Annotated in this window: 111 protein-coding genes and 4 tRNA genes (1 of these 115 running past the window's edge); 44 read left to right on the forward strand and 71 right to left on the reverse strand. The window is 64.8% G+C overall.

What is annotated here, in order from left to right; genetic code table 11:
* Positions 1–56 precede the first annotated feature (56 nt).
* The 9 genes from U5782_RS26200 to U5782_RS26240 all read left to right on the forward strand — a co-directional run bounded on the left by U5782_RS26200 (position 57) and on the right by U5782_RS26240 (position 9,175).
* Positions 57–1,133, forward strand: a complete 1,077-nt coding sequence (locus U5782_RS26200; protein WP_322046807.1) for a glycosyltransferase — start codon at positions 57–59, stop codon at positions 1,131–1,133.
* Positions 1,130–2,098 carry a formyltransferase gene (locus U5782_RS26205; RefSeq protein ID WP_322046808.1) on the forward strand — a complete coding sequence of 323 codons (969 nt, stop codon included), beginning with the start codon at positions 1,130–1,132 and terminating at the stop codon, positions 2,096–2,098. Before U5782_RS26200 ends, U5782_RS26205 begins: the two co-directional genes overlap by 4 nt.
* Complete coding sequence (locus U5782_RS26210; protein ID WP_322046809.1) at positions 2,095–3,144, forward strand: bifunctional UDP-4-keto-pentose/UDP-xylose synthase; 1,050 nt, start codon at positions 2,095–2,097, stop codon at positions 3,142–3,144. Before U5782_RS26205 ends, U5782_RS26210 begins: the two co-directional genes overlap by 4 nt.
* 18 nt (positions 3,145–3,162) lie before the next feature.
* Complete coding sequence (locus U5782_RS26215; RefSeq protein ID WP_322046810.1) at positions 3,163–4,059, forward strand: polysaccharide deacetylase family protein; 897 nt, start codon at positions 3,163–3,165, stop codon at positions 4,057–4,059.
* 127 nt (positions 4,060–4,186) lie between these two features.
* The gene (locus U5782_RS26220; RefSeq protein WP_322046914.1) at positions 4,187–4,648 is read left to right on the forward strand and encodes a peroxiredoxin; all 462 of its coding nucleotides are present in this window, start codon (positions 4,187–4,189) and stop codon (positions 4,646–4,648) included.
* A gap of 111 nt (positions 4,649–4,759) precedes the next feature.
* Complete coding sequence (locus U5782_RS26225; protein WP_322046811.1) at positions 4,760–4,933, forward strand: hypothetical protein; 174 nt, start codon at positions 4,760–4,762, stop codon at positions 4,931–4,933.
* Positions 4,934–5,050: 117 nt separating this feature from the next.
* A complete protein-coding gene (locus U5782_RS26230; protein WP_322046812.1) occupies positions 5,051–6,901 on the forward strand; it encodes a PhoH family protein in 1,851 nt (616 codons plus the stop codon).
* 252 nt (positions 6,902–7,153) lie between these two features.
* Positions 7,154–8,212 carry a C40 family peptidase gene (locus U5782_RS26235; RefSeq protein ID WP_322046915.1) on the forward strand — a complete coding sequence of 353 codons (1,059 nt, stop codon included), beginning with the start codon at positions 7,154–7,156 and terminating at the stop codon, positions 8,210–8,212.
* A 156-nt stretch (positions 8,213–8,368) separates the two neighbouring features.
* On the forward strand, positions 8,369–9,175 hold the full coding sequence (locus U5782_RS26240) for an SDR family NAD(P)-dependent oxidoreductase (protein ID WP_322046813.1): 807 nt from the start codon (positions 8,369–8,371) through the stop codon (positions 9,173–9,175).
* Positions 9,176–9,243: 68 nt separating this feature from the next.
* Here the strand turns inward: U5782_RS26240 and U5782_RS26245 are convergent, their stop codons facing one another.
* The 10 genes from U5782_RS26245 to U5782_RS26290 all read right to left on the reverse strand — a co-directional run bounded on the left by U5782_RS26245 (position 9,244) and on the right by U5782_RS26290 (position 17,166).
* Positions 9,244–10,254, reverse strand: a complete 1,011-nt coding sequence (locus tag U5782_RS26245) for an inorganic phosphate transporter (protein ID WP_322046814.1) — start codon at positions 10,252–10,254, stop codon at positions 9,244–9,246.
* A 10-nt stretch (positions 10,255–10,264) separates the two neighbouring features.
* Positions 10,265–10,891: a DUF47 domain-containing protein gene (locus tag U5782_RS26250; protein WP_322046815.1), complete on the reverse strand. Its 627-nt coding sequence runs from the start codon at positions 10,889–10,891 to the stop codon at positions 10,265–10,267.
* A 190-nt stretch (positions 10,892–11,081) separates the two neighbouring features.
* Positions 11,082–12,464 (reverse strand): replicative DNA helicase, encoded by a 1,383-nt coding sequence (locus U5782_RS26255; RefSeq protein ID WP_322046816.1) that lies wholly within the window; start codon positions 12,462–12,464, stop codon positions 11,082–11,084.
* A gap of 196 nt (positions 12,465–12,660) precedes the next feature.
* Positions 12,661–13,113 (reverse strand): 50S ribosomal protein L9, encoded by a 453-nt coding sequence (rplI, locus tag U5782_RS26260; protein ID WP_322046817.1) that lies wholly within the window; start codon positions 13,111–13,113, stop codon positions 12,661–12,663.
* Positions 13,114–13,140: 27 nt separating this feature from the next.
* On the reverse strand, positions 13,141–13,416 hold the full coding sequence (gene rpsR / locus U5782_RS26265; protein WP_027797225.1) for a 30S ribosomal protein S18: 276 nt from the start codon (positions 13,414–13,416) through the stop codon (positions 13,141–13,143).
* 2 nt (positions 13,417–13,418) lie between these two features.
* Positions 13,419–13,718, reverse strand: coding sequence for a primosomal replication protein N (priB, locus tag U5782_RS26270; RefSeq protein WP_322046818.1), 300 nt, complete (start codon positions 13,716–13,718; stop codon positions 13,419–13,421).
* A gap of 33 nt (positions 13,719–13,751) precedes the next feature.
* Positions 13,752–14,123, reverse strand: coding sequence for a 30S ribosomal protein S6 (rpsF, locus tag U5782_RS26275; RefSeq protein WP_027818337.1), 372 nt, complete (start codon positions 14,121–14,123; stop codon positions 13,752–13,754).
* Between the two features lie 225 nt (positions 14,124–14,348).
* A complete protein-coding gene (locus tag U5782_RS26280; RefSeq protein WP_322046819.1) occupies positions 14,349–15,248 on the reverse strand; it encodes a zf-HC2 domain-containing protein in 900 nt (299 codons plus the stop codon).
* Positions 15,238–16,053, reverse strand: coding sequence for an RNA polymerase sigma factor (locus tag U5782_RS26285; protein ID WP_415914413.1), 816 nt, complete (start codon positions 16,051–16,053; stop codon positions 15,238–15,240). Before U5782_RS26285 ends, U5782_RS26280 begins: the two co-directional genes overlap by 11 nt.
* 201 nt (positions 16,054–16,254) lie before the next feature.
* Entirely contained in the window at positions 16,255–17,166 is a 912-nt protein-coding gene (locus tag U5782_RS26290) for a substrate binding domain-containing protein (RefSeq protein ID WP_322046820.1), read from the reverse strand.
* Between the two features lie 200 nt (positions 17,167–17,366).
* Between U5782_RS26290 and gcl the strand changes: the two genes are divergently transcribed.
* The 3 genes from gcl to U5782_RS26305 all read left to right on the forward strand — a co-directional run bounded on the left by gcl (position 17,367) and on the right by U5782_RS26305 (position 21,027).
* Complete coding sequence (gene gcl / locus U5782_RS26295) at positions 17,367–19,142, forward strand: glyoxylate carboligase (protein ID WP_322046821.1); 1,776 nt, start codon at positions 17,367–17,369, stop codon at positions 19,140–19,142.
* A 106-nt stretch (positions 19,143–19,248) separates the two neighbouring features.
* Positions 19,249–20,046: a hydroxypyruvate isomerase gene (gene hyi / locus U5782_RS26300; protein ID WP_322046822.1), complete on the forward strand. Its 798-nt coding sequence runs from the start codon at positions 19,249–19,251 to the stop codon at positions 20,044–20,046.
* A gap of 72 nt (positions 20,047–20,118) precedes the next feature.
* Positions 20,119–21,027 carry a 2-hydroxy-3-oxopropionate reductase gene (locus tag U5782_RS26305; RefSeq protein WP_322046823.1) on the forward strand — a complete coding sequence of 303 codons (909 nt, stop codon included), beginning with the start codon at positions 20,119–20,121 and terminating at the stop codon, positions 21,025–21,027.
* A 395-nt stretch (positions 21,028–21,422) separates the two neighbouring features.
* On the opposite strand, the gene U5782_RS26310 is transcribed toward U5782_RS26305, so the two are convergent.
* From U5782_RS26310 to U5782_RS26335, 6 genes are all read right to left on the reverse strand, one after another.
* Complete coding sequence (locus U5782_RS26310; RefSeq protein ID WP_322046824.1) at positions 21,423–22,451, reverse strand: asparaginase; 1,029 nt, start codon at positions 22,449–22,451, stop codon at positions 21,423–21,425.
* A 146-nt stretch (positions 22,452–22,597) separates the two neighbouring features.
* Positions 22,598–23,524 (reverse strand): CysB family HTH-type transcriptional regulator, encoded by a 927-nt coding sequence (locus U5782_RS26315; protein ID WP_322046825.1) that lies wholly within the window; start codon positions 23,522–23,524, stop codon positions 22,598–22,600.
* A 74-nt stretch (positions 23,525–23,598) separates the two neighbouring features.
* Positions 23,599–24,657: a sulfate ABC transporter ATP-binding protein gene (locus U5782_RS26320; RefSeq protein WP_322046826.1), complete on the reverse strand. Its 1,059-nt coding sequence runs from the start codon at positions 24,655–24,657 to the stop codon at positions 23,599–23,601.
* Between the two features lie 2 nt (positions 24,658–24,659).
* Positions 24,660–25,625 carry a sulfate ABC transporter permease subunit CysW gene (gene cysW / locus U5782_RS26325; RefSeq protein ID WP_322046827.1) on the reverse strand — a complete coding sequence of 322 codons (966 nt, stop codon included), beginning with the start codon at positions 25,623–25,625 and terminating at the stop codon, positions 24,660–24,662.
* The gene (gene cysT, locus U5782_RS26330; RefSeq protein ID WP_322046828.1) at positions 25,622–26,515 is read right to left on the reverse strand and encodes a sulfate ABC transporter permease subunit CysT; all 894 of its coding nucleotides are present in this window, start codon (positions 26,513–26,515) and stop codon (positions 25,622–25,624) included. Before cysT ends, cysW begins: the two co-directional genes overlap by 4 nt.
* Positions 26,516–26,690: 175 nt before the next feature.
* Entirely contained in the window at positions 26,691–27,734 is a 1,044-nt protein-coding gene (locus tag U5782_RS26335) for a sulfate ABC transporter substrate-binding protein (RefSeq protein ID WP_322046829.1), read from the reverse strand.
* Positions 27,735–28,034: 300 nt separating this feature from the next.
* Here U5782_RS26335 and lexA point away from each other — a divergent pair, with 300 nt between their 5' ends.
* From lexA to U5782_RS26350, 3 genes are all read left to right on the forward strand, one after another.
* On the forward strand, positions 28,035–28,685 hold the full coding sequence (lexA, locus tag U5782_RS26340; RefSeq protein ID WP_322046830.1) for a transcriptional repressor LexA: 651 nt from the start codon (positions 28,035–28,037) through the stop codon (positions 28,683–28,685).
* A 56-nt stretch (positions 28,686–28,741) separates the two neighbouring features.
* On the forward strand, positions 28,742–29,113 hold the full coding sequence (locus U5782_RS26345; RefSeq protein ID WP_322046831.1) for a hypothetical protein: 372 nt from the start codon (positions 28,742–28,744) through the stop codon (positions 29,111–29,113).
* A gap of 137 nt (positions 29,114–29,250) precedes the next feature.
* Positions 29,251–29,952 carry a DUF2939 domain-containing protein gene (locus tag U5782_RS26350; RefSeq protein ID WP_322046832.1) on the forward strand — a complete coding sequence of 234 codons (702 nt, stop codon included), beginning with the start codon at positions 29,251–29,253 and terminating at the stop codon, positions 29,950–29,952.
* Positions 29,953–30,029: 77 nt separating this feature from the next.
* Here U5782_RS26350 and U5782_RS26355 read toward each other — a convergent pair whose 3' ends face one another.
* A complete protein-coding gene (locus U5782_RS26355) occupies positions 30,030–30,500 on the reverse strand; it encodes a universal stress protein (RefSeq protein WP_322046833.1) in 471 nt (156 codons plus the stop codon).
* A 425-nt stretch (positions 30,501–30,925) separates the two neighbouring features.
* Between U5782_RS26355 and nodI the strand changes: the two genes are divergently transcribed.
* Both nodI and U5782_RS26365 read left to right on the forward strand, forming a co-directional pair.
* A complete protein-coding gene (gene nodI / locus U5782_RS26360; protein ID WP_322046917.1) occupies positions 30,926–31,834 on the forward strand; it encodes a nodulation factor ABC transporter ATP-binding protein NodI in 909 nt (302 codons plus the stop codon).
* Between the two features lie 62 nt (positions 31,835–31,896).
* Entirely contained in the window at positions 31,897–32,733 is an 837-nt protein-coding gene (locus U5782_RS26365) for an ABC transporter permease (RefSeq protein ID WP_322046834.1), read from the forward strand.
* A gap of 33 nt (positions 32,734–32,766) precedes the next feature.
* Here U5782_RS26365 and U5782_RS26370 read toward each other — a convergent pair whose 3' ends face one another.
* The 4 genes from U5782_RS26370 to U5782_RS26385 form a co-directional block, all read right to left on the reverse strand.
* Positions 32,767–33,189 carry a hypothetical protein gene (locus U5782_RS26370; protein ID WP_322046835.1) on the reverse strand — a complete coding sequence of 141 codons (423 nt, stop codon included), beginning with the start codon at positions 33,187–33,189 and terminating at the stop codon, positions 32,767–32,769.
* Between the two features lie 131 nt (positions 33,190–33,320).
* Positions 33,321–34,418, reverse strand: a complete 1,098-nt coding sequence (locus tag U5782_RS26375; RefSeq protein WP_322046836.1) for a permease — start codon at positions 34,416–34,418, stop codon at positions 33,321–33,323.
* A 235-nt stretch (positions 34,419–34,653) separates the two neighbouring features.
* The gene (locus U5782_RS26380; protein WP_322046837.1) at positions 34,654–35,706 is read right to left on the reverse strand and encodes an NADP(H)-dependent aldo-keto reductase; all 1,053 of its coding nucleotides are present in this window, start codon (positions 35,704–35,706) and stop codon (positions 34,654–34,656) included.
* Between the two features lie 151 nt (positions 35,707–35,857).
* The gene (locus tag U5782_RS26385; RefSeq protein WP_322046838.1) at positions 35,858–36,190 is read right to left on the reverse strand and encodes an RcnB family protein; all 333 of its coding nucleotides are present in this window, start codon (positions 36,188–36,190) and stop codon (positions 35,858–35,860) included.
* Between the two features lie 217 nt (positions 36,191–36,407).
* On the opposite strand from U5782_RS26385, the gene U5782_RS26390 reads away from it, so the two are divergent.
* Positions 36,408–36,650 carry a hypothetical protein gene (locus tag U5782_RS26390; RefSeq protein WP_322046839.1) on the forward strand — a complete coding sequence of 81 codons (243 nt, stop codon included), beginning with the start codon at positions 36,408–36,410 and terminating at the stop codon, positions 36,648–36,650.
* A gap of 112 nt (positions 36,651–36,762) precedes the next feature.
* On the opposite strand, the gene U5782_RS26395 is transcribed toward U5782_RS26390, so the two are convergent.
* A complete protein-coding gene (locus U5782_RS26395; protein WP_322046840.1) occupies positions 36,763–37,038 on the reverse strand; it encodes a hypothetical protein in 276 nt (91 codons plus the stop codon).
* 451 nt (positions 37,039–37,489) lie between these two features.
* On the opposite strand from U5782_RS26395, the gene dusA reads away from it, so the two are divergent.
* Both dusA and U5782_RS26405 read left to right on the forward strand, forming a co-directional pair.
* Complete coding sequence (gene dusA, locus U5782_RS26400; protein ID WP_322046841.1) at positions 37,490–38,527, forward strand: tRNA dihydrouridine(20/20a) synthase DusA; 1,038 nt, start codon at positions 37,490–37,492, stop codon at positions 38,525–38,527.
* A 109-nt stretch (positions 38,528–38,636) separates the two neighbouring features.
* A tRNA-His gene (locus tag U5782_RS26405) sits at positions 38,637–38,712 on the forward strand.
* 78 nt (positions 38,713–38,790) lie between these two features.
* Here the strand turns inward: U5782_RS26405 and U5782_RS26410 are convergent.
* A complete protein-coding gene (locus U5782_RS26410) occupies positions 38,791–39,063 on the reverse strand; it encodes an RING finger domain-containing protein (protein WP_322046842.1) in 273 nt (90 codons plus the stop codon).
* A 154-nt stretch (positions 39,064–39,217) separates the two neighbouring features.
* The gene (locus U5782_RS26415; protein WP_322046843.1) at positions 39,218–39,901 is read right to left on the reverse strand and encodes an SOS response-associated peptidase; all 684 of its coding nucleotides are present in this window, start codon (positions 39,899–39,901) and stop codon (positions 39,218–39,220) included.
* 438 nt (positions 39,902–40,339) lie between these two features.
* Between U5782_RS26415 and U5782_RS26420 the strand changes: the two genes are divergently transcribed.
* Positions 40,340–40,741: a DUF805 domain-containing protein gene (locus U5782_RS26420; protein WP_322046844.1), complete on the forward strand. Its 402-nt coding sequence runs from the start codon at positions 40,340–40,342 to the stop codon at positions 40,739–40,741.
* A 6-nt stretch (positions 40,742–40,747) separates the two neighbouring features.
* Here the strand turns inward: U5782_RS26420 and U5782_RS26425 are convergent, their stop codons facing one another.
* The 5 genes from U5782_RS26425 to ssuD all read right to left on the reverse strand — a co-directional run bounded on the left by U5782_RS26425 (position 40,748) and on the right by ssuD (position 44,407).
* Positions 40,748–40,990: a hypothetical protein gene (locus U5782_RS26425; protein WP_322046845.1), complete on the reverse strand. Its 243-nt coding sequence runs from the start codon at positions 40,988–40,990 to the stop codon at positions 40,748–40,750.
* 111 nt (positions 40,991–41,101) lie between these two features.
* Complete coding sequence (locus U5782_RS26430) at positions 41,102–41,317, reverse strand: TOBE domain-containing protein (RefSeq protein ID WP_322046846.1); 216 nt, start codon at positions 41,315–41,317, stop codon at positions 41,102–41,104.
* Between the two features lie 73 nt (positions 41,318–41,390).
* The gene (locus U5782_RS26435; RefSeq protein ID WP_322046847.1) at positions 41,391–42,311 is read right to left on the reverse strand and encodes an ATP-binding cassette domain-containing protein; all 921 of its coding nucleotides are present in this window, start codon (positions 42,309–42,311) and stop codon (positions 41,391–41,393) included.
* On the reverse strand, positions 42,308–43,165 hold the full coding sequence (gene ssuC, locus U5782_RS26440; RefSeq protein ID WP_322046848.1) for an aliphatic sulfonate ABC transporter permease SsuC: 858 nt from the start codon (positions 43,163–43,165) through the stop codon (positions 42,308–42,310). The genes U5782_RS26435 and ssuC overlap by 4 nt, the downstream gene beginning before the upstream one ends.
* Before the next feature lie 84 nt (positions 43,166–43,249).
* Positions 43,250–44,407 carry an FMNH2-dependent alkanesulfonate monooxygenase gene (gene ssuD, locus U5782_RS26445; protein ID WP_322046849.1) on the reverse strand — a complete coding sequence of 386 codons (1,158 nt, stop codon included), beginning with the start codon at positions 44,405–44,407 and terminating at the stop codon, positions 43,250–43,252.
* Positions 44,408–44,856: 449 nt separating this feature from the next.
* Here ssuD and U5782_RS26450 point away from each other — a divergent pair, with 449 nt between their 5' ends.
* Positions 44,857–45,282: a hypothetical protein gene (locus U5782_RS26450; RefSeq protein ID WP_322046850.1), complete on the forward strand. Its 426-nt coding sequence runs from the start codon at positions 44,857–44,859 to the stop codon at positions 45,280–45,282.
* A gap of 68 nt (positions 45,283–45,350) precedes the next feature.
* Here U5782_RS26450 and U5782_RS26455 read toward each other — a convergent pair whose 3' ends face one another.
* From U5782_RS26455 to U5782_RS26465, 3 genes are all read right to left on the reverse strand, one after another.
* Entirely contained in the window at positions 45,351–46,514 is a 1,164-nt protein-coding gene (locus U5782_RS26455; RefSeq protein WP_322046851.1) for an enoyl-CoA hydratase/isomerase family protein, read from the reverse strand.
* An 85-nt stretch (positions 46,515–46,599) separates the two neighbouring features.
* Positions 46,600–47,277: a helix-turn-helix domain-containing protein gene (locus tag U5782_RS26460; protein WP_322046852.1), complete on the reverse strand. Its 678-nt coding sequence runs from the start codon at positions 47,275–47,277 to the stop codon at positions 46,600–46,602.
* A gap of 79 nt (positions 47,278–47,356) precedes the next feature.
* Entirely contained in the window at positions 47,357–47,641 is a 285-nt protein-coding gene (locus tag U5782_RS26465) for a DUF1488 domain-containing protein (RefSeq protein WP_322046853.1), read from the reverse strand.
* A 267-nt stretch (positions 47,642–47,908) separates the two neighbouring features.
* Here U5782_RS26465 and U5782_RS26470 point away from each other — a divergent pair, with 267 nt between their 5' ends.
* Positions 47,909–48,121, forward strand: coding sequence for a hypothetical protein (locus tag U5782_RS26470; RefSeq protein ID WP_322046854.1), 213 nt, complete (start codon positions 47,909–47,911; stop codon positions 48,119–48,121).
* Positions 48,122–48,145: 24 nt separating this feature from the next.
* Here U5782_RS26470 and U5782_RS26475 read toward each other — a convergent pair whose 3' ends face one another.
* Both U5782_RS26475 and U5782_RS26480 read right to left on the reverse strand, forming a co-directional pair.
* A complete protein-coding gene (locus tag U5782_RS26475) occupies positions 48,146–48,478 on the reverse strand; it encodes a DMT family transporter (RefSeq protein WP_415914410.1) in 333 nt (110 codons plus the stop codon).
* A gap of 10 nt (positions 48,479–48,488) precedes the next feature.
* Positions 48,489–48,986 carry a heme-degrading domain-containing protein gene (locus U5782_RS26480; RefSeq protein ID WP_322046856.1) on the reverse strand — a complete coding sequence of 166 codons (498 nt, stop codon included), beginning with the start codon at positions 48,984–48,986 and terminating at the stop codon, positions 48,489–48,491.
* A 209-nt stretch (positions 48,987–49,195) separates the two neighbouring features.
* Here U5782_RS26480 and U5782_RS26485 point away from each other — a divergent pair.
* The 7 genes from U5782_RS26485 to U5782_RS26515 all read left to right on the forward strand — a co-directional run bounded on the left by U5782_RS26485 (position 49,196) and on the right by U5782_RS26515 (position 54,833).
* Positions 49,196–49,272: transfer RNA gene (locus U5782_RS26485), tRNA-Met, on the forward strand.
* Positions 49,273–49,529: 257 nt separating this feature from the next.
* Positions 49,530–50,075, forward strand: a complete 546-nt coding sequence (locus U5782_RS26490) for an NUDIX hydrolase (protein ID WP_322046857.1) — start codon at positions 49,530–49,532, stop codon at positions 50,073–50,075.
* 12 nt (positions 50,076–50,087) lie between these two features.
* Entirely contained in the window at positions 50,088–50,858 is a 771-nt protein-coding gene (gene aat, locus U5782_RS26495) for a leucyl/phenylalanyl-tRNA--protein transferase (protein ID WP_322046858.1), read from the forward strand.
* Positions 50,859–51,188: 330 nt separating this feature from the next.
* Positions 51,189–51,959: an arginyltransferase gene (locus tag U5782_RS26500; RefSeq protein WP_322046859.1), complete on the forward strand. Its 771-nt coding sequence runs from the start codon at positions 51,189–51,191 to the stop codon at positions 51,957–51,959.
* 139 nt (positions 51,960–52,098) lie between these two features.
* Entirely contained in the window at positions 52,099–53,133 is a 1,035-nt protein-coding gene (locus U5782_RS26505) for a quinone-dependent dihydroorotate dehydrogenase (protein WP_322046860.1), read from the forward strand.
* Positions 53,134–53,238: 105 nt separating this feature from the next.
* Positions 53,239–54,036 (forward strand): transporter substrate-binding domain-containing protein, encoded by a 798-nt coding sequence (locus U5782_RS26510; RefSeq protein WP_322046861.1) that lies wholly within the window; start codon positions 53,239–53,241, stop codon positions 54,034–54,036.
* Between the two features lie 137 nt (positions 54,037–54,173).
* The gene (locus U5782_RS26515; protein ID WP_322046862.1) at positions 54,174–54,833 is read left to right on the forward strand and encodes an amino acid ABC transporter permease; all 660 of its coding nucleotides are present in this window, start codon (positions 54,174–54,176) and stop codon (positions 54,831–54,833) included.
* A 72-nt stretch (positions 54,834–54,905) separates the two neighbouring features.
* Here U5782_RS26515 and U5782_RS26520 read toward each other — a convergent pair whose 3' ends face one another.
* The 3 genes from U5782_RS26520 to U5782_RS26530 all read right to left on the reverse strand — a co-directional run bounded on the left by U5782_RS26520 (position 54,906) and on the right by U5782_RS26530 (position 58,750).
* The gene (locus U5782_RS26520; protein WP_322046863.1) at positions 54,906–55,883 is read right to left on the reverse strand and encodes a Gfo/Idh/MocA family oxidoreductase; all 978 of its coding nucleotides are present in this window, start codon (positions 55,881–55,883) and stop codon (positions 54,906–54,908) included.
* A gap of 220 nt (positions 55,884–56,103) precedes the next feature.
* On the reverse strand, positions 56,104–56,814 hold the full coding sequence (locus U5782_RS26525) for a FadR/GntR family transcriptional regulator (RefSeq protein ID WP_415914414.1): 711 nt from the start codon (positions 56,812–56,814) through the stop codon (positions 56,104–56,106).
* 367 nt (positions 56,815–57,181) lie between these two features.
* Complete coding sequence (locus U5782_RS26530) at positions 57,182–58,750, reverse strand: mannose-1-phosphate guanylyltransferase/mannose-6-phosphate isomerase (protein ID WP_322046865.1); 1,569 nt, start codon at positions 58,748–58,750, stop codon at positions 57,182–57,184.
* A 906-nt stretch (positions 58,751–59,656) separates the two neighbouring features.
* On the opposite strand from U5782_RS26530, the gene U5782_RS26535 reads away from it, so the two are divergent.
* Positions 59,657–60,391, forward strand: coding sequence for a Crp/Fnr family transcriptional regulator (locus U5782_RS26535; protein ID WP_103705863.1), 735 nt, complete (start codon positions 59,657–59,659; stop codon positions 60,389–60,391).
* A gap of 268 nt (positions 60,392–60,659) precedes the next feature.
* Here the strand turns inward: U5782_RS26535 and rpiA are convergent, their stop codons facing one another.
* The 4 genes from rpiA to rnr form a co-directional block, all read right to left on the reverse strand.
* Positions 60,660–61,355, reverse strand: a complete 696-nt coding sequence (gene rpiA / locus U5782_RS26540) for a ribose-5-phosphate isomerase RpiA (RefSeq protein ID WP_322046866.1) — start codon at positions 61,353–61,355, stop codon at positions 60,660–60,662.
* 129 nt (positions 61,356–61,484) lie between these two features.
* Positions 61,485–62,384, reverse strand: coding sequence for an N-acetylmuramoyl-L-alanine amidase (locus U5782_RS26545; RefSeq protein WP_322046867.1), 900 nt, complete (start codon positions 62,382–62,384; stop codon positions 61,485–61,487).
* Between the two features lie 43 nt (positions 62,385–62,427).
* On the reverse strand, positions 62,428–63,168 hold the full coding sequence (gene rlmB / locus U5782_RS26550) for a 23S rRNA (guanosine(2251)-2'-O)-methyltransferase RlmB (protein WP_322046868.1): 741 nt from the start codon (positions 63,166–63,168) through the stop codon (positions 62,428–62,430).
* A 158-nt stretch (positions 63,169–63,326) separates the two neighbouring features.
* Positions 63,327–65,843, reverse strand: coding sequence for a ribonuclease R (gene rnr, locus U5782_RS26555; protein ID WP_322046918.1), 2,517 nt, complete (start codon positions 65,841–65,843; stop codon positions 63,327–63,329).
* 385 nt (positions 65,844–66,228) lie between these two features.
* Here rnr and U5782_RS26560 point away from each other — a divergent pair.
* The 3 genes from U5782_RS26560 (at position 66,229) to U5782_RS26570 (ending at position 67,189) form a co-directional block, all read left to right on the forward strand.
* A tRNA-Leu gene (locus U5782_RS26560) sits at positions 66,229–66,315 on the forward strand.
* Between the two features lie 296 nt (positions 66,316–66,611).
* Positions 66,612–66,698, forward strand: a tRNA-Leu gene (locus U5782_RS26565).
* A 167-nt stretch (positions 66,699–66,865) separates the two neighbouring features.
* Positions 66,866–67,189: a hypothetical protein gene (locus U5782_RS26570; RefSeq protein WP_322046869.1), complete on the forward strand. Its 324-nt coding sequence runs from the start codon at positions 66,866–66,868 to the stop codon at positions 67,187–67,189.
* A gap of 22 nt (positions 67,190–67,211) precedes the next feature.
* On the opposite strand, the gene oxlT is transcribed toward U5782_RS26570, so the two are convergent.
* The 7 genes from oxlT to U5782_RS26605 all read right to left on the reverse strand — a co-directional run bounded on the left by oxlT (position 67,212) and on the right by U5782_RS26605 (position 76,271).
* Positions 67,212–68,537: an oxalate/formate MFS antiporter gene (gene oxlT, locus U5782_RS26575; RefSeq protein WP_322046870.1), complete on the reverse strand. Its 1,326-nt coding sequence runs from the start codon at positions 68,535–68,537 to the stop codon at positions 67,212–67,214.
* 84 nt (positions 68,538–68,621) lie between these two features.
* Positions 68,622–70,016 (reverse strand): NAD(P)(+) transhydrogenase (Re/Si-specific) subunit beta, encoded by a 1,395-nt coding sequence (locus U5782_RS26580; RefSeq protein ID WP_322046871.1) that lies wholly within the window; start codon positions 70,014–70,016, stop codon positions 68,622–68,624.
* A gap of 9 nt (positions 70,017–70,025) precedes the next feature.
* On the reverse strand, positions 70,026–71,600 hold the full coding sequence (locus tag U5782_RS26585) for a Re/Si-specific NAD(P)(+) transhydrogenase subunit alpha (RefSeq protein ID WP_322046872.1): 1,575 nt from the start codon (positions 71,598–71,600) through the stop codon (positions 70,026–70,028).
* Positions 71,601–71,675: 75 nt separating this feature from the next.
* Positions 71,676–72,116: a PAS domain S-box protein gene (locus U5782_RS26590; RefSeq protein ID WP_322046873.1), complete on the reverse strand. Its 441-nt coding sequence runs from the start codon at positions 72,114–72,116 to the stop codon at positions 71,676–71,678.
* A 104-nt stretch (positions 72,117–72,220) separates the two neighbouring features.
* Positions 72,221–73,471 carry a formyl-CoA transferase gene (frc, locus tag U5782_RS26595; protein WP_322046874.1) on the reverse strand — a complete coding sequence of 417 codons (1,251 nt, stop codon included), beginning with the start codon at positions 73,469–73,471 and terminating at the stop codon, positions 72,221–72,223.
* A gap of 58 nt (positions 73,472–73,529) precedes the next feature.
* Positions 73,530–75,275, reverse strand: a complete 1,746-nt coding sequence (oxc, locus tag U5782_RS26600; RefSeq protein ID WP_322046875.1) for an oxalyl-CoA decarboxylase — start codon at positions 75,273–75,275, stop codon at positions 73,530–73,532.
* 276 nt (positions 75,276–75,551) lie between these two features.
* Entirely contained in the window at positions 75,552–76,271 is a 720-nt protein-coding gene (locus tag U5782_RS26605; RefSeq protein WP_322046876.1) for a GntR family transcriptional regulator, read from the reverse strand.
* A gap of 243 nt (positions 76,272–76,514) precedes the next feature.
* On the opposite strand from U5782_RS26605, the gene U5782_RS26610 reads away from it, so the two are divergent.
* The gene (locus U5782_RS26610) at positions 76,515–76,898 is read left to right on the forward strand and encodes a hypothetical protein (protein ID WP_322046877.1); all 384 of its coding nucleotides are present in this window, start codon (positions 76,515–76,517) and stop codon (positions 76,896–76,898) included.
* A gap of 93 nt (positions 76,899–76,991) precedes the next feature.
* On the opposite strand, the gene U5782_RS26615 is transcribed toward U5782_RS26610, so the two are convergent.
* The gene (locus U5782_RS26615) at positions 76,992–78,683 is read right to left on the reverse strand and encodes a long-chain fatty acid--CoA ligase (RefSeq protein WP_322046878.1); all 1,692 of its coding nucleotides are present in this window, start codon (positions 78,681–78,683) and stop codon (positions 76,992–76,994) included.
* A 142-nt stretch (positions 78,684–78,825) separates the two neighbouring features.
* The gene (locus U5782_RS26620) at positions 78,826–79,599 is read right to left on the reverse strand and encodes an SDR family oxidoreductase (protein WP_322046879.1); all 774 of its coding nucleotides are present in this window, start codon (positions 79,597–79,599) and stop codon (positions 78,826–78,828) included.
* A gap of 401 nt (positions 79,600–80,000) precedes the next feature.
* On the opposite strand from U5782_RS26620, the gene U5782_RS26625 reads away from it, so the two are divergent.
* The 3 genes from U5782_RS26625 (at position 80,001) to U5782_RS26635 (ending at position 84,966) form a co-directional block, all read left to right on the forward strand.
* Entirely contained in the window at positions 80,001–81,440 is a 1,440-nt protein-coding gene (locus U5782_RS26625; protein ID WP_322046880.1) for a hypothetical protein, read from the forward strand.
* 286 nt (positions 81,441–81,726) lie between these two features.
* Entirely contained in the window at positions 81,727–82,941 is a 1,215-nt protein-coding gene (locus U5782_RS26630; RefSeq protein WP_322046881.1) for an MFS transporter, read from the forward strand.
* A 231-nt stretch (positions 82,942–83,172) separates the two neighbouring features.
* The gene (locus tag U5782_RS26635; protein WP_322046882.1) at positions 83,173–84,966 is read left to right on the forward strand and encodes an AMP-binding protein; all 1,794 of its coding nucleotides are present in this window, start codon (positions 83,173–83,175) and stop codon (positions 84,964–84,966) included.
* Here U5782_RS26635 and U5782_RS26640 read toward each other — a convergent pair.
* The 5 genes from U5782_RS26640 to U5782_RS26660 all read right to left on the reverse strand — a co-directional run bounded on the left by U5782_RS26640 (position 84,963) and on the right by U5782_RS26660 (position 88,660).
* Positions 84,963–85,316, reverse strand: a complete 354-nt coding sequence (locus tag U5782_RS26640) for a hypothetical protein (protein WP_322046883.1) — start codon at positions 85,314–85,316, stop codon at positions 84,963–84,965. The genes U5782_RS26635 and U5782_RS26640 overlap by 4 nt on opposite strands.
* A gap of 38 nt (positions 85,317–85,354) precedes the next feature.
* A complete protein-coding gene (locus U5782_RS26645; protein WP_322046884.1) occupies positions 85,355–86,953 on the reverse strand; it encodes an FAD-dependent oxidoreductase in 1,599 nt (532 codons plus the stop codon).
* A 43-nt stretch (positions 86,954–86,996) separates the two neighbouring features.
* Positions 86,997–87,896, reverse strand: coding sequence for an anti-sigma factor (locus tag U5782_RS26650; protein ID WP_322046885.1), 900 nt, complete (start codon positions 87,894–87,896; stop codon positions 86,997–86,999).
* Entirely contained in the window at positions 87,893–88,411 is a 519-nt protein-coding gene (locus U5782_RS26655) for a sigma-70 family RNA polymerase sigma factor (RefSeq protein ID WP_415914415.1), read from the reverse strand. Before U5782_RS26655 ends, U5782_RS26650 begins: the two co-directional genes overlap by 4 nt.
* 69 nt (positions 88,412–88,480) lie before the next feature.
* Entirely contained in the window at positions 88,481–88,660 is a 180-nt protein-coding gene (locus U5782_RS26660) for a hypothetical protein (protein ID WP_322046887.1), read from the reverse strand.
* A 778-nt stretch (positions 88,661–89,438) separates the two neighbouring features.
* Here U5782_RS26660 and hfq point away from each other — a divergent pair.
* The gene (gene hfq / locus U5782_RS26665; RefSeq protein ID WP_322046888.1) at positions 89,439–89,933 is read left to right on the forward strand and encodes an RNA chaperone Hfq; all 495 of its coding nucleotides are present in this window, start codon (positions 89,439–89,441) and stop codon (positions 89,931–89,933) included.
* Between the two features lie 170 nt (positions 89,934–90,103).
* Positions 90,104–90,286, forward strand: a complete 183-nt coding sequence (locus U5782_RS26670; protein ID WP_322046889.1) for a hypothetical protein — start codon at positions 90,104–90,106, stop codon at positions 90,284–90,286.
* A gap of 126 nt (positions 90,287–90,412) precedes the next feature.
* On the opposite strand, the gene U5782_RS26675 is transcribed toward U5782_RS26670, so the two are convergent.
* The 14 genes from U5782_RS26675 to U5782_RS26740 form a co-directional block, all read right to left on the reverse strand.
* On the reverse strand, positions 90,413–91,147 hold the full coding sequence (locus U5782_RS26675; RefSeq protein ID WP_322046890.1) for a DUF2968 domain-containing protein: 735 nt from the start codon (positions 91,145–91,147) through the stop codon (positions 90,413–90,415).
* A 72-nt stretch (positions 91,148–91,219) separates the two neighbouring features.
* Positions 91,220–92,608 (reverse strand): sigma-54 dependent transcriptional regulator, encoded by a 1,389-nt coding sequence (locus tag U5782_RS26680; protein WP_322046891.1) that lies wholly within the window; start codon positions 92,606–92,608, stop codon positions 91,220–91,222.
* A 9-nt stretch (positions 92,609–92,617) separates the two neighbouring features.
* Complete coding sequence (locus tag U5782_RS26685; protein ID WP_322046892.1) at positions 92,618–94,525, reverse strand: pilus assembly protein TadG-related protein; 1,908 nt, start codon at positions 94,523–94,525, stop codon at positions 92,618–92,620.
* Between the two features lies 1 nt (position 94,526).
* Positions 94,527–94,922 (reverse strand): DUF3613 domain-containing protein, encoded by a 396-nt coding sequence (locus tag U5782_RS26690; RefSeq protein ID WP_322046893.1) that lies wholly within the window; start codon positions 94,920–94,922, stop codon positions 94,527–94,529.
* Positions 94,923–94,966: 44 nt separating this feature from the next.
* Positions 94,967–95,848, reverse strand: a complete 882-nt coding sequence (locus U5782_RS26695; RefSeq protein ID WP_322046894.1) for a pilus assembly protein — start codon at positions 95,846–95,848, stop codon at positions 94,967–94,969.
* Positions 95,849–95,888: 40 nt separating this feature from the next.
* Positions 95,889–96,896, reverse strand: coding sequence for a type II secretion system F family protein (locus U5782_RS26700; protein ID WP_322046895.1), 1,008 nt, complete (start codon positions 96,894–96,896; stop codon positions 95,889–95,891).
* Positions 96,893–98,014 carry a type II secretion system F family protein gene (locus U5782_RS26705; protein WP_322046896.1) on the reverse strand — a complete coding sequence of 374 codons (1,122 nt, stop codon included), beginning with the start codon at positions 98,012–98,014 and terminating at the stop codon, positions 96,893–96,895. Before U5782_RS26705 ends, U5782_RS26700 begins: the two co-directional genes overlap by 4 nt.
* On the reverse strand, positions 98,007–99,347 hold the full coding sequence (locus tag U5782_RS26710) for a CpaF family protein (protein ID WP_322046897.1): 1,341 nt from the start codon (positions 99,345–99,347) through the stop codon (positions 98,007–98,009). The genes U5782_RS26705 and U5782_RS26710 overlap by 8 nt, the downstream gene beginning before the upstream one ends.
* A 3-nt stretch (positions 99,348–99,350) precedes the next feature.
* A complete protein-coding gene (locus tag U5782_RS26715; RefSeq protein ID WP_322046898.1) occupies positions 99,351–100,589 on the reverse strand; it encodes a fimbrial protein in 1,239 nt (412 codons plus the stop codon).
* A 72-nt stretch (positions 100,590–100,661) separates the two neighbouring features.
* Positions 100,662–102,077 carry a type II and III secretion system protein family protein gene (locus U5782_RS26720; RefSeq protein ID WP_322046899.1) on the reverse strand — a complete coding sequence of 472 codons (1,416 nt, stop codon included), beginning with the start codon at positions 102,075–102,077 and terminating at the stop codon, positions 100,662–100,664.
* Between the two features lie 56 nt (positions 102,078–102,133).
* Positions 102,134–103,069 (reverse strand): Flp pilus assembly protein CpaB, encoded by a 936-nt coding sequence (gene cpaB, locus U5782_RS26725; protein WP_322046900.1) that lies wholly within the window; start codon positions 103,067–103,069, stop codon positions 102,134–102,136.
* A 79-nt stretch (positions 103,070–103,148) separates the two neighbouring features.
* Entirely contained in the window at positions 103,149–103,655 is a 507-nt protein-coding gene (locus U5782_RS26730) for a TadE/TadG family type IV pilus assembly protein (protein ID WP_322046901.1), read from the reverse strand.
* Positions 103,652–104,152, reverse strand: a complete 501-nt coding sequence (locus tag U5782_RS26735; protein ID WP_322046902.1) for a prepilin peptidase — start codon at positions 104,150–104,152, stop codon at positions 103,652–103,654. The genes U5782_RS26730 and U5782_RS26735 overlap by 4 nt, the downstream gene beginning before the upstream one ends.
* Positions 104,153–104,300: 148 nt before the next feature.
* Entirely contained in the window at positions 104,301–104,474 is a 174-nt protein-coding gene (locus tag U5782_RS26740; protein WP_322046919.1) for a Flp family type IVb pilin, read from the reverse strand.
* 730 nt (positions 104,475–105,204) lie between these two features.
* Between U5782_RS26740 and U5782_RS26745 the strand changes: the two genes are divergently transcribed.
* The 4 genes from U5782_RS26745 to U5782_RS26760 all read left to right on the forward strand — a co-directional run bounded on the left by U5782_RS26745 (position 105,205) and on the right by U5782_RS26760 (position 111,099).
* Positions 105,205–106,851 (forward strand): collagen-like triple helix repeat-containing protein, encoded by a 1,647-nt coding sequence (locus tag U5782_RS26745; protein ID WP_322046903.1) that lies wholly within the window; start codon positions 105,205–105,207, stop codon positions 106,849–106,851.
* A gap of 64 nt (positions 106,852–106,915) precedes the next feature.
* Complete coding sequence (locus U5782_RS26750; protein ID WP_322046904.1) at positions 106,916–108,436, forward strand: collagen-like triple helix repeat-containing protein; 1,521 nt, start codon at positions 106,916–106,918, stop codon at positions 108,434–108,436.
* A 239-nt stretch (positions 108,437–108,675) separates the two neighbouring features.
* The gene (locus tag U5782_RS26755) at positions 108,676–110,397 is read left to right on the forward strand and encodes a ShlB/FhaC/HecB family hemolysin secretion/activation protein (protein ID WP_415914411.1); all 1,722 of its coding nucleotides are present in this window, start codon (positions 108,676–108,678) and stop codon (positions 110,395–110,397) included.
* Between the two features lie 216 nt (positions 110,398–110,613).
* The gene (locus U5782_RS26760) at positions 110,614–111,099 is read left to right on the forward strand and encodes a DUF2147 domain-containing protein (protein ID WP_322046905.1); all 486 of its coding nucleotides are present in this window, start codon (positions 110,614–110,616) and stop codon (positions 111,097–111,099) included.
* Positions 111,100–111,197: 98 nt separating this feature from the next.
* On the opposite strand, the gene U5782_RS26765 is transcribed toward U5782_RS26760, so the two are convergent.
* Positions 111,198–111,653, reverse strand: a complete 456-nt coding sequence (locus tag U5782_RS26765; RefSeq protein ID WP_322046906.1) for a transposase — start codon at positions 111,651–111,653, stop codon at positions 111,198–111,200.
* 129 nt (positions 111,654–111,782) lie between these two features.
* Positions 111,783–112,812, reverse strand: partial view of a cell division protein ZapE gene (gene zapE, locus U5782_RS26770; protein WP_322046907.1) — the 3' portion only. Its footprint extends 68 nt past the window's final position; 1,030 of the gene's 1,098 nt are visible here — the last part of the coding sequence; the start codon falls outside the window, past its right edge — the gene reads right to left on this strand; it ends in the stop codon at positions 111,783–111,785.

A 112,812-nucleotide genomic window follows, 5' to 3' on the forward strand; every position in this document is an offset into this window, starting at 1 on the left:
CGGCTGCCCCTACACTGTCGCGCAACACGCCTCACCCCAACGGAAAAGACGCACACATGAGTCAAACGGAACAACGCACCTTGACCCCGGAAACGCCGGAAGTCTCGGTCATCATTCCGGTCTACAACGAGGAAGCCGGCCTGAAGGCGCTGTTCGAGCGCCTCTATCCGGCGCTCGACAAGCTCGGGACCTCGTACGAAGTCATCTTCATCAACGACGGCAGCCGCGACCGCTCGGCTGCGATGCTCGCCGAGCAGTTCCGCGCGCGCCCCGACACCACGCGCGCGATCCTGCTCAACGGCAACTACGGCCAGCACATGGCGATCCTCGCGGGCTTCGAGCAATCGCGCGGCGAGATCGTCATCACGCTCGACGCCGACCTGCAAAATCCGCCCGAGGAAATCGGCAAGCTGGTCGAGAAGATGCGTGAAGGCTACGACTACGTCGGCACCATCCGCATGCAGCGCCAGGACAGCCTGTGGCGCCGCAAGGCCTCGCAGATGATGAACCGTCTGCGCGAGCGCATCACGCGTATCAAGATGACGGACCAGGGCTGCATGCTGCGCGCCTACAACCGCCACATCATCGATACGATCAATCGCTGCGGCGAGATCAACACCTTCATTCCCGCGCTCGCCTACACGTTCGCGCAGAATCCGGTCGAGGTCGACGTCGCGCACGAAGAGCGCTTTGCGGGCGAATCGAAGTATTCGCTCTATAGCCTCATCCGTCTGAACTTCGACCTCGTGACCGGTTTTTCGGTCGTGCCGTTGCAGTGGCTGTCGTTCATTGGCGTGATTCTGTCGCTGGGATCGGCGGGCCTGTTCCTGCTGCTGCTGATTCGCCGCTTCGTGCTGGGCGCCGAAGTCCAGGGTGTGTTCACGCTGTTCGCCATCACGTTCTTCATGCTCGGCGTGATCATCTTCGCGCTGGGGCTGCTCGGCGAGTACATCGGCCGCATCTATCAGCAGGTGCGCGCGCGTCCGCGCTATCTCGTGCAGACGATCCTCGAAGAGCGCAACGGCCGCGCCGTCGTCGACGTGCCCCGCCAGGACGTCGTCCAGGGCGTGCAGGCGTCGCTCTCGATCGGCAACCCCAGCAACTCGAACGCCCAGTCCGGAGCGCAATCATGAAACCGCGCGCAGTCGTCTTCGCGTATCACAATGTCGGCGTGCGCTGCCTCCAGGTGCTGCTTGCGCGCGGCGTGGACGTGGCGCTGGTCGTCACGCACGAAGACAGTCCGACCGAGAACATCTGGTTCGGCAGCGTGAAGTCGGTGGCGCAGGAGCACGGCATCGAAGTCGTCACGCCCGCCGACCCGAAGAGCGCGGAACTGCGCGCCGCGGTGTCCGCCGCGCAGCCCGACTTCATCTTCTCGTTCTACTACCGCCACATGCTGCCGGTGGATCTGCTCGCGCTGGCCGCGCGCGGCGCGTACAACATGCACGGCTCGCTGCTGCCGAAGTATCGTGGCCGCGTGCCCACCAACTGGGCCGTCATCAAGGGCGAAACCGAGACCGGCGCGACGCTGCATGAAATGGCCGCCAAGCCCGACGCGGGCGCGATCATCGCGCAGACGCCGGTGCCGATCCTGCCCGACGACACCGCCGCGATGGTCTTCGACAAGGTGACAGTAGCCGCCGAGCAGACGCTGTGGCGCGTGCTGCCCGCGCTGATCGCGGGCGAGGCGCCGCATCTGCCGAACGATCTCGCACACGGCAGCTACTTCGGCGGCCGCAAGCCCGAAGACGGACGCCTCGATTTTTCGCACAGCGCGCAGGACGTCTATAACCTGATTCGCGCCGTCGCGCCGCCGTATCCGGGCGCGTTCACCGATATCGGCGCGCATCGCTTCGTGATCGCCCGCGCGCGCCTCGTGCGCCCGGGTACGCGCGAAGCCGAACAGGTGCGCGCCCTCGCCGGATTGCCCGCGGGCATCCACGTAAGCGATAATGCGCTTTTCGCCCTCTGCGGCGACGGCCGCGCCATCGCGATCCACGAACTGCGGCATGCGCCGAGCCAGACACAAGGCGGTCAAGAGACCGTCGTCACGCCTGCCGCGTTCTCCGACCTCATTTCATCTGTCCCTCGTCCATGAAAAAAGTTCTGATCCTGGGTGTCAATGGCTTTATCGGCCATCACCTGTCCAAGCGCATCCTCGAGACCACGAACTGGGAAGTGTTCGGCATGGACATGCAGACGGATCGCCTCGGCGATCTGGTCAAGCATGAGCGCATGCACTTCTTCGAAGGCGACATCACGATCAACAAGGAATGGGTCGAGTACCACGTCAAGAAGTGCGACGTGATCCTTCCCCTCGTCGCGATCGCCACGCCCGCCACCTACGTTCAGCAACCGCTGCGCGTGTTCGAACTCGACTTCGAGGCGAACCTGCCGATCGTGCGTTCGGCCGTCAAGTACGGCAAGCACCTCGTGTTCCCCTCGACCTCCGAGGTCTACGGCATGTGCTCGGACGAGCAGTTCGATCCGGACAACTCCGCCCTCACCTACGGCCCGATCAACAAGCCGCGCTGGATCTACGCGTGCTCGAAGCAGTTGATGGACCGCGTGATCTGGGGCTACGGCATGGAAGGCCTGAACTTCACGCTGTTCCGTCCGTTCAACTGGATCGGCCCGGGCCTCGACTCGATCTACACGCCGAAGGAAGGCAGCTCGCGCGTCGTGACGCAGTTCCTCGGCCACATCGTGCGCGGCGAGAACATCAGCCTCGTCGACGGCGGTGCGCAAAAGCGCGCGTTCACCGACATCGACGACGGCATCGAAGCGCTGATGAAGATCATCGACAACAAGGACGGCGTCGCCTCGGGCAAGATCTACAACATCGGCAACCCGACCAACAACTTCTCGGTGCGCGAACTCGCGCACAAGATGCTGGCGCTCGCAGCCGAATTCCCCGAGTACGCGGAAACGGCGAAGAAGGTGCAACTCGTCGAAACGTCGTCGGGCGCGTACTACGGTGCGGGCTATCAGGACGTGCAAAACCGCGTGCCGAAGATCGAGAACACGATGCAGGAACTCGGCTGGGCGCCGACCTCGACCTTCGACGAAGCGCTGCGCAAGATCTTCGAGGCGTACCGCGGCCATGTCGCCGAGGCACGCGCCCTCGTCGAGCAGCAAGCGTAACGATCGGGACTTCGCCACTTGGCCCGCATCGTCCTGAAAATCGACGTCGACACGCTGCGCGGCACGCGTGAAGGCGTGCCGAATCTCGCGCGTATCTTCGATCGCTACAAGGCGCGCGCGACGTTCCTGTTCAGCCTCGGCCCGGACCATACGGGCTGGGCGCTGCGTCGCGTGTTCCGTCCGGGCTTTCTGAAGAAGGTTTCGCGCACCTCGGTGGTCGAGCATTACGGGGTCAAGCAGTTGATGTACGGCGTGCTGCTGCCCGGTCCCGACATCGGTGTGGAAGCCGCCGCGGAAATGCGCGCGATCCACGAAGCCGGCTTCGAATGCGGCATCCATACGTGGGACCACGTGTACTGGCAGGACAACGTGCGCATGCGTGACGCGCAGTGGACCGCGCGTCAGATGCAAAAGAGCCATGACCGCTTCACGCGCATCTTCGGCATGCCGCCCGTCACGCACGGCGCAGCGGGCTGGCAGATGAACGAGGCGGCGTTCGCGCAGATCGACGCCTGGGGCATGCAGTACGCCTCGGACGGGCGCGGGCATTCGCCCTATCGCCCGGTCGTGAACGGCCGCACGCTCAATCACGTGCAGATGCCCACCACGCTGCCCACGCTCGACGAAGTGCTGGGTGTGGACGGTGTGGACATCGACACCGTGGCCGCATGGATGCTCAAGCGCACCGAGAACAATCCGCACGACCAGGTGTTCACGCTGCACGCCGAGCTCGAAGGCCAGAAGCTCGCGCCGGTATTCGAACAACTGCTCGCGGGCTGGCGCGCCCAGGGCCACACGTTTGCCACGATGGGCGATTACCATGCGACGCTGGACCCGGATTCGCTCCCATCGTACCCTGTCACCTGGGGCGAGATCGCCGGCCGTTCCGGCCAGTTGATCGTTCAGCCCGACTGATAACCGCCGCCCGCGCCCGCCGGGCGGCACGCCGTTGCGGCGATGCCCGCGAGGACGCCCTCCCGCGCAGATTCGGCCCCCGCCCGGCATCGCCAGCCAATAACAAAGGGAGTGCCACGTGCCTGACGTGACCATCGCAGTCGACCAACCCGTTCCCGATTTCACCGCACCCGCCACCGGCGGCGACTTCACGCTGTCGAGCCTGAAGGGCAAGAAGGTCGTGCTGTACTTCTACCCGAAAGACAACACGCCCGGCTGCACCCGCGAAGGCATGGAATTTCGCGACCTCTTTCCGAAGTTCAAGAAAGCCGGCGCCACCATCGTCGGTGTCTCGCGCGACAGCGTGCGTTCGCACGAAAACTTCAAGACCAAGCTCGAACTGCCGTTTACTTTGGTATCGGATGGCGACGAAGCGCTCTGCTCGCTCTTCAACGTCATCAAAATGAAGAAAATGTATGGCAAAGAAGTACGTGGAATCGAACGCTCCACGTTCCTTATCGATGCCGACGGTGTGCTGCGCCAGGAGTGGCGCGGACTCAAGGTGCCGGGCCATGTCGACGAGGTTCTGGCAGCTGTACAAGCGCTTTGAGGCGCGTTATATTGGGCTGCAATGAGTGCCTGTCCACCCCATATTTTGTCGCGTTCTGCCACGTTTTCGCGGTCTTTCGAACGGTCACTGGATGACCGTTCAGGCGCATTCGTGCAACGCGTCATCAGAGCAGTAAAGCCGCTTGCCTCGTCAGCCGGGGCGGCGGCTTTTTTGTTGGTTTTTTCGGATTTCATACCCACAACGTCGCGCCGGCATGGCAAACCGGCACGCGTCTACGTCAAGGAGCCGATCGAAGACCAGGCGAACCGGCATTTTCAGACCTGAGCGCGCACCCAGCGCGGTCGCGGCGGACGCCTACCCGGCTAAACCGTTCGCGCCGCCCGAAAGCGCACCTTACTGGGTAACCCCGGACCACTCGACCCGAATTTTTCGAGGGACACCATGCCTTTGCCTACTCCCCCCAGCAAGCTCGGCAACCTGCTGCCGCCCGAGGAATACAAGTCGCGTGCGCGCACGACGCGCAGCACGCGCAAAGCGGCGAGCGAGAACGACGCCGCCGATGTCGACTTTGGCGCGGAAAGCGTCGCCGACCCGATGACGCCGGCCGCCAACGCATCGACCACGCTGCGCACGGTGCCGCTGCCTTCCGCGAGCGCCGAACTCGCCGCGCTCGAACCCGTAGCGCCCGCACCGGCACGCAAACGCAAGCAACAGACCGCAGCGCTCCTGCAACCCGTGCAGGCCCACGCAGAGCCGCAAACCGAAGCACCCGCGGCACCGGCGGCGCCCGTCGCGCGCAGCGGCAGCAAGCCCGCGTCGGCCAAGGCCACGGGCGCAGCCGCCGCGCCGGCCACGCGTGGCACCACGAAGAAACGCGTGCACCCGGAAGAAAGCACCGAGGTGAAGAAACTCTTCGTGCTCGACACCAACGTGCTGATGCACGACCCGACCTGCCTGTTCCGTTTCGAGGAGCACGACGTCTATCTGCCGATGATGACGTTGGAAGAACTCGACAACCACAAGAAGGGCATGTCGGAAGTCGCGCGCAACGCGCGTCAGGTGAGCCGCACGCTCGATCAACTGGTGGCGAACGCCGGACCGATTTCGGAAGGCATTTCGCTTGCGCGTCTGGGCAGCCGTGAGGCGCTCGGTCGTCTGTACTTCCAGACCACGCTCACGCATATCGAGCGCGTCGAAGGTCTGCCCGAAGGCAAGGCCGACAACCAGATTCTCGGCGTGGTGCGCGCGCTGCAGCGCGATCGGCCGGATCACCTCGTCGTGCTGGTGTCGAAAGACATCAACATGCGCATCAAGGCGCATGCGCTCGGCCTGCCTGCGGAAGACTATTTCAACGACCAGGTTCTCGAAGACAAGGACCTGCTCTACTCGGGCATCCGTGCGCTGACGCAGGACTTCTGGACCAAGCACGCGAAGGGCATGGAGTCCTGGCAGGACACCAAGACCGGCACCACGTATTACCGCGTGACCGGCCCCGAGTGCCTGTCGATGCTCGTCAACGAGTTCGTCTATCTCGAACCGCAGAACGGCGAACCGGCGTTCCACGCGATCGTGCGTGAGCTCAACGGCAAGACGGCGCTGCTGCAAACGCTGCGCGACTATGGCCACCACAAGAACAACGTGTGGGGGATCACGGCGCGCAACCGCGAGCAGAATTTCGCGCTGAACCTGCTGATGAACCCCGAGATCGACTTCGTCACGCTGCTGGGTCAGGCCGGTACCGGCAAGACGCTCGTGGCGCTCGCGGCGGGTCTGGCTCAAGTGCTCGACGACAAGCGCTACAACGAGATCATCGTGACGCGTGCGACGGTGCCGGTCGGCGAAGACATCGGCTTCCTGCCGGGCACCGAAGAGGAGAAGATGCAGCCGTGGATGGGCGCCTTCGACGACAACCTCGAAGTGCTCCAGAAGACCGACGATGCCGCTGGTGAATGGGGCCGCGCCGCGACCCAGGAACTGATCCGCTCGCGCCTGAAGGTCAAGAGCATGAACTTCATGCGCGGCCGTACCTTCGTGGACAAGTATCTGATCATCGACGAGGCGCAGAATCTGACGCCGAAGCAGATGAAGACGCTGGTCACGCGCGCGGGTCCGGGCACGAAGATCGTGTGTCTGGGCAATATCGCGCAGATCGACACGCCGTATCTGACCGAAGGCAGCTCGGGTCTCACCTATGTGGTGGACCGCTTCAAGGGCTGGGCGCATAGCGGCCACGTGACGCTGGCGCGCGGCGAGCGTTCCCGTCTGGCCGATTACGCGTCGGACATTCTGTAACGCGACGTACACGGCTGAATCCGGTGCTTTTCGAAGCACCGGACGACTCCAGAAGGACCGTTTCCGGGCAACCGGATACGGTCCTTTTTTCATTGGTGCGGGCTTGCATGCGTGCCCCGATCGCAACAGTTGGCGCGCAAACTTCAAGTAAGTTGTGAGGAATTCTTGCCCAAGCCCTGTCGGACGGGCTACCATCGGCGCATTACCGGTTTTCCCCAATGGCGTGCGCCTCGCGTGCGTCATCTGCTTTTCATGCGGCGACTCTGGCTTGCGTTACTGATCGTAGTCCTTCTGGCGGCGTGTTCGAGCGCGCCGCAGAGAGTGTCGCGCAGCGGCGGCACGGAATCCGGCTACGCGTGGCGTACCAAACCGCCCGGCTTCCCCAATTTCGTCGATCACAGCGTCGGGCGCGAGGAAATCTCGATCCAGGCGATGGGTCTCGTCGGCATCCCCTATCGTTGGGGCGGCAATACCCCCGACAGCGGCTTCGATTGCAGCGGTCTCGTGAAATACGTGTTCGCGCGCGCGGCCTCCGAGGATCTGCCACGCACGACGCTCGACATGAGCCAGCGCGGCGAATCGATCGAGCCCGATCAGATCGCCGCGGGCGACCTCGTGTTCTTCAACACCACCGGACGGCCGCACTCGCATGTGGGCATCTACGTGGGCAAGCTGCGCTTCGTCAATGCGCCTTCGACGGGCGGCACCGTCCGGCTCGACTATCTGACCAATCCATATTGGGCGAAGCATTTCGATGGCATCCGGCGACTCGCACCCGCGAAACGCGCGCCGACACCGTTCGATACGCCGACGCTGGATGCCTCCGCACCTGCGCCGCGCGCGCCGGTGGCGGCCGCCGCGCCAGCCGTTGCACCTGCGATCAATACCTACATTGCTGCCGCCCCAGTTGCCTCGGCGGCACCGCGCGTGGCCACCACAGATCAGCGGCGCCTGACAGCCGTGCAGGCGCCTTCCTATGCAACAAACGCACCGTCGGCAGCCGATGCCTTCGAGCCGCCGCCGCAAGCCCTGAACGCGGCGCAAACGCAGGCTAGAGATGCCGGCGCAATCACCCCTGCCGCCTCGGCCGACACCCCACGCGACGCCATCGACGCAGCAGCCGACGCTTTCGAGCCGCCGCCGCCCGTCGCCAACGCCGCCGAACGACAAGCCGCGCAGGCCGGCTCGATGCCCGTGCAAACCACCCAGCCCGTGCAGATCATGCGGGCCTCCACCGCAGGCAGCAGCGCCCCCGCCCCCACGCAGTCCAGCGACGACCCCATCGCCCGTTTCGCCAACGGCGCGTTCTGAGCGCCGCCGCCCGGCGCAGCCCCGCTTGCCGCCCTTATCCCGATGGCCAACGAAAGGCCATCGCAGGCCAATGCGGTTTCCCCCGTCCGCTGCGTCTGCTATGGTTTTGGTACTGTTTTCGATTACTTTTTCAATCCCACGCGCAGCGAGGCAGCGATGGATCTCGGACTGAGCAACAAGGTGGTTCTGGTGACGGGCGGCAGCAAGGGCATTGGCCTCGCCTGCGCCCGGGCATTCGCGAAGGAAGGCGCGCGCGTCGCGATCGTCTCGCGCGACCCCGCCAATCTGGCACGTGCCCGCGAGCAACTGGCAAGCGAAGGCCTGCACGTCCATCTCACGCGCGCCGACCTCCACGAGCCGCATAGCGCCGCCGACGTGGTCGAGGAAGTCTCCTCGGCGGTTGGTGCGATCGACATTCTGGTGAACAGCTCCGGCGCTGCGCGCCGCTACGACCCCGAAGCGCTCGACGCCGACGCCTTCAAGGCGACGATGGAAGCGAAGTACTTCCCCTATATCTACCCGCAGCAGGAAGTGCTGCGCCGGATGGTCGCGCGCGTCAAAGCGGGCGAGGCGAAGGAACCGGGCACGATCGTGAACATCATCGGCATGGGCGGCAAGCTCGCGAGCGACATCCATATCGCCGGCGGCGCGGCCAACGCGGCCTTGATGCTCGCCACGGTTGGCCTCGCGCACTATCACGCGCGCTACGGCATCCGCATCAACGCGATCAATCCGGGCGCGACGCTCACCGAACGCCTGCAGGAAGCGCTGCAACTGGAAGCGGGACGCGAAGGCGTGAGCGCCGAGGACGCGCTCGCGCGCGGCGAGGCTCGCGTGCCGCTCGGACGCTACGCGAAACCCGAGGAAATCGCGGATGTCGTGCTCTTTCTGGCGAGCCGCCGCGCCAGCTACGTAACCGGTGCAATCGTGCCGATGGACGGTTGCGCCACACCCATCATCTGATTCGCGAAGCGGCAAAAGAAAATGGCGCCCGAGGGCGCCATTTGTACAACGTGAGTGTCAGCGGGTCGTTACAGCAAGCGGTGACCCAGCCACCAGGCCGCGGCCGCGAGCGTGGCCGATGCCGGAATCGTCAGCACCCAGGCCCAGACGATGTTGCCGGCGACACCCCAGCGCACCGCGCTGAGTTTTTGCGTCGCGCCCACACCGACGATCGCGCCGGTGATGGTGTGCGTAGTGGACACCGGAATGCCGAGCCACGAAGCCGTGAAGAGCGTGAGCGCCCCACCCGCTTCCGCGCAGAAACCGCCGACGGGCTTGAGCTTGGTGATCTTCTGGCCCATCGTGCGCACGATGCGCCAGCCGCCGAACAGCGTGCCAATACCCATCGACAGATAGCAGCCGCCGATCACCCAGATGGGCGGCGCATCCGAGCCGATCGCCGAGTAACCGGTGGCAATCAGCAGCATCCAGATGATGCCGATGGTCTTCTGCGCGTCGTTGCCGCCGTGGCCAAGGCTATAGAGGCTGGCCGAAATCAGCTGCAAACGCCGGAAGCGCCGGTCCACCTTGCTGGGTGGCGTGCGGAAATACAGCCACGACACCGTCAGCATGAAGAACGAGCCGAGGATAAAGCCGAGCAGCGGCGAGATGAAAATGAACGCAACGGTCTTCATGAGGCCGTCGAAGTTCAGCGAATGCCAGCCCGACTTGGCGAGCGCAGCGCCCACCAGACCGCCGATCAGCGCGTGCGACGAACTCGACGGAATACCGTAGTACCACGTGAGCACGTTCCAGCCGATCGCCCCCATCAGTGCGCCGAACACCACGTAGTGATCGACGATATCGGGATCGATGGTGCCCTTGCCCACCGTCTGCGCCACCTTGAGGTGGAACACGAAATAGGCGATCACGTTGAACATGGCCGCGAACGCCACGGCCTGTTGCGGCTTGAGGACGCCCGTGGACACGACCGTGGCGATGGAGTTCGCCGCGTCGTGAAAGCCGTTCATGAAGTCGAAAATGAGGGCGATGGCCACAAGCGTGGCGACCACCCAGAGGGCGAGTTGTATCGATTGCATCGTAGTCCGCTCAGGCGTTCTCTAGCACGATGCCTTCGATGATGTTCGCGACATCCTCGCACTTGTCCGTGATGGCTTCGAGCAGTTCGTAGATCGCCTTCAGCTTGATCAGGGTCTTGACATCGTCTTCTTCGCGGAAGAGCTTGGAGATCGCACCGCGCAGCAGGCGGTCTGCATCCGACTCCAGACGGTCGATGTCCTCGCAGGCCTTGAGGATGTCGCGCGCCTGCTTCATGTCGGAGAGCAGCGCGACGGCGGCCTGCACGCGCTCGGCGGTGGCCGTGACCACGTGCGCGAGCTGGCTCGCTTCGGCGGTGACCGACTGCACGTCGTACAGCGAAATGGCGGTGGCCACGTCCTCCATGAGGTCGAGGCAGTCGTCCATCGTCGTGATCAGCTTGTGGATCTCGTCGCGATCGAGCGGCGTGATGAAAGTCTTGTGCAGCAGGTCAATCGCTTCGTGCGTGAGCTTGTCGGCGGCCTTTTCGGCGGCCTGCACATTCTGTTTGTGGACTTCCGCGTCAGCCAGATTGTCGATCACGAGCTCGAGCTCACGGCTTGCGGAAACGATGCACTTCGCGTGCGCGTTGAAGATTTCGAAGAACTTGCCCTCGGTGGGCATAAAGCGACCGAACATTGGAATCCCGGTAATGGTCTCGAATTGCCGTCACAAAACAGCAAGATAGCCGTCATAAAACGGCAATATTGTAACGTTACGGACTGGAGGCCGCACTTGTCCCCGGCTACCCAAGCGGCATTTGCGCCACTATGGCGCAAGCGCGTGGGTTCCGGCTTGACTCCACGTCAAATTCCGGCGTGACTCGACGTCATTCGCCGTAGAAGTTCTGCGCTCCCGCAAAATTATCGAACTTCGTGTATTGACCGTGGAACGTGAGGCGTACGGGCCCGATCGGGCCGTTACGCTGTTTGCCGATGATGATCTCGGCGGTGCCCTTGTCAGGGCTGTCAGGGTTGTAGACTTCGTCGCGGTAGATGAACAGGATCACGTCGGCATCCTGTTCGATTGCGCCCGATTCGCGCAGGTCGGACATCACCGGACGCTTGTTGGGACGCTGCTCGAGGCCGCGATTGAGCTGCGAGAGCGCGATCACGGGCACGTCGAGTTCCTTGGCGAGACTCTTGAGCGAACGCGAAATTTCAGAAATTTCGGTTGCGCGGTTTTCGCCGCCGCCCGAACCGCTCATCAGCTGCAGGTAGTCGATGATGATGAGGCCGAGCTTGCCGCACTGGCGCGAAAGACGCCGCGCGCGCGAGCGCAACTCCATCGGGTTCAGGCCGCCGGTTTCGTCGATGAAGATTTGCGCCTCGCTCATTTTCTGCACGGCGTGCGTGAGCTTGGGCCAATCTTCGTCGGTGAGGCGACCGGTACGCATACGGTGCTGATCCAGTCGACCGACCGAACCCAGCATACGCATGATGAGCTGGTTGCCCGGCATTTCCATCGAAAACACGGCGACTGGCAGACCGTATTCCACGGCCACGTATTCGCCGACGTTCATCGAAAACGCCGTCTTACCCATCGAAGGGCGCCCTGCCACGATGATGAGTTCGCCGCCGTGCATGCCCGAGGTCATGCGGTCGAGGTCGATGAAGCCCGTGGGCGTGCCCGTCACATCGCTCGGATTGGCCGTGTGATAGAGCGTGTCGATGCGCTCGACCACCTGCGTGAGCAGCGGCCCGATTTCGAGGAAGCCCTGGGTGCCGCGCGCGCCGTCTTCGGCGATCGAGAAGACCTTCGACTCGGCCTCGTCGAGCAACTGGCGCACTTCCTTGCCCTGCGGGTTGAAGGCGTCGGCCGAAATCTCGTCGGCCACCGACACGAGTCGGCGCAGCACCGCCCGGTCGCGCACGATTTCCGCGTAGCGGCGGATATTCGCGGCGCTCGGCGTGTTCTGCGCGAGGGCGTTCAGGTAAGCCAGCCCGCCGACGTCGTCGGCCTTGCCCGAGGTGCCGAGCGCTTCGTACACCGTCACCACGTCGGCCGGGCGCGAGGCCGCGATCAGGCGGCCAATGTGCTCGTAAATGACGCGGTGGTCGTAGCGGTAGAAGTCGCTTTGCGCGAGGAAGTCGGCGATCCGGTCCCAGGCGCCGTTATCCAGCAGCAGGCCGCCAAGCACGGACTGCTCGGCTTCGATCGAATGCGGCGGGACTTTCAGCGACTCGAGTTGGGGATCTTTCGGAGCGTTCATGGAGGGCAATTATCGGCAATCGGACCAGCCGAAACAAGCTTGAAACATGCAAAGACATCGTGCCGGATTGCAACAACGGCAACGACGCCGCTTCACGCGCAATAAAAAAGGCAGAAGCCCGATGGCTCCTGCCTTTCTTGTTTTTTTGCGTCGTAGAACGGCGCGAGCAAGCGGTCCGCGAGGACCGCCAGCGTGCTTAGGCGTGTTCGCCCAGCACCGACACCGTGACGTCGACGAGAACGTCCGTGTGCAGCGAAACCTGCACCGGATGATCGCCAACCATCTTCAGCGGGCCTTCCGGCAGACGCACTTGCGCCTTTTCCACTGCGAAGCCTTGCTTCGTGAGTGCTGCTGCGATGTCTGCGTTCGTGACCGAACCGAACAGACGGCCGTCCACACCAGCCTTCTGGCCGATCTGGACGCTCAGGCCGTTCAGCTTTTCGCCTTCGGCTTGAGCCGCTGCCAGCTTTTCAGCAGCAGCCTTTTCGAGTTCAGCGCGGCGGACTTCGAATTCAGCGATTGCGTCCTTCGTTGCGCGGCGTGCTTGCTTGTTCGGGATCAGGAAGTTACGTGCGTAACCGTCCTTCACCTTCACGATGTCGCCGAGGTTACCCAGGTTGACGACTTTTTCCAGAAGAATGATCTGCATTCTATTACTCCTTATCGCGTCGTCTTATTAGGCCTTGTGCTGGTCGGTGTACGGCATCAGCGCGAGGAAACGCGCGCGCTTGATAGCCGTGTCCAGCTGACGCTGATAGTGGGCCTTCGTACCCGTCAGACGTGCCGGCGTGATCTTGCCGTTTTCGCCGATGAAGTCCTTCAGCGTGTCGAGGTCCTTGTAGTCGATCTGTTCGACGTTTGCAGCCGTGAAGCGGCAGAACTTCTTGCGCTTGAAGAGCGGGTTTTGTTGTTGACGACGCTTGTCGAATTTCTTACCAGTCGGGCGGGGCATGATTAGTCCTTTCCTGTGCCTTGCATTTCTGTGATGTGAAACACCAGGGTTCGCGCATTGCGGTGCTTTTTCGCCAGAAAGCCGGTGAAGAGCGCTTCCACGCCCAACTCGCAGCTTTCGACCAGACCGCAGGCCTTGCCGGCCGCCATCGCGGGCATCGTGAGTTCGACGAAGCGGGGAACCCCGGCTTCGACGACCTCCGTGCGGTGCTGCAACGTGACGCTGGCAATCGGAACGCCGGCGGGGGTATACCGCACCGGTTCGCGTTCAACGACGCTAGCCGTAAGTTGCAGCCTGTTCACGCAGATGTACTCGAATCCTGATGGCTTGTGTTATTAAGCCTGCGCTTCGGTCGGCTGGGCAGCCGCCTTCTTGGCTTCTTCGCGCTGCACTTCCTTCATCATCGGCGACGGGCCGGTTTCGGCCTTCTTCATCTTGACGATGAGGTGACGCAGAACAGCGTCGTTGAACTTGAACGCGTGTTCCAGTTCGTCGAGCGTGGTCTGGTCGCATTCGATGTTCATGCAGACGTAGTGAGCCTTCGCGAGTTTCTCGATCATGTAGGCCAGTTGGCGACGGCCCCAGTCTTCGATGCGGTGGATCTGGCCACCGTGCGAGGTGATCGTGCTCTTGTAACGCTCGATCATCGCGGGCACTTGCTCGCTTTGATCGGGATGCACGATAAATACGATTTCGTAATGACGCATATTCACTCCTTGTGCTGACTTATGGATTAAAGCCACCCGGGCGTCGGAACCGGTGCGGCAAGTGAGAAGCCCAAGAGTCTAGCGCGAATGAGCGATTCCCGCAACTGGGATAGATGGCCCGCACGCCGTTTCGGGCGTAGATTCAAGGACTTGCGCGTCGCATGGACAGGCTCTGCCCGAGCGATTGCGGGCGAATCGGGCGCTTTTCGCGCATCGACACCGCGATTATGGGCGCGCCTCCGTGCCCGGCGCGCCATCGGCCAGACGCGCGTCGAGCGCCGCCCGCAGGCCCACCAGCGCATCCGGCCCCGCATCGGTGACCGCCCACCAGGTCATGCCGGCCGCCTGCCAGCGCAGGAGCGAGTAACCGTCGTCCGCGCGCGGCGCGGTCTGCTGCGTTGGCGCGCTCGCGCCCGGCGGGAACACGTACAGATCGATCACATGTTTGCGGAAGCGGTAGACCAGCACCGCGACACGCTCGCGCCCCACGTAATCAAGCCGGCCGCCTACCAGCGCAAAACCTTGCGCGGCAAAGTCCTCAACCGGCGGCGCATAGTCGATGCGACCGTTGAACCACGGCTTGACGGTATGGCGGTCGGTGGAGATCACGTCGATATCGCGGCCCGAGATCTGCGCGCGGATATGGCTCGCGACCAGTTCGTCCACGAACGCACCGCCGGCGGCGGGAGGTCGCAGATGAATCGTGAGCGCGACGCCCAACGCGCCCAGCAACAAGACGACACTGCCCGCCCACGCGAGGCCCGATGCGCCGTACGCCCCCCCACCCGGTCGCAGCCAGTCGCGCCATCCATTCAGCCATCCGCCGACGCGTGACGGTGTTGCGCGATTCGGCGCGGGCTCCCTGGCCACACCGGCCACACCGGCCGCATCGACATCAAGCGCCACAGCAGGCGGCAACGCTGCCACGATGCGCGCGGCAAGCCCCTGCGGCGCGCGGTGATACGGCGCCTCACGCGTGATGCGGGAAACGGCTTCGACCTGCGCGACGGCGCGACGGCACGGCACGCAGCCAGCGAGGTGCTCGCGCACGCGCCATTCATCGGCGGCGGACAATTCATGATCGACGCTGGCGTCGACCAGCGGGCGCGCTTCGTCACAGTTCATCGGGCGCCTCCTTGTTGCGTGGGCCGACGGGGCGTTCCTGCGCATGCGATTCATGCGCTCCGCCGTCGACGGCCGGCCCCTCGCGGAACCGGCCGTCAGGCCCCCGGCCGGATGGTCTCCAAGCTTTACTGCTACTTCCCCCGACTGCTAAATCGTCGCTCTCCTTGCGGCCAGGGCTGCCGCCCTTCGGCGCAACCGCGCTGCACGACGCCGCGCCGTGGCCCTGCGCCGCCAATAGCACCGCCAGACGCTTGCGGGCACGCGCGAGCCGCGACATCACCGTGCCCATCGGCACGTCGATCACCGTGGCGATCTCGCGGTAGTCCAGTTCTTCCAGTTCACGCAGCACCAGCACTTCGCGATACTCCACCGGCAGGCGCCGCAGCGCTTCGTGGACATGTCGCGCGTCCTCGGCGCGAATCGCGAGCGCCTGCGGATCGACGCTGCCCGTCTCCCAGCCTTCGGGCGGCAGGTCGTCGCGCAGTTCGTCGAATTGCGCCACCTCTTGCGCGCCTGCGCGCCGCCGCCATTCGTCGTACCAGACACGGCGCACGATCGCGAGCAGCCAGGGCCGCGCGTCGTCGCCGCGAAAGCTGTCGAAGAAGCGGAACGCGCGCAGAAACGCGTCCTGCACGATGTCCTCGGCGTCGCCGGGGTTGCGCGAAAGCCAGCGCGCAAGGTTATAAGCCGCGTCGAGATGCGGCAGCGCCAGCGCCTGGAAACGGCGGCTCAGCGCCGCAGTGTCCCGTGCGTCGTTCGCATCGCGCGCGTCGTCTTCGTGCTGCCGGTTCGCGGTTTGGCCCACGTCGTCCCCTCGTGCCGCACGTCTGTCATCCACACCGGCGGTGTGCACCCACGCCGGCAATACCCGGATTGCGGCCAGTTTATTCCCGCTTGATGTGCACGAGAACGAAAAATAATTCGGGTAGGAGTGCGCGGAAAAACCGATACGACAGACCGCCCAGGTGAGGCGCACAACACCCGGCCAACGTCCCCAAACATCGGATCAAATCACCCCGCTCCAGTACCCCGGCCGCGCATACACCTCTTTCAGATAGTCGATGAAATACCGCACCTTGGCCGGCACATAACGCTGCTGCGGATACACGGCAAGAATGTCGTAATCGGGCAACGCGTATTCGTCGAGCACGGTTTCCAGTTCGCCACGCGCGAGTTGCGCGTCGATCTCCCAGGTCGAGCGCCAGCCCAGGCCCAGGCTTTCCGTCACCCAGCGGTGCAGCAACTCGCCGTCGTTGCAATCCAGATTGCCGCCCACGCGCACGGTCGCGAGCTTGCCGTTGCGCCGGAAATACCAGCCCCGGTTCTGTCCGCCTTGCAGATTGAAGGCGAGGCAATTGTGACTGGGCAGATCTTCGAGCGTCTTCGGCCGGCCATGCTTGCGGAAATACTCGGGCGTGCCGCACACCACGCGGCGGTTCGTCGCCAGCTTCACAGCGACGAAGTTCGGGTCGACGGATCCGCCGATACGGATCGACAGGTCATAGCCCTCGCGCACCAGATCGACCACGCGGTCGGTCAGGTTGAACGACAGCTGTAGCTCGGGCTTATCGACAAGAAATTCGGGCGCGAGCGGCGCGACGTGCTTGCGCCCGAAGGCCGCCGGCGCCGAGACGATCAGATGCCCGTTCACCACCCGCCGCCCGGCCGACAACTCGTTTTCGGCCTGTTCCCATTCCGCCAGCAAACCGCGGCAGCGTTCCAGAAACGCGCCCCCTTCTTCGCTCACAACGAGCCGCCGCGTCGAGCGATACATCAGCTTCACGCCTAAGCGCTTTTCCAGCGCGTCGATACGTCGCCCGAGGATCACGGGCGACACGCCCTCCTCGAGCGCCGCCGCCGCGAGACTGCCCGCCTCCGCGACGCGCACGAAGGTCTCGATCTGCTTGAAGCGGTCCATGTCCTGTCTCCTTCCTTTCGGGTGCAGCGCGCGCGAGGCCCCGCCACACGGTCATTCCATACTTTTTGTTTCGAAATAAACGACCTCGACTCATCTTATCAAACCTTTCGTGCACCCCTAAAGTGACCCACAAGCGCTGTATCCCATGTGCGCTTTCCTAGCGCGCCATTCAGGTATTTGGAACATTCAGGAGACATTTCATGGCCAAAATGAGAGCCGTCGACGCCGCCGTGCTGGTGCTCGAAAAAGAAGGCATCGATACCGCCTTCGGCGTGCCGGGCGCCGCCATCAATCCGTTCTACTCGGCGCTCAAGAAGGCCGGCAGCATCACCCACGTGCTCGCGCGCCACGTCGAAGGCGCCTCGCACATGGCCGAGGGCTACACCCGCGCGCAGCCGGGCAATATCGGCGTGTGTATCGGCACCTCGGGCCCGGCGGGCACGGACATGATCACGGGTCTCTATTCGGCCCAGGCCGACTCGATTCCGATCCTCGCGATCACGGGTCAGGCGCCGCGTGCGCGTCTCTACAAGGAAGACTTCCAGGCCGTCGATATCGAATCGATCGCCAAGCCGGTGACCAAGTGGGCCGTCACGGTGCGCGAACCGGCGCTCGTGCCGCGCGTGTTCCAGCAGGCCTTCCACCTGATGCGCTCGGGCCGTCCGGGTCCGGTGCTGGTCGACATGCCGATCGACGTGCAGCTCGCCGAAATCGAATTCGACATCGACACCTACGAGCCGCTGCCGGTCTACAAGCCGCGCGCCACGCGCAAGCAGATCGAAGCCGCGCTCGAACTGCTCAACGCGAGCGACAAGCCGCTGATCGTCTCGGGCGGCGGCGTGCTTAATGCCGCAGCTGAAGACCTGCTCGTGCAGTTCGCGGAAATCGTGGGCGTGCCCGTGATTCCGACGCTGATGTCGTGGGGCGCGATTGCCGACGACCATCCGCTGATGGCCGGCATGGTCGGTCTGCAAACCTCGCACCGCTACGGCAACGCAACGATGCTCGCCTCCGACTTCGTGCTCGGTATCGGCAACCGTTGGGCCAACCGCCACACGGGCAGCGTCGAGGTCTACACGAAGGGCCGCAAGTTCGTGCACGTCGATATCGAACCGACGCAGATCGGCCGCGTGTTCGGCCCCGATCTGGGCATCGTCTCGGACGCGAAGGCCGCACTCGAACTGTTCGTCGAAGTGGCGCAGGAATGGAAGGCCGCGGGCAAGCTCAAGGATCGCAGCGCATGGGTCGCGGACTGCCAGCAGCGCAAGGCCACGATGCATCGCAAGACGCATTTCGACAATGCGCCGATCAAGCCGCAGCGCGTTTATGAAGAGATGAACAAGGTGTTCGGCCGCGACACCTGCTACGTGAGCACGATCGGTCTGTCGCAGATCGCGGGCGCGCAGTTCCTGCACGTCTACAAGGCGCGCAACTGGATCAACTGCGGTCAGGCGGGCCCGCTCGGCTGGACGATTCCGGCCGCGCTGGGTGTGCGTGCAGCCGATCCGTCGCGCCCCATCGTGGCGCTGTCGGGCGACTACGACTTCCAGTTCATGATCGAGGAACTGGCCGTGGGCGCGCAGTTCAAGCTGCCCTACGTGCACGTGCTGGTGAACAACTCGTATCTGGGCCTGATCCGCCAGGCGCAACGCCAGTTCGACATGGACTTCTGCGTGCAGCTTGCGTTCGACAACATCAACGCGCCGGAGCTGGAAGGCTATGGCGTCGATCACAAGACCGTGGTCGAAGGCCTCGGTTGCAAGGCGCTGCGCGTGTTCAAGCCGGAAGAGATCGAACCGGCGCTCAAGCAGGCGCAGGCAATGGCCGCCGAGTTCAGCGTGCCGGTGGTGGTTGAAGTGATCCTCGAGCGCGTGACGAATATCTCGATGGGCACCGAAATCGACGCGATCAACGAGTTCGAAGAACTCGCCGAGAAGCCCGAGCACGCGCCCACGGCAATCAGCCTGCAATCCTGACGATTGACCTAGCCGCAAGGTTCGCTTTTCGCGCCCAGCAGCCCTGACGCGCGAAAAGCGCCCAACCACTGACCCACCGATCCACTGACGCCCCGCGAGACATCTCATGCCGAAATTCGCCGCGAATCTCACCATGCTGTTCAACGAAGTGCCGTTCCTCGACCGCTTTGCCGCGGCTGCCGAGGCGGGCTTCGAAGCCGTCGAATTCCTGTTCCCCTATCCGTACAAGGCTGCCGAGCTGGCCGAGCGCCTGGAAGCGAACAAGCTCAAGCTCGTGCTGCACAACCTGCCCGCCGGCAACTGGGAAGGCGGCGAGCGTGGCATCGCCTGTCTGCCGGATCGCCGTGGCGAGTTCCAGGAAGGCGTGGGCCGCGCGATCGAATACGCGAAGGCGCTCAAGGTGCCGCAACTGAACTGCCTCGTCGGCATTCCGACGGCCGGCATCGACCGCGACACGGCGCTGTCCACCATCGTCGATAACCTGCGCTACGCCGCGGGCGAACTCAAGCGCGAAGGCATCCGCCTGCTGGTCGAGCCGTGCAATAGCTACGACATTCCGGGCTTCGCGCTGAACCGCTCGGCGGAAGGGCTGGACGTGATCGAGAAGGTCGGCTCGGACAATCTGTTCCTCCAGTACGACATCTATCACATGCAGCGCATGGAAGGCGAACTGGCCGCGACCATCAAGAAACAGTTCGCGAAGATTGCCCACATCCAGCTCGCCGACAACCCGGGCCGCAACGAGCCGGGCACGGGCGAGATCAACTACCCCTTCCTGTTCGATCTGCTCGATTCGCTCGGCTACGAGGGCTACGTCGGCTGCGAGTACAAGCCGAAGACGACCACCGTCGACGGTCTGGGCTGGTTGCGCGGCGCCCAGCAACGCGCGGCCGAACTGGCCTGATTTCGCGTAGCGCATTCATCGACACATCGAACCGCATTCGACTCGCATTAGACTCAACCGGAGACACACAAGATGGCAAAGATTGGTTTTATCGGCCTCGGCATCATGGGCGCGCACATGGCGCGCAACCTTCAGAAGGGCGGCCATACGCTCGTCGTGAACGGCAAGTATCCGGTGCCGGACGATCTGCGCACGAGCACCACCGTGGTCGCCGATTCGACCGCTGTTGCGCAGGCGTCGGAAATCATCATCCTGATGGTGCCGGACACGCCCGACGTGCAGAACGTGCTGTTCGCCGATGATGGCGTCGCCAAGGGTCTCTCGGCCGGCAAGCTCGTGATCGACATGAGCTCGATCTCGCCGCTGGAAACGCAACAGTTCGCGAAGCAGATCAACGCGCTCGGCTGCGATTACCTCGACGCGCCGGTCTCGGGCGGCGAAGTCGGCGCACGCGAAGCCACGCTCTCGATCATGGTCGGCGGCCCGCAGAAGTCCTTCGATCTGGCCAAGCCGCTGTTCGATCTGATGGGCAAGAACATCTCGCTCGTCGGCGACAACGGTGCAGGTCAAACCACCAAGGTCGCGAACCAGATCATCGTCGCGCTGAACATCGAAGCCGTGGCCGAAGCGCTGCTGTTCGCGGCACGTTCGGGCGCCGATCCGGAGCGTGTACGCAAGGCCCTGATGGGCGGCTTCGCGTCGTCGCGCATTCTCGAAGTGCACGGCGAGCGCATGACCAAGCGCACGTTCAATCCGGGCTTCCGCATCGAGTTGCACCAGAAGGATCTGAACCTCGCACTCGATGGCGCACGCAAGCTCGGCATCGCCCTGCCCCACACGGCAAGCGCGCAGCAACTCTTCAGCGTGTGCGCCGCGAACGGCGGCAAGGCATGGGATCACTCGGCGATGATTCGCGCGCTGGAAATCATGGCGGATTTCGAAATCGCCGAAGCGCCGGAGTCGCAGGCAAAGGCGGCTTGAGCGTTTGATGTCGTAACGCAGTAGCAAAGCAGACGATGCGATGCGCGCGTGGGCCCGTGCGCATCGCCTCTCGAAGTCGTACCCGACAAGAGGCCGCAACAAACATTGAATTCAGGCTGGCGCGATACGCACACGCGACGGCCGCAGGTGGGGCGCTTCGTGGCGGCGGCAACCGCTGCGAGGCAAATCGGGGCCGCTCTGGGCTGAGAGCGGCCAGTGGGGTCCGCAAGCGGCACCCGGCGACGACGGGGAAGCCTTGGTCGGTCAGACGTCGTCGCCGGGTGTCCGCGTGTCGGATCGCGGCATCCCCTGCTTTATCACGGACCACATCGACAATGAAAAGGGCCTTGCGCATGCGCTGCGCAAGGCCCTTCGATGCTTTTAACGCGGGGGGATCAGTACGTATCGAACACGCGCTGCAACTCCGCCTTCCCGTTCGTTCCCGCCGCGAGCGCGAGCATTAGCAGCACGCGCGCCTTGAACGGGCTGAGCGTGCCCGCCGACACGAAACCGAGCGCATCGTCCTTCGCCGCGCCGTTGTGCATCACGTGACCCGAGCCCACGCGCGACGCGCGCACCACGGCAATGCCCTGCGCCACCGCGTCGCTCAGCGCCTGTTGCAGCGTGGCGTGGATCGAGCCGTTGCCGGTGCCCGCCACGACGATGCCGCGCACGCCCGCGCTCACCAGCGCGTCGACGGCGATGCGCGACACGCCTGCATAGCTCGTCACGATTTCCACCTGCGGCCACTGTGTGCTGGCATCGAACGGCGTATCGACCGTATGGGGGCGCAGCGCACGCCGCTGGAATTCGACGCGGCCATCCTGCACCCAGCCCAGCGCGCCGATCTCGGGCGACTGGAAGGCGTCCACCGCGTAGGTACTGATCTTGGCGACGTCGCGCGCGCAATGGATGCGGTTGTTGAACGCCACCAGCACGCCCTGCCCGCTCGCCTTGCCGCTTGCCGCTAGCGTGACGGCGTTGAGCAGGTTGAGTGGACCGTCCGCCGACAACGCCGACGCGGGCCGCATGGCCGCCGTCAGGATGACCGGCTTCGCGCTCTTCACGGTGAGGTGCAGCACGTAGGCGGTTTCTTCGAGCGTATCGGTGCCGTGCGTGATGACGACGCCGTCGATCGCGTCGCTCGCGAGCAACGCGTTCACGCGCTGCGCGAGCGTGCTCCACAGCGCGAACGACATGTCCTTGCTGTCGACGCTCGCGACCTGCTCGGCCTGGATCTGCGCGACGGCATCGAGGCCGGGCACGGCTGCGAGCAACTGCGCGACGCCGATCACGCCGGCCTGATAGCCGGCGGTGTTCGCCGCGTCGGGCGCGGAGCCCGCGATGGTGCCGCCGGTGGCGAGCACGGCGATGCGCGGCAGCGCCGCGCTCTGGGTCGTTTGGGTCGTGGAGGAAGTATTCATGGCCGCGATTTTAAGCGATCCGCCGCGCGCTGCGATCTGGCGGAAACCCCGCTGCGAGTGACACGCAGGCCCATGACTCGCGAACGCCCGTGCAGAAATGACAACGGCGGCACGCACGCGTGCCGCCGGTTACCACACGTTCAGACTCACACCGCTTCGCGCAACTGGCTCGCGATCTGCTGCTCGGTGAGCTGGGGCGCAAACATCTCGATGAGCCGGTACGCGTACTGACGCAGGAAAGCGCCCTTGCGCAGACCCACGCGCGTCGTGCTCGCCTCGAACAGATGCTGCGTGTCGAGCGCGACGAGTTCGCTATCGCGCTTCGGATCGTAAGCCATCGCGGCCACCACGCCGATCCCCATGCCGAGTTCGACGTAGGTCTTGATCACGTCCGCGTCGATCGCGGTCAGCACGACGTCGGGCACCACGCCCACTTTCGCGAACGCCTGGTCGATGTGCGAGCGGCCCGTGAAGTCCTGGTCATAGGTGATGATCGGATACTCGGAGATCTCTTCGAGCGTGAGATTTTCGCGGCCCACCAGCGGGTGCGTCTTCGGCACGACCACGGTGTGGTGCCACGAATAGCACGGGAAGGTCACGATGTCCGGGAAGCGGTCGAGCGCTTCGGTCGAGATGCCGATATCGGCCTCGCCGTTGATGATCATCTGCGCGATCTGCTGCGGGTTGCCCTGGCGCAGCGCGAGATGCACCTTCGGGAACACTTCGCGGAACTGGTGCACGACCTTGGGCAGCGCGTAGCGCGCCTGGGTGTGCGTGGTCGCCACCACGAGGTGACCGCTGTCCTGATCGGCGAACTGGCGCGCCACGCGACGCAGATTCTCGGCGTCGAGCAACATGCGCTCGATCAGCTGATGCACGGCCTTGCCCGGCTCCGTGAGGCCCGTGAGGCGCTTGCCGCGACGGATGAAAATATCGACGCCAAGCTCATCCTCCAGATCCTTGATCTGCTTGGAGACACCCGACTGCGACGTGTAGAGCACGTTGGCCACTTCGGTCAGGTTCATGTTCTGCCGCACGGCTTCGCGCACAAAACGCAACTGCTGAAAATTCATGTTCTTCTCTCCGGAACTGCCGACCTGTTTTTTATCTGCTCGTTATTGTTAATTCGTTACTGTGCGTCGCCTGCTCACTGCGCGGGAAACACGCGCAGCCCGCGCGGCACGGCGGTCACGCCATCGCCCACGGCGAGGTTGAGCGAGCGCCACGCCTCGCGGTCGAGTTGCGCTTCGAGCGCGCCGCCCGTGCGGCTTTCCAGCTCCACGCGCACGGACCCGCCCAGCGTCACCACACGACGCACATCGACGACGATGCCATCGCGATGATCCGACGCGTCGCGATGCAGCACGATATCGTGCGGCCGCACGTAGGCGAGCGCCGGGCCTTCGAAAGCCGCCTCGACGGCGATCGGCTGCGCCGCGCCGTCGGCGACGAAACCGCCCGCCGCCACCCGACCACGCAGCCGGTTCGCGGCGCCGAGGAACTCGTAGACGAACGACGTCTGGGGATGATCGTACACGTCCTGGGGGCTGCCGACCTGTTCCACATGACCATGATTCATCACGACGATGCGATCGGCCACTTCCAGTGCCTCTTCCTGATCGTGCGTGACGAAGATCGTCGAGATGTGCAGATCGTCGTGCAGGCGGCGCAGCCAGCTGCGCAGTTCCTTGCGCACCTTGGCGTCGAGCGCGCCGAACGGCTCGTCGAGCAGCAGCACCTTCGGCTCCACGGCGAGCGCGCGGGCCAGCGCGATACGCTGGCGCTGGCCGCCCGAAAGCTCCGACGGGTAGCGCTGCGCGAGCCAGTCGAGCTGGACCAGCTTGAGCAGTTCATGCACCTTTTCGCGGATCTGCGCTTCGGACGGACGCTCACCACGCGGCTTCACGCGCAGACCGAACGCCACGTTCTCGAACACGGTCATGTGACGGAACAGTGCGTAATGCTGGAACACGAAGCCCACCTGACGCTCACGCGCGCCCGCCGCACCCACGTCCTGGCCCTGGAGCACGACCTGGCCCGAATCGGCATATTCGAGACCCGCGATCACGCGCAGCAGCGTGGTCTTGCCACAACCGGAGGGCCCAAGCAGCGCGACGAGTTCGCCCGGCGGGAAGTCGAGCGAGACGTTATCGAGGGCGGTGAAGTCGCCAAAGCGCTTCTGCAAATTGCTGACGGTGATGCCCATGATTACAGCTCTCCAGGTTGAAGCGATTGTCTCGTTTGGTGCGCGGGTTGCGACGATTGCGCGGCCGTTGCGTTGTGCGAGGCCGGTCCGGCAAAGGCCGGTACGTCGTCGTCGCGCAGCGCGGCGTTCATGTGGCGCTCCGCAAGCAGCTTGAGGCCCAGCGTCACGAGCGCGAGCAGCGCCAGCAGCGACGCCACGGCAAATGCGGCAGCGAAGTTGTACTCGTTGTAGAGAATCTCGACGTGCAGCGGCATGGTGTCGGTCTGGCCGCGAATGTGGCCCGAGACCACCGAGACCGCACCGAACTCGCCCATCGCACGCGCATTGCAGAGAATCACGCCGTACAGCAGGCCCCAGCGGATATTGGGCAGCGTCACGCGGCGGAACATCTGCCAACCGGACGCGCCCAGCACGTGCGCCGCCTCTTCCTCGTCGTTGCCCTGGGCCTGCATCAGCGGAATCAGCTCGCGCGCGACGAAGGGAAAGGTCACGAAGATCGTCGCCATCACGATGCCGGGCACCGCAAAGATGATCTGCACGTTATGGTCTTCGAGCCACGGGCCGAGCCAGCCCTGCGCGCCGAACATCAGCACGTAAATGAGACCCGAGATCACCGGCGAGACCGAGAACGGCAGGTCGATCAGCGTCGTGAGGAGCGCCTTGCCGCGGAAGTCGAACTTGGCGATCGCCCACGAAGCCGCGAGGCCGAACGCGCAGTTCAGCGGCACGGCGATGGCGGCCGTGATCAGCGTGAGCTTGATGGCGGCGAGCGCATCCGGGTCGGCGAGCGACTCGAAATAGAAACCGATGCCCTTCGAGAGCGCCTGCCAGAACACCGCGACGAGCGGCACCACGAGGAACAGCGCGAGAAACACCAGCGCGATGGCGGTCAGCAGCCAGCGCACCCAGGGCGCTTCGGTGACGGGGTCGGGCCTGCCAGCTTGCGGCTTGCGGATGATCGTGCTCATTGCGCTGCTCCCGTGACCGGCGCTGCAACAGCAGCAGGCGCTGCGCTTGCCGCGCCGCGGCCCGTGCGCCGCTGCAGATACCACTGCAAGGTGTTGATGAAGAGCAGCATGAGGAACGACACGCACAGCATTACCACGGCCAGCGCGGTAGCGCCCGCGTAGTCGTACTGCTCCAGCTTGGTGATGATGAGGAGCGAAGTGATTTCCGACTTCATCGGCACATTGCCGGCGATGAAAATGACCGAACCGTATTCGCCCAACGCGCGCGCGAACGCGAGCGCGAAGCCCGTAAGCAGCGCGGGCAGCGCGGCCGGCAGCACGACGCGGCGAAACGTCAGCCAGCGCGACGCGCCCAGGCACGCAGCCGCTTCTTCCTGCTCGCGCTCGAACTCTTCGAGCACGGGCTGCACCGTGCGCACGACGAACGGCAGGCCGATGAAGGTGAGCGCCACCAGCACGCCGATCGGCGTGAAGGCGATCTTCAGGCCGAGCGGCTCCAGGAACTGGCCGATCCAGCCATTGCCCGCATAGACGGCGGCGAGCGAAATGCCCGCCACGGAAGTCGGCAGCGCGAACGGCAGATCGACGAGCGCGTCGATCACGCGCTTGAACGGGAACGTGTAGCGCACCAGCACCCACGCAAGGAGAAAGCCAAACACGGCGTTGATCAGCGCCCCGCCGAGCGCGGAGAAGAACGTGAGGCGGTACGACGCGATCACGCGCGGCGACCACACGGCGCGCACGAACTGCGCCCAGTCGAGCGTGGCGGTCTTGAGGAAGGTCGCCGCAAGCGGAATCAGCACCACAAGGCTCAGATACGCCACCGTGATGCCGAGCGTCACGCCGAACCCGGGCAAGGCGCCTGGCTTCTGTAATCGGAACGTCGTCATGCTCTATCTCTTCACATGGGTTGCGCGGGCGAATCGTGGGCGAATCGCGTGCGGATCGTACGAATTGCGCTGCGCCGAAAGGCGCGCCTCGTGAGGCGCGCCTTGTTTTATGTTGCGCCGGACGCTTCAGGCATCCGGTCGTTGCTGCTTTTGCTGCCGTTGCTGCTTGCTTCGCTTACTGCGGCTGGTAGATCGAATCGAACACGCCACCGTCGGCAAAGTGCGTCTTCTGTGCGTTGGTCCAGCCGCCGAAGGTGTCGTCCACCGTGTAGAGCTTGAGCTTCGGGAACTTCGCCGTAAGCGCCGCCGGCACCTTGTCCGAACGCGGACGGTAGAAGTTCTTCGCCGCGATCTCCTGACCTTCCTCGCTATAGAGGAACTGCAGATAGGCGTCGGCCACCTTGCGCGTGCCCTTCTTGTCGACGACCTTGTCCACCACCGCAACCGGCGGCTCGGCCAGAATGCTCACCGACGGCACCACGATCTCGAACTTCTCCGGACCAAATTCCTTGAGCGACAGGAAGGCCTCGTTTTCCCAGGCGATCAGCACGTCGCCGATACCGCGCTGCACGAAGCTCGTGGTCGCGCCTCGCGCGCCCGAATCGAGCACGCCGGCGTTCTTGTAGAGCTTCGTGACGAACTCCTTGGCCTTCTGGTCGTTGCCGCCCGGCTGGTGTTCCGCGTAGGCCCACGCCGCGAGGTAGTTCCAGCGCGCGCCGCCCGAGGTCTTCGGATTCGGCGTGACGATCGACACGCCCGGCTTGGTCAGATCGTCCCAGTCCTTGATGTGCTTCGGGTTGCCCTTGCGCACGAGGAACACGATGGTCGAGGTGTACGGCGAGGCGTTGTCCGGAAGGCGCTTTTGCCAGTCCTTCGCGACGATGCCCTTGTTGGCGAGCGCGTCGATGTCCCAGGCGAGCGCCAGCGTCACGACGTCGGCTTGCAGTCCGTCGAGCACCGAGCGCGCCTGGGCGCCCGAGCCGCCATGCGACTGCTTGATGGTGAGCGTTTCGCCCGTCTTGGCCTTCCACTGCTTGATAAAGGCGTCGTTGACGTCCTGGTACAGCTCGCGCGTCGGATCGTAGGAGACGTTGAGCAGCGACGTGTCCGCATGGGCAGCCGGTGCGAGCACGGCCATGCCGAAGAGCGGCACCGCGCCGATAACCAGTTTCGCCGCCAGCGTCTTAAGCCATGCGCGCCCCGTAGTGCCTTGTTTCATCCCGCTTTCTCCGTGTTGTCGTGCGTGTAGTCGCGTTTCGTCGCGCGTTTTGTGGTGTGCAGCGATCGATGGAGGCCAGTCTAGCGATTGGCTTACATTATTAAAAATGATGTTTTCTCATTTTTTAATACGCAAAAGTGGTAAGGGCGGAGGAATCAGCTGTTGACGCATGTTTTCGTCCGTTCGGTCATCGCAAAACGCCGCTGTAGCGCCACCGGAATGACAAACCTCAAGTAACACTTGAAAAGCGGCGAGTACTGTATAAAAATACAGTCACCTGTTCAAACATACAGTGTCGCCATGACCAAACTCACCGCACGACAGCAGCAGGTTTTCGATCTGGTCCGCCGCGCGATCGAGCGCACCGGCTTTCCGCCCACGCGCGCCGAAATTGCCGCCGAACTCGGTTTCAGCTCGGCCAACTCCGCGGAGGAACACCTTCGCGCCCTCGCGCGCAAGGGCGTGATCGAACTGGCTGCGGGCGCCTCGCGTGGCATCCGTCTGATGCCCGGCCCGGACGACCAGCCGTATCAGTTCACCTTGCCGCACCCCGGGCTCATGCAGTTGTCGCTGCCGCTCGTCGGCCGCGTCGCGGCGGGCAGCCCGATCCTCGCGCAGGAACATATTTCGCAGAACTATGCGTGCGACCCGGCGCTCTTCTCGAGCCGCCCCGACTACCTGCTGAAGGTGCGCGGCCTGTCGATGCGCGACGCGGGCATCCTCGACGGCGACCTGCTCGCCGTGCAGAAGAAAGCGGAAGCGAAAGACGGCCAGATCATCGTTGCGCGTCTGGGCGACGACGTCACCGTGAAGCGTCTGAAGCGCCAGCCCAACGGGATCGAGCTGATCGCCGAAAACCCCGACTACGACAATATTTTCGTCGCGGCCGGCAGCGCGGAATTCGCGCTGGAAGGCATCGCAGTCGGTCTGATCCGTCCCACCGAATTCTGATAATTCCGACCGCGCCGCGTCAGCGCCTGGTCCGCGCATCTTCTGGAGAGAGAGTCATGGAACGCCTTGCCCGCCTGTTGCCCTTCCGTCAATTCGGCCGTCTGCGCCATCTGCGTGGGATCGCATCGTGCGCGGTGCGCGAAGCGCGCGCCTCGGCGGCGGCACTCAATGGCTCGCTCTTCGAGGACACCGCAGTCGAGGCGCCTACGCCGGAGCTGCCGCCGCTGCCCTCGGCGCAGCCCGCGTTCGCGCGCGTCTCGCTCAATAGCACGCTCAATACGGAACAGCCGGCACGCCGCGCGCCGGTGCGCGTCTATCACGGCCCGTCGCGGCTCATCATGGTCGGCACGATGGATGCGGTGTGCCGCGCCATCGATCGCTGCATCGCCGAGCAAAGCGGCGACATGCCGGTGGCGCTGGCGAAGTAAGCAGGTGAGATGGGTCGGGGAAGCCGGGTGGCGTTGGGCGGGCTCGGGAAATATCGAGGGATCGTTTTCGCGCGAAGGCGGTCAACACCTTGATTGAACCTTTGTCCTGCCCCGCTCGCGCGGGGCCGCCCTCCCCGATGACCGATACGACTACGCCCAACGCCTCACCCTCTGCACACCGCCCCTCGAACTGGAAGAAACCCGTCGCGATCGCCGTTGCAGCGGTCGTCGTCGTGGCCGCGCTCGGTTATGGCTACGCGTCGCCGTATCTCGCGCTGAACCGCCTCAAGCAGGCCGCGGATGCGCGCGATGCGGTCGCATTGAACGAGTATGTCGATTACCCGGCGTTGCGCGTGAGTCTCAAGCAGCAGGTCGGCGACATGCTGCAACAGCGCATTCAGGCGCAGCACAGCAGCAATCCGCTGCTGATGTTGGGCGCAGTCATTGGCGCGGCGCTGATCGGCCCGCTCGTCGATGCCTATGCAACGCCTGAAGGCGTGGCCGCGCTGCTCAACGGTATGCCGCCCACCGGCAAGCCCGGCGAGCGCCCCGTGCCGCCAGCGCCTGACACGCAAGCGTCAACGTCGACTGCCGATACCGCACCGCAAACCACGCCGCAGCCCGAGTCCGGCAATGGCGGCGCGCCAGCCCCGCAACCGCGCGCGCAGACGACGGCCGGTTATCGCAGCCTCAACGAATTTGCCGTGACCTGGCAGCGCAGCGCGACGAGCGAGCGCTATGCCGCCATCCTGCAGCGGCATGGACTGTTCTCGTGGAAACTTGCTGCGGTGGAATTGAACCAGCCGCAGACGGGCGATGGCGCGAGTGCGCCGAATTAAACCAGCATGAAACGCACGGAACGATAGCGCGCCAGGCCATTGCGGCCCGGCGCATGTCAGTCGCGAAAAGCGCGCCGCTACGCGGCCGCCTGCTGCTGCTTCTCCTCGGCCGCCGAAGAACACGCCACCAGAATGCTGCACGACACGCGATCGAGCAGCGGCGTGTTGCCCGCGCCCATCCACCAGCGCGAGAGCCCGGTGCGACAGCGATGCCCCACCACGACAAGATCCACATGCAACTCGGTCGCGAGGTTCGCAATCTCGTCGATCGGATGGCCAAACGCGAAATGCCCCTGCGCACGCACGCCGCGCTCGGTGAGCCAGTCCACGCCTTCCTGAAGAATTTCGCGCGCCGTTTCTTCGAAACGCCCGCACGCCACATCGGTCAACAGACCTGCGCTCTGCGCGATGGTCGAGCGCATGTCCACCACCGACAACAGGTGCGTTTCCGCCTGTAGATCCAAAGCCAGATCGGCACCGCAACGTAGCGCCTTGCGGCCCTCGCGCGAGCCATCGTAACAAAGCAGGATTTTCTTGTAGCTCGCCATGATCGCTTCTCCCCGCCCGCTCGAAACGCAGGTCGTAAGCACATGATGGTGCGCCGCAATTTTGTCCGCAAGGGCTGGAAAACGCCAGGTAGGCATGCACCGGCGCAGTGCGCTGGAAGCGCCACGGCACGGGCGTTTCCGGACGTTTTTGGCACCATGCGGATGCTTGTCGCGACAGCCATTGACCGTGCATCGGCATCGCAGTTTGCGCAGCGCGGCGCATCCGTCCCAATGCCTTCCAGGCTCGCCCCAGCCACGTTCCAGACGCGCGCGGCACGCCGATGAACCGCCCACCCCGTGCTCGGCAATGCACTAGAATAGGCCGCCTTGCGACGTGCGCCTTATACGCATTCAGGCGCGCCACACACGCTCAAGCACGCTCAAGCACGATCAAAATCGAGACTTACACCGTGAACCGGTCCAACATGCCCGCCATCGAATTCGAGCAGGTGATCAAACATTATGGAGACAGGACGGTCGTCAACGGCCTGTCGTTCAACGTCGTCCCCGGTGAATGCTTCGGTCTGCTCGGCCCCAATGGCGCGGGGAAGACCACCACGCTGCGCATGCTGCTGGGCATCGTTTCGCCAGATGCGGGACGCATCAGCCTGTGCGGCGAGCCGGTCCCCGCGCGGGCGCGTCATGCACGCACGCGCGTGGGCGTCGTGCCGCAGTTCGACAATCTCGATCCCGACTTCACCGTGCGCGAAAATCTGCTCGTGTTCGGCCGCTACTTCGGACTCTCCGCGAGCCAGACGAAGGCGCTCGTCGCGCCCCTGCTCGAATTCGCCCGACTCGAAAGCAAGGCTGACGCGCGCGTAGGCGAACTCTCCGGCGGCATGCGCCGCCGCCTCACGCTGGCGCGCGCGCTAGTCAACGATCCCGATGTACTGGTGATGGACGAACCCACCACCGGGCTCGATCCGCAGGCGCGCCACCTGATCTGGGAGCGCCTGCGCTCGCTGCTCGCACGCGGCAAAACGATCTTGCTGACCACCCACTTCATGGAAGAAGCCGAGCGGCTTTGCAACCGTGTCTGCGTGATCGAGGAAGGCCGCAAGATCGCCGAGGGCGCGCCCAAGGCGCTGATCGAATCGGAGATCGGCTGCGACGTGATCGAAGTCTATGGCCCGGACCCGTCGGCGTTGCGCGACGAACTCGCGCCGTACGCCAAGCGCACCGAAATCAGCGGCGAGACGCTGTTCTGCTACGTCGACGATCCAGCGCCCGTGCATGCGCAACTGCGCCATCGTTCGGATCTGCGCTATCTGCATCGGCCTGCGAATCTCGAGGACGTGTTCCTGCGGCTCACGGGCCGCGAGATGCAGGATTGAATACGGCAAAACACGCGCGACAGAATCGCCAGCAAGCGTACCCCCGCCCAACTGATCACACCATGCAGACACGCACCCAAACCCCGCCTCCCACTCGCCCGACCCACGCGCCCCAGCGCGAGCCGCGCGCGGCGCTGCCCTCGAACGCAACGCAGTGGATCGCCGTGTGGCGACGCAACTATCTGGTCTGGCGCAAGCTGGCGATCGCCTCGATGTTCGGCAACCTCGCCGATCCGATGATCTATCTGTTCGGTCTGGGCTTCGGCCTCGGGCTGATGGTCGGCCATGTCGACGGCGTCTCGTACATCGCGTTTCTCGCGGCGGGGACGGTGTCGTCCTCGGTGATGATGTCGGCGAGCTTCGAGTCGATGTACTCGGGCTTTTCGCGCATGCACGTGCAGCGCACCTGGGAAGCGATCATGCACACGCCGCTCTCGCTGGGCGACGTGGTGCTCGGGGAGGTGATGTGGGCCGCCAGCAAGTCGATGCTCTCGGGGGCGGCCATCATGATCGTGGCGGGCGCGCTCGGCTACGCGAGCTTCCCGTCGATGTTGCTGGCGCTGCCCGTGATCGCGCTCGCGGGCCTCGCCTTCGCGAGCTGCGCGATGATCGTCACCGCACTCGCGCCGTCCTACGACTTCTTCATGTTCTACCAGACGCTCGTGCTCACGCCGATGCTGCTGCTCTCGGGCGTGTTCTTCCCGATCACGCAGTTGCCTGCCGCGGCGCAGCACATCACGCTGATGCTGCCGCTCGCCCACGCCGTCGATCTGATCCGCCCGGCCATGCTCGGGCGCCCGGTCGAGCACGCCGCGCTGCATCTGGGCGTGCTCGTGTTTTATGTCCTCGTGCCGTTCAGCATCGCGTCGATCCTGTTCCGGCGCCGCATGATGCGCTGAGGACCGCGCGGGTCACACGAGACGCGAGACGCTTCAATCTTCGTCGTCGCCCCAGGGAATATCGACGTCCGAAATAAACGCCACGGTGGCGAACGGCCCGCCTTCCTGGCGTCCGATCTTGCCGTCGGCGCGATGCCATTCGACGCGAAACACCGTCGACTGGCTTTGCGCGAGCAGACGCACGGTGCGAATCTCTTCCGGGTCCGCTTCTTCGACGGGATCGTCGAGCGAGATCAACAGCTGCTGCGGCCAGAAGCCATCGGCAGGATCGTAAATGCGGTCGCCGTCGGGAATCGAGACGTGCGCCTCGACACCGATCGTCGCCGAAGCCTCGACGATCATCTTGCCAAGCGCACGCAGTACCGCCGTCGCACGTGCCGAGTTGGCCTGGCGGATCGCCAGGTCGCCGCGCGTGAGCGCCTGTTCGAGTTTAGGATTCGTTTTTTGCTTTGCCATACCGGTTCCTGGGCCTGAGCCCTCATCTATGTGGACGGCTCTGCCGCCATCCACGGTCCATGCGTCATTCTTGTCGATTTATCGTCGTATCGCGACTTTCGGTTGGGCGACGCGCGTGCCGGCGAGCGACCTCACGCGGCGCCCAGGCCCAGTGCCACCGCAGCCAGCCCCGCCACGATGCCAAACAGCACGACGACGACGGCCACCAGCGTCAGTACGCGCGGACGAAACGAGCCCGCCAGCATGGCCAGCGACGGCACGCTCACGGGCGGCAGCGTCATCAGGAGCGCGCCTGCGGGGCCTACGCCCATGCCAAGCGCGAGCATCGCCTGGATGATCGGCACCTCGCCGGCGGTCGGGATCACGAACAGCATGCCCGCCACCGCGAAGGCGACGATCCAGCCGATGCTGCTCGTCACATCGGGCCCGATGTGCGGGAACAACCAGGCACGCGCCGCGCCGAGCAGCAGCACGAGCACGATGTATTCGGGCACGAGGCGCACGGCCATGCGCACAAAAATGCGCAGCCAGCGCGCGAACACGTTGCCGCCTTCGGCCTGCTGACGCGCGAGCAACGCGAGGCGGTCGTCGGCGTCACGCGCTTCCTGCGGCGTAACGAGCCGGTTGGCAAGCCAGCCAAGGCCGAACACCAGCAGCACGCCCAGTACGAGCCGCAGCGCGCTCCACTGCCAGCCCAGCACGAAACCCATGAAGACGAGCGTTGCGGGATTGAGCACGGAATTGCCGAGCCAGAACGCGATCGCCCCGCCCGTCGATGCGTTGCGCGCGCGCAGCCCCGCGACCACGGGCGCCGCACAGCAGGTGCACATCATGCCCGGCACCGCAAGCAGACCACCCGCCGCGACGCTACCGAATCCACGCTGCCCGAGCACACGGGCTACCCACTGCACGGGTAGCAGCGCCTGCACGCCGGAGCCTAACAGCAAGCCCAGCACCATCGCCTGCCAGATCGCCTTGCCATAGGCGAGCGCGTAATCGAGCGCCGCATTGAGCGAGGGAGCCGGCGCCGTGGCCGCGCTGCCCATCAGGATCGACTTGCCGATCGAATGCGTCGCCTCGGCCGTGAAGGCGCGGTGGTAGTACGGAAACCACTTCACGTAGAACAGCCCCGCCACCGCCAGCAACACGAAAATGGCCCAGCCATAGCCAGGCGGCGCCGCGCCAGGTTGTGCCGCTTGAGGCGCGGGTGCGTTCGGTACGCTCGTCATCGTGGGGTACTCCGCAAAGGACGATCGGAATGAGACGGGCCCGGGCAATCACGGCAATCGACAGCCACGCGGGCTTTGGCAGGATCGTAGTGCATGCCCTGCGAATCGCCAACGATTTTGGCGCGGCAAGGTCAGGCGGAGCACCTCGCGGCAGAACCGGGCGTGATTCGCCCGACCTTGCCGCGACGCATCGGTCACCCGGCGGCGAACGCGCGCCGGGCGAGCTTGTGCGCCTTTACGGCGCGGGATTGGGCTGCTGCTCGTGCAGCGCGTCGATGCGCGCGAGCACGTCCGGCGACAGTTTCACGTCGACGCTGGCGATGTTCTCCTTGAGCTGCGCCATCGTGGTCGCGCCGATCAGGTTGCTCGTCGTGAACGGCCGGCTGTTCACGAACGCGAGCGCGAACTGCGCGGGCGTATAGCCCAGTTCCTTCGCGAGCGCCACGTAGGCCGACGTCGCCTGCACCGCCTGCGGCTTGCTGTAGCGCTGGAAGCGCTCGAACAACGTGATGCGCGCGCCTTCGGGCCGTGCCCCGCCCTCGTACTTGCCCGAGAGCCAGCCGAACGCCATCGGCGAATACGCCAGCAGGCCAATCTGGTCGCGATGCGAGTATTCGGACAAACCGAACTCGAAGGTGCGATTCACGAGGCTATACGGATTCTGGATGCTGACGATGCGCGGCAGGCCAAGCTTTTCGGCGGCGCGCAGGAATTGCGCGACGCCCCAGGGCGTTTCGTTCGACACGCCGATATGGCGCACCTTGCCCGCTTTGACGAAGTCCGCGAGCACCGAGAGCGTTTCCTCGATCGGCACCGTGTAGGCGTCATCGACCCACGGATACATCGGGCGGCCAAAGGTCATCGTGCTGCGGTCGGGCCAATGCAACTGATAGAGGTCGACGTAATCGGTTTGCAGGCGCTTGAGGCTGCCGTCGAGCGCTTCGGTCAGATTCTTGCGATCGAACTGATTGCCCTCGCCGCGAATATGGCGCGGATTGTGCGGCTGGCGCGCAGGGCCTGCGATCTTGGTGGCCAGCACGATGCGCTCGCGCGCGGCGCGGTGCTGCGCGAGCCACGTGCCGATGAAGCGCTCGGTTTGACCTTGTGTTTCGGGGCGCGGCGGCACCGGATACATCTCCGCGGCGTCGATCAGCGTGACGCCCTGGTCGAGCGCATAGTCGATCTGCTCGTGCGCGTCGCGCTCGGTATTCTGTTCGCCCCACGTCATCGTGCCGAGGCCAATCAGGCTGACCTTGACGTCCGTATCGCCGAGTGTGCGGTATTCCATCGAAGCGTTTTCCATCATTGGGTTGGGGAGAACAGGAAACCTATCACGCTGGACGATTTTTTTCAGGGAGCGCTGAAGGAACGAAAAGCCGGGCGCGACAGACGCAGCCCGGCTTTGCGGCAAGAGACCGCCCCGTGGGGCACGGGCGCGTTTACGGCCCGACGCGTTCGATCGTCCAGTTCGAATTGCGCACGAGGTAATACTGGCCGCTCACGCCGATCCAGTGATAACCGCGTGGCGGCGGCTTGAGCTGATACTGGCGCCAGTCGTCGATCACATACTGACGATCGCGATACTCCGGCGCGATGCGGTCGCCGTGACGCCATTGCGGCGGCGGCATGTCGGGCGGCGGATGATTCGGCGGCGGCCCGCCGTGATATTCATTCGGCCCCTGATGGGGCGGCGGTTGCTGCGCGAAAGCCGCAGCGGGTGCGAGCACGGCGGGCAGCGCCAGCGCGGCGAGCAGCACGAAGCGTTTCTTCATTGTTCACCTCCTGTTGGGCCAGCGACGACGGCCTGGCGTGGCGGGCGCACGCCACGCGAGACGCAGCGCACGCCCTTCGCCGGTCATGTTAGTACAGCGCCCGCGACGAACGGCGCGAACGCGTCCGCGCAGCAGGCGGCGGCACGCACGCAAGACGTGCCAGAATCAACCGGAAGGACACCACGCAATGCAACACGAGCGACGCGGAGGAAACGGTATGGAAAACCGGCGCAGCTACGAGTACATGGGCTACGACATGACCGCCGGCGTGGACGGCGCGCACGAGACCGGCTTCACGATCTCGACCCAGAAGATCCACAGCCTCACCGACGACACGCACGCCGACGTGCCCATCGATGGTATTGCCACGGGCCGTTTCCCGACTCAGGACAACGCGTTCGACGCCGCCTTCGACCGCCTACGAGAAGCCATCGACCAGCGTGTACGCGCGGCCTCGTGAGGCGTACCCGTCAGCGGGGCCCGAGCGGCGCAGAAATGCAAAACGCCGGGCGTCGTGACGACACCCGGCGTTTGGGCCGCCCAGCTTCGGGCGGCGCTTCGGTCAGCGAGACTTAGTTGCCGAAGTAGACTTGCTGCGCACGCGGCGTTTGCGTGTTGTGAGCGCCCGATTGGGTCGCTGCGCCGGCCACACCGCCGTACGACGAATCGACGCCCTGTTGCTGGGCACGTTCGGCGGCCACGGTCTGCACGCTTTGGCCTTGCTGCGAAGCCGGCGCGCCGACGTTCGGACGGTAGAACGGTGCCGGGCCGTAGCCGCTGGCGAATGCCGGAGCGGCGACAGAAGCGGAAGCTGCGACCAGCAGCGCTGCGATCAGTTTGGTCTTCATGGTGGACTCCAATATCCGGTTCAACTTGCGGTAGGGAAAGGCGCCGCACCTGGGAGGTCAGAGCCCACGAGCTGCGTCAGTGAGACTCAGTGTATACACCTACTATCGAAAAATAATCTCGATAATCCGAATTGTTTATTCCAGCTTCGGAAACAATCCGGAGTCGCGCCACTGGCTTGGCTGAGCGACGAACCGACCCTAAAAAACCATCCCAAAATTTTTTTCGCGACGCAACATTACGCGGGCGGATTACATAACGGCGGAAGGGTCTTTTGCCCTGGAAGAACCGCTGGAACCGCTTCCGGCGGGCGTTCGCAAACATCCGATAACGGGAAATGGCGGCTTGGCGCGGCGCAAAAAGCCGCGCGGGCAGTTGTTGCGGAATACGTTAAAATTCAAGGTTGTTCCACGTCAGCCGCGCATTGATTGCGCCCGTATTCTGGTATCCGCCATGTCTTCAAACCGTATCGCCAGCCCCCGCCGCGTGTCCGTCGCACCGATGATGGACTGGACCGATCGCCACTGCCGTTCGCTGCATCGTTTCATCTCCCGGCACACGTGGCTGTATACAGAGATGGTGACGACGGGCGCCCTGCTCCACGGCGACGTGCCGCGCCACCTGGCTTTCACGCCCGCCGAAGCGCCGGTCGCCCTGCAACTGGGCGGCAGCGAACCCGCCGACCTCGCGCGCTCGGCGAAGCTTGGCGAGCAATGGGGCTACGACGAGATCAACCTGAACTGCGGCTGCCCGTCCGAGCGCGTGCAGCGCGGGGCGTTCGGCGCATGCCTGATGAACGAGCCGACGCTCGTGGCCGACTGCGTGAAGGCGATGCGCGACGTGGTCTCGGTGCCGGTGACGGTCAAGCACCGCATCGGTGTGGATGCGGTCGAGGATTACGCGTTCGTGCGCGACTTTGTCGGCACCATCGCGGACGCAGGCTGCGACGTCTTTATCGTCCACGCGCGCAACGCGATCCTGAAGGGTCTGAGCCCGAAGGAAAACCGCGAGATCCCGCCGCTCAAGTACGACTACGCCTACCGTCTCAAGCGCGACTTCCCGCAACTCGAGATCATCATCAATGGCGGCATCAAGACGCTCGATGAAGTCGAGATGCATCTGGAGCACGTCGACGGTGTGATGCTCGGTCGCGAGGCCTATCACAACCCCTACGTGCTCGCCGATGTCGACGCACGTTTCTATGGCGCGAGCGGCCCGGCCCCGACGCGCGACGAAATCGAAGCGAAGCTCATCGAGTATTGCGCGAGCGAAATCGCACGCGGCACTTACCTCGGTGGGATCACGCGTCACGCGCTGGGACTGTATCGCGGTGAAGCCGGTGCGCGTGGCTGGCGCCGTGTGCTATCTGACAGCCGCAAACTCGCGAAAGCCGATCTCGCTATTTTCGAAGAGGCGCGTTCGCACCTGCGCGCGCCCGTCGACGAGCCTGCCGATACCACTGCCGAATCGGCCGCCGAACTTTCTTCATAATTTTTTGAATAAAGGGCTAGGCAAGACTGATATGGCATGTATATAATCTCTCTTCTCGATTGACGCCGCTCACAAAGCAGCGACAACCAAGAAAAACAGTTGGATAGTGGTGGCTGTAGCTCAGTTGGTAGAGTCCAGGATTGTGATTCCTGTTGTCGCGGGTTCGAGTCCCGTCAGCCACCCCAAGAAATTCCGGCACTTTCGAGTGCCCGCAAAAAAGCCCGCTCTAATGCGGGCTTTTTTGCATTCAATCGCAGCGTCCTTCACTGAAGATCCGTATCGGACAGTTCGGCACCGAGTCCCATGCCCGGGATCGAAACGACAACCAGATTCGCGACAGTCGCCGTTAGCTGATCTTCGAGTGTGCCTAACGTAGCCGCGCGGAAGTCGGTTCGGCACAGGCCACAGCCTTGCCAGTTCGGGCCTTGTGATCTGAGCTGTTCGATCAGGCAGTTACGGTGATAGAAGTGACCGCACGGTGTGCGAACCGTCAATCCGTTGGTCAGCGGGTCGAGGCATAGAGGGCAGTCCGGCATGGCGTATCTCCATCGTTGGGGGTCGATATGGGGCTTGCCCATACCTGTACGCGTGGCGCGGCTTCTTGTGATCGCGATTCAATGATTTTTTTGAAGAGCATTAATCAGGATTACAGAACGACTGGCGGGCGAAGAGTCCAGCGCACACGGCCCGCTACCCCACTGCCCCATCGCCGTTGGCGCGAGCCATCGGCGCAACCGGATCGGCCACCGCTACCATCTGCTCTGCGGGGCATAGCGTCAGAAATGACCTCGCTTCATCCGTCGACCGACTGCCGAGCCAGTTCTCATACTCCGTAGGCACCACGATGACGACAGAGCGCTTCTCATCGCCCGGCTTGTGAAAGCGGCTCATCAGCGCATGCTCGTCGGCATTGACGGTCAGCATCGTGAACGAGAACACACGCGCCGTCGCGCCTTCGTTCGCACCTGGCTCCTCCCATTCGCGCCACAAACCTGCGATCGCCAACGGCTCGCCCGATGCCATGCCGATGCGCCAGCGCACCGCCTTGCCCGTTTCATAGCACGGCTCGTAAAACGCCTCGCACGGCACGAGGCAAAGCTGCTGGCGCTTCCACGCCCCACTGAAACTTCGCTTCTCGCCTACCGACTCAGCACGCGCATTCATCGTATCGAACACCCGCACGCCGGGGGGAATGTGCTTGCGCGGCACCATGCCGAAGGTCGCGAGATCGGCGCGCGGCGCACCGTCCACGCGGCGCAGGATCGGCGCAGGATAGTCCTTGTAGATCTCGTCGCGCCACGGGCTCTCTGGCGGCTCGATGCCGAAATGCCGGAATAGGCGGTCACGGCGCGCAGCGGCGTAATTCGTACACAAGGATGGCTCCTGGCGGGTCCAATCCATATTAGCCGTCTGCCTTTCTTCACGCTCGCTCAACGGCGCCGCCACGCCTCAGAACAGTAAACAGTAAGAAAACGAAATATCGAAAGGTATACATCGAATAGCCGATTTGATACCGTTTTAACTGATCGAAGGCGCGGGGCCTTCTCTCCAACATGGCAGGCCCCGGCTTCCCCTGCGCCGCGCTCCCCCCAGAGCGCGGCATTTTTTTATCCACGGGGCATTCACCTTCCTAAATCGCGTCCGTCCTGATAGGACGCAATGTAAAAATTAAATATTCAGCACGACTCAAAATCAATCAACCGACAAAATCAGCGTAATTGCGCTTTCATCCGCTTTCCATGCGTGCATAAAATCGCTTTCCACGAGGGGAAAATCCCAATAATTCAATCGACCACGGAAAGATCGACAAGCATGGAAAAATGGCTCGCAAAACGCTTCGCGCTTGCCGGGCGCGCCACGCGCCGCGAATTCACGGTCACGATGCTGCTGTTCTGTATGGCGCTGTTATGGCTCGATGCACTCGGAGAATCAGGCGGGGTTGCCAACTCCCTGCCCGCTGTCATTATCAGCATCGTGATTATCTGCGTGGTTTTCTGGCTTCCGGTTGCCGCGATGGTGCGGCGCCTGCACGATATCGGACTGAGCGGCTGGTGGTGGTGGATCATGATGTGCATACCGTTCTGCCAGATCGGCATGCTATTGCTATTTTTTGTCGGCCCAGGCAAGTTCCGCCGGACGCGCCGCTACCCGAATCCGCGCAGACGTAGCGGCCATGCGGCCTGGCGCTCCATCAACACGCCACGCGACGCCTAAGCGCCTTCACGCCGCCGCGCCGCCATCGACCCAGGCGCGGGCGGCCGCGAATCCCGCTTCGGCGGCCGCGTGCTCGGTCGGCCAGAGGCGCTCGATGTGCACCAGCTCCCAATCCTTGAGCACCACGCCCGCACGCATGACGCGAAAGTGCGCCTTCACGCCCGTGAGCACCTGCTCGACCGCGACTTCGATGTCACAGTCCTTGTAGCGCTCCTCGTAGTCGCCCATGTCGAGGCCTTTCGGCTCCATGATCGTCCCTCCGTGGTGGCTTGCCCAGTCATCCTAGCACTTTGACGCGGGCCGCCAGCATGGGAGGCCCGGCTCGTGCGGGCAAGTCCCCATGCACACGCCTTGGCGCGTTCAAACGCGCGCGATCGACACCTCCGTCGATTTCACCAGCGCGATGACTTCCGAGCCGACCTTCAGGTCGAGTTCGTCGATCGAGCGCGTGGTGATCACCGACGTGACGATGCCGAACGGCGTGTCGACGTCGACTTCCGAAACCACCGATCCGCGGATGATCTCCTTGACCTTGCCACGGAACTGGTTGCGCACGTTGATGGCGGAAATGCTCATTGAATCGGCTCCAAAGTTTGATGAACGGTAGTAAAGGAATCGTTGCGGTACGACGTTGTGTAGTACGACGTTTTCAGAGCGCCCAGCGCACATCCGTGGGCCGCAGGCCATACGGCGTCCCATGCGCGCCTTGCACGTGGGTGGCCGGCGGCGTCGCGCTGCCCAGCACGCGTTGCAGCACGCTTTCTTCGAGCGCGGCGAAGCGTGCATCGGCACGGGCGCGCGGTCGCTCGAGCGGCACGGTCTGGTCGAGCGCGATACGGCCCTCCTCGACCAGCAGGATGCGGTCGCCCAGCGCCACGGCTTCGTGCACGTCGTGCGTGACCAGCAAAGCGGTAAAACGATGCTCGCGCCAGAGGCGTTCGATCAGCGCATGCATTTCGATACGCGTGAGCGCGTCGAGCGCGCCCAGCGGTTCGTCGAGCAGCAGCAGGCTCGGGCGATGCACCAGCGCGCGGGCGAGCGCCACGCGCTGACGCTGGCCGCCCGAGAGACGCGCGGGCCATTCGTCGGCGCGTGCGAGCAGACCGACTTCGTCGAGTACGGCGCGCGCATCGTCGCGCGCCCCGCGACCGAGTCCCAGCATCACGTTCTGCAACACGGTCTTCCACGGCAAGAGGCGCGCGTCCTGGAACATGATGCGGGTGTCGAGCGGCTTGCCCGCCTCGCCGTGCAGCAGAAGCTCGCCCGCATCGGGCGTTTCCAGGCCGGCGACGAGACGCAGCAGCGTGGACTTGCCGCAACCGCTGCGGCCCACGATCGCCACGAAACTGCCGCGCTCGATCGAGAGATTGAAATCGTCGAGCACGACGCGCTCGCCATAATGTTTGCCCACGCCACGCAATTCGACCGACGCGTCCACCGCGCGTGCATCGCTGCGTGCGCTCGCACCGCGCGCGGACGAGTCGTCCTGGATGCGCGAGCGGCCAGCCTCAGCCGTGGAATCTCGTCCCGCTGCACCGCCGAAACGGGGTGCCAATGTGCTTGCGTTCATGCGTCGCTTCCTTGTTGATACGCGGGGTGCCAGCGCAGCGCCACGCGCTCGAGCCATTTGGCGAGTACGTCGGCGAGTTTGCCGAGTGCGGCATAGAGCAGGATGCCGACCACCACCACGTCGGTCTGCAGGAATTCGCGTGCGTTCATCGTCATGTAGCCGATGCCGGACTGCGCCGAGATCGTCTCCGCGACGATCAGCGTCACCCACATCAGGCCGAGTGCAAAGCGCACGCCTACGAGAATCGACGGCAGCGCGCCGGGCAGGATCACTTCGCGATAGAGCGCGAAGCCCTTGAGTCCGTAGCTGCGCGCCATCTCGACGAGATTGGCGTCCACCGAGCGGATGCCGTGGAAGGTATTCACATACACCGGGAAAAACACGCCCAGCGCGACGAGAAACACCTTCGCCTCTTCCTCGATGCCGAACCAGAGGATCACGAGCGGAATCATTGCGAGCGCCGGGATATTGCGGATCATCTGGATGGTCGAATCGAGCGCGGTTTCGACCGGCTTGAAGAGGCCCGTCGCCAGACCGAGCGCGAGGCCAATGCTGCCGCCGATCGCGAAACCCGAGATCGCGCGCCACGTGCTGACCCGCACGTCCTGCAGCATCTCGCCCGACTGGATCAGCGACCAGGCCGCCTTCACGACCGCGAGCGGTTCGGGCAGCACGCGCGTGGACAGCGCGCCGCTGCGTGCGGCCAACTCCCATGCAGCGAGGATCGCGAGCGGCACGAGCCACGGCGCGAGGCGCCTGAACACCGAACGCACCAGCGCGGCGAAGGGCCGTCCGGCGCGCGGCGTGTAGCGCGCGCCTGCGCTGCCAGCAGCGGTCACAGCGGATTGAGTCATCGGTTTGTCCTCTTCTTGCACACTTGCAGCGTGGGGGCGGTGCGAGCGTTTCGACTCGTGCACGCGTCCCCACCTTATTGCGGATCAGCTCTGGCTAGCCTTCGGCAGATAGTTGTTGCCGACCACTTCGCCAAACGGCCCCGACAGCGGGCCACCTGCCGTCTTCGCCTGGCGGCCCGGCAGCAGCGGGAACACCAGCTCGGCGAAACGGTAGGATTCCTCAAGGTGTGGGTAGCCCGAGAGGATGAACGTCTCGATACCCAGCTCGGCATATTCCTTCATGCGCGCGGCCACCTGCTCCGGATTGCCGACCAGCGCCGTGCCCGCACCGCCGCGCACGAGGCCCACGCCTGCCCACAGATTCGGATAGACCTCGAGGTCCTTGCGCGTGCCGCGCTTACCGCCATGCAATGCGGCCATGCGGCGCTGCCCTTCGGAATCCATCTTGTTGAACGCAGCCTGGGCGCGTGCAACGGTATCGTCGTCGAGACGACTGATGAGCCGCTCGGCGGCTTCCCATGCTTCTTCTTCGGTCTCGCGCACGATCACATGCAGACGGATGCCGAAGCGGATCTTGCGGCCATGCTTTTCGGCGCGCGCGCGAATGTCGGCGATCTTCTTCGCGACAGCCTCGGGCGGCTCGCCCCACGTGAGATAGGTGTCGATATGCTCGCCGGCCATGTCGTGCGCCGCCGGCGACGAACCACCGAACCACAGCGGCGGATGCGGATGCTGCACCGGCGGATAAAGCGCCTTGCCGCCCTTCGATTGCAGATGCTTGCCCTCGAAATCGATCGCGTCGTTGGTGTGCGAAGCGGCCAGCAGCTTGCGCCAGATATGCAGGAATTCGTCGGTGATTTCGTAACGCGTGTCGTGATCGACGAACACGCCATCGCCTTCGAGTTCGGCAGCGTCGCCGCCCGTCACCACGTTAATGAGCAGGCGGCCATTCGAGAGGCGGTCGAAGGTCGCGGCCATGCGCGCGGCCAGCCCTGGCGAGGACAGACCCGGGCGAATCGCGACGAGAAACTTCAGGCGCTTCGTTGCAGCGATCAGGCTCGACGCCACGACCCATGCGTCCTCGCACGAACGGCCCGTCGGCAGCAGCACGCCTTCGTAGCCGAGCGTGTCGGCCGCCACGGCCACCTGCTGGAAGTACGCGAGATCTGCGGCGCGCGCGCCTTCGGAGGTGCCCAGATAGCGGCTGTCGCCGTGGGTCGGGATGAACCAGAACACATTCATGCGTGACTCCTGCTTTTTGTTCGAGACGTAAAACTGAAAGATTCAGCGGAAATGGCGAATGGTGCGGCGTCCACCACCTTCAGGAACGACAGGACGAGTTCCGCCGCGAGCGCACTGGAGATCCAGTGCGACCGGGGGGAAAGGTTGTCTGACGCGGGGGGCAGCGGGGCCATGACGGCAACGCCGTCTTCATGGGGAATCAGTCTAGGGATCGCCCTAAGCCTTGCGAACGATTTTTTTTAGCTTAGGTTTTCCACTTTCGTGCTTTACGCGACGCTTTAGCATACGGGGGTGCATGGCTCGCGCAGTGCGCCGATATAATGGCGCTCATACCGACAAAGCTTCCGGCCAGCCGCTCGACCCACTCCCTATTTGCACAACCTGCACAATAGGCACGATGGGCACAATGAGCACACGCGGGCCGCACCACGCCACTCTCGCCCGTTCTCATGCAAAAAGTAATTTTGCCGTTCGTATCCGGCTTTCTGGCCTCGCTCTTCTTTCGCGAGGCGACGCTTGCGCTGCTGCATGCCGCGCAGGTCATCGACGCCGCCGGTTTCTCGACCGATCCGTTCGCCCCGCTCGGCCTGCCTGAATTCCTCGTGAATGCGATCTGGAGCGCCGTGTGGGCCATCCTGATGACATGGCTGCTGCGCGTGTCGCCCAATCGCCCTGCACCCTGGGTGCAGGCGTTCGTGTTCGGCGGCGTCGTGCTCACCGCTGCGATGGTGTTCGTGATCGATCCGCTGCGCGGCATCTGGCCGAGCGGCAACATGCTGCCGCGCCTCGCAACCGGCTTTGCGTCGAATGCGGTGTGGGGCTGGGGCGCCCTGGTCTTCATGCGCGCGTTCATGCGCGAAACCGACGAAGACTAATATTCCGCGCGCGCAGCGCTTTGTCCGTTATTGCGCGGCGCGCGCCTCTCTCCTGCTTTTCCCCCTCCTTAATCCGGCAGCGCCCGCAGCGGGTGCTCCGTCACACTCCACGGGCTCGCGAACATCGCCTCCACGTCGGCGGCCGGTACGTCCTCGATGTGCGCGAAGCGCCAATGCGGATGATTGTCCTTGTCGATGATGCGCGCGCGAATGCCCTCCACGACGTCGCCTTGCGCGAAGCTCGAACGCGTCAGGTCGAGATCGCGCCGCAGCACGTCGGCCATCGACCCTTCCGCGCGCGACACCACGTCGAGCGACACCGCCATCGATAAGGGCGAGCGCTCACGCAACACGCCCACCATCTGCTCGGCCCATTCGCTTTCGGGGCCTCTCGCTTCGCGCTGCGCGGCGTCGAGCGATGCGAGGATCTGCGCGACGGTCGGCCACGAGAAATGCCGGTCGATCCACACACGGGCAAGCGCCAGCGCCGAATCCGCAGCACCGTCCGTCACGTGCGTCGACGCTTGCGCGGCGCCCGCGCGGCGAATACGCCCGACGACGTCCTCGCCCGACGAGAATGCCTCGCTCTGCAACGCATCGAGCAGCGCCGGCCGCGTGCTGCCATCGATGAAAACATCGGCAAGCCCCGCATAGAGCGCGCTATCGGCATCGAGGGTCTCGCCGCTCACCGCAAGATAGCGGCCGAGCGCACCGGGCGTGCGCGCGAGAAACCAGCCCATGCCGACATCGGGAAAAAGGCCGATGCGCGTCTCGGGCATCGCCATGCGTGTCGTGCCGTCGACGACGCGCAGGCCGCCCGTGCGATGGGCGCCCTGCGAAATGCCCATACCGCCCCCCATCACGACGCCGTTGAGCAGCGCGATATAGGGTTTCGGATAACTGAAGATCGCATGATTGAGGCGATATTCCTCGGTAAAGAACGTGTCGATGGCGGCCTGATCGCCGCTGCGATGCGACTCATAGAGAAAGCGGATATCGCCGCCCGCGCAAAACGCGCGTGGATGACGCGTATGCACGAGCACGGCCAGCACGTCAGGATCGTCGCGCCAGGCGTCGAGCGCAGCCTGCATCGCGCGGACCATCGCGGTCGAGAGCGCGTTGAGCGCCTGCTGCCGCGCGAGTTCGATGAAGCCGATGCGGTTGGTCACGTGCGTGAGTACGTGCTCGGCGGCATCGGCGGAAGACGGAGTGTGGGTGGCTTCCTGTGACATGGCGATCGGTCAGCGGGATGAAAGCACGATGAAAAGGCGCACGACGAAACGGCGCGGGTGCGCCTGAGCCTGACTCACGAGGCTATCACGTCGTGTCGGCCGGCGTGTTCTGCGCTGCGGTGGGCCCGCGCCGATCATCGAACTGACCATCGAGCCAACGATCGAGCGCGGCGTCGATCGTCGGCAGGCGCGCCGCCTCGGGCGCAAATGCCGGGCCCAGAAACGAGAAGCAAACGAGGCCGTGCAAGAGCGCCCATAGCGCGCGGGCAAGCAGCACCGGATCGGCACAGACCGGCGCGAGCGCTTCGGCAAACAGCGCTGCGATCGCTGCGGTTTCGCTATCGAGGTCCGCATCGGCGGCGGGCGCGGGCGTCGCAGCCTCTTCCGCCCTTTCCCTTTCTCGCGCATGAAGCGGTTCGCGCGGCGGCAAGAACATCAGCCGATACGTCTCGGCGTGCGCATAACCGAATGCCACGTAAGCATGCGCGAGCGCATACAGGCGCTCGCGCGGCTCGACGATCCCGCAGCAAGGTTCGAGCCGCGCCAGTAATTGCGCGAATCCCTCATGACCCAGCGCGCGGGCAATCGCGTCGCGGCCTTCGAAGTGCGAATAGAGCGACGCGGCCGAATAACCGATGGCGTCGGCAATCTTGCGCATCGAGAGCGCGTCGATCCCCTCGCGCATGACGATACGGCGCGCGGCGTCGAGTATGCGTGCGCGCAAGGCAGCGGCTCGCTGGGCGTTCGGTTCGACGGTGCTCATGGCCTCGATTGCCTTCGGGCGTACGCGTAGGGTTGCGTACGTAGGCGTACCAGCGCAGCCGACGCACGTTCAAAACGGCTCAGGACAACAGATGACCGGGCGGGAAATGACCGCTCTTGAGCAGCACGGGCGTGCCGTTGCTCAGTTCGAGATGGGCGCGCGCGACGGCCTCGATGCGCGGGCGACCCGCGTCGAAAGCCTGCATCCAGGCCTCGCGGCCCTCAGGCTGCGCACCGAAATGGTCTTCGAGCGCCTCGACGGAAATCGCGCACGGTACGCGCGCGCCATCGACCAGCGCAGCAAAGACCACGGTGAGATTGGAGTCGTGCCAGGATGGCGCTTCGGAAGGAAACCGGATATCCATGTCCAGCCCCGTAGTGAAAATCAGCAGAGGAAAAACCGCGCCATAGATGGAAAAAGAAGCGGGCGAAAAGCGGCGTCGGCACCGCGCACCATGTTACCCGCAGCGGCGCGCACCGGGCCGCAAGATGTGCATTCTGCATCGCCCGACGCGCAGGATCTGCGACACTGGCGCTTGTCCGAAGCGAATGGCAGCGGCGCACGCCGCACCGCTCGAAACCTGCATCGCCCTTTCATTTCCGGCACCCCATTCAGGCCAGCGCAGAAACTGATGGATGCACCGTTGAGTGGTCGTTACTACGACACCGATCGCGAAATCCCCGAGCCGCAAGCGGCGAACCGTTGGTTCCGCTACGCGCAGGAGCAAGGCATCGACATCGCGCGCGCGATCAGCCTGTGGGAAGACGCGGCCACGCCCGAAGGTAAGCGCAGCCGCGAGACCGTCGCGGGCTGCGGCATCCGTATCGTGCCGCCCGAGCGCTGAACGTCGCCCGGGCGCGCAATGCTTTCAGTGCGCCTGCATCTTCGAGAACAGATTGAGCACGAGCACGCCGGCCACGATGAGCCCGAGGCCGAGCATCGCGGGCAGATCGGGGATCTGCTTGTAGAGCGTCATCGCGACCAGCGTGATGAGCACGATGCCCACGCCCGACCACACCGCGTAGACAATCCCCACCGGCAAGGTCTTGAGCGTGAGTGACAGACAATAGAACGACACGCCGTAACCGGCGATGACGATCGCCGACGGCACGAGCCGCGAGAAGCCATTGGAGGCGCGCAGCGCGGAGGTGGCGATGACCTCGGCGACGATGGCGATGGCGAGCAGAAGCCAGGGTGACATTCGCATCGCGTCAGACCCTGGCGAGCGCGAGCTGGCTGTAGTCGGCGCCAAGCTGCGCGCACAGCCCCTCGACGACGAGTTCGTGATCGAGACGCTGCGGCAGACCGGAGACCGTCACCGAACCGATCACCCCCACGCCCTGGACGGCGAGCGGAAACGCCCCGCCGTGGGTCGCGTAGTCGGAGGCCGCCAAGCCGTGTTTATCCGCGAGCGTGGTGCCCGTCTGCTGCAAACGCAGCCCGATCGCATAGGAGCTGCGGCGAAAATGCTCGACCACGCGCGACTTGCGCTGCACCCACGAGACGTTATCGGGCGTCGCGCCCGGCAGCGCGCAGAAGAACAGCGGCAACCCGAATGTGCGCACGTCGATGGCGACGGCATGCGAGCGCGCGAGCGCCAGCTCGCGCAGGAAGGCGCCGAGCTGCCAGGCGCGCTCGGCGTCGAAACGGGGAAACACCAGGGCGTGCTCTTGCGCGGCGATCGTTTGCAGGTCGTGGGCGATGTCCATAGGGGCGTCAGTGCGTGGAATGCGTGGATACGCTGAGGAAGGGGGCGGTAAGAAAAGACTCGGCCCCGATTCTAGCCTGGCGTTCTGGAATCGATCTGCAACGCCCCTGCAATCTCGCGTAAAGGCTTCTGCAAGCGGTCAGAAACACATTCGTCATATAGCGCTTGCGCGAACCCAGGAACTACCCTATAATCTTTCTCTCTGACGGACGCGGGGTGGAGCAGTCTGGCAGCTCGTCGGGCTCATAACCCGAAGGTCACAGGTTCAAATCCTGTCCCCGCAACCAATAGCTGTATGTAGTTCGGTCAGAAGCAATCAAGGGTTACAACGCATCGGCGTGTAACCCTTTTTTGTTTTCCGGCGCCAGAAAAGCGCGTAGTGGATGAAAAGCGCGACGCCTACATGCCCATCGCGCGTCGATTTCGCTGCGATGTCGGCAACGGCACCTTCATGCCGATCCGCTTATGGCCCCGCTCCGGGTCAAGCTCCCGTCATTGCGCGCTGCGGTGATACACTCGCATCACCCATCCCCCTATCGTGCCCATGAAATTCTGCTCGACTTGCGGTCAGGCGGTCAGCCTGCTCGTGCCGCCCGGTGACAACCGCGAACGCTACGTCTGCGCGCACTGCGGCACCATCCACTATCAGAATCCGCGCAACGTGGTCGGCACCGTGCCGGTCTGGGAAGACAAGGTGCTGCTGTGCCGCCGCGCGATCGAGCCGCGCTACGGCTACTGGACGCTGCCCGCGGGTTTCATGGAGATGGGCGAAACCACCTCTGAAGCCGCTTCGCGCGAGACGCTGGAAGAAGCCGGCGCGCGTGTCGAGGTGCAGAGCCTGTTTTCGCTGCTCAACGTGCCGCGCGTGCATCAGGTCCATCTCTTCTATCTCGCGCGCCTGCTCGACCTCGACGTCGAAGCCGGCGAAGAGAGCCTCGAAGTGCGCCTGTTCGAGGAGCACGAGATTCCGTGGGACGACATCGCGTTCCCCACGGTCGGCCAGACCCTGCGCTTTTTCTTCGCCGATCGCCAGTCGGGCAGCTTTGGCCTGCACACCGGCGACGTTCTGCGCCCGCTGCGCGACGGCTGAGCGTCTGCGGCGATGGTGCCCTGGCTTTCGCCCGACGCCCCGTTTCCGCCGGTCGAGCGCGCCCTCGGCGCGTCGAGCGGTGCGCCGGGCCTGCTTGCCGCCAGCGCCGATCTACTCCCCTCACGCCTGATCGACGCCTATCGGCACGGCATTTTTCCGTGGTATTCGGACGGCCAGCCCGTGCTTTGGTGGAGCCCCGATCCGCGCATGATCCTGCGCCCGGACGAGTTCAAGGTCTCGCCGTCGCTCAAGAAAACCCTCAAGCGCGTGCTGCGCGATCCCGCGTGGGAAATCCGCGTCGACGACGATTTCGCCGCCGTGATGCGCGCCTGCGCCAATGCGCCGCGACGCGGTCAACGCGGCACCTGGATCACCGCCGATGTGATCGACGCCTACGCGAGCCTGCATCGCATCGGCGACGCGCACAGCATCGAAGCCTGGTACGAAGGGCAGCGCGTGGGCGGGCTCTATGGTGTCTCGCTCGGCACGATGTTCTTCGGCGAATCGATGTTCGCCGAGGTCACGGACGCCTCGAAGATCGCGTTGTCGGCGCTGGTCGCGCATCTGCGCCGTCACGGCGTCGCGCTGATCGACTGCCAGCAGAACACCGCGCATCTGGCGTCGCTCGGCGGGCGCGAAATCGCGCGCAAGGCCTTCGTCGCCCACTTGCGCGCCACGGTCGGCGCGCCCGCGATCGCCTGGCGCTTCGACAAGACCGTGCTGGCAGATTGGCTCGGCCACGGCCAGAGCCACACCGAACACCCCGTCGCGCCCACCGTCTGAAGCGCGCCTGGCACGCCGCCGGCGTTGCGCCCAGAACCACGCCCCAAACCGCGCCAATCCTCACCACGCGTGCGCCACGCAGCGTTTTTCAATAGATGCAGGCCAGGCGTCGATGTTAGTATGCAGTCAGAACACGTCGCATCCACTGCAAACCGAGACGGCAAATCGAGACATGGCGTTGCGCGGTTCGCGACGTTTTGCTCCCCCGTCGGTCGATCCCGGACTTGTCAGCTTGCGGCGTCGCGCCGATGGTGCCGATCACGTCGCGCGAAGTCGAGCGACATGCCGCGACCTTCCGCGACGTTCCGAACTGCTACGAGAGCTGCCAACGTGACTCATCCAAACGAGCTGCCGCTTTCACCGCTTTCCGCGCTGCAATTCTATGCAACAGCGCCCTACCCCTGCAGCTATCTGGAGGGGCGCATCGCGCGCTCGCAGGTGGCCACGCCCAGTCACCTCATCAATTCCGACGTCTATACCGATCTCGTGAAAGCGGGCTTTCGTCGCTCGGGCGTCTTCACCTATCGCCCCTATTGCGACGGCTGCCGCGCCTGCGTGCCGGTGCGCGTGCCGGTCGATCACTTCACGCCCAATCGCACCCAGCGGCGCACCTGGAAGCATCATGGCGAGTTGGTCGCCACCGTCGCGCCACTGCACTACGACGAAGCGCATTACGCGCTCTACATGCGCTATCAGTCGGCGCGCCACGCGGGCGGCGGCATGGATCGCGACAGCCGCGACCAGTACGAACAGTTCCTGCTGCAAAGCCGCATCAATTCGCGCCTGGTGGAATTCCGCGAGCCCGATCCGCAGCATCCCGACGCACCGGGCATCCTGCGCATGGTCAGCATGATCGACATCCTCGGCGACGGGTTGTCCTCGGTCTACACCTTCTTCGAGCCCGACGCGCCGCACGCGAGCTACGGCACCTACAACATCCTCTGGCAGATCGAGCAGGCGCGCAGCCTGCAACTGCCCTATGTCTATCTCGGCTACTGGATCCGCGAGAGCCCGAAGATGGCCTACAAGGCGCGCTTCCAGCCGCTCGAAGGCCTGTTCGACGGCGTCTGGCGCGCACTCGATCCTGTCGAACAAGCGTGACGCCCGATCGCGTCTGGCGACGGCCCGCATAGCGGCAAGACGGCCCGCATACCGCGCTTTCCAGCCCAGCCGCCAGTGCGCGCGGCTTTGTCGTTAAAATAGCGGGTTCTCATTTTTCCGGCGCCCGCGCCTTCCTCCCGTGTTCAGCACCCTTTATCCGTTCGTCCGCGACCAGCTCTTTCGCATGGACGCCGAAGACGCCCACCACCTCTCCCTGCGCATGATCGGCGCTGCGGGCCGCACCGGCATGGCCGGCCTGCTCGCGCCGCGCGTGCCCGATGCGCCGCGCACCGTCATGGGCCTGACGTTCCGCAATCCGGTGGGCCTCGCCGCGGGCCTCGACAAGGAAGGCGCCGCCATCGACGGGTTCGCCGCGCTGGGCTTCGGCTTCATCGAGGTCGGCACGGTCACGCCGCGCCCGCAGCCGGGCAATCCGCGTCCGCGCATTTTCCGTCTGCCGCAGGCGGGCGGCATCATCAACCGGATGGGTTTCAATAACCACGGCGTCGAGCAGTTCGTGAAGAACGTGCAGGCCGCGCGTTATCGCGGCATTCTGGGGCTGAACATCGGCAAGAACGCCGATACACCGATCGAGCGCGCCGCCGAGGACTACCTCTTCTGCCTCGAACGCGTCTACCCGTTCGCGAGCTACGTGACGATCAACATCTCGTCGCCGAACACGAAGAATCTGCGTCAGCTGCAAGGCGGCGGCGAACTCGACGCCCTGCTCGCGGCGCTCAAGGACAAGCAGCAGCGTCTGGCCGACATGCACGGCAAGCTCGTGCCGCTCGCGCTCAAGATCGCCCCCGATCTCGACGACGAACAGGTCAAGGAAATCGCCGACACGCTGCTGCGCCACAAGATCGAAGGCGTGATCGCCACCAACACGACGCTCTCGCGCGCCGCCGTGGAAGGCCTGCCGAACGCGAACGAAACCGGCGGCCTGTCGGGGCGCCCCGTGTTCGACGCCTCGAACGAGGTGATCCGCAAGCTGCGCGCCGAACTCGGCGAGCAGGTGCCGATCATCGGCGTGGGCGGCATTTTCTCGGGCGAGGATGCACGCGCGAAGATCGCCGCGGGCGCGGCGCTCGTGCAGGTCTATACGGGCTTCATCTACCGCGGCCCGGCGCTGGTCGCCGAGTGCGCGCGCGCGCTGGCCTCGGGCCGCGCCTGAGGCTATAGTTTCAGGCCATGTGCGGCGCATCGGAACCGCCTCGCGGGATGCGCCGCCCGACATGACAAAAACGCAGCAACATCGCAGTAAAACAAGAGGACAACAATGAAATTCGCCTTGCTCAAGAAACTCTTCGCGCTCGCGCTGGTGGGCTCGTCGCTCGTGGCGGCCAGCGCCCACGCCGAAGACCTGCTCGACCAGGTCAAGGCGCGCGGCACGCTGCGCATCGGTCTCGAGGGCACCTTCCCGCCGTTCAATTCGAAGGCGCCCAACGGCGATCTGGTCGGCTTCGACGTCGATATTGCCAAGGCTGTCGCCGCGAAGCTCGGCGTGAAGCCCGAGTTCGTCACGACTGAATGGAGCGGCATCATCGCGGGCCTGCAAGCCGGCAAGTTCGACGTGATCGCCAACCAGGTGGGCATCACCGATCAGCGCAAGGCCGTGCTCGACTTCTCGCCGGCCTACACGTACTCGGCCGCGCAGCTCATCGAGCGCAAGGACGACACGCGCCAGTTCAAGTCGCTCGACGACCTCAAGGGCAAGAAGCTCGGCGTCGCGCTCGGCACCAACTACATGGACATGGCCAAGGCCGTCCCCGGCATCGACGTGAAGACCTACCCGGGCGCGCCCGAGTATCTGCGCGACCTGGCCGCCGGGCGTCTCGACGCGGCGCTCAACGACCGCCTGATGCTCGCCTACCTGATGAAGAACTCGCAGCTGCCGCTGCGCGCGGGCGCGCTGGTGGGTGACGGCAACCCGTCGGGTATCCCGTTCAAGAAGGGCAATCCGAAGTTCGCCAAGGCGATCGACGATGCGATGGCCCAGCTCGAAGCCGACGGCACCTTCACGAAGATTTCGGACAAGTGGTTCGGCATCGACGTGACCAAGCCGGTCACGAAGTAAGGTTCAGGGTCGCGCAGCCCGTACGGGCCGTCGCGTGACATGACAGGCGCGGGGCGCGCATCCTGCCAGAGCGCAGGATGCCGCCCCGCGGTTTTTCCAGGCCAGGCTTGCGAGAAGCCTTTTTTTGCGCGTTCCCCATGCCCATCTCCACGCTCATCCTCCAGTCGCTGCCGGTGCTCGCGCAGGGCGCGGTGCTCACGGTCAAGTTCGCTGTCCTGTCGATGATCTTCGGGCTCATCGGCGGCGCCGTGCTGGCGCTCATGGGCATCAGCTCGAACCGTGCGCTCGTGTTCATCGCGCGCGTGTACGTGAGCCTCATGCGCGGCACGCCGCTGCTGGTGCAGATCTTCGTGATCTATTACGGCCTGCCGAGCATCGGCATCTCGCTCGATCCCACACCCGCCGGCGTGATCGCGCTATCGGCCAACGTCGCGGCCTATCTGTCCGAGAGCATGCGGGGTGCGATTCTCGGCATTCATCGCGGCCAGTGGCTCGCGGCCTATAGCCTGGGGCTGTCGCGACGCCAGACGCTGCGTTACGTGATCGCCCCACAGGCGCTGCGCATCGCCGTGCCGAGCCTGTCGAACAGCCTGATCAGCCTGATCAAGGATACGTCGCTGGTGTCGGTGATCACCGTGACGGAGCTGCTGCGCAGCGCCCAGGAGATCATCGCCTCGACCTATCAGCCGCTGCCGCTTTACCTCGCGGCGGCCGCAATCTATTGGGTGCTGTGCCAGGTGCTCGAATGGATCCAGCACTGGTACGAGAAACGCCTCGCGCTACCCGCGCGCCACTGAGCGCCTGCTGATCGCCACCGTCTGAACGCGGCGGTTCAACGAGCCGCCGCGCCCCCGCTTCATCCGCAACGCTCACTCGCAGTCGAAACGCAAGCCCAGCGCCGCACGCGCGTCGTCGGCCATCGCGATCATGCGCCGCGACGTCTCGTGCGGCATCACCGGGCTTTCCAGCGCACCGGCGCGCAGCAGCTCGCAGAAGTGCGCGGTCTCGTAGTTGAGGCCACCGCCCTCGAAAGGCTCGTCGAGTTCGACCGTGCGGCCGTCGAGATAGCGAATGGTCGCGCGCACCGGGTTCCACCAGTTCGCGTGGATCGTCACGTTGCCGCGCGGCCCCGCCAGCAGCGCATCGCCAAAGCCGTGCAGATCCAGCCCGCAGAAGAGTTGCGCGATCCCCTGTTCATGCTGGCAGTTGAGGCTCGCAAACGTGTCCACGCCCGTTGCACCCAACCGACCGACCGTCTGCACCTCGCGCGGCGCGCCGAGCCAGTCCACCGCCAGAAACATCTCGTAGACGCCGATGTCGAGCAGCGCCCCACCCGCATGCTCGAACGAAAACGAAGGATGACCGGCCGGCACATTGGCGACCGAGCAGCCCGCGCGCACGAGGCCAATGGGGCCGATCGGGTCGGCTTCCAGATGCGCGCGCAAGGCGCGATAGAGCGGATAGAACGGCGGCTTCATCGCCTCCATGAAGAGGCGCTGCGCGCCGCGCGCGGCCTGGAGCACACGCTCGAGCTGCGCGGCATTGACCGTCGCAGGCTTCTCGCAGAGCACGGGCAGGCCCGCCTGCAAGGCGGCAATGGCGTAGTGCGCGTGGCTGTCCTGCATCGTCGCGATATAGACGGCGTCGATGCCGCTCTCGAGCAGCGCCTCGAAGCTCGTGCAGGCGAGCGCGCCGAATTCCTGCGCCAGCGCTTCGGCTGGTTCGGCGCGACGCGACCAGACCGCGTCCACGCGCGCGCCCTCGACGTGCGCCACGCCCTGCGCAAAGCGCCGCGCGATGCGGCCCGCGCCCACGATGCCCCAACGAATCGTCCTGATATCGCCCATGTCTCTCGTCGCTCTCTTTGTGCCGTACCCCGTCGCGCACGACGCGCCGAGGCAAAGAGACGCACGATACTGGCTCGCGTACCTGAACGCAAATGCCCATGCCAACGCCGCGTGCGCCCGATCAACGGCGCCCGCGGCTAGCGGGTGAGGACGCGCGCGGAAAACGTGTGCAACAACGCGCAAGCTGCTGCGCGACGTTGGCAGACGTGCGCGTCGGACCTTACACGGCGGTCTCGGCTGCGAACGCGCGATTGAGCTCGTCGGCGCTGTAGGCGATCATCGCCGCCGCAGCGGCCTGGGCGTCCTGCGGCGAGCGGCGCTCGATGGCATCGACCACCCGCCCGTGCGCAGCGACGACGTTGCTCCAGCCGTCCGGTCGCTGGCTCAGGATCGGATTGACGATCGTAAGCGCGCCGCGAATGATCGCCGCCATCTGCTGATAGAACTGATTGCCGCTCGCCGCGAGAATGCGCGTGTGCAGCAGCGCGTCGGCGGCCTGGCAGCCCGTGTCGCCCGGACTCGTCTGGTGCAGCGCCTCGAACGCGTCGCGGATGCCGGCGATATCCGCCGCGCCCGCGCGCTCCGCGGCCAGCGCACAGGCGGCCGGCTCGATCAGCGTGCGAAATTCGATGACATCGCGCAAAAAGGTCTTGTCGGGCTTGGCGCGAAATCGCCAGCTCACGACATCCTCGTCGATCATGCGCCAGTCGCGCATCGGCCGGATGCGCGTGCCGATCTTCGGCCGCACATCGAGCATATGGCGCGCGAGCAGCATGGACAGCGCTTCGCGCATGACCGTGCGGCTCACATCGAACTCCTTCGACAACACGTCCTGCGGAGGCAGGATCGCGCCATAGCGTTCTTCGACGATGCCCGAAATCAGGCCATCCATGACCTTGCTCACGAGTGAGCGTTCCTTGTTGTTCCCCAGTTCCATGACCCCTCCCCCCCGATACGGCGTTAAACGCCCTGTTTGCCGGTTAATGCGTGGGCCTCGTGCTTCGTCGAACTCATGCGTACGTTGCCATGCGTATTGCATAAAACGTAAGCCAGGATATCTCCTGACGCAAATTTCGCGTGACAAATACCCAGCCCGTACAAGTTCTTCGTGAATTGGCCCTTCAGTTACCCGTAGTTCGTTCTTTTAAGTTTTTCGTTGCCATTTCGTAAGTAATTTGTATGAATAACACGCTTACTTGTGTAGTCCTGACGATTGTTTTTGTGTGCATATGCAGTCGTGTGCATATGCAGCAGCGCCACGCTAATCGGTCCTGTCAGCGTGGCGCCGGGTGTTCCCCTTACTGCGCACGTCCGTACTGGTCGTCGAAGCGCACGATGTCGTCTTCGCCGAGATAGCCGCCCGACTGCACCTCGATGATCTCGAGCGGTGTCTTGCCCGGATTTTCCAGGCGATGCTTCACGCCAAGCGGGATGTAAGTCGATTCGTTTTCCGAAATCAGAAAGACTTCGTCTCCGCGCGTGACGCGCGCGGTGCCGCGCACGACCACCCAGTGTTCGGCGCGGTGATGATGCATCTGTAACGAGAGCACGCCGCCCGGCTTCACGACGATGCGCTTGACCTGAAAGCGCTCGCCGCGATCCACCGAGTCGTAGCAGCCCCACGGACGCTCGACGCGGCGATGGTGCTGCGCCTCCTCGCCGCGCTGCGCCTTGAGCCTGCCGACAATCGCCTTGACGTCCTGCACGCGATCCTTGGCGGCGACCAGCACGGCGTCCGCCGTCTCCACCACCACCACGTTATGCACCCCGACGCAGGCCACGAGCCGCCCATCCGAATGCGCGAAGCTCTCGGTCGAATCCTCGAACAGCACGCGCCCGCGCGCGACGTTGCCGCGCGCGTCCTTTTCCGAAACCTGCCAGACGGCATCCCACGCGCCGACATCCGACCAGCCCGCGACGAGCGGCACGACCACACCCGACAGACGCGCATCGGCGCCGATCGACTCCATCACCGCGTAGTCGATCGAATCCGACGGGCACGCGCCTAGCGCCGTCGCGTCGAGATGAACCGCGCCGTCCGCATCGACGCGCGCCAGCTCGAACGCCTGCGCGCAATACGTGGCGATGGCGGGACGGCAGCGCGCGATGGCGGCGAGCCACACCGAGGCGCGCACGATGAAGATGCCGCTGTTCCACCAGTAATCGCCCGAGGCGACATAGCGCTCGGCGAGTTCGGCATCGGGTTTCTCGACGAAGCGCTCGATCGTGCGCGCGCCACTCGCGCCAAGCGTGGCGCCGGCGCCGATGTAGCCATAGCCGGTTTCCGCGCGCTGCGGCGGCACGCCGAGTGTCACGATCGCACCGCGCGCGGCATAGCTCACGGCGTCTTCGAGCGCGGCGGCGAACGCCATGCGATCGGCGATCAGGTGGTCGGCGGGCATCACGATCAGGATCGGATCGCTGTCGGTTTGCGCGGCGTCGATGGTCGAAGACGCGCCGTGCTCGGCCTGGGCCGCGAGCGCCGCCACGGTCAGCGCGGGCGCGGTGTTACGAGCGATCGGTTCGAACACGACGCGCGCGGCCTTACCGCTGCGGCCGAGCCGGTCGGTGGTCATGTGGCGCAAATCTTCGCTGCTCACAACGAGCGGCGCAGCCTTGCGCACGCGATCCCGGGCGCCGCCAAGGGCGCTGTCGCTGGCAAAAACGCCGTCGAGACGGCGCACGGTGGCTTCGAGCAACGACTCGCCGTCGAGCAGGTCGATCAACTGTTTCGGGCAGTGCTCGCGCGATAGCGGCCACAGCCGCGTGCCCGAGCCACCCGCCAGCACCACGGGCTGCACGACAAGCGCGACTTCGGGTTCGTTGGCTGCGGCGATCAAGCCGGCCGGTGTGACGACCTGGTTCATAGGCGCGACGCTCCCCGTTCAGATGTCTGGTCCGGGGCTGGCGCGGTCTTCAATCGCCGGCTGCGGCCGGCTATCGCCCGCTACGCCAGGCGATGCGCACGCGCGGCCCCTCGTTTTCAGACTCCATTGGAGCAAAGCCGACAAGGCGAATCTGTTCGCCTACCCACACTGACCGAGCGCTGCCGCACGGCGGCACATCACGAGGTTTGAATATGCTCACGCCATGGCTCGACAAACCGCAGGAACGGGTCGCAAGGCCAATCGTTGCGCAGGCAACCCCCTGGCGGCGACATCCGTTACGCATGGTGGGTGCGCGTGCATACGCAAACGCCGTCCGACACGTCCGATTCGTGCGTCGGGCCACGTAACGTGACGCGCCGTAACGCGGCATGTTTCACAGGAGAACGTTTCCCGGCAGACCGGCCGCACCGCAGCAGCAGTGCATCAAATTCGAACGCATTCCGGCATGCTCAGGCCACTCCGTGACGTGTTGCCACGTAGGGTGTTTCAGCCTGGAGTCATTTTCGAGAGACCCTGCCAGAGCGGTATTTACCCCATAAAAATCAAATACTTAGTCGAATATAAATTGCTCAGCCCATTGCTTCCCCCCGCGCGCGCGTCGTGCAGATTTGAAACAAAAAGCCGGGGTTGCTCGCGCGCGCTGCGGCCGTAACGCGCCCAAAGCCCCATGCCAGCTTGGTTTGCGCCTCACTGGCACACACCCTGCTTAGTGAGAAGCGCCACACAGGCGTGACGCAAACAATCAATACGGCGAACGCACTCGGGACTATGGGGCCGGCACGACGAACGAACAGCCGCTACGGGAAGCGGCAAACAACAACCGATTCGGCGACCGGAATGACAAGACAGAAGGCAGCGCAAGCGCCTTCACACGAGGACCAAATCATGTTGACCCTTCAATCGGATCTGCACGGCAATCATTTGCTCGGAGCCCTGCCGTCGCACGAATGGCAAGCACTCGCACCGCATCTCGAACTCGTCCACCTGCGCACCGAACAACTCCTCTGCGATTCCGGCCAGCGCATCCATCACGTCTACTTTCCGACCACCGCCATCATCTCGATGCTTTCGACGATGGAAGACGGCAGCTCCGTGGAAATCGCCGCCGTGGGCCGTGAAGGCATGACCGGCGTGCCCGTGCTGACAGGCGGCGAAACCATGCCGAACCGCGTACAGGTGCAGTGCGCAGGTTTCGCCTATCGCATGAGCGCGCAAAGCCTTAAGCAGCAGTTCGCCCGCTCGGACTTCCTGCGCCGCCTGATGCTGCTCTACATGCACGCCCTGCTCACGCAGGTGGCGCAAACCGCCGCCTGCAACCGCCATCACTCGCTCAGCAAGCAGTTGTGCCGCTGGCTGCTGATCGAAGTGGATCGTGTGGCCTCGAATGACCTCACGGTCACTCAGCAGCTCATCGCCGATATGCTCGGCGTGCGCCGCGAAGGCATCACCGAGGCAGCGGGCAAGCTGCATGACGAAGGTTTGATCCACCACAGCCGCGGCCGCATCCGCGTGCTCGACCGCGAAGGCCTCGAAGCGCGTGCCTGCGAGTGCTACGGGCTCGTACGCCGCGAGTTCGACCGCCTGCTGCCGCGCCTGCGTCAGGCCGAAACGGTGGAATAAGAAGCAAGCTGGACAGGGCCGACGCACGGCCTCGCCCGTGCCCGGTTCTCGTGTGTGTGTCTTGTTTGCAAAGCGTTCCGGCTTCGGCGCGCTTTGCCTTTTCTCTGGCTTTATTGGCTTGTTTCGCTTCGGGCGGCACGATCGCGCGTAGGGATTCGCCTTGGTATTTTTGTCAGGAATCCATATCAATCGGCGCGCACCGAGGCTTGCGAAACATGGCGAACAGCGGCGTGACACGAAGCACGCCGCCGCCCACACACTCAGGTCATCAGACCTTGCGGTAGTCCACGCGCTCGACGCCCGCTTCGCCGCCCAGCAGGCAGAAGTCCGCGCCGCGTGCCGCGAACAGGCCCACGGTCACGACGCCCGGCCATGCGTTGACGTGCGCCTCGAGCGTGCGCGGATCGCTGATGCGCAGGCCCTTCACGTCGAGGATCTCATTGCCGTTGTCGGTGATGAACGGCGAGCCGTCCTTCTGCACGCGCAGGACCGGCACGCCGCCAAGCGCCGTCACGCGGCGGCCGATGGCCGTGCGCGCCATCGGCACGACTTCGATCGGCAGCGGGAACTGGCCGAGCACGTCCACGCGCTTGCTCGCATCGGCGATGCAGACGAACACTTCCGACACCGACGCCACGATCTTCTCGCGCGTGAGCGCCCCGCCGCCGCCCTTGATCATCGCGCCCGAGGCGTCGATTTCATCGGCGCCGTCCACGTAGACGGGCAGCGATTCGATTTCGTTGAGGTCGAAAATCTTGAAACCGTGCGCTTCGAGGCGCGCGGTGGTCGCCACCGAGCTCGACACGGCGCCGCGGTAGCGGCTCTTGCTGGCCGCCAGCGCGTCGATGAAGCAGTTCGCGGTGGAGCCGGTGCCGACGCCGATGATGGCGCCTTCCGGCACGTTGGCGTTGACATAGTCGGCGGCGGCCTGGCCGACCAGTTTCTTGAGTTCGTCTTGAGTCATGATGGGTACTGCCCGAGGAGAGGAAAACGCGGAAAACGCATAGTTTACCGGAGTTGCGGGCAACACCCGCCGGTGCTTCGCTCGCGGGCGGCGTTGAGCCGCCTGCCCGAGCGCAAGCCACGCCAGGAATCAGGGCGCCGTTTCCGTCGCGCCGGGCACTGCGGGCGCGGTGCGATCGACGTATTTGTCGAGCAGCGCCTGGGCGATCGCGTCGGTTTCGGCGTCGGGCGTGCCCGAATAGTCGCGCTGACGGAAATGCATCTGAAAGGCGGCAAACACGCGACGCGTACGCTCGTCCAGCACGCCGTCGGTGGCGACGTCGTAGCCGTAGCGCGCGAGCTTGAGCTGGAGGCCGCGCACGTCGGCGGGTGCGTCGGGCGCGCGGCCCGCCAGATCGGCCTGCACCGTGGCGTCGTCGGGCCAGGCGCCTACGCCTGCGTCGTAGAGTTGCTTCCACGGAAAACGTGCGCCCGGATCGATCTTGCGCTGCGGCGCGATGTCGCTATGGCCCACCACGCGCGTGGGCGGGATCCCGTAGCGCGTGACGATGTCCTTCGAGAGCGCGATGATCGCCGCCACCTGATCGGGCGGCCAGGGCGCCCACGCTTGCCCTTGCGGCGTGTCGTGCGGCCCCGGGTTGACGTTCTCGATGCCGATCGACGCCGCATTCAACTCGGTCGTGCCTTGCCACTCGCTCACGCCCGCGTGCCAGGCGCGCTGCGACTCGGGCACCAGTTGCAGCACGACCGGCTTGCCGTCGCGTAGCGGCGGATGCTCGGGCACGAGGTAATGGGCGCTGACGTTCTCGCCGGTCAATGCCTCGAGCGACGCCGGCTCATCGCCTTCCGTGTAGTGCAGCACGAGGAAGCGGATGCGCGAATCGGCGCTGCGCGCGTGATATTGCGAATCCGCGACATAGGCGCCGCGGTCGGTCATCGTGGCGGGTGCGCAGGCGGCCAGCGCCAGCGCCGCACAGGCGGCGGCAAGCGCAACACGCCCTGCCCGCGCCGCGTCAGGCACGTTCTTCATGCTGCTTCGAATCAAACCGGCTATGAATCGGCAACCAAGCCACTCAGCGCGCGGCGCGCTGGCGCACGGCCTCGAAGAGGCACACGCCCGAGGCCACCGAGACGTTCAGGCTTTCGACCGTGCCCGCCATCGGAATCTGCATGACTTCGTCGCAGGTTTCGCGCGTGAGACGGCGCATGCCCTCGCCTTCGGCACCCATCACGAGCGCCACCGGACCGTCGAGCTTCGTCTCGTAGAGGCCCGCGGGCGCGTCGCCCGCCGTGCCGACCACCCAGACGCCCGCATCCTTGAGCTCACGCAGCGCGCGCGCGAGGTTCGTCACGGTGATGTAGGGCACCGTGTCGGCGGCGCCGCTCGCCACCTTCGCGGCCGTGGCGTTCAGGCCCACGGCGCGATCGCGCGGCGCGATCACGGCGTGCGCGCCGGCGGCATCGGCCACCCGCAGGCAGGCGCCGAGGTTATGCGGATCGGTCACGCCGTCGAGCACGAGCAGAAGCGGCGAGCCCTGGATGCCGTCGAGCAGTTCCGCGAGGTTCTGCGCGAGCGGCATGTCGTGCACGCGCGCCACCACGCCCTGGTGGCGCTCGGTGTGCGCGAGGCCCCAGAGGCGCGTCTCGTCGGCAGCAATGATGCGCACGCCCGCTTCTTTTGCGGTGTGCAGGAAGTCCTGCATGCGGCGGTCGCGCCGCGTCGTGTCGTAATAGACATCCTCGACCGTGGACGCGTCGTGCCGCATACGTGCGGTCACCGCATGAAAACCGTAAAGAACCTTGAGACGTGACATGACTGGAACAACCCCTGATAAACGGTTCGCGGCGCCCCACGGGCGCCGCGAACAAGTGATATTGCGCCAGGCCGCCGGAAGATCCGGCGCCTGGGTCACGGCGCACGCCGGATCGCGCTTTGCAGCGATCCGCGCGCACCGTGCGTGCCGCGCATGACTTAACGCTTCTTGCGCGGCGGCGACTTCTTGGCCGTCGGCTTCGACGGCGCGCGCTTCTTCGCGGTCTTGGCCGCACCACGCGCCGCGTGGGCTTCCTTCACGGCTGCGCTTGGCGCGGGCGCGGCCTTCTTGCGCCGCACCTCGTCGCCATTCTGAGCCATCCCGCGCACGCGCGGGCCGCCGGAGCGCGGGCCACCCGAGTGCGGGCCACCCGAGCCACCTTCGACTGCGCCACGCTCCTGCTGCGAAGCTTGCGCGCCGCGATTCACGCCCGGCTTGATCGGCGTGTCGCGCACGAGGCGGAAGTCGATCTTGCGCGCGTCGAGGTCGACGCGGCTCACCTGCACGCGCACACGATCCGACAGGCGATAGCGGATACCCGTACGCTCGCCGCGCAGCTCGTTCTTGATCTCGTCGTACTGGAAGTAGTCGGAACCGAGTTCCGTCACGTGCACGAGACCTTCGATAAAGAGCGAATCGAGCTGCACGAAGATGCCGAACGACGTCACGCCGCTGACCATGCCGCCGTATTCCTCGCCGAGCTTGTCGCGCATGAAATAGCACTTGAGCCAGGCTTCGACGTCGCGCGAGGCTTCGTCGGCGCGGCGCTCGTTGGCCGAGCAATGCAGGCCCAGCTCTTCCCAGATCGCCGTGTTGCCGCCGCGAGCGCGACGCGAGCCGCGCTTTTCTTCGTCTTCGGCCTGCATGGCGCGGGCGCGCGGCGACAGCGCCGTATTGAGCTCGACGCCTTGCGGCGCGGCCGGCTGATACTTCTTGCCCTGCAGGATCGCGTAGATCGCGCGGTGCGTGAGCAGGTCGGGATAGCGGCGGATCGGGCTCGTGAAGTGCGCGTACGCCTCATAGGCGAGACCGAAGTGGCCGATATTGTCCGGGCTGTAGACGGCCTGCTGCATCGAGCGCAACAGCATTGTCTGCAGCATCTGCGCATCGGGCCGGTCGCGGATGTGTGCCATCAGCGCCGCGTAATCGCTTGCGTGCGGCGTGTCGCCGCCGCCGAGCGTAAGCCCCATGCCGCGCAGGAAGGTACGCAGGTTTTCGAGCTTTTCCGCGCTCGGGCCTGCGTGCACGCGGTACAGGCCCGGGTGCTTGTTGCGCTTCATGAAGTCCGCGGCGCAGACGTTGGCCGCGAGCATGCACTCCTCGATCAGCTTGTGCGCGTCGTTACGCTGACGCGGCACGATCTGCTCGATCTTGCCCTGCGCGTTGCAGACGATATACGTCTCGGTCGTGTCGAAGTCGATCGCGCCGCGCTTCTGGCGCGCCGCGAACAGCGACTTGTAGACGCCGTAGAGATTCTGCAATTGCGGCATCAGTGATGCGCGACGCGTCGCCTCCGGCCCCTTGGTGTTCTTGAGCACCGCGGCGACTTCGGTATACGTAAGACGCGCCGCCGAGTGCATGACACCCGGATAGAACTGGTACGCCTTGATCTCGCCGCGCGCGGTGATGACCATGTCGCACACCAGCACGCAACGATCCACGTGCGGATTGAGCGAGCACAGCCCGTTCGAGAGCTTCTCGGGCAGCATCGGAATCACGCGGCGCGGGAAGTACACCGAGGTGCTGCGCTCGATGGCGTCCACGTCGAGCGGACTGCCCGGCAGCACATAGTGCGAGACGTCGGCAATCGCGACGAGCAGGCGGAAGCCTTCGCCCTTGCCGACCTGCATCGGCTCGCAATACACCGCATCGTCGAAGTCGCGCGCGTCCTCGCCGTCGATGGTGACGAGCGGGACGTCGCGCAGATCGACGCGATAACGGATGTCGGTCGGACGCACGGCGTCGGGCAGCTTGGCGGCCTGCGCGAGCGCTTCGTCGCTGAACTCGTGCGGCACGCCGTACTTGCGCACGGCGATCTCGATCTCCATGCCGGGATCGTCGATGTCGCCGAGCACTTCCAGCACGCGACCGAGCGGCTGCGAATGGCGGCTCGGGAAATCGGTAAGCTCGACCACCACGACCTGACCGACCTTGGCCTTCTTGGCGTTCTGCGTGACAAGAATGTCGTGGCCGATGCGCTTGTCTTCGGGCGCGACGATCAGCGCGCCGTTTTCGTTGAGCAGGCGGCCGATCACGCTACGGTTCGCGCGGTCGGTGACCTCCACGATATGCCCTTCCGGACGCCCGCGGCGGTCGTAGCCGACGATGCGCGCAAGCACGCGGTCGTTGTGCATGACCTTCTGCATCTCGCCCTGCGGCAGGAAGAGATCGTCCTGGCCGTCATCGCGAATGAGGAAGCCAAAGCCGTCGCGGTGGCCCTGAACGCGGCCGGCGACAAAGTTGGAAGGATGCGCGAGCTGATAGTGGCCGCGCGAGTCGAGCCTGATCTGCCCGTCGCGCTCCATCGCGGCGAGCCGCCTGAAGAACCCTTCGCGCTCCTGGCGCTTGATCGCGAGCGCCTCGGCGATATCGTTCGCGGTGCAGGGCGATTCGCTGGTCCGCAGCACGCCGAGGATTTCTTCGCGGCTGGGAATCGGGTACGGATATTTGCTCAAGGGCTTGTCGATGGTTGTTCTCGTTGCGTGGACGTCGGATATCGCGCGGATCGTGGCAAAGGTGGCAAACGTGCCGCGCCCGGTCTTCGTATGCTGCAACATGCGGCTGGCACAGAGAGGGGGAACGCGACGCATGCGGTACGCAACCCCCTACTACTGCAAGGCATTCTAACACCCACGCCGCACCCGACAATTCAGCGCGCAGGCTCGTGAGCGAGGACTGCCGGTACGCTGAGCCCGGCAAGCACGGCCTGGCATCGTCGCAAAAGAATTTCGCGAAGGGGTGTTGACAAGTTCTACAGATACGCTAGAATCTCGTTTCTCTGCTGCACGACACAACGCAGCAGCAGAACGTAGCAAGCAGCAAAGCAGTAAAAGACACCTTGCCCAGGTGGCGGAATTGGTAGACGCACCAGGTTCAGGTCCTGGCGGTGGCAACACTGTGGAGGTTCGAGTCCTCTCTTGGGCACCAAGATTTAAAAAGCCGACTTCAAGTCGGCTTTTTTCATTTCCGGCATCGCTTCGCGAATGCCACACCCTCGCCCGGATAAAGCCCAACCGCTTTACCGGGCGTGCTGCTTTTTGCCTCCGTATCAAGTCCATCTCTCTCACACAAGGGAGGTTGAGACGCAGTTTCTTTGCAATGTGAAGATTTTTTGAAAACATCTATTGACAAGTTCTGTAGATGCGCTAGAATCTCACTTCTCTGCTGCACGACACAACGCAGCAGCAGAACGTAGCAAGCAGCAAAGCAGTAAAAGACACCTTGCCCAGGTGGCGGAATTGGTAGACGCACCAGGTTCAGGTCCTGGCGGTGGCAACACTGTGGAGGTTCGAGTCCTCTCTTGGGCACCAAGATTTAAAAAGCCGACTTCAAGTCGGCTTTTTTCATTTCTGCTTCAAACTCATCACGCTGACTCCCCTCGCCTGGCCCGCCTTTATCGTCTCGCTCGCCAAGACGCGTTATATTCTTCGGAATACATTGAATTCGCCAACGCGATACCCGAACGAGTGGAGACAGGATGGAAATCGTCGTCATCGCCGCGATCGTTGCCGTGAGCTTCGGCGCTGCGGCGACCTGGTTGATCGCGACGCGCCTGCCGGCCGAGTGGATCGAGCGCAGCGCGGCCGAAGGCCGCTATGCCGCGCTGAGCGAAACCGCACTTCCGGAAGAAGCCGACCCGCGCCGCATGCAAGCCCGCACCGACTCCCGGCGCGTCCGTCGCGCACGCGTGCGCGCGAGCCTGCCCGCCGTGGCCTTCGTGCGTGCGCTACGCTCACGTGCGGGCAAGGCATGCGCGGCGGGCCGTTCGGCCGCCACGCGCCGCGGTAAAGCGGCTGTCTGAACGCGGCGCCTTCTGTGCCGCCCTATTCCTGCGATCCCAGCGGCACCACGCGCAATACGGGTTCGGCGTGCGTCACCGGCTGAGCCGACTGCAAGATCCAGCGCCGCCGCATCGGCTGCAACACAGCCTTTGCGCACAGGCCGGCCATCATCGCGATGCAGGCCGCGAACTCGAATACGCTATTCCAGCCGCCGTGCAGCGCGAGCACAGTCGCCACCGGCACCAGCAACGCGGCCGTTCCCTTCGCGGTGTACAGCGTGCCGGCATTGCCCGCCGCATAACGCGCGCCGAACGTATCGGCGCAGGTCGCCGGGAAGTTGGAGAAGATGTCGCCGTAGAACAGGAACACAAGCCCGGAAAACAGCATGAAAAGATACGGGTCGTGGCCGAAATAGCGCAGTCCGAGCAGCGCCAGTCCTTCGCCGAGGAAGGTGATGAACATCGTGTTCTCTCGGCCAATGCGATCCGAGATCAACCCGCATAGCGGCCGCGTGAAGCCATTGCAAAGATTGTTGATCGACAAGGTCATCGTGAGCAGCGGCAGCGAGAGGCTCATGAACGTCACCGGCATCGCGGCGAATCCATACGATTTCGCAATCGGCCCGATTTGTGCGGTCGCGATGATGCCACCCGTCGCCACGCAAACGAACATCGCGTACATCACCCAGAAAAGCGGCGTGCGGACCATCTGCTGCGTCGTGTAATCGGTCTTCGTCGCGACCACGCGCTGCACGCGCGCCGCATGCGCGGGCGGCTTCGGACGCACCATCACGAGCGCGAGCGCCATGATGCACGCACCTTGCAGGAGTCCGAAGAAAACGAATGCGGTCTCGTAACCCGCATGCTGGATCATGCGCGAGATCGGAATGACGGTGAGCGCCGCGCCCGCGCCGAAGCCTGCCGCCGTCATGCCCGCAGCCAGTCCGCGCCGGTCCGGGAACCACTTGAGCGCGGTGCCCACGCACGTGCCATACACGCAGCCCGCCCCGATGCCCGAGATCACCGCCGCCACGTAGAGCACCGGCAAGACGGGTGCCCAGGCGTCGAGCAGCCAGCCCAGCGCCACGCAACAAGCGCCGCCCATCACGACCGGACGCGGCCCGAAGCGGTCAACGAGCCAGCCTTCGACCGGCACGAGCCAGGTCTCCGTGACGATGAAAAGCGAGAATGCCAGCTGGATCGCGGCCTGCCCCCAGTGGTGACGTGCGTCCATCGGCACGACAAAGAGCGTCCACGCGTACTGCAAATTGGCGACCAGCCCCATACAGGCGATGCCCGCCACGAGTTGCACCCAGCGGTTGTGGCGCCGCGCCGTATAGGCGGCGTCGATGCGATCGGTGTGTGCCACGGTTGTCTCTCTCCATGTGTTGACGCGTCTGGCGCGTCAATCGTGTATCGATCGGGTTCGTGCGCGATAAGAAATCAAGCGCAATCAAGCGGTCTCTAGCTGCCTGAGCAGCGCATCGACACTCCCCTTCGCGTCGCCAAACAGCATTCGTGTGTTGTCCTTATAGAAAAGCGGATTGTCCACGCCCGCGTAGCCCGTCGCCATGCTGCGCTTGGACACCACCACCGTGCGCGCCCTCCAGACTTCGAGCACCGGCATACCCGCGATCGGACTCGCAGCGTCCTCCTGCGCGCCCGGGTTGACGATATCGTTCGCGCCGATCACGAGCACGACATCGGTGTTCGTGAAGTCCTCGTTGATCTCGTCCATCTCCAGCACGATGTCGTAGGGCACCTTCGCCTCGGCGAGCAGCACATTCATGTGGCCGGGCAAACGTCCTGCCACGGGATGAATGCCGAAGCGCACCCGCACGCCCTGCGCGCGCAAACGCCGCGTGATTTCACTGATGGTACCCTGCGCCTGCGCGACAGCCATGCCGTAACCCGGCACGATCACGACCTCGGCGGCATCGCGCAGTAGCGCGCCTACTTCATCCACGCTGGTCGCCACCACCTCGCCTTCGGGCGTGGCGCTTGCCGTCGACGCCACCGCGCCGAAGCCGCCGAGGATCACGGACACAAAGCTGCGATTCATCGCACGACACATGATGTAGCTGAGAATCGCACCGCTCGAACCGACCAGCGCGCCCGTCGTCACCAGCAGATCGTTGTCGAGCATGAAACCCGTGGCGGCTGCCGCCCAGCCCGAGTAACTGTTCAGCATCGAGACGACCACCGGCATGTCCGCGCCGCCGATCGCCATCACGAGATGCACGCCCAGCAGCGCCGCGATGACACACATGATGCCGAGCGCCGCGAGCGCCTGTGTGTCGTTCGTGGCGCTCACGAAAACGTAGCCAAGCACGATGGACGCGGCGAGCGCGGCGGCGTTCATCCCGTGCCGGCCAGGCAGCACGAGCGGCTTGCCGCCTACGGTGCCTTGCAGCTTGAGGAACGCGACGATCGAGCCCGTGAACGTAATCGTGCCGATAAAGGCGCCGACATAGATCTCCGTATCATGAATCGCCCGCTCGACCCCGCCCGACACCGATGCGGATGAGAGCGCATTCGCGAACGCGATGAGCGTCGCCGCGAGGCCAACAAAGCTGTGCAGGACCGCCACCAGTTGCGGCATCTGCGTCATCTCCACGCGCCGGGCGAGTACCGCGCCGATGCCGCCGCCCACGACCGCTGCGACCAGCGCAAGGCCCAACCCCGCGCCGCGCGTGACGAGCAGCGTCGCCAGCACGGCAATCGCCATGCCGCACACGCCATAGAGATTGCCGCGACGCGCGCTCGCCGGATGACTCAGGCCGCGCAGACTGAGGATAAAAAGCGTCGCCGAACCTAGCCACGCCATATTGCCGATGCCGTTCAACATGCCGCCTCCTCAGGTCCGTTGGAACATCTTCAGCATGCGCTGGGTGACCAGAAAGCCGCCCGCGATATTGATCGTCGCGACCAGCAGCGCCACGCCGGCAAGCACGCTCACATAGACATTGGCGCCGACCGGATGCAGCAACGCACCGATCACGATGATGCCGCTGATCGCGTTAGTCACGCTCATGAGCGGCGTATGCAGCGAAGGCGTGACATTCCACACCACCTGGTAACCCACAAACACCGCCAGCACGAACACCGTGAAATGCGCCACGAAGGCAGGCGGCGCGACCGCACCGAGTGCGAGGAGCACGGCGGCAATCACGGCCAGCGCGAGGATCGAGCCGATACCGCGATGTCGCGCGACGTCTGCATCTTGAGCAAGACCGCCATGCGCGGACGATGCCGGTTGAGCGGCCTTCTCCTGCGGTCTGGGAGTCGCGGCAGCCGAGGTCTGGACAGGCGGCGCGGGCCAGCACAACTCGCCTTTCAGCATGACGGTCGTACCACGCTGAACGACGTCGTCCATATCGATCTTTAATTCGCCATCCTTATCGACTGTGAGATCGGTCAGCAGATGCCGCAGATTGGTCGCATAAAGCTGGCTCGATTGATTCGCCATACGGCTGGGCAAATCCGTATAACCGACGATGGTCACACCCTGTGCGCGGACCACCTCGCCCGCGCGCGTCAGCTCGCAATTGCCGCCCTGCTCCGCCGCCAGATCGACGATCACGCTGCCCGCGCGCATGCACGCCACCGTCTGTGCGTCGATCAGGCGCGGCGCGGGCTTGCCGGGTATCAGCGCGGTCGTCACGATGATATCGACCTCGGCCGCCTGCGCCTTGAACAACGCCATTTCCGCTTCAATGAACTTCGCGCTCATCTGTTTCGCGTAGCCGCCCGCTCCGCCGCCTTCCTCCTCGACCTCAACCGTGAGGAATTCCGCGCCCATGCTCTCGATCTGCTGCCCAACTTCGGGCCGCGTATCGAATGCGCGCACGATCGCGCCGAGTCCGCGCGCCGCACCGATCGTTGCGAGACCCGCGACCCCCGCGCCGATCACTAGCACCTTCGCGGGCGGCATCTTGCCCGCCGCCGTGATCTGGCCAGTAAAGATACGCCCAAAATATTGCGCCGCCTCGATCACGGCGCGATAGCCCGCCATGTTCGCCATCGAACTCAACGCGTCGAGTTTTTGCGCGCGCGAGATGCGCGGCACGCAATCCATCGCGAGTACGGTCGCGCCGCGCTCAGCCAGCGCATCGAGCAGCGCGCCATTCTGCGCGGGCCAGATGAAGCCGATCAGTGTCGCGCCCGGCTTTAGCCGGGTCACTTCGTCGATTGAAGGTGGCCTCACCTTGAGCACGATGTCCGCGTTGCTCCAGAGTTCGGTGACGTTTTCGACAAGACAGGCGCCCGCCGTGCGATACGCATCGTCGCCATAAGACGCGTGCTCGCCGGCGCCGGTCTCTACTTCAACGACATAGCCCAGCTTAAGCAGTTGCGCGACGCTTTCCGGCGTAGCCGCCACGCGCCGCTCGCCTTCGAATGTCTCACGCGGTATCGCGATGGTCATCGCCATGCCGGTTGTCTCCTGATCGATAGTTATAAGGTCTTATCGGCCTGGTGTACTGCCAGGCAGCGCTGCGCGGGGTAATCAGGACTGCTGGGCGTGCGCCTGTGCCTCTAGCTCGGTGACGCGCTTGCGCAGGTTGCGCTCTTCCTGAAAGCGGGCGGTCTCGTCGCGCATGACCGCAACGATGCCGCTCAACTCGCCTTGCGGGTCGTGCAGCAGCGCAACGGTAAACGCGATGGACAGCGCGCGGCCATCCTTGTCGACGGCGGGCACGCGCAGCACGTCGTTGCCATAGCGCGTCTGTCCAGTCGACATCGTCTTGTGATAGCCCTCCCAATGGCGGCCGCGCAGCCGCTCCGGGATGATGATGTCGAGCGTCTTGCCGAGCGCCTCATCGGGCGTATAACCGAACAGGCGAGTGGCGGCGGGGTTCCAGTATGTGATGTCGCCGGAAGCGTCCGAAATGACGATGGCGTCGCCGATTGCGTCAGCGAGTTGAGCGAAGTCGATGGCGGATGACATGGCGTTGACCGTGTGGGGAACAGGTTCGTCGATTGGGGGTGAAGGACGCACAGTCCAGCCGGCTTGTACGCCCTTCCCCGAGCTACTACTGAACTGTCAACGCATCAGACTGCCCGCACCTCGTGCAGGGCCGCGATCTGCTGCGGCGTATAACCGAGGTCCGCCAGCACTTCGTCCGTGTGTTCGCCGAGCAGCGGCGAGCCCTTGATTTCCGGCTCCAGATCCGAAAACTTGATCGGGCTGCCCACGGTCAGATACGCGCCGCGCTCCTTGTGCGGCACTTCGACGATCGTGCCGCTCGCGCGCAGCGAAGGATCGTTGGCCAACTCCTTCATGCTGAGCACCGGTGCACAAGGAATGTCGAACTTGCGCAGGATATCCACGGCCTCGTACTTGGTCTTGTCCGACAGCCAGGCTTCGATGGTCGCAAAGATATCGAAGATGTGCGGTTGACGCGCCTGCGCCGTGTTGTAGTTCGGATCGTCGATCCATTCGGGCTTGCCGAGCGCGCGGCAGATCGGCTCCCACGCGTGCCCCTGCACCGTGAAATAGATATACGCATTGGGATCGTTCTCCCAGCCCTTGCACTTGAGCACCCAGCCCGGCTGGCCGCCGCCGCCCGCGTTACCGCCGCGCGGCACCACGTCGCTGAAGCTGCCGTGCGGATACTGTGGGTACTCCTCAAGATAGCCGACGCGGTCGAGCCGTTGCTGGTCGCGCAGCTTCACGCGGCACAGATTGATCACGCTGTCCTGCATCGAGACCGCCACCTTCTGACCCTTGCCGGTCTTGTCGCGGCCGATCAGCGCCGTAAGAATGCCGATCGCCAGATGCATGCCCGTGTTGCTGTCGCCGAGCGCGGCCGCGCTCACCGTCGGCGGGCCATCCCAGAAGCCCGTGGTCGATGCCGCGCCGCCCGCGCATTGCGCGACGTTTTCATAGACCTTCAAATCGTCGTAGTGATGGCCTTCGCTGAAGCCCTTCACCGAGGCAACGATCAGCTTCGGATTAAGCTCGTTGATGCGCTCCCACGTAAAGCCCATGCGATCGAGCGCGCCTGGGCCGAAGTTTTCCACCATCACATCCGACTCGCGAATCAGTTTTTCCAGCACCTCCTTGCCTTCCGGCTTCTTGGTGTCGAGCGTGAGCGAGCGCTTGTTGCTGTTGAGCATCGTGAAGTACAGCGCGTCCACGTTCGGAATATCGCGCAACTGCGAGCGCGTGACGTCGCCCGCGCCGGGACGCTCCACCTTGATGACGTCCGCGCCGAACCATGCGAGCAGTTGCGTGCACGCAGGGCCTGCCTGTACATGCGTGAAGTCGATGATCTTGATACCGTCGAGGGGTTTGCTCATGGCCATATCTCCTGTCTGTCCTGATCTGTCTGTTCTGCTGGAACGATTGCGATGGGATTTATTTCTTCATGGCAGCGCTTTGCGGATTCAGATTCGTGAGACGCCCGCTCTCGGTGCCCGCGGATTCGTCGATCACCGCGTTGATGAGCGTGGGCTTGCCCGAGGCGATCGCTTCGAGCAGCGCCTGCGTGAGGGCTTCTGGTGTCGTCGCGTGATAACCCACGCCGCCGAACGCCTCGATCATGCGGTCGTAACGCGCGTTCTTCACGAACACCGTAGGTGCGACGTCGGCGCCGCCATTTGGATTCACGTCCGTGCCGCGATAAACACCGTTGTTGTTGAAGACGATCGTGCAGACCGGCAGGTTGTAGCGGCAGATGGTTTCCAGCTCCATGCCGCTGAAGCCGAACGCGCTATCGCCCTCGATCGCCACGACCTGCGTGCCGCTCGTGACCGCCGCGCCGATCGCGAATCCCATGCCGATGCCCATGATTCCCCACGTGCCCGAGTCGAAGCGCTTGCGGGGCAGCGCCATGTCGATGATGCTGCGCGCGTAGTCGAGCGTGTTCGCCCCTTCGTTCACGACGTTGATGTCGGGCCGCGTCTTGAGCACATCGCGAATTGCCCGCAATGCGCTGTGGAAATTCATCGGCGACGGGTTCTTGTCGAGCGTCGCGGCCATCTTTGCGAGGTTCGCGCTCTTGCGCTGGGCCAGCGCGTCGAGCCACTCCGCCGGCGGCTGCGGGAAGTCCTCGCCAATACCGTCCACCAGCGCCTCGACGCATGAGCCGATATCACCGATCAACGGTGCTTCGATCGCCACGTTGCTGTCGATTTCCGTCGGCGCGATATCGATCTGCACGAAGCGCTTCGGCGTGGGAGCGCCCCAGGTCTTGCCCTTGCCATGCGCGAGCAGCCAGTTCAAACGCGCGCCGATCAGCACCACGGCATCGGCTTCCGCCAGCACGAACGAGCGAGCCGCCGAGGCGGATTGCGCATGGGTATCGGGCAACAGGCCCTTGGCCATCGACATCGGCAAATAGGGAATGCCGCTCTTTTCAACCAGCTCGCGGATCTGCGCGTCGGCTTGTGCGTAAGCGGCGCCTTTGCCGAGCAAAATCAGCGGTCGCTTCGCATTCCTGATGACATCGAGCGCACGTTTGACCGCGTCGGGCGCCGGTATCTGGCGCGGCGCGGCGTCCACCACCTTCACGAGCGACTGGCGACCCTTTGCGGCATCGATGGTCTGGGCAAGCAACTTGGCCGGCAGATCCAGATACACGCCGCCGGGTCGGCCCGAGAGCGCCGCACGAATCGCACGCGCCACGCCAATGCCGATGTCTTCGGCATGCAAGACGCGATACGCGGCTTTCGCATAGGGTTTGGCAGCGTTGAGCTGATCCATTTCCTCGTAGTCGCCCTGCTGCAGATCGACGATCTCACGCTCGCTCGAGCCGCTGATGAGGATCATCGGAAAGCAGTTCGTGGTGGCATTGGCGAGCGCGGTCAGGCCGTTGAGGAAGCCGGGCGCCGAGACGGTCAGGCAGATGCCCGGCTTCTTCGTCATATACCCGGCGACGGCCGCCGCGTTGCCCGCGTTCTGCTCGTGGCGAAAGCCGATGAAACGCAGTCCCTCCGCTTGCGCCAGACGCGCGAGGTCTGTGATGGGAATACCGACCAGCCCGAAGATCGTGTCGATATCGTTGAGCTTGAGCGCGTCGATGACGAGATGAAAGCCGTCCGTCGTCGCCTGCTCGTCCTGCACAGGGCTGTTCTGCGCGTCGTTGATGCCTGCTTCTGCCATGACGTCTCCTCTTTGGCGGGGCGTTGAGCGATTCGTGATATACAATATTCCACACACAGTATTAGTCAAGACGTTTTTGGACGTCCTTCCTGTGTGCTGCGATGCGATACGTGTTGCTTGCAGGACCTGGCGTCTTTCGCGTGATTACATTGGTGCAGCACACAACGCATTCGGACTTCCAGGCTGCGATTTACTACGTACTCCGAACAACTAGACGAGCAACCACTCGCCGATCAATACGAAAAGCGTCTCTCCGCTGCGCGCTCAGGCGCTGCATCAATCCAGAAAGTCGCAGTTCGCTTCGACGAACAGCGCGAGGTCGATCGAATGCTGACGTACGAGCCGCTCGACACGTTCGGTGTCGCGTGCTTCGAGCGCTTCGATAATGCGCATGTGATCCACGATCGAGCGTGACGCGCGATCGCTCTGCGCGATCGTCATCCTGCGGATCGCGCGCACATGCATGAAGATGTTCTTGATGGTGTCCACGATGATCGACGACTGGGACAGTTCGACCAGCGCCTGGTGAAACCGGATGTTCGCTTCGGAGTATTCCTCGATATGCTCGGCGGGCGCGTGTTCGCCGAAGTCCGCGAACATGCGGCGCAGTCGCGCAATATCCTCGTCCGAGGCGCGCTGGGTCGCGAGGCGCGCCGCGATACTTTCGAGCGCGGCCCACATATAGATCATCTCGACGATCTCCTTGCGCGTCTTGCGCAGGATATAGACCCCGCGCCGCGGCACCGTGCGAAGAAAGCCCTCCTGCTCCAGCAGCGTCATCGCCTCGCGCACCGGCGTGCGACTCACGCCCAGCTTCTCGGTGAGTTCCTTCTCATCGAGACGAATTTCGTCTCGCGAGCGGTAGATATCGGTTTCGGCAATCGCCTGTCTCAGCTTCGCGTAGGCCTGGTCGCGCAGCGACACCGTGGCGTGAATGGGTTCGAGCGTCAGCATCAGGGGGGACGCTCCGGCTTCGTCTTGCGTTTCGGCTGACATCGGTGACGGGTCTCCAACGTACGGTTTGGCCGGCTCTACAGGCGAATTCGATATTTTCAATACAATATATCAGCGACTCGGGAGCCACAAAGCGGGTTTACGAGGAGGTCACCATGAAAGCGTCGCGGCGACGGTTTCATAGCCTCCTGCTTATGAATATCGAAAAAAACTTTAACTATCGTTTATTCATTGGCACTTCTACGCTTGATTCACGCCACTCTTCCTCTGTCACCGGAGATCGCCATGAGCCATACGTCCCCCACCCGGCCTGCCACGGAACACGAGCCGATGCTGCACGCGCAGTTGAGCGCGTTCAATTCGGCGTTCGCCGAACTCGGTTTGCGGTTTCGCTGGGATACGGCCACCTTGCATGCGCTCGCGTCGATCGAAGGCGAAGCGGCGCGCCTCGCCTCCTATATCGAGACGCATCACGCGCACCTGCTGAACGCCTATAGCATCGACTTTCTGTGCGAAGCGATACTCGGGCGCAAGAACGCGCAGGCGCCCGGCGAATGGACGCCTGCGCTGGCCACGCAGTCAGGCGCGCCCAGACAGGCGCCGCTTGCAGCGCCACAAGGAGGTTGGGATTGGAGTGAGCCCGGCCTGCCTGCACTGGCCGGCGCCTGACGCTCGATGGAAGGGGTAGGACTGAGGTAGACGAAAAACGTCTGGATCGGCGGCGCTCGAAGCAACGAGGCCGCCATCGCCCCAAAAAAACGTTCAGCCTGCGGCGGCTTCGTCTTCCTGGAGCTTGCGCCAGAGAATCTTGCCGCTGCCCGACTTCGGCAACGCATCAACGAACTGCACGATGCGCGGGGCCTTGTACGCGGCCATGTTCTCGTGCGCCCACTTGATGATGTCGTCGCCGGTTACGGTGCCGACTTGTTGCGGATCGAGGACGACGACGGCCTTCACCGTCTCGCCACGCTTCGCATCCTGGGTGCCGATCACGCACACTTCCTTGATGGCCGGATGGCGGTACATCAGCGCTTCGACTTCGGCGGGCCACACCTTATAGCCGGACGCGTTGATCATGCGTTTGAGGCGGTCGGTCATGAAGTAATAGCCGTCCGCATCACGGCGCACCAGATCGCCGGTGCGCAGGAAGCGCTTGCCGTCGCGCTCGATGAACGCTTCGCGGGTGGCCTTGGCGTTGCCCCAGTAACCCTGCATCACCTGCGGCGCGCTCATGATGAGTTCGCCCGCCTCGCCCTCGGCGACCTCCTCCAGCGTGATCGGATCGACGATGCGCGCATCGACGTCGAACACGGGAATGCCCAGGCACTGCGCCTTCGGATTTTGCGGCGGGTTGATGTGCGTGGCGGCCATCGTCTCCGACATGCCATAACCCTCCACGAATTCGAGGCCCGTCAGGTCGCGGAGCTTCTTGACCACGGCGTCCGGCATCGTCGCGCCGCCGCCGCGCATCCAGGCGAGGCTCGACAGGTCGTATTCGCCAATGCGCGGATTGGAGATGAAATCGACCACCATCGTCGAAATTGCCTGCCAGCCATTGATGCGGTAGTGCTCGATCGCGCGCGCCGCGACATCGCGATCCCAGCGCGGCAAGATCACCACCGTCGAGCCGTTGTAAAGCGGGCTGTTCATGCCGCCCTGCATGCCGGTCACGTGGAACATCGGCAGCACCGACAACTGTACGGCATCCTGATTACTTCCGAACCAGTTGCAACCGCCCACGGCCGTGCACATCACGCTGCGGTGCGTATGCATGCAGCCCTTCGGCTTGCCAGTCGTGCCCGACGTATAGGGCATCACGCAAAGATCGTCCGCACCGGCGGTGAGCGGCCCCGGCGCGATGTTCGCCTCCAGCACGTCGGCCCAATGCGCGACACCCAGCCCTTCGACGTGGCGCGGCGCGCTCACGAATTCGGGCGGCGGCGCGAACGGCTCACGCTTCAGATAGTCGCTGTAGGTGGCGACGATCAGATGGCGCAGGCCCGGCCCCGCACCTTCGCCCACCAGCGGCGCGATACGCGGATAAAGCTCCTGCGTGACGAAAACCGTCGTCGCGCCGCTGTCTTCCACGTAGTGTTCGAGCTCGTCCGAGAGGTTCATCGGATTGACGGGGACAACCACGGCATTGGCGCGCAGGATGCCGTAATAGGCGATCACCCATTGCGGGCTGTTCTGCATGTAGAGCAGCACGCGGTCGCCCGCTTTCACGCCGCATTCCGTCTGCAGATAGCCGGCTACACGTTCGGCCTCCTCCTTGAATTGCGCGAACGTGACGGGCGTGTCGTAGAAAACGATAAAAGGCTTGTCCGGATAGCGCGCGGCGGAGACTTCGGCGTTATAGAACAGGTTCGTAGCGGGAATGCTCAGATGCGGTGAGAGTTGCGACGGCCAGAAGGGCGAACTTTTGCTCGGAACGACAGCGTCAGACGTGGACATGGCGGGATCCGTCTCGTGGGTTGCGCGCCGCCACGAGCGGCGCGCGGGTCGTGCGATCGGCTGCACGGCGCAGGGGTTGCGCCGCGGGCCGTCCATGATGCTTAGGGATGCGATTCAAACAGCGGGGCTGGGGCCGCCACTATCAGACGATGCTCGCGCCGCCGTCGATCGCCAGATACTGGCCGGTGATATGACGCGACGCGGCGCTCGCGAGAAACACCGCCGCGCCCTTGAGATCGCTCTCGTCGCCCAGACGCTGCAGCGGCGTGTGGTCGATTACGCTCTGGCCGAGCTTGTCGAGCAGGCCGGCCGCCATTTTGGTCGGAAAGAAACCCGGGCAAATCGCGTTGACGTTGATGCCGTACTTGCCCCACTCGGCGGCGAGCGCGCGCGTGAAATTGATCGCCGCGGCCTTGGAGGTGTTGTACGCGATGGTCTGCATCGGCCCGAGCGAACCCTTGAGGCCCGCGATCGAGGCGATGTTGATGATCTTGCCGCGCTTGCGCTCGATCATGCTGCGCTTGCCCACTTCCCGCGCGAGGAAGAACGGTGCGTTGACGTTGAGGTTCATGACCTTGTGCCACGCCTCGTCGGGATAGTCCTCGGCCGGAGCGCCCCACGTGGCGCCCGCGTTGTTCACGAGAATGTCGATCTGGCCGAACGCCGCCAGCGTTTCGTCGACGAGTTTGACGGCCGCGTCGGCGCGCTGCAGATCGCTCACGATCGTCATCGCCTCGATGCCGAGTGCCTGCAAGTGCTTCTGTGCCTGCGCGAGTTCGTCGGCCTTGCGCGCCGAGATGACGACGCGCGCCCCCATCTCCCCTAGCGCCTCGGCCATCTGCAGCCCGAGTCCACGCGAGCCGCCCGTGATGAGCGCTACCTGACCATTCAATTCGAACAATTCCCTGACCTGCATGCCTGTGTCTCCTTGATGTCTCCCGGCCAGCGCCCTCGCCCGCTGCGCAGGCCGCCCGCCGATTTTGCCGGGGCCGCGCCGCGGCCCTCCTGGGTCTTGCCAACTCTCCTGCGGACGCTTCACTCGTCCGTGCATGCCCGTCATTCGTTCCGCATAGCGAAACCGACGAGAACAAAACCGATTCTAGTCACTCTGTCAGACGAAGTGAATCGGGAAAAGCACGGTCGTTCATTATCAACGAAAGTGTGAGTGTCGTGCCGCGAACTGGGCACGGATGTGGCAGCGCGTCGGGCTAGGTGATGGCGGAACTCCAGGACGTTTTAAGACGACTCCGATATCGAATCGCCTTACGTCTCGATAAGATTTTTCTCATAAATAAACAGTGACTTAGACGCCTAGCCATGCCCCACGATCCCGAACACCGCCTCCTCGAGGCCTTTGTCGCACACGCCCGCCAGCCGGCCGATCCCGCACTGCTCGAGCAGATCTGCCACGCGCTTGTCGAGGTCCGGCGCGACGAACAAATGCTGCCCTGGAGCGAAAAAGGCCTCGCGCTCGATCCACGCAACCGCAGCCTCGTGCATGCACGGGCGCGCGCGTTACGCCTGCGTGGCCATCACGCCCAGGCCGCCCAAACCTGGCTCGACTTCGCCGCGCTGAACTGGGAGCCAGCCTTCTACTTAGGGCGGCTCGGCCGCGATCTTTATCTGCGCGGCGACGTCGACCTCGCCATCGCCGTGCTCCATCAGGCCGTCCAGCAACCGGAAGCGGACTCGCACCCCGACAAGCTGCGTGCGCGCAAGTGGCTGGCCGAAGCGTTGCTCAGCAAGGGCGACCCAAGCGGCTTTGTTCAGTGGATCTGGCGTAACTGCGGCGACAGCGGCAGCTACCGCCATAGCGACGTGCCGATGTGGAGCGGCCAACGCGACCTGCGCGGCGAGCGCGTGCTCGTGACGCATCAAATGGGTTACGGCGATCAGTTCATGCTGTTCGGCAGCCTGCGCCACTGGCGCGAAGCTGGCGCGGAGATCATGGTGACCTGCGATGCGGCGATCCATAGTGTGATCGAGGCGTCCCTGCCCGATTGCCAGGTGGTGGCGGCCAACCGCCCGCTTGCGCTCTTTGCGCCTTGCGGCGACGACCTGCTGCCGGCCGTCCAGGCGTTCGCGCCGACGCTGCAGGCCACCCTGCTGCATCTGCCGATGCTTGCGATGCGCGACGCGCCACAGCCGGCGCCCTACTTTCCCGCCTTCTTGCGTGCGCCAGATGCCCAGCGCGAGAGCGCTTCGGTCTGGGCACAGTCGCTGCGCGCGCAGCATCGGGGCAAGGCGCTGGTAGGCGTGTTCTGGGATTGCGCGCAGCGTCACGAAGCCCAGATGCGCAGCAAGGAGCGCAGTTGGGCCGGACTGCGCAGCCTGCCGATCGACGCACTTGAGCGCCTCACGCTCGATCAGGATCTCACCCGCCATATCCAGTTCGTGAGCCTGCACCATCCCACTTCCGAAATGAAAAGCGGCTCGCCGCGCGGCAACGTCGCGCACTACGCCCCCGGCATCGTGAGCTTTGCCGACACTACGGCCTGTATCGAGCAACTCGACGCGGTTGTGAGCGTTGATGCAGGCGTCGCGAATCTCGCGACCATGACCGGCAAACCGACCGCCGTGCTGGTCAATCCCACCGGCGAATGGCGCTGGGGCCGGCATGGCGCGCGCACGCCGTGGATGGCGTCGGCCCACGTGCTGAGGCAAACGGCGATGGGCGACTGGAGCGGCGTGATCGCTCAAGCGGCCGATTGGCTGACGCAACTCGAGCAACTCAGGCAGCGCCGTGCGCATTCATGAAACAGGCAATGAGGATGACCAACTAAAACACCTCAGGGTCATTCACGACAGATTTATATTGGGCTTCATTAAAATTACATTTCAATTACTTTAAAAGCACAATACGTTCATCTGAAAGGTTCAGATAAAGCATTTCCCCAGGGATTAGTACGGGTTGCGCCCGACATTCATGCAAATGTTTAATGCCGGGCGTACACTCGTACGAAGCTTGCCGAGCGGGGCTCAGCGAGCCACCGACGCCATGCCAGGAGACGGCCGGGCGCGGGAATCCAAGGAGAACAATGACATGAGCTGGACGCGAGAGCAGAAAAACGTCACGATCGCAGCGTATTTGGGGTGGACGCTCGACGCATTCGATTTCTTTCTGATGGTTTTCGTTCTGAAAGATATCGCCACTGAATTCAACACCAAGATTCCGGCCGTCGCTTTTGCCATTACGCTGACGCTCGCGATGCGCCCGATCGGCGCCTTGATCTTCGGGCGGCTCGCCGACCGTTACGGCCGCCGCCCCACGCTGATGGTCAACATCGCGTGCTACTCGCTGCTCGAACTGCTTACCGGCTTCTCCCCCAACCTCACCACCTTTATCGTGCTGCGCGCGTTGTTTGGCGTCGCGATGGGCGGCGAATGGGGCGTGGGCTCGGCGCTCACGATGGAAACCATTCCGCCCAAATCGCGCGGCATCGTGTCGGGTCTGTTGCAGGCCGGTTATCCGAGTGGCTACCTGCTCGCCTCCGTGGTGTTCGGCGTGCTCTATCAGCATGTCGGCTGGCGCGGCATGTTCTTCATCGGCGTGCTGCCCGCGCTGCTCGTGCTCTATGTGCGCTCCCACGTGCCCGAATCGCCGGCCTGGAAGGAAATGGAAAAGCGCGCGCGCCCGAGCCTGCTCTCGACGCTCAAGCACAATCTCGGCCTGTCGATCTACGCGATCGTGCTGATGACGGCGTTCAACTTCTTCTCGCATGGCACCCAGGATCTCTATCCGACCTTCCTGCGCGAACAGCATCACTTCGATCCGCACACCGTCTCGCTCATCACCATCGTGCTGAATATCGGCGCGATCGTGGGCGGCCTGTTCTTCGGTTCGATATCCGAAAAGATCGGCCGCCGCAAGGCCATCTGCATCGCCGCGCTGATCGCGCTGCCGGTGCTGCCGCTGTGGGCCTTCTCGGCGGGTCCGGTGATGCTGGCGCTCGGCGCCTTCCTCATGCAGATTTCGGTGCAGGGCGCATGGGGCGTGATTCCGGTGCACCTCAACGAAATCTCGCCCGATGAAGTACGCGCGACCTTCCCGGGCCTCGTCTATCAGCTCGGCAATCTGTTCGCCTCGGTGAACGCCACGCTGCAAGCGTCGCTCGCCGAAACGCACGACCAGAACTACGGGATGGCGATGGCCATCGTCGCAGGTACGGTTGCTGTGGTGATCTCCGTGCTGATCCTGTTCAGCCGCGAGCGCCGCGGCATCGACATGACGCAGACCGCGAAGCAAGCGGCCACCTGACGCTCAAGCGGCGCGAGCCGCCAACGAGGGCCGTGCCGGGTACCACCCGCACGGCCCTTTCGTTTGGGCGCCGCGCGTCGGCAGGGAAACTCCGTCTGCCCAACGCGCGCCGCCCGGTGCATGATGGATGCGCCATGCACGATGCTGGCGCACCGAAACGCGCATTCGCACCATTACCCCCTGCCACCCCGCCCGCCACGGCCCAGGACCACGCCTGCCCGGAGAACCATAATGAGCGAAACGCCGCAACCGCCCCGGCCCGAAGCCACACTCGCCGACGAACACGCCAGCACCACCGCCCCGGCAGCCCCCAACACGGATGGCGTCTGGTACGCCTCCTACCCGCCGGGGGTGCCGCACGAAGTGGACGTGAGGCAGTACGCCTCGCTCGTACAGTTCTTCGACGACTGCACCGCGCGCTTTCGCGAGCGCGTGGCCTACGTGAGCGCCGGCTCGCCGATGACCTATGGCGCGCTTGCGCGCAAGGCCACCGCGTTCGCCTCATGGCTGCAAGGCGCGGGCGTGCTGCCGGGCGACCGCGTGGCGATCATGCTGCCCAACACGCTCCAGTATCCGGTCGCGCTGTTCGGCGCGCTCAAGGCCGGCGCGATCGTGGTCAACGTCAATCCGCTCTACACGGCGCGGGAACTCGCGCATCAGTTGAAGGACAGCGGCGCGCAAACCATTGTCGTATTCGAGAGCTTCGCGAAGACCCTCGAAGACGCGCTGCCCGGCACGCCGATCGAGCGCATCGTCATCACGCAACTGGGCGATCTGCTCGGCGAAGGCGTCAATCTCAAGGGCCGCTTCATCAATTTCATGCTGCGGCATGTGAAGAAGATGGTGCCGGCCTACCGGCTGCCGCACGCGCTGCGGCTGCTCGACGTGCTCGACAAAGGCGCACGCGCGCCGCGTGCCCCGGCCGTTGCGCAGCGCGACGACCTCGCCTTCCTGCAATACACCGGCGGCACCACGGGCGTGGCCAAGGGCGCCATGCTCACGCACGGCACCATTCTCGCGAACGTGCTTCAAGCCAAGGCCTGGCTCGCCGGCCAGCTCGACAGCGGCGCCGAGTCCGTGGTCACGCCGCTGCCGCTCTATCACATCTATTCGCTCACCATCAATGCGCTGATCTTCATGGCGCTCGGCGGACGCAATATCCTGATCGCGAATCCGCGCGACACGAAGCGTGTCATGAAGATCCTGCGCCATGAGACCTTCAGTTGCATCAGCGCCGTCAACACGCTCTACAACGCCTTCCTCGACAACGAGGAATTCCGCCAGCGCGACTTCTCCGGCCTGAAGCTCGCGATGTCGGGCGGCATGGCCACGCAGAAGGCCATTGCCGATCGCTTCAAGGCGGTCACCGGCAAGCCCATCGTCGAAGGCTACGGCCTCACGGAATGCTCGCCGATCGTGACGCTGAACCCCGTCGACATCGCGCATCTCGCCGATTTCGAAGGCTCGATCGGCCTGCCCGCGCCCTCGACCCAGGTGCGCCTGCGCCGCGACGATGGCACGTGGGCCGATCTCGGCGAGCCGGGCGAGTTGTGCGTGAAAGGTCCGCAGGTCATGCGCGGCTACTGGAACCGTCCCGACGAAACCGCGCGGGTGTTCGTCGCCGACGGCTGGCTCGCCACCGGCGATATCGGCGTGATGGATGCGCGCGGCTATATCCGCCTGATCGACCGCAAGAAGGACATGATCCTGGTCTCGGGCTTCAACGTGTATCCGAACGAGATCGAAGAGGTGATCGCGCAGCATCCTGGTGTGCGCGAGGTAGCGGCGATCGGCGTGCCGGACCCCGTGCAGGGCGAGCGCGTGAAGGTGTTCGTCGTGCGACGCGACCCTGCGCTCACCGAGGACGCGCTGATCCAGTTCTGCCGCCAGCAGCTCACGGGCTACAAGGTGCCGCGCATCGTGGAGTTTCGCGAGGCGCTGCCGCAGAGCAATGTCGGCAAGATCCTGCGCCGCGAGCTGCGCGACGAGGAGATCCGCAAACTGGCGAAGGCATCATCCACTTAGGATCGCCAACTATCGTTCGCGTTGTTCGCATCGATCACCAGCACGCCGCGCGGCGTGGCGAGCCGTTCGAACACAAAGCGATCCGAACCACGCAGCGCACACAGCACGATCGCGGGCCTGCCAGCATGGGCTGCGAGCCGCGCGCGCTGCGCATGCCATAGCGCGCCGATGTCGTCGTCGAGGGCCAGCGCCGGCAGCCCCGTACAAGCAGCATGGCGCGCGAGCAAACGGCCTTGCACGAGCGCCGGGTCATAGAGTGCCATGCGCGTGGCGGCGCACGGGGACGCAACGAAACGCGCGCCCGGCAACGCCGCCGCGCTCATCGACACCAGAAAGGTTCGCCGCTTCATGGCTCGCTCCTCGTCGACACATCGCCAGTCATGGCCAGTCAGGTATAGCCGCGCTCGCCACGCCATCGCTCGGGCCACACGCCCTGCTTGCCGGGCGAGAGCACGCCCTGCGGATCGAGCGCGTCCTTGACCGTCTGCGCGAGTCGCAGCAACGCGCCGTCGTTGAAGTTGTATTGCGCGGCCGCGTAGTCCATGTAAAGCAGATGCGAGCGATAGACGCCGTAGCCGGCCGCGCGTGCATCGCTCATCAACGCGCGCAGCAGATCGCCGGCGCGCGTCGCCTGGGTGGCGTCGGCGCGCGCGAAGATCGCCGCGAAAACGTGATGCAGGTGGCGCCCCGCCGCCGTGAAGCCGCCGTAGTAGTCGAAGCCATATTCCGCCGCGCGCGTCTTGACGAGCGTGTACTGGCGCATGGCGTCGCGGCCGTCGGCGGGACATAGCGGCGAGAAGTCGACGTGCGCGCCCTCGCCGCCGCGCCAGTCGAGCATGCGAAACGCACTCATCGTCGGGATGCCCGCCATGTTGCGATCGCCGCCGCCCTGCGGCTCCTCGTTCCCCGCGTAACGGGCCGATAGCATGCGCGCGCCCGCGACCGCCGCGAACGCCCGCTCCACGATGCGCTGCTGCACGTCGATCACCTCCGGCTCGCCATAGAGCGCGTAATGCAGGTTCCAGCGCCCGATGCCCAGGTCGCGCTGAAGGGCCGCGATGGCCTCTTCCGGCATCGGCCCCTCGCCCGCGTACCAGCGCGCACGCGGCGCAATGCTCGCCGCGCGCCGGATCGCGCCTTCGACCACGGCATGCTGCGTGATCGTGCCGCGCAGTTGTAACGCGCGCAGCGTATCGACAATCGCGCCGAGATCGTCCTCGCGCGCGAACTGGATTTCGCCGATCCGATACGCCGCGGGCGCGGGCATCAGCCAGAGGCCCATCTTCGTCACGATGCCGTAATTGGATTGCATGAAGAGCGTATCGAACGAGGGACCGTAGCCCGGCTTGTAGAGCGGCCATGCGGTGCCGGCATACGTCCCCGCATCGAGTGCACCCATGCCGGTGCGCACCACGTCGCCGTTCGCGAGCACGACTTCCATGCCGCATTGCGTTGCCGCGTGGTCGCCGTATGCGGTGTAGCCGAAGCCGCGCTCGAGCGTGTTGCCGATCACGCTGCCCCAGCCCGCGGCGGGCGGGTCGACCCAGAGCTTGAGCCCGCGCTCGCGCAGATGCGCATGCAGATCGAAATAGCTCACACCCGGCTCGACGAGCGCCCACGCGAGACGCTCATCGACATCGAGAATGCGGTTCAGACGTTGCAGATCGAGCACGACCGAGCCCGCGAGACGCGGCGCGGCGCCGCCGTAGGCGAAGTTGCGGCCTGTCGAAACGGTCCAGAGGGGCACGCGCGCGGCGTTGGCCACGCGCAGGATCGCGCGGATCTCGTCCACGTTGGCGGGCAGCAACGCCGCCGCGGGGGCGAACGCGCGTGCATCCGCCACGGGCGCGAACGGATCGAAGTACGGCGCGAGCGCCGCGCCTTCGCGACACACGTTGGGCGCACCGACGATCGCCTCGAAGGCGGCGAGCGCACGGCCAAAACGCGCGGCGCTCAGGCCGGGCGGCAGGACAGGGCCGGGGCTCATGGCGGCACGAGGCGAGCGTGGGGAATGCGGGAGGCGTGCGTCATCACCACTGCGCCGAGGTGCCGCCGAGCGCGCCGCACACCTCATAGGCGATATTGCGCAGACGCCCCTCCGAATCCGGCCCCGAGAGTGCGTAGCCCATGCGGTCAGTGCTCCAGTAGAAGGTGCGGCGGCTGCCGTCGCGCAGCAGATGCACGGCGTCGCGCTCGCGACCCGACGCGCTCACGTAGAGCGTCAGGCGCTCGCCCACGTCGTTCTGGTACATGAACTGCGCCGCCGGCCCCGTCGCGCCCGGCAGCAGCCGGCCGCCCACGAGCGTATAGCCGTATTCGCCAAGCGGCGGAATCGACAGCGGCCGGCCGAGTCGTTTCGAGAGCCACGCCACGAGATGCGCCTCGTCGGCGGCGCCGACTTCCACGGGATGACGCACCTCCGGCGAATAGACCGCGTAGGCAACATCGGCGCGGCGGGCGAAGTTTGCCCCTTCGTTGTCCCCTGCGTTGGCCCCTTCACTCGCCACAACCGCGCTGGCGTGGCCCGCGAGCTGCGGTGCCCATTGCGGCAATAGCGAGGCCGCCGCTGTGGCGAAGCCCGCGCCCGCGACCGCCCATGCCGCCGCCACGCCCACGCGCTGCCACCACGGATCACGACGACGCAGCACCACCCACGCGGGTGACTCGCCCTCGCCTGCCTTGTCGCCCGCGCGGCTGAGCGCCTGGAGCGCGGCTTTCTGCGCACGCCAGGCGCGCACGCGCTGTGCGGCCAGCGCGTCGCTGTCCAGCCGCGCCTGCATCGCCGCGTGCGTCCCGGGCGGCAACTCGCCGTCCACGAAGGCGCCGAGCGCGACGAGATCGGCCAGATCCGCATCGGGCACGGCCGAAGGCACGGCTGCCGATGCTGGATGCGCTGCGGCGCGCTCACGTTCGAGATCGTCGTCGTTCATCGCATCGTCCCCACTGTCTTGTCCCCGACCTTGCCCACGACCCTGAGCGGCGCGCCATGCCGTACCGGGTCCTGCGCGGGATCCCTGTCGAGCAGCGCGCGCAGATGCTCGCGCGCGCGCGACAGCCGCGACATCACGGTGCCCGCGGGCACGCCGAGCACCGCCGATGCCTCCTGATAACTGAGTTCCTCCACGCAGACCAGCAGCAACACTTCACGCTGCGCCGCCGGCAACTGATAGAGCGCGCGCTGGAGATCGCGCAGCACGAGTCCATCGACCTCGCCCTGCGGCGCTTCCAGCGCGCGCCACGGCGCGCTTTCGTCGTCCACGGCGATTTCACGACGCCCGCGCAGCTGGTCGATATAGATGTTGCGCAGAATCGTCAGCAGCCATGCGCGCAGATTGCTGTCGGGCCGAAACGAGGACGCACGCGAGAGCGCGCGCTCGGCGGCGTCCTGGACGAGGTCGTCGGCCCAGGCGGCGTCGCCCGTGAGCGTGCGCGCATAGCGGCGCATGCGTGCAAGTTGAGCGACCACCTGCGCTTCGAATTCCGGGGACGGACGGCCGAACACGATGCGCGCCGCTCAGTAGCCGCCGCCTGAGGAACCGCCTGACGACCCGCCTGAGCTGCCAGACGAACTGCTCGACGAGCCACCGCCCGAATTCATGTCGCTACACGCCGCCAGACCCGCGCCGGACACCGCGATCAATGCTGTCAACGCGAGGCTGAGGAAATACGCAAGAACACTGCGAGTACGCTTCATGATGACGATCTCCCGTCCGGGTGCGCGCGCCGCTGCGCGATGCCAGAGAACCACGCAGCGTCGGCATGAATGCCTGGGATAGCGAATTGCCGTTTCAGCCGAGGCGGTGCGAAGCGCACGCATCGACATGTTTGTAAAACGGGACGAGCCGCGGGCTTATTCCCGGCGCGCGTGATCGGCGAGAAGATTTTTTTTCGGCGTCGCAGTCAGGCACGTGCGACGCCGCACGGTGGATCGGCGCGTGAGCCGGCACTATTTGCGCTAATGACGTGACCGGTGCGGCGGCGGGTTGGGAGGGAAACAGGTAACAAACTGCAACAGGCGCGCGGGACACGCGAGCACGAAAACGCGGGATTGGCGTGTAGCATCGGCCTGTCATGTGACGGGAATCCGGCGTAAATCCAGAGGGAATTCGTCGCGCATTCATTCTCGTCATGCACTACGCTGTTGAACGTACGGGTCGCATCTGCGTCCAACTGTCACAGATCGTGCCCCGCTTTCGTGTATTGTTTCGACATTGTGCCGACTGCGCGAATCTCGCGCGCCATCTGCGCAATTGCGGAATTGATGCACGTTCGCATGGCCATCTTCGACTCGTCATGCACGGGGACGCAACGCTGCACACCCGCCGGCAAACTGCCGGGCCGGCCGCGAGCCGGTATAGTTCTACAGTAAAGTATGTCCACGCACGCGCGCTTGGCCGGCACAAGGTAGAATCCCGGCCAGCAAACGTTTCCAATTGAATTGCGGCATTGAGCCGCCCGGCCAGAATTCGTCCATGCCTTCCGCAGAATCGCACCCGCAAAACGACTTCATGAACGCCGCGCGCAAAGAGCGCAAGCGCGTTGAAATCTATCTGGTCAATGGCATTCGCCTGACCGGATGCATCGAGTCGTTCGATCAGTACCTGGTGATGCTGCGCACGCCTGTCGGCCTGCAAGGCATCTACAAACGCGCCATCTCCACCATTCAGCTCGACACCGGCACACGTCCGGGTCCGCGCACGCCGCGCCCCTCGCACGGCGAGCACACCAGCCGCGGCCCGCATGGCAATCACGGCGGCCACGGCCCGCGTGAACCCCGCGAGCCGCGTGAGTCCCGCGAACCACGCGAACCCCGTGAGCCGCGCGAATCGTGGTCGTCGCCTTCGTCCTCGTCGCCTTCGTCCGAACGCTCGGGTCAGGACGGCCCGGTCGTCGTCACGCGCCGCCGCCGTCTCTATGGCGCGGTGAACAACGGCGGCAACGGCCAGGACGGCTCGAACAACAGCTAAGCGGTTCGCGTCAGCGGCATCTTCATGCCGCGACGCCGTCCACACACGATGCGCGCCTCCCGCGCGCATCGCCGTTTTCGTGCGCGGCTTCGCGTGCAAATCGTCTTGCGTTCAAGCTTCGCGCCTTTGCGTTATCCTGATTGCGACCGTCTTCGCATCGGGAGAACGCCATGAGCGCATCCAAGCCGAAATCCCCGCCGCCCTCACAGGAAGACCCGCTCGACGAAGCGCTCGAGGAAACCTTCCCCGCCAGCGATCCGATCGCGATCGATCCGCGCCCCGCGCCTCCCCCAGCCAAACACAAAGACGACGCGAAGAAGGGGCACGATACCCATCGTCACGGCAAGCACTAAGCCACACCCGAGCCACGCCCGCCGCAGAAATGACAAAAGGCGGCACGTCATCGACGCCCGCCTTTTTCATTCGTCCCATCGCCCCGGCTTGCGCCAGCACGACGGGGCTTGCCGTCTGCCCAGGTCTCAATGGACCGGCAGACCGCCTTCCACTTGACGCTGCAGTTCGCGCACCTGGCGCTGCACCGTGCGCAACTGGTCCTGCGCCGCCGACTTCTCGACCTGCAGCGCGTTGGCCTGATCGAGCGTCTGCTTCTGCTGGCTGGCGACGATCGCCTGCTGCTGGCGTGCGACCGTCAGGTCGGCCTGCAAGCGGTTGGCGTGATCCTGTGTGAGCGCGATCATGCGGGTCGTGAACGCCTTCTGCGCTTCCAGGCGCGTGCGGCGAATCTCGACGTCCGAAAGCTGGATCGTCTTCGTCACGAAGTCGCGATAGATCAGTTCGGCACGCGTCTCGTCGCTGGTCTTGATGACGCGCCAGAACGTCTTGTTCTGGAACAGCGCCACGTAATAGGTCATCTCCTTGCCGTAGAACAGCAAGCTCGCGCCATAGGTGCCGTTGTAGGTCGTGCGCAGCTCATTGAGCTCCGAACCGCGGATCATCTGCTGCAACTCGGCCACGTTACCGGCGGCGTTCTGTTGCGCTTCTTCCGGTGTCAGCGCCGCGGACGTGCCCGGCAGCGGCTGCGCGCCCGAGGCCTGCGCCTGCTGCACGGATGCGCCCGAATCCTGCGTGGTACCTTGAGCCGCCGCGTTCGCCGCTGCGCTATCGGGCAGCGGTTGTGCGCAGCCGGACTCGACACCCCCGATCAACAAAAGCGCGGCCAACGCAACTTGTCGAACTCTCCACTTGTAGTCCATGAAGTCCCTGTTTCGAACAGTTCTATTTTTACGATTTTACAAATCGGCACAATTTACAAATCGGCACAATTATTACTCACTTTCGCCGGTTGCGGGTTCCTCGTCGAAAATTTGGTACTTCCGTATCTTTTCCCACAACACTTTTCGGCTAATTCCAAGGAATTGGGCCGTATCTTTGCGACGCCAACCGTTTGCGTCGAGCGCAGAGAGCAAACGGCTACGTTCGGCCATGTCCCATTTGCTGCGGTCCACGAGCGGTGCTGCGGGCTCCACCACTGCCGGCTGCGCGCCCCCCGCGCCGGCCAGCAAACGGCGCAACCGCGTGGCATCCCAGCTCCCCATCATGCGCACGGTGACCCCCACCCGTTCGGCCAGGTTGCGCAGCTCGCGCACGTTGCCCGGAAAGCGCATCGCCGCCACCGAGTCGGCCAGCCAGTACGGCAGCTCGGTCAGCGCCTCCAGCCGCTCCTCGCCCACCACGGTCGACACGAAGGCCTTGAAGAGCGCGATCTTGTCGACCGCCCCGCGTTCTTCCAGAGACGGCACCGTCAACTCGATCACCGCAAGCCGGTAGTAAAGATCGGCGCGAAAGTTGCCCTCTTTCACGTACTGCGGCAGATGCCGGTTGGTCGCCGCCACCAGCCGGAAGTCCACCTTTAGCGGCGTGGACGAGCCGATACGCGTGACCGAGCCGTCCTCCAGCACGCGTAGCAGCTTGACCTGCTGATAGAGCGGCAAGTCGCCGATTTCGTCGAGAAACAGCGTGCCGCCGTCGGCCTGCTCGAAGTAGCCCTTGTGCGCGACCGCCGCGCCCGTAAACGACCCCTTCGCGTGGCCGAAGAACAACGATTCGAACAGGCCATCGGGAATCGCGCCGCAGTTGACCGCGACGAAGGGTCCCGTGCTGTAGCGGGCATTCTTGCGATGCAGGAGTTCGGCGATGCGCTCCTTGCCGGTGCCGGTCTCGCCATGCACGAGCACGCTGGTGTCGCAGTCGGCGAAGGTGTCGACTTCCTTCATCAGCGCGCGCATGGAATCGGACTCGGCCACCAGCACGTCGGCGCCCGCCGTCTGCGCGGAATGCGCGCGCAACTGGACCACGAGCTTCGAGACGAGCCCGCGCAGCTCGGCGCAGGTGAAGTCGAGCGGCAGGATGTGCGAGTACTCGGCGGGATAGCTGGCCGGATCGTTGTCGCGCGGCGCGGCCCCGACCCAGATCACCGGCATGCCGTGGGTGGCCTGCCAGTCGCGCAGCACGAGCGCGCCGGTGTCGATCACGCTTACGCTGACCACCGCGATCGACGCGCGCGCGGCGATGCGCTGCGGCGAGATGGCGGTGTCGTCGGCCCGGATCACCTCGACGTCGAGACTCGCCATGCAGCGCACGACGCGCTCGATGATGTCGGCTTTGCCTTCCCAGACGTAGAGGTCGAGTTCCTCGATAGCGGTGGTGGTTCGCATCGTGTTTTCTTATTGGACGAGTGTTGCGACGCCGCAGGCAAGCGGGTAGTCGGTCACGGTAGCGACGCCGATCTGGACGCCGAGCAGTTGCAGCAAGGGACCGAGCAAAACGGTGTCGAGCGCGCTGAGCAAGGGGGCGAGCACGGTGGAGACAAGCCCGGTCAGGGCGGGTATGACCGTGGTGTCGAGCACGCCGCCCACGACGGCAAGCACGAGATTGACTGCGACATCGGTGATGCCCGACTGGGACTTGAACACGAGGCCGTTAGGACCCTCCGTCAATTGACCCAGTTGCGTGAGCAGCGATTGCAGCGTGTTGGTCAACACCGCGCCGATCTGGTTGGAATTGACCGAATTGCCCGCGAGCGCATTGCCGTTGCCATCGAACATCAGCGTGCTGCTGCTCGCGTTGACCACGGGCACGTCGATAGCCGGCGCCGTGATCGAAGCGACCGTCACGCCCAGGATCGACACGCTCGCCACGGCCCAACGCGCATCGGTGCTGGTGCAACTGAAGGCGCTACTGCTGCTGAGGGTATTGCCAGTGATGCCCGAGGGCGCCGTGCCGACACACACATTGGCGACACCGGTCCTCACCCCGATCGTCTGCGTGCTGGACGCTAGCGTCGCCGCGCATTGCGCGGACTGCAACCACGCGCTGCCCTGCGCGACCACGACATAGAACGGCAACTGGATGTTCAGGCCGATCACACTTCCGAGCAGGGGAATTTGCTGCGTCGAGACGCCGATATTCACCCCGAGCACGATCTGCGCGGTCGTCGCCTGGGTCCGCCATGTCGACGTTCCCGCGATGAGACCGGGCTCGCCGACGGCGAGCGAAGGCGGCGAGATGACTTGCAGCGTCAGCCCCAGACTCGCGGGCAACAAGCCACTCAACCCGCTCAGGCTCACGTTGAGCGCCACGGGCGATTGGCCCGCCGCGGCAATCTCCGCGCCCGCTATCAGCATTTGCAGCACGTTCACCTGCGCGTCGGCCGCATATTGCGCGTTGGCCACGCCCAGTTGCAGGAGTGCCTGGGTACTGCTGGTGAGCGACGCCAGCTTGATGGTATTTTGCGAGCCCTGCGGTACGAGCGCGGCTATGGCCTTGAGTGCACCCTGCGCTGCCGACACATCGGCGGTCAGCGCGCCGTCTTTCTGCACCGCATTGAGCAGCACGTTGGCGAGGCTATAAGTTCCGCCCGTCAGCGAAGTCTGGGCCGCCAACAGCCCGTCGTATGTGCCCACCTGGGTCGCCACAGCGGCAAGATCGGAAATCTTGACGTTGGCGTTGGCGATGCCGTTCCACGACACTGCGTCGAGCGTCACCGAGGTGCCCCCCAGCAACGAACTCAGCAGCCCGTTGAGCAGATTCACCTGGGCAAGCGAGGTGCCCACCTGGAAACTGCCGATCACCGAGGCCTTGGCGGTGGCGGTCGTGGTGATCGGGTGTTTGGGTCCCAGGAAAAAGTACGGCACGAGAGTCGACACAGTCACCGCGGCACCGTTGAGCGGCGACGTGGGATTCGTGGTCACGAAGCTCATTACGCCCGTGCTGCTCGAGTCCCAGCGCCCGCACTGCACGGTGAGCGTGCTGGTCGAGCCGTCGGCGGTGAAACCATTACTCGCGGCGTTGGCCAGCGCGGTGATTCGCGGCTGCACGCACTGGTCGTCCATCTGCTGCACGGCGGCGAGCGCCGCGAGGTCGGCGACGTTCTGCAGCGAGCGTTTGGCCAGATAAAGATTCGCGACGTCCAGCACGCCCAGCGCCGCCACGGCCAGGAAAATCGCGAAGACGGCCACCATCGCGATCGAGCCGCGCTGGCGACGTGCAGCGCTTCGCGCATGCCGCCGCCGCAGGCGCTCACGCGCCGCCGCAACGTCCGGATGAGCCAACAGGCGAGAATGCAAGGACATCTCAGTACCCGCCACCACCCGACGAGCCCGACCCACCACCGCCCTGACCGCTGCCGGCCTGAATCGTCGAGCCGAAGCTGGCCGGAATCGCCGTGTCGAACGACTTCATGTAGCGCTGCCAGGCGTAACCCGCTTCCGCACCGAGCATCGGCAATTCGGGGGCCGCCTGGGCGTTGCTGCGCTGAAGCTCGAGCCAGGCCTGGGTCGAATGGCCGATTTCGGTGTTCGGTACGGCGCTTTCCTGCGTCTGCGTCTGCGTCTGCGTCTGCGTCTGCGTCTGCGTCTGCGCCTGCACCGCAGGCATCGTCACGAGCGCACCGGCCAGCACCACCGCCACAAACCCCGCCTTGCGCAGCCGCGTGGCGAAGCACGTATTCTCAATGTGTTTGGTTTTCATCGTCTCTCCCCGTATGGCGCGTCAGTTCAATCCCACGCCCTTTGTCATTGCGCGAAGCGTTCCACCAGACGCGGCTGCACGTCGCTGCCAGGCCAGCCGCCCTGGGCGCTCGCCAGCGCGCGCGGCGCGGGCATCGCGGCGACCTTCGCGACACGCTTTGCTTCCTGCTCCATTGTTTCGCGCTGCTGAGCGACTTCGCGCGCGCGCTGCACGTCGCGCACCTTTTGCGCATCGCTCATGACCGCCGCACGCGCGTTGGCCGGCAAACCTTGCTGCGCCATCATGGCCTGCGCGTCGGCGTCGTTGCCGCTCGCCTCGAACAGCAGCGCCACGTTTGCGACGATCTTCGCGTTACGCGAGTCCAGTTCGAGCGCCTTGAGCAGCGGCACGCGCGCGTGCGCCACGTCACCATCGCGCAGCAGCGCATAGCCGAGATCGGACAAGGTCGTCGCATCGGTCGGCTCTAGCCGCGATGCCTGATCCAGTTCCTGCGCCGCCTTGTGGAAGTCGCCGGCCGCACCCGCGAGCAGTCCGAGCCCGCGATGACCGCGCGCCGCCAGCGGCGTGTCGAGCAACTGCGCATAGGCTGCCGCACTCGCACTGTCCTGAGCGGTCAGACGCAGCGCATCCGCACGCAATACGATCGAATCGGGCGTCTTGCCGTACTGGCGCTCGAACGCATCGATGTGCGCGAGCGAAGCGTAGTAAAGGCCTTCGGACTGCATGCGCGAAATCAGGCCGAGATACATACCCGGCGTGTCCGGCGCGGCGTCCTTGCTGGTGGCCGCGCGCATTTGCATCTCGGCCTGCGCCTGGGCGCCCACCCCGTATCCTTGCTGGGTGCCACAGGCAGCGAGTGCGGCCGCGAGACCTGCGCAGACCGCGAACGAGCGCGCGCGGCGCAGGACGACAGTGACATTCTTCATGGTGTTTCCGGCCGTATTCATGGCGTTCCGACGTAGGGCCTCAATGATGAATCTGCGAAAGCGAGTGCATCACGGCGATGATGCCGGGCCCCGCGGTGACGATCAGCAGCGCCGGCAGCAATGTCACCACCATCACCCCGGTCATGCGCACCGTGAGCTTGCCGATGCGCTCGCGCAGCGTCGCGCGGCGCACTTCGCGCAGCCGGTCGCCGAACTGTTTGAGCGGCTCCTGGACGGCGCCGCCGTGTTTGTCGACCTGCACGAGCAGGCGAATCACGGCGCGCAGATCCTCGTTCTCGTAGATCGTCGACATGCGTTGCAGCGACTGCTCGCGCGTACGCCCGGTCACGAACTGGCGTTGTGCGATCTCCATTTCGCCCGCGAGCACCGGCAGCACGAGACGGAATTCGTTGATCAAGACCTGCAGGCTCTGATCGAGCGACAGCCCGACGCCTTGCAGCAGGCGCAACAGATCGACGAGCATCGGCAATTCGTCGGCCACGGATTCAAGACGCGCGCGCGCGCGTCGTCCCACGACGATCTTCGGCAGGAAGAAGCCGGCCAGCAGGCCAACGCCACCGAAAACGAGCGGTTTCGAGCCGTGGGCAAGCGCATACCAGCTGGCCAGCGCAGCGATCAGGAACGCACTCGCGAGGCGGGCGAGACAATAGAATCCGCGCGCACGCGAGTTGACGTAACCGCATTGATCGAGCAGACGCCGATCTTCATCGGCGACGATCATCTTGCCCAAGGGGGTATCGATCCAGCGCACGCCGCGCGCGCCGAGCGCGTCGGCGATCGCTTGCCATCCTGTACGCTTGCGCGTGCCCGCAAGCGCATCGGCATTCGCGCTGGTGCCTTTCGCCTGCGACGGCGCGCCGCCGGGCGTTGCGGTCTGGACCTGCGCCGCCGCGCGCGCCATCGCGTGTTCGAGCGTGCGCGTACTCTTGCGCGCGATGACGATGCGCTGACACGCCAACGCCGCGAGCAATGCGATACCGAGTGCCGCGAGCAACAAGGCGAGCGCACCCATGCCGTGCGGGCTCATATGCCCCCCTTGAGCCGCGTGAGGCGATGCAGCAGATACGAACCCGCCACTTGCAGGCCGAACGCCACGTAGACGAGCTTGCGCCCCGACCCGTCGTTCCACATCGAACCGAAATACGCCGGATTCGTCAGGATGAGAAAGCCGGCAATGCCGATCGGCAACAACGCGAGCACCCATGCAGAGAGGCGCGTTTCCGCCGACATGGCCGTCAATTCCCGCTGGGCCTGTTCGAGATCGCGCATGAACGTGGCCATGCGTTCGAGCATCACGTCGGCGCGGCCCCCGTAACGCACGGACAGGCGCAGCACCGCGCCCACGAGTTCGAGTTCGTTCGCGCGATAGACCTGCGCCACCTGATGCAACGCGCGATCGATTTCGACACCCGCGCGCAGCATGCGCGAAACGTGATCGAGACAGTCACGCAGCGGCGCCTCGGTGGTCACCAACGCGGCCTGGAAGGCGGCGGGCACGCTGTTGCCGAGGACGATCAGCCGAACGATGCCGTCGAGGAAGGACGGCAGTTGCGTGACAAGCCGCGCGCGACGCCGCTGCATGCGCATCGACAGTGCGAAAGCCACGCATGCTGTCACCGCCGCCAGCATCGCCACGGCCGCGGGTGCGCCGCCGAGCAGCAATGCCCACAAGACCAGCGCGAAAGTCACGAAGCCGATGAAGGCAAGCGGCTTGCGGGCATCGACGATGCCGGCGCGGCTCAAGGTGTGCGCAAACGCGAGCGCCACGCGCATGCGCCAGCGCTGGATGGTCGAATCCGGCGCAGACGATGCAGACGACGACTTGCCCGCGCCCGTCGCCGCCGCGCCGCCGCGCGCGGCCGCATTGCCGCCCGCGTTGCCGCCCGTGTAAGCCGCGCGCAGCGTATCGGCCTTCGATACGCCACCCTGCCCGCCCACCCCGCCTGCGCCCGCGAAACCACCCGCGCCCAGTACGCCAACCCCGGCGCCCACCGCAGCGCCCTGGCTTGCGGCCGCCACGCGGCTGTCGACGAAGCGGGTCACGCGCTCGCGCGACGTGCGTTGCTGCGCGCGCTGCCAGAGCATCAGCCCGGCGCCCGCGCACAACAACGCGAGCGCCGCAGCGAGCGCGATCAGGCTAGACATTGAATCCTCCGTCACGCCCGCCGCCAAAGCCGAAGTTCGACGACGCCGACACCGCCTGGCGGAAGCGCGCCAGTTTGGGCGAATGCGGATGGATGCCGAGCGAATCCCAGCGGTCGACTTCCTCGCCATCGGGCGTCGTGGTCGGCTCGTAGCGATACAGCTCCTGGGTGGCGATGATGTTATCGGCCAGCCCGGTTACTTCGGTAACCGAAAGAATCCGGCGCCGGCCGTTAGAGAGTCGCCCGATCTGCACGATGAAGTCGATGGCGTTGGCGATCTGGCGGCGCAGGCTGCTTTCCGTGCCCTGGAATCCCGCGAAGCCCGCCAGCATTTCAAGGCGATACAGGCACTCGCGCGGCGACGAAGCGTGCACCGTCGCCATCGAGCCGTCGTGGCCCGTGTTCATCGCCTGCAGCATTTCGAGCACTTCGCCGCCGCGCACTTCGCCCACGATGATGCGATCCGGGCGCATGCGCAGCGTGTTGCGCAGCAAGTCGCGAATCGACACCACACCTACCCCGTCGAAGCCGCCCGGGCGGCTTTCCAGCCGCACCACATGCGGGTGATTGAGCGAGAGTTCGGCGGTATCCTCGATCGTCACCACGCGCTCGACGTCGGGGATGTAGAAGGCCAGCGCGTTGAGCAGCGAGGTCTTGCCCGAGCTCGTGCCGCCCGACACCAGAATATTGCAGCGGGCCTGCACGGCCGCTTCGAACAGCGCGCCGATCTCGGTGCCGAACGTGCCGTTGCTCACCAGGTCGTCGGGACGCAGCGGATCCTTGCGGAACTTGCGGATGGAGACGATCGGTCCCGCCAGCGACAGCGGCTCGATCACCACATTGATACGGCCGCCGTCGGGCAGGCGCGCATCGACCATCGGATTCGATTCGTCCAGACGCCGGCCGATGGGCGCGAGTATGCGCCGCACGATACGCAGCAAATGCGCGTTGTCGGAGAAGCGCACCTGGATCTTCGAGAGGATGCCGTGCCGCGACACATACACGTCGCTATAGCCGTTGATGAGAATGTCCTCGACGGCGGGATCGGCGAGCAGATCCTCGATGGGCCCGAAGCCCGCGAGTTCCTTGGTGAGCGCCTCGGCAATCGCGCGCACCTCGCTTTCGTTGATCGGAATGTGGCGCAGCCGCACGAAGCTGTCCATTTCCAGGTCGACGAACTGGTTGATCGCGTGACGCGACCAGCGGCCGAATTCGGCGCCCAGTTCTTCGATGCGCGTGAGCAGATGCTCATGCGCGGCATTCTTGATGTCCTGGAACTGTTGGCTATGCGCGAACTGCGGCGCGTCGTTGGCAAACTCGATGTTATCCGCCATGGTCTACGAACGCTTGGATGAGTGAGGGAAAAGACCGCGCAGCGGACGTCGCAGCGCGTCGAGCTTGTTAGGCGCGCGCGAACGCATGCCGTCGAGTTGCGCCGCCAGCGCTTCGAGCGCGCGCACATAGGGGTCGCGCGGCGCGCTGTCGGCCAGCAATTGACCGCGATTCGCGGCCTGGCAGAGCGCGACGCGCCGCGCGGGCAGCGCACCGGCGAGCTCGATGCCCAGGCGCTCGGCAATCTGCGCCGCGCTCAGATCGATCTCGGCCTCGTACTGGCTGATGACAAGACGCAGATGATCGTTCTCGACGCCGGCGTCGCGCAGCATTTCGAGCTGACGCGAGGCCGCGACGATCGAGGCAACGCTCTGATCGCACACCAGCCAGACCTGGTCGGCGGCCTGCGTGACGGCGGACACGAATTCGGTGTTGGTGAAGCCGCCCAGATCGACGAGTTGCTGATCGAAAAATGCGCGCAGACGCGTGAGCAGCGCCACGGCCGACTGATAGGACACTTCGCGCAAGGCGGCGAGGTCGGTGGGCAGCGTGGTGAGCGCAAGACCGCTCTCGTGGCGCGCGAGCGCCGTGTGCACGAAGGTCTGATCGAAGCGGTTCAGATTGCGCACGGCATCGACAAAACTGAAACCATTGCCCGCATTTAGCAGCAGCGCGCCGTCGCCCGCCGGCAGGCCGAGATCGAGCAACGCGGCGTGCCGGTTGACGGGCGCGCCTTTGCGCGCGAGCAACGCACCGAGGCTTGCGGCGAGCGTCGTCACGCCCATGCCCGCACGCGCGCCGATCAGCACGGTGAGGCGGCCATGACGGCTGACGGGTTCCACACGGTTTTCGAGCACCTGGCGCACGATCCGTAAGGCATCCTCACCGTCGCCTGCCACGTCGACGAAATCCCGCACGCCGGCACGCAGCGCGGACAATGCGCTCTCCGGCTCGGCGAGGGTGCCGAGCGCGATGACTTGCAGGCCCGGAAACGCCGCCTGCGCGGAGGCCGCCACGGCGCTCGCGGCGGCGCCGCGTCCCTGCGAAAAGTCGACCAGCAGCAGCGAGGGCATGTGCTGCGAAATGCGCTGCGCGACGAGGGCCGGGTCGAGTGCAACGGACTCGACCTTGCCTGCCGAAAAGAGCGTCTGCGCCAGCCAGCGCGCGTGCGTGTCGTTCGCCGAGGCGAACACGAACGAGTCCGCCACGGTGCGATCAGTCATCGAGTGCACTCTCGCATTCATCACTGCCTCCGTCCCATGCATCGCTGTCGACGGGAGTTGGCGCTATGGCACATTCTCCCGCCACCCTACGTTTCACGGCGAAAAACCCGGCACCGACTCGCGCGCCGCCGCGCCGCCGATGAACGAGCGCCACACCGGCGCATTACGCTGCTCGGCCAGCTCGCCTGGCGTCGTCGGCAGCTTGGCGTCCTTCGCAAGCGGCGACACCAGATGCGGCGTGACCACGATCACCAGTTCCTTGTCGTTCTGCTGGTAGTTCAACTGCTTGAAGAAGGCGCCGATCACGGGCAGATCGCCCAGCAGCGGCACCTTGTTCACGTTCGACGCCGTCTCGCGATCGATCAGGCCGCCAATCACGAAGCTTTCGCCATCGCCCAGCTCGACGGTCGTTTCGGTACGCCGGGTCGTGATCGCCGGCACCGATACGCCGCTGATCGTCACCGCGTTCGAATAGTCGAGCTGACTTGCCTCGGGGGCCACCTTCAGCGCGATGCGCTGCGGCGAGAGCACGGTGGGCGTGAGTGACAGCCCAATGCCATAGGGCTTGTATTCGATCGCGGTCGAGCCGAGCGCCTGCGGCACCGGCACCGGGATCTCGCCACCGGCCAGGAAGCTCGCGCTCTGGCCGGAGAGCGCGACAAGCGTCGGTTCGGCCAGCACGCGCGCCAGGTTGTTCGTCTCCATCAAGCTCAGGTCGGCGAACAGACCATGCGTCGCCGACGAGAACACCAGGTTGAAGGCTGATGCGATCGGCACGCCGGCCGTCACCGATGAACCCGACGAGCCCGTGCTCGACGAGGTGATCGACGTCGGCGTGAACGAGCCGAACGAGAAGCCGTTGTTCTGGCGGAAGAAGTTGAAACCGATCTCCTTCAGTACGGTGCGGCTGAATTCCACCACGCGCACATCGACCTGCACGACGGAGCGCGTCGCGATCGTCGAATTGTCGAGCACGTTCGGATCGCCACCGCCCGCGTCCTTGCCGTCCTTGCCGTCCTTGCCGCCCTTACCGCTCGCCGCCACCGACCCTTCGGCCGCCGCCACTGCGCGCTGATGCTGCTCCATCGTCGCAGCGCTTCCCGTGATGATCGCCGTGCCACCCAGCACTTTCACGTCAGGCGTGCCCGCGCCAAGCAGCGCGCGCGCCGCATTGGTCGTCACGTTGACGGTGAAGGTACGTTGCACGCCGCTCTCCCATAGCATCACATTGGTTGTGCCCGCACCTTTACCGACGAGCAGCAGGCCCCCGCGCCGGTCTCCGCGCACGACCAGCACGTCCGCCACCGACGGGTCGCCGACGGCCACGCGCGTGAGCGCACCCGTCACCGGCAAGGTACGCTGCTCGCCCACCGCGATATCGACACTCGACGGCAACTGTTCGAGAGCGGCGGCGCCCGGCGCCGCCCTTGCGGGCAAGGTGGCAAGCCCGAGACCGCCGGCGCAGGCGGACGCGGTAAGCGCCACGGCGAAAATCCTCGTAATCGTCATCGTGTTCCTGCTTCTTTTGTCTGCGGCCGTGTCATGCGCGGCGCGCTTTTTTGAGCTTACCAGGCGACCGTTTCGGCTCGCCCACCCCGTATCACTTCGAGTCCGCCGCGCGCGGGTGCGCCCGCCTGACGCGGCGCGGCCTGTGTCACCACCACCGGCTTGGGCGCACTGCCGCCCGCAAGCTGGTCGAGCGCAATACCCGCTGCCGCGCGCGTCGCGCCATCGGGCGTGGCCTTCGACACCACCTTGAGCACGCCGGGCTGCGGGCCGAATGCGGCCGGATCCACCTGATCGTCGTCGGTCGGATTGCGCAGCGCGAGAATCAGTTGTCCCTGGCTTTGCGCCAGCGAAAGCTGATCGACCTGGGTGACCGGCACTGCAATCACAGCCGTGCGCGGCACGGCATTCTGAGTGCCGAAATTGCTGGTGCGCTGCCCGCCCGCAGACGCGTCGTCGGGTTGCGCGCCGAACACGAGCACGCGAGCCTTCGCGATCAGCAGGCGCGCCTGGGTGCGGCCGACCTCCCCGCCCACACCGCTTCCGTCGCGGCGCAGGGTAAAGAACACGTCCACGTAATTGCCCGCACGCAACTGATTGCCGACCGCGTTGGTTTCGTCCACGCGCACGGCCACCGCGCGCTCGCCCGCGGCGAGGCTGGCTGCGAGGCTCGACGAGAGTTGTTGATCGAGCACGGGCGTATCGGCGGCGATATCGGCGAGCGGCACACGGCCGGCCACCAGCGCGCTATCGCTCACCGAGCCGATCGGGTGGATCGGCAGCGGCTGAACACGCAGCGCATCGGCGGGAATCGGCTGGCCAGCCTGCAGCGTGCGCGTCGCCACCACGACAGGCGTGAGGGCCTGGGTGGTGGTGACGGGCTGCGCGATGGGCTGCGGCTCAGGCGCGCGGCGCGCGAGCATGACCGCGAACAGCCCGAGCATGAGCGCGGCAGCAATCAGGAGTCCTGCAGCAATTTTTGTCAGATTGGCCATCAACGAGGATTCCGGATGCGAACAGGTTGTGCGCCATGCCAATAGCGCGGTGAACGAATGGCCATGTCGGGTGCCGGTCTCATAAGATATTCGCCGGGTCGATCTGCACGGTGGCATTGCCGACCAACGAATTCGGCGAAATCAGCCCCATCAGCGGTAACGGCGGCACGAGTGGATTGCTGCTCCACGGATAAGACAACGAGATCTGCACACAGTCCATCGCCGTGTTGCTGGCGCAGCCCGCAGGCGCGGTGCTGATGGTTTGCGAGCAGGTCGGCGCCTTCGCGAGCCAGCTCACGACCGCCAGCGCGCGCGTACAGGCTGCGTTGGCACGACTCGTGAGCGCCGCGCCCGCGTTCGCTGCGTTCTGATAGACCAGCGCCGCACGCGCACCTTCGGCGGCCGCCGAGGTCATGCTGTGTTGCACGAGGAAAATCATGCTGTACATCACGATCCCATAGAGGATCGCGAAAAAGAGCGGAAAAGCGAGCGCAAATTCGATTGCCGCCGCGCCGCGCTGGCGAGACCGTCTGCAATCCGAAGCGTGCGTGTTTCGCGCATGAGCTTTGAATGCACGCGATTTCATTGCATGCCTCCGGGCATCATCTGGAAAACGAGCCACGCGAGCGCGGGCACCGTAAGGCATGCGGCGTACGGTGTGCCGCGCCGTGCACCTACGGTGTCGTCTTGCGAGCGACGCCCCGTGACGGCACGCGAGCGTGTGCGCAATACGAAGAGCACGACGATCGCATGCACGCACGCCACCAGACTCGCGACGATCCACAACCCGAGCAGCGCTTGCAGCCCGCACCACGCACCCAGCACCGCGAAGACCTTGACGTCCGCCGCCCCCATCACGCCGAGCACGAAGAACGGCATGAGCGCGGCGAGACCCACCGCGGCTGCGGCCAGCGCGTGGAGAATGCCGAGATGCGCAGGCCCCGCATGCATGAACGATGCGGCCAGCGCAGCGCAAAGGCCCGCGCCCACAAGCAGGTTCGGCACGCGTCGCGAGCGGCAATCGCAGACAGCAACGGCCACCGCCCACGCGGCAAACGTGAGGCTGGAGAACAATGAGATCATCGCGGACAGGCGTGCAGCAACATCACACGCACCGAATCAACGGCGCACGCGAACGCAACTGCTACGTTTAACTGAATGATTAGGCGCAACCGTCAAAGGCGATCGCGCCGCGCGTCATTGATGCGGATTCAGCGCCCGTTGACGATAATCACGGCACCGTCCCAATCTGACTGCTGATATAGAAGAAAACCTCGTTCAGCTTGGTTCCCAGACCGCTCACAGTCGCAGCGATGACGACGGCAATGAGCCCCGCGATGAGCCCGTATTCGAGCGCGGTTACCCCGTCTTCCGACTTCCAGAAATGCATTGCCAGCTTTTTCATTTCGGCCCTCTCTCTCTTTTTTCGCGCTCTCACGCTGATGTGCATCGGCGCCTGCGTATGCTTTTTGATTTGCACCGATACATTCGGTCCACGGACTCATGACAGTCCGCCAACATCGCTGGCCGAATCGTAAGACTTCCCCTCGGACGTGCTCACGTGCGGCTCTGTTTTTTGTTCTTTTGTGCCAACTGCGTTTTTTATAGCGTAACCCAAATCGTTACGCAATCGTTCGTTACGCAACGGACAGGCCGTAACATCATTATCGGCATAGTCGTTTTTGCGCTGACTCGGGACAAACCATTACACAGTTATTCAGGACTCGCAAACCATTTTTTAGGCAAACGTTTTTACGCATAAAGGCGCTCGAACACCGGTAGAACACGATCCGGCGCGCGCTTCGAGGCCATTCAGCGCACACGCAATTTCCCAATTCGCATAAACGTTCGCGCCGTTACCCCCAATGGACGTAACACGGCGCGCGCCACGTTACGTGACGTAACGCCCCCCTCGTTGTTACCCCCTCGCTTTTGCACTCGCCATTCGTTTGACGAAACGAACCGGCAAAGGCTTGCCACGCCTTGATTAGACGAAAGCCTCCACGCGAGAAACAGGCTCATTTTCAAGCGTGATTTCGAATTGGCACAGCTGTTGCAGTGTAGGTGGCGCAGGTCTGACAAACCGAGCACACAACACATAGACAACACACACCATACGAGACCGAGGGCACACCATGAACCACCCGCGCATTGCACACGCTGCACGACTCACAGCCATTGCAGCCACGATCGCCACCCTGCTTTCCCTGAGCGCCTGCGGCGGTTCGGGTTCGCTCAGCAGCGGCACCGGCAGCAGCGGCGCGCTGCAAACGAGCGGCGGCACGAGCGGTACGAGCGGCAGCACCGACGGCAGCGGCAGCGGTAGCGGCGGCGGCACGACGACCGGTGACAACGGCAGCGGCTCCGGCAACACGTCGACGAGCGACTCGGGCAGCGGCAATGGCAGCGGCTCGGGTGGCACCACCACCACCGGCGATAGCGGCAGCGGCTCCGGCACTAGCGACGGCAGTGGCAGCGGCAGCGGCAGTGGCTCGACCACCGGCGACAACGGTAGCGGCAGTGGCAATGGAAGCGGAAGTGGCAGCGGCAGCGGTTCCGCCGTCGCAGCCAACGCCGTGGGTCAGGTGGTGAATGCGGCAAGCAACGTCGTCAGCGCCGCCGGTTCGACGGTGACGGGCCTTGGCAGCACGATCGCCTCGCAATCGCTGCCTGGCGTGAGCTCGAGCACGACGCAAGCCGCGGGCGGCGTCGTCGAAAACGTGGGCGCCGCGGTGTCGACGCTTGGCAGCGGCCTCGCGCAAGGCCTCGGTCAGCTCGGCTCGAGCAGCAATCCCGTCGGCACGACGCTCACGAGCACGGGCGGTGTCGTGAGCGACGCCGGCAAGGCCGTCACCAGCGCCGGCCAGCTCGTGACGAGCCTCGGCAGCGGTCCGCTCGCGCCGCTCGCCGCCGTCACGACGCCGGTGGGCACGGCGGTCAGCACGCTCGGCACCGCCGTCACGAACGCAGGCAGCACGCTCACGAGCGCGCTCTCGCAAGGTCCGGTGCAACAGGTCACACAAACGCTTAGCTCGGCCATCACGCCGATCACCTCGGTCGTCGCTTCCACGACGCAGACGGTCGGCACGGCCACCGGTCTTGGCGCACCGGTCGCCGGTCTGCTGCAAACGCTCGGCGGCGGCCTCCAGAAGGGCGGCGCGCTGGTCGCACAAAGCGGCGGATCGAACCCCGTTACGACGGGTGTGGGCACGCTCGTCGCCGACACGGGCAAGACGGTCGCCACGGCCGGCACGCTGCTGACGGGCGGTAGCTCGAGCGGCAGCAGCAATCCGCTCTCGCCGGTCACGGGTCTTTTGAGCAGCGTCACGGGCGGCCTGACCGGCGGCTCGACGGGTAGCACGGGCGGCGGCGCGGCAATCGGTATTGGCGCGGGTGTCGGTGTTGCCGCGACCTCGGGCGGCAGCAATCCGCTCGCACCGGTCACCGCAGCCCTCACCACGGCGACCTCGGCGCTCACCTCCGCCACCGGCGGCAGCAGCGGCGCGCTCGCACCGGTCGCGGGTCTCGTTTCCGGTGTCGTCGGCGCAGTGACGACGACAGTCAACAGCGTGGGTACGGCAGGCGGCTCGATCGTCGCGGGCGCGGGTGTCGTCGCCGGCGCGAAGACCACCAGCACGTCCAGTTCGTCGAGCAGCACCTCGAGCGCCACGCCGGGCCTTTCTCTCGCATCCCTGACGGGCGGCACCTCGGGCAGCAGCACGACTGGCCCGCTCGCCGGCCTCACCTCGCTCGTGGGCGGCCTGCTCGGCGCCAAGAAATAAGCGACCGGGTTCCCCTTTCAAAACACATCGTTCAAGCGTCCCCAATCGATCAGGAGACAGCCTCATGTCCAGCCGTTTCAACGTGATTCAAGCGGCGCACCGCGCCAGCGAACCGACGAACGACCGCGCCGCCGCACTCGTGCGCACCTTGCGCCTCACCGCCCTCGCCGCGGCCGTCGCCTGTAGCGTGGCGGCGTGCGGCGGCAGCAGCTACACCCCGCCCTCGGCGTCGACGGGCTCGGGCGGCAGCACCGGCACCACAGGCACCACCAGCACGACGGGCGGCGATACCACCGGCTCGACTTCGGGCAGCGGCGGCTCGGGCTCGAACACGGGCGGCGGCAGCACCAGCACGACGACGGGCACCTCCGGCGTCGTCACCTCGGTCGCCAAGACCACCAGCGATCTGGGCAATGCAATCGGCTCCACCACCCTGCCCGGCGGCGTCAGCTCGCAGGTCACCTCGGGCCTCGGCAGCACGGTGTCGAGCACGGGCACGGTGGCCGGAGCACTCGCCGACGCAGTCTCGAACGGCCTTGGCCAGACCGGCTCGACCGCCAATCCGGTCGGCACGACTGTCGCGGGTCTCGGCAATGTCGTGAGCGCCACGAGCGGCGTGGTCCAGGGCGTCGCCACCACGGTCAACGGTCTTGGCAGCGGGCCGCTTGCGCCGCTCGCGCCGGTCACCACGCCGGTTGCCACCGCGCTCGACACAACGGCCAACACCGTCAACGCGGCCGGTCAGATGCTCGGCAACGCGCTCTCGTCGGCGCCGGTGCAGCAGATCACGCAACCGCTCAGCACGGCGATCACGCCGATCGTCACCACCGCCGGCCTCATCACGCAGCAGGTGGGTACGTCGACGGGTCTCGCCACGCCGGTCTCGGGCCTGCTCGCGCAAGTGGGCGGCGCGTTGCAGACGGCGGGCTCGAAGGTCGCCTCGACGGCGGGAAGCTCGACGGCGAGCGGCGCGCTCGGCCCGCTCTCGCCGGTGGGCGCGGACGTCGGCACGCTGGTCAGCGCGCTCGGCAACACGGTCACCAATGCGGGCGGCCTCGTGAATCCGAACGGCGCCAATGGCGCCGCGCCGATTCCCGGTCTGATCACGAGTCTCGTGGGCGGCAGCACGGCGCTCGTCGCCAACGGCCCGCCGACCGGCGCCGCGGCCAACGGCGTGCTCGGCCCGCTCAATGCGGTGGTCGCGAGCCTCGGCCTCGGCAGCTCGCCGCTCGCGAGCGTGACGGGCCTGACCGGCACGACGGGCGGCACGAGCGCCCTCACGAGCGGTTTGTCGGGCGTGCCGATCGTCGGCGGCCTGCTTACGGGCGTGGTCTCGACGGCGACGTCGGCCGCAGGGTCGACATCGGGCGGCTCGTCGGGCGCGACTTCGGCGGTCACGGGCCCGCTCGCCTCGCTCACGGGCAGCGGCAGCGGCGCGGGGGCGTTGCTGCAACCGGTCACGGTGATCGTCGGCACGGTCACGGGCGCGCTTGGCGCGACCACGGGCAGCACGAGTTCAAGCAGTTCTGGCAGCACGAGTACATCGGGGGGACTACTGAGCGGCTTGCTGCACAAGCTGCCGTAGCGCGCGCAACCATCATCGGGCAACATGGGCGCTGCGTGGCGCGGCGTCTTGAGAGGGACGCAGCGCCGCGACTGACCCAGGCAGGATAGGGACAGGTAGTACGGAGTACGCAGGAATAAAAAACACAGGCAATCAGGGAGCCACAGATAGATCGCCGCAAAGGCGACAAAAAGAGGCGGCGCGCACCGGATGGTTCAGGGAACCGGTGTGCGTCGTCCGACAAGTCCGAGGGCAGTCCGATGAAAGGCGCAGTCGCAGAATGGGCCGTGCTCGCCGCGTTGGGGGTGATGGCGGGCAGCGGCTTGACGGGGGTGGCAGTAGCACAACAGAACAGGCCGGCGTCGGGCGGGAATCCAGCAGCTGGAAACCCGCTCGACGCACTGCCTCAGATTAACGCGCCGCAGAAGGCGCCCAACGTGACGGTCCAGGTGCAGCAGCAGACGCCTCAGCTGCAGCAGCTACTCGCCACGCATATCACGCCGACCACATTCAAGGTCGAGGGCGTGAAATCGATTCCGTTCGACGAGGTCGCGAAGCATTTCACGCCGCTCGCGAATCACGACATCACCATCGGCCAACTCATCGAGACGGCCAACGAGGTGACGAAGCTTTATCAAGAGCGCGGCTATGCGCTCTCGTTCGCGTTCGTGCCCGCGCAGGATTTCGCGGGCGGCGTGGTGCGCATCACGGTCGTCGAAGGCTTTGTGAGCGACGTGAAGATCACGGGCAAGCCCGGCAAGCTCGAAGACAAGATGCGCGCCATCGCAGCGCATATCGTCGAAGACCGGCCGCTGCGCACCGCCACGTTCCAGCGCTATATCAATGTGCTCGGCTTGCTGCCGGGGCTCAAGGTGAAGGCAAATGTGGCGCCGCCGACCAACACCGATGGCGCGACCACGCTGGAACTGGACGCCACGCAAAAGCCCTTCGATATCAGCACCGGGATCGATTTCAATCACCCCGGCGTGCAAGGGCTGCTCACGCTCACCGAAAACGGACTCACGCCGTTCGGCGAGCAGTTGAGCGTGTCGGCGCTCTTGCCCAAGGGCCGCGACAACGTCACGTATCTCGCGGCGCATGTGGCGGTGCCGATCGCAAGCGACGGTCTCACCGCGAAGCTCGACGCCTCGCATTACCGCGGCAATCCCACCGACAACCCGGGTCTGCCGAGCTACGTCGAACGTACCGTGATCAGCGACAAGATCACCGGCTCGATGTCGTATCCGCTGCTGCTGAGCAATACGCGCAGCGTGGTGGGTACCGCGAGCGCCTACGCAACGCACGATGAGGATCGCTATCACAACACCATCAATGGGCTGCAATATGGCTTGCGCTCGCAGGTGCGCGTGATCCAGTTGCAGGCCGATTACACCGACGTGCAGACCGGCCAGGTGCGCAAGGCGAGCATTGCGGTAGCGAAGGCGTTCAATGTGCTCGGCGCATCGAAATCGGCCGATACGAATATTGCCGGCCTCACACTGCAAAATCCGGTATCGCTGAATTTCGTGCGCACCAATGCGTCGTTCTCGCAGACCAACGACTGGCCGATGGGCTTCGGCACCGCAGTCGCCGTGATTGGTCAATACAGCCCGGTCACGCTGCCTACCTCGGAACAGATCTCGTTCGGCGCGCAGCGTTTCGCGGCGGGTTACGAGCCGGGCGAGGCGTCGGGCGATTCGGGCTGGGCCTACTCGCTCGAACTCAACCGGCCGCTCAAGGTCGGCAAAGTGTGGCTGCAAACGCTCACGCCCTATGTGTCGTTCGACATGGCGCGGGTCTATCTGCATGCAGGCACGCCCTCGCCTTCACGGCTTTCTTCGGCGTCGATCGGCTTCAGGTTGTCGGACGGGCGCTATTACAGCCTCGATCTGTCCGTGGCGAAGGCGCTGGCCGATGCGCCGGTCGAAAGCGCATCGCGCAGCCCGCGCTTCAATGCGACGTTCTCATATCAGCTGAATTAAGCGCGCAGTTGCATGAGCGAGTCGGTGGGCATGCGTCGTGCGCGGCGCACATCATGCCCGCCGACTAGAGTTTCTCCTCGCAAACGCGGGCGGCGCTTTCGCGTATCCTGCCCTGACCGCCGTGCGCGCTGGCCGCCCCTGCGCCATTGAGCGTGACTCAACGCGCGGCGGTTCATCACACATACATAAACATCAGTGATCAGTGGAGGAAGACACATGAAACCATTCAACCGCCCCGCCGCCTCGTTCGCCGCGCGCGCCGTGCGCCAGTTTGCGCTCGCCGGCGCGCTGCTCGGCGCCGTCGTGGCCGCGCAGGCCCAGACGAATTCTCCCGTCGGCGTGTGGCAGACCATTGACGATCACACGGGCCAGCCCAAGGCGCTCGTGCAGATCAGCGACGACGGCAGCGGCGCGCTCGTCGGCAAGGTCATCAAGGGGCTCGGCGCGAACGACCAGCCCGATCGCCGCTGCACGGCCTGCACGGACTCCCGCAAGGATCAGCTGATTCTTGGCATGACCATCATCGACAGCATGAAGAAGGCCGGCGACGAATGGGATGGCGGCAACATCATCGACCCCGAAAACGGCAAGATCTATCGTTGCAAGATGCACACCGAAGACGGTGGCCAGAAGCTGGTCGTACGCGGTTATCTCGGCATTTCGCTGCTGGGCCGCTCGCAGACCTGGGTGCGTCAGCAATAACGCTGTGCCCGACCCTGAATGGGTCAACACGACGAGGCCGCCTTGTTGCAAGGCGGCCTCGTTTCATTTCTAGCGGGAACTAATGCGATCGATGCAGCTTATGCGGTATGCCGATACACCGAGCGATAGCCCAGCATCGGCGGCACGCCCTGCGCGACAGCGGGACTGAACGGCGAATTGCGCGGTGCGCTGGGCAGGCCTTCCTGTACGCGCGCGGCGGCTTTTTCAGCACGGCTCAGATGCTTGCGCATGCGCGACTCGATGGTGTCGCACAGCGCGACGCCCTCTTCGCCAAACAACTCGGCCATCAGATGCTTGAGCACGCCTTCCTCGTGCCACGCCTTGAAGCGGCGATGGCAGGTCTGGTACGAAGGGTAACGGCGCGGCATGGCTGACCAGGTGGCGCCGCTATACATGACCCACAGGACGCCGTTGAGCACCGAACGGGTATTGGCCAGCGGGCGGCCGCGCATTTCCGAGCGCGGACGCAACTCGGGCAGCAGCGGCATGACGCGCTGCCATTCTTCCTCGGTAATATCGCGATGCGGGGTCATGGTCTACTCCTTTGTCAGAACCAGTCCTGACTAAAGATATCGACTTGACCCGGCGGCCCCTATCAGACGAGTCCGAATCTTGAAAAAGCGATTCGGGGTCTATTTTTGATGAAAGACGCTGCGCTGCTTTCAGGTGAGCGACGTATCGACGATGCGGCGCGGCGTCTCCAGATATTCTTTCGACTGCATTTCGACGATACGCGACACCGTGCGCGTGAATTCGTTGGCCATCGGCCCTTCAGGATAGAGATCCTCAGGCGGCACCGCCGCTGACATCAGCAGCTTGACCTTGTGGTCGTAGAACACGTCGATGAGCCAGGTGAAGCGGCGCGCTTCGGAGGCCATGCGCGGTGTCATCTGCGGCACGTCGGAGAGAATCACCGCATGGAATCGGCTCGCCAGCTCCAGATAGTCGTTCTGCGAGCGCGGGCCGCCGCACAACGTGGCGAAGTCGAACCACACCACGCCATCGGCGCGGCGCAGCGCTTTCAGTTCGCGCTTCTCGATGTGCAGGATCGGGCTTTCGTCGGGCACCGCGGCGAGTTGCGCGAAGGAGTGGCGCAGCGCCTTGTCCGACGCCGCACCCAGCGGCGTGTGGTAGACCTCGACCTGTGCGAGCGTGCGCTGGCGATAATCGACACCCGCGTCAACGTTCAGGACATCCAACTTTTCCTTGATGAGCTCGATCGCGGGCAGCATGCGGTCGCGATGCAAACCATCGGGATACAGCGTATCGGGCGCGTAGTTGGAGGTCATCACGAACTGCACGCCGTTGTCGAACAGACGGTCGAGCAGACGATAGAGAATCATGGCGTCCGCGATATCGGACACGTGGAATTCGTCGAAGCAGATCAGGCGATAGCGCTTCGCGATACGGCGCGCGAGTTCGTCGAGCGGATCGGCCTGGCCCTTCAGTTCTTCGAGTTCGCGATGCACTTCGCGCATGAACTCGTGGAAATGCAGACGCGTCTTGCGCTGCACCGGCACGACCGCATAGAAGCTGTCCATCAGGAAGCTCTTGCCGCGCCCGACGCCCCCCCACATGTACACGCCACGCGGCAGGTCGGGACGATTGATGAGCTTCCAGAACGCGTTCGAGCGACGCGATTTGTATTCGACCCACTCGTCGTAGCACCGCTGCAGTCGATCGATCGCAACG

Source organism: Paraburkholderia sp. J67, from assembly GCF_905220265.1.
GTDB lineage: Bacteria > Pseudomonadota > Gammaproteobacteria > Burkholderiales > Burkholderiaceae > Paraburkholderia.

Excerpts from the sequence above, each read along its gene's own strand:
- U5782_RS26200 (WP_322046807.1), top strand. The coding sequence starts at position 57 with ATGAGTCAAACGGAACAACGCACCTTGACCCCGGAAACGCCGGAAGTC.
- U5782_RS26205 (WP_322046808.1), top strand. The coding sequence starts at position 1,130 with ATGAAACCGCGCGCAGTCGTCTTCGCGTATCACAATGTCGGCGTGCGC.
- U5782_RS26210 (WP_322046809.1), top strand. The coding sequence starts at position 2,095 with ATGAAAAAAGTTCTGATCCTGGGTGTCAATGGCTTTATCGGCCATCAC.
- U5782_RS26230 (WP_322046812.1), top strand. The coding sequence starts at position 5,051 with ATGCCTTTGCCTACTCCCCCCAGCAAGCTCGGCAACCTGCTGCCGCCC.
- U5782_RS26235 (WP_322046915.1), top strand. The coding sequence starts at position 7,154 with ATGCGGCGACTCTGGCTTGCGTTACTGATCGTAGTCCTTCTGGCGGCG.
- U5782_RS26240 (WP_322046813.1), top strand. The coding sequence starts at position 8,369 with ATGGATCTCGGACTGAGCAACAAGGTGGTTCTGGTGACGGGCGGCAGC.
- U5782_RS26245 (WP_322046814.1), bottom strand. The coding sequence starts at position 10,254 with ATGCAATCGATACAACTCGCCCTCTGGGTGGTCGCCACGCTTGTGGCC.
- U5782_RS26250 (WP_322046815.1), bottom strand. The coding sequence starts at position 10,891 with ATGTTCGGTCGCTTTATGCCCACCGAGGGCAAGTTCTTCGAAATCTTC.
- U5782_RS26255 (WP_322046816.1), bottom strand. The coding sequence starts at position 12,464 with ATGAACGCTCCGAAAGATCCCCAACTCGAGTCGCTGAAAGTCCCGCCG.
- rplI (WP_322046817.1), bottom strand. The coding sequence starts at position 13,113 with ATGCAGATCATTCTTCTGGAAAAAGTCGTCAACCTGGGTAACCTCGGC.
- rpsR (WP_027797225.1), bottom strand. The coding sequence starts at position 13,416 with ATGCCCCGCCCGACTGGTAAGAAATTCGACAAGCGTCGTCAACAACAA.
- rpsF (WP_027818337.1), bottom strand. The coding sequence starts at position 14,123 with ATGCGTCATTACGAAATCGTATTTATCGTGCATCCCGATCAAAGCGAG.
- U5782_RS26280 (WP_322046819.1), bottom strand. The coding sequence starts at position 15,248 with ATGAACTGTGACGAAGCGCGCCCGCTGGTCGACGCCAGCGTCGATCAT.
- U5782_RS26290 (WP_322046820.1), bottom strand. The coding sequence starts at position 17,166 with ATGGACCGCTTCAAGCAGATCGAGACCTTCGTGCGCGTCGCGGAGGCG.
- gcl (WP_322046821.1), top strand. The coding sequence starts at position 17,367 with ATGGCCAAAATGAGAGCCGTCGACGCCGCCGTGCTGGTGCTCGAAAAA.
- hyi (WP_322046822.1), top strand. The coding sequence starts at position 19,249 with ATGCCGAAATTCGCCGCGAATCTCACCATGCTGTTCAACGAAGTGCCG.
- U5782_RS26305 (WP_322046823.1), top strand. The coding sequence starts at position 20,119 with ATGGCAAAGATTGGTTTTATCGGCCTCGGCATCATGGGCGCGCACATG.
- U5782_RS26310 (WP_322046824.1), bottom strand. The coding sequence starts at position 22,451 with ATGAATACTTCCTCCACGACCCAAACGACCCAGAGCGCGGCGCTGCCG.
- U5782_RS26315 (WP_322046825.1), bottom strand. The coding sequence starts at position 23,524 with ATGAATTTTCAGCAGTTGCGTTTTGTGCGCGAAGCCGTGCGGCAGAAC.
- U5782_RS26320 (WP_322046826.1), bottom strand. The coding sequence starts at position 24,657 with ATGGGCATCACCGTCAGCAATTTGCAGAAGCGCTTTGGCGACTTCACC.
- cysW (WP_322046827.1), bottom strand. The coding sequence starts at position 25,625 with ATGAGCACGATCATCCGCAAGCCGCAAGCTGGCAGGCCCGACCCCGTC.
- cysT (WP_322046828.1), bottom strand. The coding sequence starts at position 26,515 with ATGACGACGTTCCGATTACAGAAGCCAGGCGCCTTGCCCGGGTTCGGC.
- U5782_RS26335 (WP_322046829.1), bottom strand. The coding sequence starts at position 27,734 with ATGAAACAAGGCACTACGGGGCGCGCATGGCTTAAGACGCTGGCGGCG.
- lexA (WP_322046830.1), top strand. The coding sequence starts at position 28,035 with ATGACCAAACTCACCGCACGACAGCAGCAGGTTTTCGATCTGGTCCGC.
- U5782_RS26345 (WP_322046831.1), top strand. The coding sequence starts at position 28,742 with ATGGAACGCCTTGCCCGCCTGTTGCCCTTCCGTCAATTCGGCCGTCTG.
- U5782_RS26350 (WP_322046832.1), top strand. The coding sequence starts at position 29,251 with ATGACCGATACGACTACGCCCAACGCCTCACCCTCTGCACACCGCCCC.
- U5782_RS26355 (WP_322046833.1), bottom strand. The coding sequence starts at position 30,500 with ATGGCGAGCTACAAGAAAATCCTGCTTTGTTACGATGGCTCGCGCGAG.
- nodI (WP_322046917.1), top strand. The coding sequence starts at position 30,926 with ATGCCCGCCATCGAATTCGAGCAGGTGATCAAACATTATGGAGACAGG.
- U5782_RS26365 (WP_322046834.1), top strand. The coding sequence starts at position 31,897 with ATGCAGACACGCACCCAAACCCCGCCTCCCACTCGCCCGACCCACGCG.
- U5782_RS26370 (WP_322046835.1), bottom strand. The coding sequence starts at position 33,189 with ATGGCAAAGCAAAAAACGAATCCTAAACTCGAACAGGCGCTCACGCGC.
- U5782_RS26375 (WP_322046836.1), bottom strand. The coding sequence starts at position 34,418 with ATGACGAGCGTACCGAACGCACCCGCGCCTCAAGCGGCACAACCTGGC.
- U5782_RS26380 (WP_322046837.1), bottom strand. The coding sequence starts at position 35,706 with ATGGAATACCGCACACTCGGCGATACGGACGTCAAGGTCAGCCTGATT.
- U5782_RS26385 (WP_322046838.1), bottom strand. The coding sequence starts at position 36,190 with ATGAAGAAACGCTTCGTGCTGCTCGCCGCGCTGGCGCTGCCCGCCGTG.
- U5782_RS26390 (WP_322046839.1), top strand. The coding sequence starts at position 36,408 with ATGGAAAACCGGCGCAGCTACGAGTACATGGGCTACGACATGACCGCC.
- U5782_RS26395 (WP_322046840.1), bottom strand. The coding sequence starts at position 37,038 with ATGAAGACCAAACTGATCGCAGCGCTGCTGGTCGCAGCTTCCGCTTCT.
- dusA (WP_322046841.1), top strand. The coding sequence starts at position 37,490 with ATGTCTTCAAACCGTATCGCCAGCCCCCGCCGCGTGTCCGTCGCACCG.
- U5782_RS26410 (WP_322046842.1), bottom strand. The coding sequence starts at position 39,063 with ATGCCGGACTGCCCTCTATGCCTCGACCCGCTGACCAACGGATTGACG.
- U5782_RS26420 (WP_322046844.1), top strand. The coding sequence starts at position 40,340 with ATGGAAAAATGGCTCGCAAAACGCTTCGCGCTTGCCGGGCGCGCCACG.
- U5782_RS26425 (WP_322046845.1), bottom strand. The coding sequence starts at position 40,990 with ATGGAGCCGAAAGGCCTCGACATGGGCGACTACGAGGAGCGCTACAAG.
- U5782_RS26430 (WP_322046846.1), bottom strand. The coding sequence starts at position 41,317 with ATGAGCATTTCCGCCATCAACGTGCGCAACCAGTTCCGTGGCAAGGTC.
- U5782_RS26435 (WP_322046847.1), bottom strand. The coding sequence starts at position 42,311 with ATGAACGCAAGCACATTGGCACCCCGTTTCGGCGGTGCAGCGGGACGA.
- ssuC (WP_322046848.1), bottom strand. The coding sequence starts at position 43,165 with ATGACTCAATCCGCTGTGACCGCTGCTGGCAGCGCAGGCGCGCGCTAC.
- ssuD (WP_322046849.1), bottom strand. The coding sequence starts at position 44,407 with ATGAATGTGTTCTGGTTCATCCCGACCCACGGCGACAGCCGCTATCTG.
- U5782_RS26450 (WP_322046850.1), top strand. The coding sequence starts at position 44,857 with ATGCAAAAAGTAATTTTGCCGTTCGTATCCGGCTTTCTGGCCTCGCTC.
- U5782_RS26455 (WP_322046851.1), bottom strand. The coding sequence starts at position 46,514 with ATGTCACAGGAAGCCACCCACACTCCGTCTTCCGCCGATGCCGCCGAG.
- U5782_RS26460 (WP_322046852.1), bottom strand. The coding sequence starts at position 47,277 with ATGAGCACCGTCGAACCGAACGCCCAGCGAGCCGCTGCCTTGCGCGCA.
- U5782_RS26465 (WP_322046853.1), bottom strand. The coding sequence starts at position 47,641 with ATGGATATCCGGTTTCCTTCCGAAGCGCCATCCTGGCACGACTCCAAT.
- U5782_RS26470 (WP_322046854.1), top strand. The coding sequence starts at position 47,909 with ATGGATGCACCGTTGAGTGGTCGTTACTACGACACCGATCGCGAAATC.
- U5782_RS26475 (WP_415914410.1), bottom strand. The coding sequence starts at position 48,478 with ATGTCACCCTGGCTTCTGCTCGCCATCGCCATCGTCGCCGAGGTCATC.
- U5782_RS26480 (WP_322046856.1), bottom strand. The coding sequence starts at position 48,986 with ATGGACATCGCCCACGACCTGCAAACGATCGCCGCGCAAGAGCACGCC.
- U5782_RS26490 (WP_322046857.1), top strand. The coding sequence starts at position 49,530 with ATGAAATTCTGCTCGACTTGCGGTCAGGCGGTCAGCCTGCTCGTGCCG.
- aat (WP_322046858.1), top strand. The coding sequence starts at position 50,088 with ATGGTGCCCTGGCTTTCGCCCGACGCCCCGTTTCCGCCGGTCGAGCGC.
- U5782_RS26510 (WP_322046861.1), top strand. The coding sequence starts at position 53,239 with ATGAAATTCGCCTTGCTCAAGAAACTCTTCGCGCTCGCGCTGGTGGGC.
- U5782_RS26515 (WP_322046862.1), top strand. The coding sequence starts at position 54,174 with ATGCCCATCTCCACGCTCATCCTCCAGTCGCTGCCGGTGCTCGCGCAG.
- U5782_RS26520 (WP_322046863.1), bottom strand. The coding sequence starts at position 55,883 with ATGGGCGATATCAGGACGATTCGTTGGGGCATCGTGGGCGCGGGCCGC.
- U5782_RS26530 (WP_322046865.1), bottom strand. The coding sequence starts at position 58,750 with ATGAACCAGGTCGTCACACCGGCCGGCTTGATCGCCGCAGCCAACGAA.
- U5782_RS26535 (WP_103705863.1), top strand. The coding sequence starts at position 59,657 with ATGTTGACCCTTCAATCGGATCTGCACGGCAATCATTTGCTCGGAGCC.
- rpiA (WP_322046866.1), bottom strand. The coding sequence starts at position 61,355 with ATGACTCAAGACGAACTCAAGAAACTGGTCGGCCAGGCCGCCGCCGAC.
- U5782_RS26545 (WP_322046867.1), bottom strand. The coding sequence starts at position 62,384 with ATGAAGAACGTGCCTGACGCGGCGCGGGCAGGGCGTGTTGCGCTTGCC.
- rlmB (WP_322046868.1), bottom strand. The coding sequence starts at position 63,168 with ATGTCACGTCTCAAGGTTCTTTACGGTTTTCATGCGGTGACCGCACGT.
- U5782_RS26570 (WP_322046869.1), top strand. The coding sequence starts at position 66,866 with ATGGAAATCGTCGTCATCGCCGCGATCGTTGCCGTGAGCTTCGGCGCT.
- U5782_RS26580 (WP_322046871.1), bottom strand. The coding sequence starts at position 70,016 with ATGTTGAACGGCATCGGCAATATGGCGTGGCTAGGTTCGGCGACGCTT.
- U5782_RS26585 (WP_322046872.1), bottom strand. The coding sequence starts at position 71,600 with ATGGCGATGACCATCGCGATACCGCGTGAGACATTCGAAGGCGAGCGG.
- U5782_RS26590 (WP_322046873.1), bottom strand. The coding sequence starts at position 72,116 with ATGTCATCCGCCATCGACTTCGCTCAACTCGCTGACGCAATCGGCGAC.
- frc (WP_322046874.1), bottom strand. The coding sequence starts at position 73,471 with ATGAGCAAACCCCTCGACGGTATCAAGATCATCGACTTCACGCATGTA.
- oxc (WP_322046875.1), bottom strand. The coding sequence starts at position 75,275 with ATGGCAGAAGCAGGCATCAACGACGCGCAGAACAGCCCTGTGCAGGAC.
- U5782_RS26605 (WP_322046876.1), bottom strand. The coding sequence starts at position 76,271 with ATGTCAGCCGAAACGCAAGACGAAGCCGGAGCGTCCCCCCTGATGCTG.
- U5782_RS26610 (WP_322046877.1), top strand. The coding sequence starts at position 76,515 with ATGAGCCATACGTCCCCCACCCGGCCTGCCACGGAACACGAGCCGATG.
- U5782_RS26615 (WP_322046878.1), bottom strand. The coding sequence starts at position 78,683 with ATGTCCACGTCTGACGCTGTCGTTCCGAGCAAAAGTTCGCCCTTCTGG.
- U5782_RS26620 (WP_322046879.1), bottom strand. The coding sequence starts at position 79,599 with ATGCAGGTCAGGGAATTGTTCGAATTGAATGGTCAGGTAGCGCTCATC.
- U5782_RS26625 (WP_322046880.1), top strand. The coding sequence starts at position 80,001 with ATGCCCCACGATCCCGAACACCGCCTCCTCGAGGCCTTTGTCGCACAC.
- U5782_RS26630 (WP_322046881.1), top strand. The coding sequence starts at position 81,727 with ATGAGCTGGACGCGAGAGCAGAAAAACGTCACGATCGCAGCGTATTTG.
- U5782_RS26635 (WP_322046882.1), top strand. The coding sequence starts at position 83,173 with ATGAGCGAAACGCCGCAACCGCCCCGGCCCGAAGCCACACTCGCCGAC.
- U5782_RS26640 (WP_322046883.1), bottom strand. The coding sequence starts at position 85,316 with ATGAAGCGGCGAACCTTTCTGGTGTCGATGAGCGCGGCGGCGTTGCCG.
- U5782_RS26645 (WP_322046884.1), bottom strand. The coding sequence starts at position 86,953 with ATGAGCCCCGGCCCTGTCCTGCCGCCCGGCCTGAGCGCCGCGCGTTTT.
- U5782_RS26650 (WP_322046885.1), bottom strand. The coding sequence starts at position 87,896 with ATGAACGACGACGATCTCGAACGTGAGCGCGCCGCAGCGCATCCAGCA.
- U5782_RS26655 (WP_415914415.1), bottom strand. The coding sequence starts at position 88,411 with ATGCGCCGCTATGCGCGCACGCTCACGGGCGACGCCGCCTGGGCCGAC.
- U5782_RS26660 (WP_322046887.1), bottom strand. The coding sequence starts at position 88,660 with ATGAAGCGTACTCGCAGTGTTCTTGCGTATTTCCTCAGCCTCGCGTTG.
- hfq (WP_322046888.1), top strand. The coding sequence starts at position 89,439 with ATGCCTTCCGCAGAATCGCACCCGCAAAACGACTTCATGAACGCCGCG.
- U5782_RS26670 (WP_322046889.1), top strand. The coding sequence starts at position 90,104 with ATGAGCGCATCCAAGCCGAAATCCCCGCCGCCCTCACAGGAAGACCCG.
- U5782_RS26675 (WP_322046890.1), bottom strand. The coding sequence starts at position 91,147 with ATGGACTACAAGTGGAGAGTTCGACAAGTTGCGTTGGCCGCGCTTTTG.
- U5782_RS26680 (WP_322046891.1), bottom strand. The coding sequence starts at position 92,608 with ATGCGAACCACCACCGCTATCGAGGAACTCGACCTCTACGTCTGGGAA.
- U5782_RS26685 (WP_322046892.1), bottom strand. The coding sequence starts at position 94,525 with ATGTCCTTGCATTCTCGCCTGTTGGCTCATCCGGACGTTGCGGCGGCG.
- U5782_RS26690 (WP_322046893.1), bottom strand. The coding sequence starts at position 94,922 with ATGAAAACCAAACACATTGAGAATACGTGCTTCGCCACGCGGCTGCGC.
- U5782_RS26695 (WP_322046894.1), bottom strand. The coding sequence starts at position 95,848 with ATGAAGAATGTCACTGTCGTCCTGCGCCGCGCGCGCTCGTTCGCGGTC.
- U5782_RS26700 (WP_322046895.1), bottom strand. The coding sequence starts at position 96,896 with ATGAGCCCGCACGGCATGGGTGCGCTCGCCTTGTTGCTCGCGGCACTC.
- U5782_RS26705 (WP_322046896.1), bottom strand. The coding sequence starts at position 98,014 with ATGTCTAGCCTGATCGCGCTCGCTGCGGCGCTCGCGTTGTTGTGCGCG.
- U5782_RS26710 (WP_322046897.1), bottom strand. The coding sequence starts at position 99,347 with ATGGCGGATAACATCGAGTTTGCCAACGACGCGCCGCAGTTCGCGCAT.
- U5782_RS26715 (WP_322046898.1), bottom strand. The coding sequence starts at position 100,589 with ATGAATGCGAGAGTGCACTCGATGACTGATCGCACCGTGGCGGACTCG.
- U5782_RS26720 (WP_322046899.1), bottom strand. The coding sequence starts at position 102,077 with ATGACGATTACGAGGATTTTCGCCGTGGCGCTTACCGCGTCCGCCTGC.
- cpaB (WP_322046900.1), bottom strand. The coding sequence starts at position 103,069 with ATGGCCAATCTGACAAAAATTGCTGCAGGACTCCTGATTGCTGCCGCG.
- U5782_RS26730 (WP_322046901.1), bottom strand. The coding sequence starts at position 103,655 with ATGAAATCGCGTGCATTCAAAGCTCATGCGCGAAACACGCACGCTTCG.
- U5782_RS26735 (WP_322046902.1), bottom strand. The coding sequence starts at position 104,152 with ATGATCTCATTGTTCTCCAGCCTCACGTTTGCCGCGTGGGCGGTGGCC.
- U5782_RS26740 (WP_322046919.1), bottom strand. The coding sequence starts at position 104,474 with ATGAAAAAGCTGGCAATGCATTTCTGGAAGTCGGAAGACGGGGTAACC.
- U5782_RS26745 (WP_322046903.1), top strand. The coding sequence starts at position 105,205 with ATGAACCACCCGCGCATTGCACACGCTGCACGACTCACAGCCATTGCA.
- U5782_RS26750 (WP_322046904.1), top strand. The coding sequence starts at position 106,916 with ATGTCCAGCCGTTTCAACGTGATTCAAGCGGCGCACCGCGCCAGCGAA.
- U5782_RS26755 (WP_415914411.1), top strand. The coding sequence starts at position 108,676 with ATGAAAGGCGCAGTCGCAGAATGGGCCGTGCTCGCCGCGTTGGGGGTG.
- U5782_RS26760 (WP_322046905.1), top strand. The coding sequence starts at position 110,614 with ATGAAACCATTCAACCGCCCCGCCGCCTCGTTCGCCGCGCGCGCCGTG.
- U5782_RS26765 (WP_322046906.1), bottom strand. The coding sequence starts at position 111,653 with ATGACCCCGCATCGCGATATTACCGAGGAAGAATGGCAGCGCGTCATG.